This is a genomic window from Advenella sp. FME57, assembly GCF_014897675.1.
Lineage (GTDB): Bacteria > Pseudomonadota > Gammaproteobacteria > Burkholderiales > Burkholderiaceae_B > Advenella.
In genome coordinates, this window is sequence record NZ_JABUXU010000007.1 from 1 (window position 1) to 115,343 (window position 115,343).

Consider the following 115,343-nt stretch of genomic DNA (forward strand, 5'->3'; position numbering starts at 1 on the left):
TCCTGCAACTGATTATAACCATCGGCCACCGCCTTGCCCGCCGGCCGGTCGACAAACGGAAACGACTCGATATCACTCATGCGCAGCGCTTTCATACGCAGGATGACAGCGGCCAGTGATGATCGCAGAATTTCCGGATCGGTAAATTTCGCGCGTTGGGCAAAACCCTCTTCGTCATACAGACGGATACAGATGCCCGGGCCGATGCGGCCGCAACGCCCGGCACGCTGGTTGGCCGAGGCCTGACTGATGGGTTCGATCTGCAGTTGCTCGACCTTGTTGCGCCACGAATAGCGTTTGACGCGAGCCAGCCCGCTATCGACGACAAAGCGAATGCCCGGTACCGTGAGCGAGGTTTCAGCCACGTTGGTGGCCAGGATCACCCGGCGCTGATTGGTATCGGGACGGAAAATGCGTTCCTGCTCCTGCTGCGACATGCGGGCAAACAGCGGCAGGATCTGGGTGCTGGGCGGATGGTGCTTGCGCAGCGCCTCGGCTGCCTCGCGTATCTCGCGCTCACCCGGCAAAAATATCAATATGTCACCGGCACCATGTGTGGCACACTCGTCAACCGCAGCCACAATGCCGTCAACCAGCTCTTTCTCGCCATCACGATCCAGGCGCCGCGCTTCGTTTGCTGCCGACCGTGTCGGCTTGGTCTCGTCTTCGTCATCCAGAAAACGTACCGGCCGGTAGCGCACTTCGACGGGGAACAGCCGACCCGACACTTCGATGACCGGCGCCGGTTTGCCATTGGCATCGGCAAAATGCCGGGCAAAGCGGTCTGCATCAATGGTTGCAGATGTGATAATCAGCTTGAGGTCGCGCCTGCGCGGCAACAGCACACACAAAAAGCCTAGCAGAAAGTCAATATTCAGGCTGCGCTCATGCGCTTCGTCAATAATGATCGTATCGTACTTGCGCAGCAACGGATCTTTTTGCGATTCAGACAGTAAAATGCCATCTGTCATCAGCTTGATCGCTGCATCCGGACCCGTCCGGTCGTTAAACCGGATCTGGTAGCCAACCAGCTCGCCCAGTGGCGTATTGAGCTCTTCGGCAATCCGGCGGGCAACCGAGGTCGCCGCCAGCCGTCTTGGCTGGGTATGGCCGATCAGGCGCGTACGGCCCCGCCCGGCCTCAAGGCAGATCTTGGGCAATTGCGTGGTTTTGCCCGAGCCGGTCTCTCCGCTGACAATGATGACCTGGTTTTCCTGCAGCGCCTGGGCGATTTCATGTCGTCGCTCGCTGACAGGCAGCGATTCCGGATAGGTGATGGGCGGGAACTCGCGTGGCGCACGCACAGGACGCGAAGGAGCGCTTTCGCGCGCATTCTGTGGTTTCTTTGCCGTATCAGTGGCCCTATCTTCCTTTTTTTTCATACAATTTCAATCAGTTCATTCAGCCAACATTATAATTTTGGCAGGCCGCATATACATCAGATAGCGGTATTTCACATCAATTCAAGGAACCCATACCACCGTGACCATTGCCCCCGACCCTGAAACCTATTCTGCCCAGGATGCACCTGAATTTGTTCCCGCACAATTTGTGCGATGGTTTCGCGATGTCGCCCCCTATGTGCATACCCTGCGCAATAAGACATTTGTGGTTGGATTTGGTGGCGATCTGATCCAGGCCGGCGCGCTCAATGCATTGATTCAGGATCTTTCCCTGCTTACCTCGCTAGGGGTGCACATTGTACTGGTTCACGGCTGCCTGCCCCAGGTAAACGAACAGTTGCGCCTCAAAGGGTTTTCCTTCCAGTTTGGTCGTGAACCGGAACCCACCTCTGCCGAGGCCCTGGAGTGTGCCAAGGAAGCGGCCGGTGAAATCCGGCTAGATATCGAGGCGGCATTCAGCCAGGGGCTGCCCAACACGCCCATGTCCAACGCCCAGATTCATATCATTTCAGGCAACTTTGTCACGGCCCAGCCCATCGGCGTGATCGACGGCGTCGATTTTCGTCATACCGGCAAGGTGCGCAAGTTCGATCTGGATGCCATGAAAAAAGTATTGTCCCACGGTGGAGTGGTGCTGCTCTCGCCAATTGGCTTTTCACCGACAGGCGAAGCATTCAATCTGGCGATGGAAGACATTGCCACCAGTACGGCGGTTGCCCTGCGTGCCGAAAAACTGATTTTCCTGACCCAAAACCGCATGCTGCGCGACAGCCTTGGCCAGATTATCACGGAAATTGCACGCGAAGATGCCGAAGCCATGATTCGCGACGGCACGCTTGACGTGGATACACGCAGTTATTTGTCCCACGCCGCCAAGGCGGTCAAGCGGGGCGTGGCCCGCGCTCACCTGATTCCATTCGATCTGGATGGCAGCATTTTGCTGGAATATTTCACCCATGATGGCGTTGGCACCATGGTGGTCGAAGACACGCTGGATGACTTGCGCACCGCCACCATTGACGACATCGGCGCGATCGTGCAACTGATCGAGCCGCTGGAGGCTGATGGCACACTGGTGCCGCGTGGCCGCCATGTGATTGAACGCGATGTAGAGCGCTTCACTGTCCTGGAGCACGACGGCGTCATTTATGGCTGTGTCTCGCTCAACCCGTTTCCCCAGGACCAGATGGCGGAAATGGCCTGCCTGATCGTCAACCCCGAATGGCAGGGCTCCGGTGAAGGAGAAATCCTATTGCGTCACACCGAAGCGCGGGCACGCGCCATGGGCATGAAAAAGCTATTCGTACTAACCACACGCACCTCGCACTGGTTTATCAAACGCGGCTTCGTTCAGGGTACGATCAACGATTTGCCCCAGGAAAAGCAAATGAACTACAATCGTAGTCGCAACAGTCATATCTTTATCAAAAAACTTTAAGCGAGAATTGCCATGGCCCGAATGATTCAATGTATCAAACTGAAAAAAGAGGCCGAAGGTCTGGACTACCCACCCTATCCGGGAGAATTGGGCACCAAGATCTGGAACTCAATTTCGAAAGAAGCCTGGCAGCAATGGACTGACATTCAAACGCGTATTGTCAATGAGAACCGCCTGAACCTGGCTGATGCCCGGGCTCGTAAATATCTGCAGCAGCAAATGGAAAGTTTTCTGTTTGACGATGTGGACGTCGAAGCCCAGGGCTACGTGCCGCCTTCAGCCTGAAACATTTCCGACAGCATCACACCTGTGATGCTGCGCTGTCATGCTGCACACTGTCTATTGCACACGCAATAACGACATCTTGACCGGGCCTGGCCCGGTTTTTTGTGGCCGGCACGGCACGGTAAGAGCCCCCTCTTTTAACGCTCACCTGCGCATTGCATGCGCCCCTTCCCTTGGCCATGAGCTTGCCTGCTTTGCTGCCTGCTGATACGAGAGGCAGGCTTGTCTGCTCCAGTGTCTGCCGATATGCAGGCGGTTATTATGGCAAAAAAAACTCCGCACTTTCATGCGGAGTCATTTATTATTGCTGCTTATTCATATTGGATATTGCTTACCGGGTATTGCTTACTGGATATCGTTCAGTGCAGTTCACTTCTCAATACCCCGGGGAACTGACGCGTGGAAAATGTCAGTTGTCTTCGCCCGATACTGGGGCTGAGGCTGAAGGCTCAGGCAGTTCTTCGTCGCCACGCGCCATGGATTCGACTTTCTTGACGCTGGTGTGGCGGGCGTCTTCGCCCTGCACCAGATAAATGACCCGCTCTGCCATATTCTTGGCATGATCGCCGATCCGCTCCAGGGCGCGGGCAATGAAGATCAAGTCTATACATGCCGAGGTGGTGCGTGGATCTTCAATCATATAGCTGCTCACCTCACGCAATATGCTTTTCCATTGCTTGTCGATCTTTTTGTCGCTGCGCACGACTTCAGCGGCCAAAATGGCATCCCGGCGCGCAAAGGCATCCAGGCTGCGATTGAGCATTTTCTGGACGCCGACGGCAAAGTGAGTCATATCCACGATCGGCTCGTAGCGACTGGGGCTTTCGTACAGGCGACGCGCCATTTTGGCGATTTTTTCGGCTTCGTCTCCTGAGCGCTCCATGTCAGTGAGCATTTTGGACACCGATATCACCAGGCGCAAATCCACTGCCGTGGGTTGCTGCAATGCGAGTACCTGGGCTATCGAATGGTCAATATCCATTTCCAGGCGATTGACTTCCTTTTCCCGCTCGAACACCCGTTCAGCCACGGTCAGATTGCCGTCGGCCAGAATCAGCATGCTGTCTTCGATCATTGCCTCTACAAGGCCACCCATGCGTAAAAAACGGGAGCGGATATCTTCGAGTTCCGCATCAAAGCGGGTATTGGTATGTTGTGCCATGGCGATGCCTGCAATAAGAAAGATAAGAGAAGTTTAAGACCGTTCAATGACAGGAATATGACATCAGCGTTCGCGAATGTCTACCCCCTGCTGCTTGGCAACCATCACCACAGCTGCCGGCTCAAGCGCAAACAGACCGCAAGTGACCACGCCGGCAATCGCGTTCATGGTCGTTTCCATCTCGCGGGCATCGGCAAGGCGCATACCTGCAACATCAAGTATCGGATTGCCATTATCCGTAATAAAACCAGCACGCACGGTCGCGGTAGCGCCCAGTGCCGCTATTTTTCGCATCACAATAGGTACGGCCATGGGAATCACCTCAAGCGGTATGGCAAAGCTGCCCAGCAGATCCACGCATTTTGTCTCATCCACGATGCAGACAAATCGTTCAGACGCAGCAGCCACGATTTTTTCTCGGGTATGCGCCCCGCCACCGCCCTTGACCATCTGCAGCAAGGGGTTGATTTCATCGGCACCATCCACGTAGACCGGCAACGGTTTGTTGGTTTCGGCCAAATCCAGTACCCGCACGCCCTGCTCGCGCAAACGCGCTGCACTGCGCTGCGAACTGGCAACGGCGCCGGCAAATTCTTTTTTGTATTTTGCCAGCTCATCAATGAAAAGATCGGCCGTAGAACCTGTGCCCACACCGATCACAGCGTCGGCACCAAAAAAAGGCCTGATGTATCCAACGGCAGCCTGCGCTACGTCGCGTTTCAATTGTTCCTGTGACTTCAGTTCCATGATTCTGCCTGTTACGAAAGATGGGCAGCAAAAGTGCTTTCTGCAAACCCGAATGTGGTCGCGCCGTCGGCAAACATTGTGACCGGGCGCTTGATCAGTGAAGGAAATTCTGCGGCCAGCGCCAGCCATTGCTGTTCGGTAGCGGGCGTTTTGCGATCTTCGGGCAAACCACGCCAAGTCTGAGAATTGCGATTGATCATCAATTGCGCCCCGCCTGCGGCAGCGGCCCAAGTCTTTAGCAGCGCGCTATCTGCCGGCTCTTCGCGATAATCGCTAAACTCAACCTGCTCGCCCCGCTCCTGCAGCCACTTGCGCGCTTTGACGCAAGTGCTGCACCGTTTCAGCCCGTATTGGCGTATTACACTCATTGCTTTGCACGTCCCTGAAAATAATTGGCAACAATCACGAATGCCCCAACAAGCAGGATCATCAGCGTTGCCAGCGCGTTGACTTCCGGTTTTATGCCAAGCCGCACGCGCGAAAAGACTTCGATTGGTAAGGTAGTATAGCCCGGACCATTCAGGAAGGAGGCAATAACCACATCATCCAGGGACAATGTGAAGGCAAGCAGCCAGGCCGACACCAGAGCGGGGACGATCAGCGGCAGCGTGATGGTAAAGAACACCCGCAATGGGGGTGCGCCCAGGTCCAGCGCCGCTTCTTCCAGCGAGCGGTCCAGTTCGCGTACACGCGACTGAATGACCACCGACACATACGCTACACACAGCGTAACATGGCCCAGCCAGATGGTGAAAATACCATTGCTTTCGGGAAAACCGGTAATGTTACGGATTTCGATAATCATCAACAGCAGTGAAATACCCAAAATGACATCTGGAATAACCAGCGGCGCATTCAACATGCCGATGTACAGGCCAAATCCCCGGAACGGACCCTTGCGCGCCAGCACATAACCGGCCCAGGTACCGATGATCACCGCTGCGGTCGCCGTCAAAACCGCAATACGCAGCGACAGCCAGGCAGCACTGAGCAGGGCACGATCCTGCGACAGGCTCTGGTACCAACGTAGCGAGAAGCCCGACCAGCTGGAGGCCAGCGCCGATTCATTGAACGAGAAGACAATCAGGCTGAGAATGGGAATATACAGAAACAGCAGGCCTGCTCCCAGAAACAGCCATTTGAGCCAGATATTTTCCTGTTTCATGCGTCCCGTCCTTTCAGGGCCCTGGCCTGACTGTACTGAAATATCACAAGCGGGATAAGCAGGAAAATCGTCATGGTCACGGCCACCGCAGCAGCCACCGGCCAGTTGGTGTCGGTAAAGTACTGATCCCACATCAGGCGACCCATCATGTATGTGTTGGTTCCTCCCAGCAGTTCGGGAATGACATACTCGCCCACCGTCGGAATGAAGACCAGCATGGCGCCGGCGATCACCCCGGGAACCGACAGCGGCAGCGTAATGGTGAAAAATGCCTTCCAGGGACGGGCGCCAAGATCATAGGCTGCCTGCAAAAGGCGCCGGTCCATCTTGACCAGGTTGGTGTACAGCGGCAGGATAAAAAACGGTAGATAGGTGTACACCAGACCGATATAGACCGCCATATCGGTGCGATAGATCTCTATGGGCGTCGAGGTGATGCCGGTCCACATAAGAAACTGGTTCAACAAGCCTTCGTTGCGCAAAATGCCGATCCAGGCATATACACGCAACAGCAGCGAGGTCCAGAAAGGCAGGATGACGGCCAGCAGCAGCAAGTTGCGCTGGCGCGGCGCCGAGCGGGCGATATAGTATGCCATCGGATAGCCGATAAGCACACACCACAAGGTGGTTACCAACGCCATTTTCAGCGATTTGAGGTAGGCACCGATAAATAGCGGATCGGTCAAAAGCAGCAGATATCCCTCAAAATGCAGGGACAACCTCAGTACCTCCTCCTCGATCTGTACCAGCGGTTCATAGGGAGGAATACCAAACGTGGATTCTGAAAAGCTGATTTTCAGAACAATGAAAAATGGCACCAGCAAACAGAGCACCAGCCAGATATACGGCGGCAAAATGGCCCACGCACGCTGATCGGGGCGATAGTTGCGCAGCGAGTGCAACGGTTTCATGACGGCAGCACCGTTGCGCTGTCTGGCCCCCAGGTTACAAAGACCTCATCGTCAATGCCGGGGGCATTTTCCTGCGCCAGTTCAATGCCAGGCACGCTGGCCTCAATGATCTTGCCCGCATCCAGACGGATCTGATAGAGCGTATAACTACCCATCCAGGCCACGTGCGTGACAATACCATGTCCGATATTGGTTTCATCATCGGGCTGATCAATCAGCACGCGAATCTGCTCGGGACGAATCGATACGAACACTTCCATGCCCAGCGGCTCGCTCACGCCATGATTGACAAACAGGGGACGCATCAGCTCATCGCTTTCGATCACGATATGGTCCGGCTCATCGACCACGATCGTGCCGGTAAAGATATTGGTTGACCCGATGAACCCGGCGACAAAGCGCGAATTCGGAAACATATAGACTTCCTGCGGGGTGCCGGTTTGCACAATCTGACCCTCGGTCATGACCGCAATGCGGTTGGCCATGGTCATGGCCTCTTCCTGGTCGTGGGTCACCATGACACAGGTCACGCCGACCTGATCAAGAATTCGCACCAGTTCAATTTGCGTCTTCTGGCGGATCTGTTTGTCCAGCGCCGACATGGGCTCATCAAGCAGCAACAGCTTGGGCCGCTTGACCAGACTGCGCGCCAGCGCCACACGCTGCTGCTGTCCGCCCGACAATTGTGAAGGCTTGCGCCGCGAATAGCCTGCCATTTGCACCAGGTCCAGGGCAGCGAACACGCGATCATGGATTTCCTGGCGATCAACGCCTTCTTGCTTCAACCCGTAGGCCACGTTGGCTTCTACGGTCATATGGGGAAACAGCGCATACGACTGGAACATCATATTGACCGGACGCTTATACGGCGCGATACCGGTCAAATCGGTCCCGTCCAGCAGGATCTTGCCCGAGGTTGGCGCTTCAAAACCGGCCAGCATGCGCAGCAGGGTTGACTTGCCGCAACCAGAACTGCCCAGCAACGCAAAAATCTCGTTGCGCCGCACAGTCAGATTGACCGACTGCACGGCAACGGTATCACCGAAAATTTTGACGACATCAACCAGCTTGACGAATTCATCCACATCGCTGGTTGCCACCGACAAATGCCGCTCGGCCATTTTATTTCCCTGCCTTGAGTTCGGCCCATAAGCGGGTCTGAAGGCGGGCAATTTTCATCGGCTGGGCTTTGATCACAAACAAGGTCTTGGCCACCTCGGCACCGGGGTAGATCATGGGATTGTCGGCGATTTCCTTGTTGACGAATTCGCGTGCCGCCTTGTTGGCATTGGGATAGAACATATTGTTGGTAATGTCCGCATGTACCTTGGGCTCTTCAATGTAATTGATGAACGCCATGGCGTTTTCCGGATGGGGTGCGTCCTTGGGCACGGCCATGGTATCAAACCATGCGGGCGCCCCGCCAGCCGGGATGTAATAGTCGATCACGTACTCTTTCTTGGCTTGCTTGGCGCGGCTGGCTGCGATCATGACATCGCCGGAAAAGCCATACACCATGCACAGGTCGCCCGAGGCCAGTTCATCGATATAACCCGATGAACTGAACTGGCGGATATAAGGCCGGATTTTTTTCAGAACGTCCAGGGCCGCCTGGTAATCTTCGGGCTTGTCGCTATTGGGATCCTTGCCCAGATAATGCAAGACCGCAGGAAATACCTGCGCAGCCTCATCCAGAATGGAAATGCCGCAAGACTGCAGTTTTTTGGCATTTTCCGGATCGAACAGCGTTTCCCACTTGCCCAGTTCCGCGCCGTCACCCAGGGCGGCTTTGGCCTTGGTCACGTTCAGGCCGATACCGTTGGTCCCGTAGCCCCAGGGCACCAGATACTGATTGCCCGGATCCACCTGCGCAACCAGGTCCATGATGGCCGGGTCAAGATTTTTCCAGTTGGGTATTTTTGATTTGTCCAGTTTCTGAAACAGCCCGCCTTCGATCTGGCGCGAGGCATAATGGGTTGACGGCACAACCACGTCATAGCCGGACTTTCCGGTAAGCAGCTTGGCCTGCAAAATGTCGTTGGTATCATAAGTGTCATAGCGCACCTTGATGCCGCTTTGCTTTTCGAAACCCGGAATCGTGTCCGGTGCGCTGTATTCAGCCCAGTTGTAGACATTGAGCACCTTTTCTTCGGCAGCATGAACGACATTTGCGGTGCAGGCCAGGGACAGCGCGAGAACAAGGCTACGGACAGAGGACGGTTTCATTGCGGTTTCCCCAAATCAGGTTAGAAAAAAAAGAAATAATAAAGGCATTTTTCTCCTGGGTCACCGATTTTTTCAGCTTTGCTGATATTGCTGTTGCAGCTGTCCCGAAAAAATGACGCCCTGCTCTCCGAGCAGCTTTTGCAGCGAGCGGCCCAGGCGTTCAAGTGACTGCTCGCGCAGTGTTCTGGTCATGGTCCGGCGTGATGACTTGTCAAAGTCGATCAGCCAGATTTTCTGCGCGTCATCCACCAGAATATTGTGCGCGTTCAGATCAGCGTGATAGACATTGGCATCATGCAGCTGGCGAATGGCGGCGCACACAGGCTCGACCAGTTTGATACTGGCTGGCCCTGCCTGGCCGATTGCCTGCGCCAGGGACACGGTATTATGCAATCTCTCGGTCATGATGGCAGCACGGTAAGTGACGCCGCGTCGCTGATATGAAGCGGCCATGGCTCGCGGCACAGGCAGGCCCTGGGCATGCAGCTCGTTCAGGAGCGCAAACTCGGCAAACGAGCGAGTGGTTTCCTCGGAGACCCATAAATAGCGTTCGTCAACAAACCGGCTGATCAGGCCCCCGCGATGATAATGACGCAATACGGCTTGCCCCCAGGGCGTGGAAAGATACCAGGCGGTATTGCGCCCCCCATCCGAGACCTTGGTCGCTTTATCGCCCCAGGTCCGGGGCGTGAAAATTTCAATGCGAGCCGGAATAGGAAAATCGGGGTGAACCCTGATGCCATGATGCATCTGGCGTACCGGCCGGTGGGTACTGTGCAAATCGGGATCAGCCATCTTTGTTCCGCATCCAGTCGGCAACGCCAAAGAACGAATGCAGCAAATGCTCCTGCAGCGGCGCCGGTACGTTGCAATCGATCATGGCGCGCCCCATGCAGGCGACCCATTCATCACGCTCCTGGATGCCAATGGCAAACGGCAGATGCCGGGCCCGCAACATGGGATGGCCGAATTTTTCAATATACCGGTCGGGCCCACCCAAATAGCCGCTCAGAAACAGGAACAGCTTTTCGCGTGCATGTTCAAGCGAATCTCCATGGACAGCGCGCAGGGCCTTGAAATCCTCTTCAATATCCATCAGATCATAGAAGCGTTCCACCAGGGCATGCAAACCAGCCTCGCCGCCGATCTGGTCATAAAAGGTCGTTGTGGTGTCCAGGTTTTCCACTATGTTCAATAGTCTTGCCATTAGTCGGCACTCCGTAAAATGAGTAGCGGGGGCGTATTTTTTACAGCACGCAAGGCCATTTTACCCCCTGCCCATGACGCGATGATCCCCAATATGATTCCGCTTATCCATGGCATGATACCGGTGGTGAGCGTGATGTCAAACACCTGCACCGCCAGCAGTTGCGCAATCAGTATTGCGAAGGCTGCAGCCAGTGTTCCCGACACCACGCCAATCACGATCAGTTCGCTGCGCTGAGCCTGATCCAGTTGCCGCGAAGTGGCGCCCATGGCCCGTAACAGGCTCGCTTCGTACATCCGTTCATCCTGGGTAGAGAGAAACGCAGTACTGAGCACGACAACGCCGGCCGCAAGCGTAAAGACAAAAAGAAACTGCACCGCCGCCGCCACGCTATCGAGAATGGTCTGTAACTGGCGCAAGATACCCGACACATCGAATACCGTGATGTTCGGAAATTGGCTGACGACTTCCTGAGTAAATGCGGCCTGCTGTTCCGGCAAATGAAAAGCCGTAATCCAGGTCGCCGGCTTATCCTGCAATACGGCAGGCGAGAGAATGGCAAAAAAATTGACTTGCATGGAGTCCCATTTCACGGTTCTCAGGCTGGTCACCCGGGCGGTCACCAGCTCGCCGGCCACATCGAAGGTCACTTCATCGTTCAGTTTTACACCAAGCTGGCCGGCAATATCATCTTCGAACGAGACTTCGGCGGCATCGGGATCCAGCCAGCGCCCGCTGGCAATACGGTTACTGGGTGGCAACTGGCTCAGCCAGGACAGGTTGAATTCACGCTCTGCAAGCCGCTGGGTGCGGTCGGACTCATAAGCCGAAGGATCCACGTCCTTGTCGCCGATCCGGACCAGACGCCCCCGCACCATGGGGTCAAGCAGCGGCGTGCCCAGTCCGGCCTTGACGAACATTTCGCCCAGCGCCGGTTTCTGATCCTGCTGAATATTGATCAGGAAACGGTTCGGCGCATCGGGAGGCAGGTTGTTCTGCCAGGCCGCCAGCAGATCGGTGCGTAGCAAGCCCAGCAGCAGGATAATCATGATGCCCAGTGTCAGCGCGCATATCTGCACCACCGTCATGCCGCGTCGGTTCACCAGGCCTGCCAAAGCAAAACGCAGGACCGGCCGCGACACCAGCCGGTGGCGCAATTGGGCCAGCAGGCGCAGGATGGCCCAGGTGATTGCCGCACATACCAGCATGGCCCCGATGAAACCTGCGGCGCTGATCAAGGCCAGTGTGGTGTTGCCGGTATGCAGCAACAGCAAACCGACCCAGATGACAATACCGACCCCAATGGCGATCAATGGCCGACCTGCGCCGACGTCCAGTTCGCGACGCAGCGCCTTCAATGGCGTCACCCGCGACAGGTGCATTACCGGTATCACGGAAAACCCGAAGGCCAGCACCCAGCCGGTCACCAGGCCAGCCACGCCCGGCGCCCAGGAGACCGCAGGCAAAGTTGCCGGAATCAGTCCGGCCAGAAAATACATCAGCACATAGTGCAGTGCCAGGCCCAGTACGACACCGGCAACCGAGGCAAACGTGGCGATCAGCAAAAACTCAATCGCAACCAGCTTCAGGATGGTTCCCTGGGTGGCGCCCAGGCTACGCATGACGGCAAGCCCGTCCTGGTGGCGCGCAGAAAACCGGCGGGCCGCAAGAGCAATGGCCACGCTGGCGATCATGACGCTTAAGACCGAGACCAGGGACAGGAACTGCTCAGCGCGATCGAGCGACGCCCGGATCTCGGGGCGGGCCGAATCGGTGCCAATGATCTGGCGCCCCTTGGCCGGCCTGGCTGTCAGCCAGGTGCGCATTTGCGTGACTGCCTCGGCATCGCCGGCCATCAGCAGGGTTTCCTTGACCCGGCTGCCCGGCACCAGCAGCCCGGTGGCCTGCATGTCCGCTTCGTTCATCATCAGGCGCGGGGCAATATTTACAAAGGCGACATTGCGATCGGGCTCATTTTCAATGATTGCCGATACCTGCAGTGTTTTCATGCCGACGCGCAACTGTGCGTCTGGCGCCGCCTGCAACTGGGCCAGCAATGCCGGGTCCACCCAAACCGTGCCTGCCGGTGGAATGTTCTGCACAGCCTGTCTGTTCTGGCTTTTTGCGTTATCGCCCGCACCCTGGAGCGTGACCGTTCCCTTCAATGGATAACCCTCTGACACCACTTTGATGGAGGCCAGCCTGGACTGCCGGTCAAACGTCACCATGGAAGGAAACTGCCAGGTCTTGGCCGTTTGCAGCGCCATCGCGTGGGCCTGCTCGACGACCTCCGGTTCGATGGGCGTATCGGATTCGAACAACAGATCTGCGCCCAGCACCTGGCCGGCGTTGTCATTCAGGCCCGAAGAGACGCGATCGGCAAGAAAACCCACGCTGCAGACCGCAGTGACCGCCACTACCAGGGCCAGCGCCAGCAGACGCAACTCCCCTGACAGCCAGTCGCGGCGAAACAGGCGCCATGCCATTTGCCATATTGCCAAGGGACCCAAAATGTTCTCCTGAAATGTAGAGATTTATTTCAATAACAGCAACGCCACTGTCAGATACAGGACGCCGGCAAAGATGAGTTTAAGTGTACGCTCGGGCAGATAAAAAGCCAGGCGCACGCCCTGACGGATCATCAGCATACCGCCCAGGGACAAGGCAATGCCCACCGTCCAGTCGGTATTGCCGTGCCACGAATAAGTAATGAGTGCCACCAGTGTACCGGGAAGTATCATGGACAGCGCCATCGCCTGCGCCGATGTCTGCCGAAACCGGTAGACCACCGTCATGACCGGCACCAGAATGAGCGAACCACCCACGCCGAACAGGCCGCCGATCGCGCCTGAAATAGAACCCAGTATGACATATTGTATAAAGCCCATGCGCCGGAGAGGGCCGGCCTCGGCCGCTTCGCGTTTTTTGCCCTTGCGCAGGGTCTGCCACACATAAAAGGTGGCCACTGAACCCAGGAAAAGCGCGAACAGATTACGCAGCACGACGGGACTCATGTCCTGCGCCACCAGCGCAGCCAGGTGCGTTGCAACCACGTTGGCGGCCACCCCGATGGCCACGCTGCGAAAATCAATGGGCGAGCGCTTGTGGTAATTGCGCAGTGTGAGCACCACATTGGACGCAATCATGAGCAGGGCCGTCCCCTGGGCCAGTTGCTGCGGCATGGAAAAAACCAGCGCCAGCATCGGAATGGCAATCAACCCGCCGCCGATACCGACAATGGCGCCCACAAACCCAATGGCTGCGCCCAGCGAAACAAACAACAGCAGATTCAGATACCAATCCATGCTTTCTCAATTCAAAACGGTTCGAGCCGGTAGCAATGCTGTTACCGCTCATCAAATATTCATGTCGAACGCGACCGGACTACAAACAGCACCAAGCCGCCATCACGACACGCCTGTGCGCAGCGCACCTGCGCCAGTCACTGGTCCTAAAACCAGTAGCCGGCCCTGAGGTTTATCGCCGCACCGCCCGTTCTGCGCTTGCTGCCTGCCGGTTGCCAAAATGGCACCGATTGTCGGGCCGCAAACAGCGCCCTGGATCGCCCGCCTTGCCTGCCCACTATCGGTCTCGCGTTTGATAGCGATCAGGGGCGTGCGTCTGCCGTGGCCATCGTGCAGACCAAGCCCGTGTCTAGCGAATCAGCTCCAGCACTTCGTCCAGGCGAGAAACAGCCTTGATTTCCAGCCCTTCTATCGGTTGCCTGGGCGCATTGTGTTTGGGAATCAATGCCAGGCTGAAGCCCAGCTTGGCCGCCTCGCGCAACCGCTCCTGCCCGCGCGGTGCCGGACGCACTTCACCGGCCAGCCCCACTTCGCCAAAGGCAATCAGCCCTTTGGGCAAAGGCTTGTTGCGCAGCGACGAGAGGATGGCCAGCAAGACGGGCAAATCGGTTGCGGTTTCGGTAATACGGACCCCGCCCACGGCATTGACAAAAACGTCCTGATCATAGGTCGCCACGCCCGCGTGACGGTGCAATACTGCCAGCAACATGGCCAGGCGGCTGCCGTCAACGCCCAGCGTCAGGCGCCGTGGATTGGGAACATGTGCGGTGTCGACCAGCGCCTGGATCTCGACCAACAGCGGGCGGCTGCCTTCCTGGGTAGCAACCACGCAGGACCCGGGTACATTGTCGGTGTGCTGCGACAGAAACAGTGCTGAAGGGTTGCTCACACCCTTGAGCCCCTTGTCTGTCATGGCGAACACACCCAGCTCGTTCACCGCACCATAGCGGTTCTTGAAGGCCCGGATCAGACGATAGGACGAGTCGGTTTCCCCTTCGAAATACAGGACCGTATCGACAATGTGTTCCAGGACACGGGGGCCGGCCAGTGTGCCGTCCTTGGTCACATGGCCGATCATGACCATGGCAACGCCGGTCTGCTTGGCAATGCGGGTCAGTTGCGCAGCGCATTCGCGTACTTGGGAAACCGACCCCGGAGCGGACGACAATTCTGCGGAATACAATGTTTGTATGGAATCGATAACGGCAACGGCAGGCTTGTACTGTTGCAACACTGCCTGAATGCTTTCAAGCTGAATTTCCGCCACCAGTTGCACCGCGCCGGTAGCCAGATCCAGGCGCTTGGCGCGCAAGGCAACCTGCTCTGCAGATTCTTCACCGGTGATATACAGCACCTGTGTGCGCAGCGAGAGCGCTGCCAGTGCCTGCAGCAATAGCGTTGACTTGCCGATACCCGGATCGCCGCCGATCAGCACCACACCACCGGGGACCAGCCCGCCACCGAGCACCCGGTCAAACTCGGATAAACCCGTGGGCTGCCTGGGTGTGTCGCGCGCTTCGATATCGGCCAGGTTCCTGACTGGCGCCGCTTCGGCCAGATGGGCATAACGATTGGGCGTAGCCGGCGCACTGCCCCGCTCTATGGTTTCCACCATGGTGTTCCATGCCTGGCAATGCGGGCATTGTCCCTGCCACTTGGCGCTGACGCCACCGCACTCCTGACACACATATACCGTTTTTGCTTTTGCCATACTGCGCCTGATTCCCACTGCCCTGCAAGGGCTGTCATTAAATGAATAAACTGCTTGTACAGCCACGTTACCGTCGCTGAATGAATGATAAATACGGCTGCTGGCAGCACAATCGCTCGTGCTACGAAGCAGGTTGCGAACCGCGCCCACCGAGGTCTTTAGCCAGAATCCTTGAAAAAAGCCCCAACGCCGCCATTGATGAGGAACGCCGTAACCGGCGCTCCTGACAAGGCCGCAATGCAAGCTCAGGAAGGCCCCTATAGGGATGCGCCGCCGTCTACGCCCAGATTCTGGCCGGTAATATAGGCCGCTTCGTCGGAGAGCAAAAAGGCCACGGCGGCCGCAACTTCTTCCGGACGTCCAAGGCGCTTCATGGGCACGCGCGTGAGCAGTTGTTTTTCTTCTTCGCTGCCGGTCGGCTGCCCCTTGCGGAAAAATTCAGTTTCAATGGGACCGGGCGAGACGGCATTGACGGTGATGCCATATTCAGCCAATTCCAGCGCCCAGGTTTTGGTACAGCCGATCAAGGCCGCCTTCGAGGCCGAATAGCTGGTGCGCCCGGCCTTGCCGCCTGCCGCAAGACTGGCAATATTGACAATCCGCCCCTCGCGTCGTACTTTCATTGACTCGACAAACGCCTGCGTCACCTGTACAGCCGCACGCAAATTGACATCATAGGACTGATACAGCGAAGACAAATTGACTTCGCCCAGGTTTTCCGCCAGCACGATGCCCGCGTTGTTGACCACCGCATCTACCGGGTATTTCTCACGTATCATGCGCAGCATTTCTTCGGTATGGCCGGCGTCGTTCAGATCGCATTGATACAGAAAACCCGGGAAATCAATATCACTGACCTGTCGGGCAATACCCACAACATGGGCGCCGGCATCGCTCAGACGACGGGTAATGGCCCAGCCGATACCCTTGGTGGCACCAGTTACAAGAACGCACTTATTTTTCAACGGATTCTCCTGAGTATTGAACATGGACCGGAACGCGTTGCGCCAATGCGCATAGCAGTTCGTAGGCAATTGTACCCGCGGCGGCGGCAACCTCATCGATATGCGGGCCCTTATTGCCCCAGAGGGTTACCCAGTCACCCACGGTCGCATCGGGTATCGGATCCAGATCGACGGTGAGCATATCCATTGACACGCGCCCCGCCAGTTGGGTTGCGACGCCGTTGACCCATGCCGGCGTACCCGACGGTGCGCTGCGCGGATAGCCATCGGCATAGCCGCAGGCCACCACGCCAACGCGCATATCGCGCGTAGCGGTATAGGTTGACCCGTAACCCACGCTCTGCCCCTGCTTGACCTGCTGGATGGAAAGCAAACGCGCCTGCAGCGTCATGGTCTGATGCAGTCCGAACTCTTCGCCGGTGGTATTGGCAAAAGGCGAAGAGCCATAAAGGCAGATGCCGGGACGGACCCAGTTGTCTGCGGCGCTGACAGCAAGCTGTGGATACCGCAACACAGCGGCCGAGTTGCACAGACTGATGCTGCCTTGGCAATGGCCTACCGTATCGTGAAAGACCGTTGCCGGCACATCGACCGCACCCTGTGCGCCGTCGGCATCGGCAAAATGCGTCATGAAACCGATACGCCCCACCTTGCCCTGCTGCTGCAAGGCCAGCAGATCCTGATGCACTCGATCAAACTGCTGTGGCGCAAAGCCCAGCCGATTCATGCCTGTATTGATTTTCAGCAAAACGTCCAGTGGCGCAGCCAGGGTGCTGGCCTGCAGCATGCGGATCTGCTCAGGATGGTGAATGGTGCTGACCACCCGGTTCTTCTGCAGTTCCGGCAGGTCGCGCGTCTCGAAAAACCCTTCGAGCATAAGTAGCGGCCCCTGCCAGCCGGCCTCGCGGGCGCGTACCGTTTCCTGCAGATCCAGCATCGCCAGCCCGTCGGCCTGCGCAAAACCGCCAATGGCCGTTTCCAGCCCGTGGCCATAGGCATTGGCCTTGATAACGGCCCAGATATGCGTCGCGCCCCTCAGCGCCGGTTGCACACCGTCCGTAGTGGTTGCCGGGGCTTGCCGGGCATTGTCAAGGTACTGCCGGATAACGCTCAGATTGTGTGACATGGCCTGCTGTGATATCACTGCCCGGATGGGACGCGGCATGGTGTGGCTCCACTAGTCAATTTCATCGTACTTGAATGATCAGCGTAAATTATAATCATTGCATCACCACATTAGCGCGTATTCATGTCCGTCGATCATTATGAGAATTTCCCTGTAGCATCCATACTGCTGCCCCGGCGCCTGCGATCTGCGGTAACGGCCATTTATGCCTTTGCCCGACGCGCCGACGATATTGCCGACGAGGGTCAGGCCAGCGCCCAGGACCGTCTGGCCCAGCTCGATGCCTTTGACCAGGCCGTGGTTCAGATGCAGGCCAGACATTTTTCAGTCACGCATTTTGAAAACGTGCCCCAGTCCCTTTTTCTTGCCCTGCAACGCGAAATGCACCAGCACCAGTTGCCGGTCACGCCCCTGCGCGATCTGCTGGTCGCTTTCCGTCAGGACGTGCGGCACCGGCCGTTTCAGAACGACACGGACCTGCTCGATTACTGCCACTACTCTGCCAATCCGGTAGGTCGGTTGCTGCTGCATCTGTACCGCGTGACAGACCAGGCGTCGCTGCTGCAATCGGATCATATCTGTAGCGCCCTGCAACTGATTAACTTCTGGCAGGATATTGCGATCGATACACAACGCCATCGCTATTATCTGCCGGCCGAAAGGCTGGCAGCCCACGGCATGACTCATGCGGACCTTGATAAGCGGCAACTGAATCGGCGCTGGCCGCAGTTAATGCAGGAAAACACCGCGTTTGCACGTAAAATACTGCTTGCCGGTGCGCCGCTGTGTTCACGACTGCATGGCCGGCCAGGCCTGGAGCTGCGTATGATCGTCCAGGGTGGCATGCGCATACTGGAAAAAATTGACGCCGTTGCGGGCGACGTCTTTGACCACCGACCAACACTGAATAAAAAAGACTGGGCCCTGATTGCGTGGCGCAGCGTACGAAATAATTATTATGACACCTGACCAATATTGCCAAGAGAAAGCGGCGCGTAGCGGCTCGAGCTTTTACTACGCCTTTCTGTTTCTTCCTGCACAGCAGCGCCGGGCCATCACGGCCGTGTATGCGTTCTGCCGGGAGGTGGACGATGTTGTCGATGAATGCACCGATCCCTCTGTTGCCCGCATCAAGCTGGCCTGGTGGGGCAAGGAAATAAACAGTTTGTTCGAGGGTCGGGCCGAACACCCGGTGGCGCAGGCGTTGCAACCGCACCTGAGCCCATTCGGGCTGCGCGAAGAACAGTTCCAGGCCATTATCGACGGCATGCAAATGGATCTGGACCAGACCCGTTACATGGACTGGCCGGGCCTGCGCAAGTATTGCTGGCATGTGGCTGGCGTGGTGGGTCAGCTGTCGGCACAGATTTTTACCTACCAGAACGGCGAGACCCTGGCCTACGCCGAAAAGCTCGGCCTGGCATTGCAAATGACCAACATCATTCGCGATGTGGGCGATGACGCCCGGCGCGGACGGATCTATCTGCCGATTGATGACCTGCAAAAACATAATGTCAAGGCAGCCGATATCCTGAACAACCGGGAGACCGACGACTTTCGCGCACTGATGGCATTTCAGACGGCCCGCGCGCGCCAGCTGTACCAGGAAGCCGTTCAACTGCTGCACGAGCAGGACCGCCGGGCCCAGCGCCCCGGACTAATGATGGCTGCAATCTACTACACCCTGCTGTGTGAAATTGAAAAGGACGGCTGGCCGGTGCTGACCAGCCACATTTCCCTGACCCCCCTGCGCAAACTGATGATCGCCTGGAAAATCTGGGTGGGCGGCGGCAAGGGATTCATCCGTAAAATGCGAAAGCTGGATGTCCCTCAACGCTGACCACTCCCGGCCGCGCATTGCCGTCGTGGGTGCAGGCTGGGCGGGCCTGGCCGCCGCCTTCACACTCAAACGGGCCGGATGGCACACCGAGGTATTCGAGCAATCACCGGTACTTGGCGGGCGCGCCCGCAAGGCAGTGATTGCGCGCCGCGGTCTGGTGCTCGACAATGGCCAGCACCTGATGCTGGGCGCCTACCGCCACATTCTTGAGCTTATGCAAGAGATTGGCGTCGACAACGACCATGCCCTGCTGCGTCTGCCCCTGCAACTGACCTCGCTGGACGGCGCGTTGCACCTGTCGGTCAATACGGCCCATCCAGGACCACTCCGATTGCCCCTGGCGCTGCTTCGCATGAAAGGCCTGAGCGCTGGCCACAAATACGTCCTGTTCCGAACGCTATTGAAACTGCAATTGACTGGGTGGCATGTGGCGCCCGATACCGCCGTCCTCGCCTGGCTGCAAAAACAGCGCCAGCCGACTGCGCTGATCCGTCTTTTCTGGGAACCCTTGTGCATTGCCACGCTCAATACGCCGATTGGCGATGCGTCAATGGCGCTGTTTGCCGTCGTGCTCAGGGATAGCCTGGCGGCCGGTGCTGATGCCAGCGACCTGATCCTGCCGCGCGTCGATCTGAGTGCCCTGTGGCCTGAAGTGCTTGCGCCACAACTGACAATTCATGCCAACATGCCGGTGCATGGCTTGAGCGCCGCGCCCGGCGGCTATCGACTACATACGGGCACGGGCAGCTGGCCGCCCAGGCAGCCGCGCCAGGCGCCGGATAACCGTGCTGCCGGGCATGATCACGCCGAGCAAGGCGACGCCGTTTTCGATGCCGTGATCCTGGCCGCACCGGCGCGCATGTGCCATCGCCTACTGTCCCGACTCATGCCCAATCAGGCGGACAACCTGAACGGCGCACCGATAACAGACGATCATGCGCAGCCCGACATCAATGACCAGCGCCAGGCAGCGTTGGCAGAAAAATCTGCGCTGCTCGACCAGTTGAATGCCTTCCAATACCATGCGATTGCCACATTGACTGTGTTTCTGGAGCGCGCCTTTCCCTTGCCCGGCTGCATGTATATGCTAAAGGAAAATCGCCAGGCCGGGCACGACGGGCAGTGGCTGTTCAATCGCAGCCGCTTCATGCATCCCGATGCAGCCATCGGATCTGTCGACACCGCCTCTGCCAACGCGACAACACCAGGCGCTGCCAATGACCGCTTTTCACATGCAATTTCAATTGTAATCAGCCATGCAGACCATCTGATCGGCACTGGCCGGGACAATATTGCCAATGCGATACTGTCCCAGGTTCGCGACCAGTTGCCCACCGGCGTAACGCTGCCGCAAGTCCTCGGTTTCGAACTGATCATGGAAAAGAGAGCGACGTTTGCAGCCACCCCCGGGCTGGCCCGGCCCGATTGCGTGACGCCCTGGCCTGGCCTGTTCCTGGCCGGCGACTGGACCAACACCGGCTACCCGGGCGTACTCGAGGGCGCTGTCATGAGTGGGCTTGCTGCAGCCCAGGCAGCCCAGGCGTATTGACCAGCAGAAGCACGAGTGCAACCCGTTCAGGCTCACTGCGCTGATTTCGGCGGTCGCTTCATGGTATGGACGCTGACAGACCCTGACTGCTATCGCTTCTGGAGCCGCTTGTAGACCGATGAGAAACCTATGGGACGTCTTATGATTTGGTTTCTTGCGGCCGAATCACCCCGGCTGGCATCGTATTGCCCGCCGCAGGTCTGGGTGCCACAAGCAAAGGCACGAAACGATAAAGGTACAGGCCGAACGCAACAATCCATGCCGCCGCCGACAGATGTAGCATCGGCACGCTGACCACGGGAATCATCAATGCAATCAGACGCGTCACGGTCGCGATGAAAACCAGAATATAACTGCTGACCATCAAGCGGTCTGCCTTCAGTGCGCGACCCGTATGCCCCAGCGCCGTGCGCGTTATCATGCCAATGATCATGATGGAGAAGCCTCCCATGGCAATGACATGCACGTACGCCGCCTGTCGCGCCAGCAACAAAGGACGCCACCCAATGAAATAGCCGGCGGCCAGCAGCAGGCCGATGCCCAGGAAAAACCACGCAAGGTACAGCACCCACAACAACGGCACGCGGACCACGGCTAGCGGCTTCCATTGGACGAGCTGATACAGGGCAACGGCGCCCGCAACCGCCGCTCCCATAGCCAGCGCATAGTCCTGTTGCAGGACGACAGCTAGCATGGCCACAGCGCAGGCAACAAGCTGCACCAGACCGGAGCGCTCATGTGCAGGAATCTTCAGACCGGTAATGGCCCGGGTGGCAAAAAACGGGATAACCCGCCGCGCGATGAGCAAGGTAATAAATACCATGCAAAGAATGCCAACGCGCAACACCTCGGTCAGCAGCATTGCCCTGCCCTGCGCAACTGCCACCAAGTACAATACGTTGGTCAGCCCCAGCACCAGCACGGCCCATGGCAGGATGTAGTTGCGTTTATTCCTGGCTTTGAAAATCACCCGCCAGAGCGCCACCGCCGCAATCAGATAAAACAGCGTATCGCTCACTGCGCCCAGCACGAATGCTGCCTGCCCCGGTATTAAAAATGCCAGCCGCGCCACCAGCCAGCATAGCGCCAGCATGCCTAACGCCGCCCCCTTCAGAGGATTATTGCCCGTCCAGGTGGCGCTGGCCGTGGTCAGGAAACCAACCGCAATCGTGGCGACAAAGCCCCACAGCATCTCATGCGCATGCCACCAAACGCCACTCAATTGTCCTGTCAACAATTGCGGCGTAAAAACCCAGATGGCAATTGAAATAAGCGCCCAGGCAGCGCCGCATATATACAAAGGACGAAACCCGAGAGACAGGAATGCGGAAAGGGAAAAACGCGATTGCGCAGGAGTGGATGCTTGCATGATAAATCGTGCCGGTCAGAGCAAATAATATGTATATTATATACATATTTTATAAAAAGACCGATTTACTCACCCGCCTGTGTCTGTTCCAAGTCAGGCGCGCAACGCAGATACGTCGCCCAAGGCCACCGTGGGCCGGCCGCGAACCAGTATGCGACCCCAGCCTTTGTATTCAAATGCGAACGACAATGCAGGGTCGCGGTGCACGCAATTTTTGCCACCACCACACACTACCGTCGCAGGTCGTTTCGTACACAGACCCTCGCCTGCCAAGGTCCAAAAAAAAGTCGATCCACCGGATCGACTTTTTGTTTTGCAACTAGGATGATTATATTTCAATTGCTATAAATTCAATTGTCACCAGCCTCGCCCATGCCTGATCAGATCAGTGCCCGCGCCTTGATGTAGTCACGTATGGCTTCCATATCATTATCCATAATGACCACTTTCTGCGGCAGATCGGCCAGCGACTTCAGATGGTCTGGAACGGGCGCCTGCTGGCCAGTTGCCTCCAGAATGGTCTCGCCAAACTTGGCGGGCAATGCCGTTTCCAGAACCAGCATCGGGATGCCCTCTTCGACGAATGCCTGGGCAACCTTTACGCCATCGGCCGTATGCGGGTCAATCAGAATGCCTGCTTGCTCTTGCACCCGGCGAATTGTATCCAGGCGATCCGCGTGCGTGCTGCTGCCGCCGACGAAACCAAACTCTTCGGTAAAGCGCGCTTTTTCTGCAGACAGGTCAAATACCCCTTCCTGCTCCAGCTTTTTCCAGGTTGCCGCCAGTCGCTTGGCATCGCGACCCAGCAGGTCGAATACAAAGCGCTCGAAATTGGAAGCCTTGGAAATATCCATGGACGGGCTGGACGTGGCAAGGGTTTCGGCGCTGACGCGCGGACGATAAACACCCGTACGGAAGAACTCTTCCAGCACATTGTTCTCGTTGGTTGCCAAAACCAGGCGATGAATCGGAAGCCCCATCCGGCGGGCGAAATGACCGGATAAAATATTACCGAAATTGCCCGATGGCACCGTGAACGATACCTTCTGGCCGGACACGTCGGTGCCGGCGCTGACCGCCTCATCGGTACTGCGCAGCCACGCCCAGAAGTAATACACAATCTGCGCGCAGATACGCGCCCAGTTGATGGAATTGACCGCACCCAGGTGGTAATTGGTCTTGAACGAAACATCACCGGCCAATGCCTTGACTATATCCTGGCAGTCATCAAATACGCCTTTGACCGAGATATTATGAATATTCTCGTCCATCAGCGAATACATCTGGGCACGCTGGAAGGCGCTCATGCGGCCATGCGGCGACAGCATGAAGACAGAAACGCCCAGCTTGCCGCGCATGGCGTATTCCGCCGCAGAACCTGTGTCGCCCGAGGTGGCTCCCAGAATGTTCAGCTTGCGGCCTTCGCGCGCCAGCACAAATTCGAAAACCTGTCCCAGAAACTGCATTGCCAGGTCCTTGAACGCCAGCGTGGGTCCTTCGGACAAGCCCACCAGTGTCATTGACTTGTCCAAAGGCTTAAGCGGCACAATCTCGCTGCCGGAGAAAACCGATTCGTTATAGGCTGCCTTGCAGATGCGCTCCAGATCGGTGCGCGAAATATCGTCAATGTACAGGCTCAATATTTCCGTGGCCAGTTCAGCATAGGACAGCGAACGCCACAGTTCGAGCTGCTTGGCACTAACCGAAGGAATGCTCTCGGGTACCGCAAGGCCCCCATCGCGAGCCAGTCCTTCGAGAAGGATTTCGGAAAATGCAACCGGGCTCATGCCGCCACGGGTTGAAATGTATTTCATTATTGCTCCGTTATTCCGGCATCAAATACCAGAAACAAGAAGACACGCCCCTGCTGCTGGGGTCGTGCCGGTCAGATCAGTCAGTCCAGATGTTCCAGGCGGATACGCGTAATGGACGAATGCACGAAAGGCATGGCTTCAATGGTCTTGATCGCCGTATTGACGTCGCCTTCCCTGGCCTGGTGTGTCAGGAAAATAATGATGGCGCGGTTTTCGCCATCCTGTTCCTGCATCATGGAATTGATGGAAATCTGATGATCCGCCAGGATCCGGGTCAAGTCGGCAAGCACGCCAGAACGATCTTCCACCGACAGACGCAAATAGTAGCAGGTGCGCACGTCTTCCATATTCAGAATAGGCGTGTCTGACAGCGCGCTTGGCTGAAAGGCCAGATGAGGCACACGATTGCCGGGGTCGGACGTATGCAAGCGGGTCACATCGACCAGATCGGCCACCACAGCCGAGGCCGTGGCTTCGGAGCCCGCACCGGGACCATAATACAGCGTGTCACCCACCGCATCGCCATTGACAACCACTGCGTTCATGGCACCTTCTACATTGGCGATCAGCCGCTTGGTCGGCACCAGAGCCGGGTGCACCCGCAGCTCGATACCCTGATCGCGACGTCGCGTGATGCCCAGCAGCTTGATGCGATAACCCAACCGTTCCGCATAGACAATATCCTGTTGATCCAGATCGGCAATGCCTTCGATATGCGCCTTGCTGAACTGAATGGGAATGCCAAAGGCCAGGGATGCCATCAGCGTCAGTTTATGCGCCGCGTCGATTCCCTGAACGTCGCCCGCCGGATCAGCCTCGGCATAGCCCAGTTGCTGGGCCTGCGCCAGCGCGGTCTCGTAAGGCAGACCGTGCTCGCGCATTTGCGACAGAATGAAATTCGTGGTGCCGTTGATAATACCGGCCAGCCACTGGATACGGTTGGCCGTCAGGCCTTCGCGAATCGCCTTGATAATCGGGATTCCGCCAGCGACCGCGGCCTCGAACGCCACCATGACGCCTTTCTTGCTGGCCAGGGCAAATATTTCATTACCGTGCAGGGCGAGCAATGCCTTATTGGCCGTCACCACATGCTTGCCGTTTTCAATCGCGGTCAGCACCAGTTCACGGGCGAGCGTGGTGCCGCCAATGAGTTCGACGACAATATCCACCTCAGGATCGTCCACCAGGCCAGCCATATCATTGCTGACCGGCACTTTATCACCGAATACGGCCACCGCTTTGGCCGGTGTACGCGTGGCCACTTTGGACACCACAATCTGGCGTCCGGCGCGCCGTGATATTTCCTCTGCATTGCGCGTCAACACCGCGTAGGTGCCACTGCCTACAACCCCAAAACCTAATAAACCTACCTTCATTGGATTCATTTTTTCAGAAACCCGTCTTTTTTGAACATTTCTTTAATTCCTCTGATTGCCTGGCGCGTACGTTGTTCGTTCTCGATCATGGCAAAACGCACGTGATCGTCGCCCAGATCGCCAAAACCGATACCCGGCGATACAGCCAGCTTGGCATCGGCCAGCAGTTTTTTGGAAAATTCCAGTGATCCCATTGCCTTGTAGGGCTCGGGAATTTCGGCCCAGATGTACATCGCCGCCTTGGGAATCTCAACCATCCAGCCGACTTCGTGCAGCCCCTTGACCAGCACGTCGCGGCGATTCTTATAGTGCGCAACCACTTCGGCGACGCATTCCTGCGGGCCTTCCAGGGCAGCAATGGATGCGACCTGGATAGGCGTGAATGTCCCATAATCGTGGTAGCTTTTCATGCGAGCCAGCGCATTGACCAGCTCGGCATTGCCCACCATGAAACCGACCCGCCAGCCAGCCATATTGTAGCTTTTACTCATGGTAAAAAATTCAACAGCCACATCCTTGGCGCCAGGCACCTGCATGATGGACGGCGGCTGGTAGCCATCAAAGGTGATGTCGGCATAGGCCAGATCGTGCACGACCAGAATATCATGCTCTTTGGCCAGCTTGATCACCCGCTCGAAAAACGGTAAATCAACGCATTGCGCCGTGGGATTGCTGGGAAAACCCAGAATAATCATTTTCGGCTTGGGAATGGACTCGCGCACTGCCCGCTCGATTTCCTCGAAGAAATCCAGCCCTTTTTTCATGGGTATGGAGCGGATATTGGCGCCGGCTATGACCGCACCGTATATATGGATGGGATAGCTGGGATTGGGCACAAGCACGGTATCGCCCTTGTCGAGCGTGGCCAGCATCAGGTGAGCCAGCCCTTCCTTGGATCCGATAGTCACAATGGCTTCCCGGTCCGGGTCCAGAATAACGTTATAACGGCGTGAATACCAGTCTGCAATCGCCTTGCGCAGGCGCGGAATGCCTTTGGATACCGAATAACCATGAGTATCGGGACGGATCGTCGCCTCTACCATTTTGTCAACGATATGCTTGGGCGTCGGTCCATCCGGATTACCCATTGACATGTCGATGATGTCCTCGCCACGTCGACGCGCCGCCATTTTCAGCTCGCCGGTAATGTTGAACACATAAGGAGGGAGCCTTTCTATACGTGGGAAGTTTCTCATGACGGACCTGGAATAAGTGAAGGAACAAAATTAGGGTGAAACCAGTAAATCTAGCCTATATAAGACCGTACGGCAAACGATTTTGCCTATGCACAAAAAAAATTTGCAATGGCCGTGTCATTGCAGTACAAAAAAAGATGAGATCCGGACATTGCCAAACCGGCGACTGCCCCCAGGCAGCGACGCCGCAAGCGCATCCGGCATTTCTGGTCCGGTATCACAGCCGTGCGATCTGCTGCGCCCACGTAGCGCAAAATATCGCAGGACCACTATCACATATATGAAATACAGTTAGAATAAGATAAACGCACAAGGAGTCTTTGTGGAACTGAAAAGAGAACAGCCAACCGCATTAAATACGGTCACCCGCTATGGGGACCACTTCATCGAAGTCAATGAAGTCGAATATACCCATGCCATTGCGTTTCGCCCCGAAGGTACTGTGCGCCCGTGGAACGTGACCGCTGTCAGCGACATTACAACAGATCAGCTGATTCTGGCTGCGGACATCCGTAAGGTTGAAGGCAACCCCATCGATTTTCTTGACGACGCCCCTGCCACCAAATTTGAGAACACGCCTGAAATTTTGCTCGTGGGCACCGGTTCGCGCCAGCATTTTCTGCCTGCAGCAGTGACTGCGCCCCTGCTGGCCGCGCGCGTGGGCATTGAAGCCATGGATTCGAAGGCGGCTGCTCGCACCTATAATGTACTGATGGCTGAAGGCCGCAATGTTGCTGTCGCGCTCATGCTCAGCGAAGGAGAATAAAATGACCAGTCCCCCCACCATCGGCAAGAAAGCGCCGGCATTCAAGGCCGAGAGCCAGCTTGGTCCGGTCACCCTGGCCGCACTGAAAGGCAAAAACGTCGTGCTGTATTTTTATCCCAAGGACAACACCCCCGGATGCACGACCGAAACCCAGGGATTCCGGGATGCGCTGAGCGATTTCGAAAACGAGAACACCGTCATACTGGGCGCCTCGCGCGATTCGCTTAAAAGCCACGAAAATTTTGCCACCAAGCAAAATGTGACCTTTGCCCTGTTGTCCGACCCCGACGAAACATTGTGTACACAATACGACGTTATCAAGATGAAGAACATGTACGGCAAACAGGTACGCGGAATTGAACGCAGCACCTTTCTGATCGATGGCACGGGCAAGCTTGTGCAGGAGTGGCGAAAAGTGAAAGTGCCTGGCCATGTTGATGCCGTCCTTGAAGCAGTGCGCGACCTGAATGCCGCGCAACAGGATTAGTCCCACCCGGGCCCTGACGGGTACCCTTTTCCATGGTGCAACCGCCCATGGAACAACAGCCATGTGAGAAACTATCTATGCCACTTCCAAAGCTGCCTGCCAAACCTGCCGACATCCTGGATATGACGGGAATGCCGGTTCCAAAAGCCTCCAAGGAAGATACCGCGACCGCGGCGCCCCGTGGACGCAAGCGTCAGAAGCAGGACCAACCCGGCACGGTGGCAAGCGTCGACGCAGCCAATGCAACCGACTACGCCCGGCCGGATGTCGCTGATACAGCATCGGCCGGCATCGCTGTGCCAGCCGATATGACAGAACCGGCACAGGCCAGAGGAGGCGCCAAGGTGGCAACAATCGCACCGCAGGCGCGCGAGCAGGCCGATACCAAAGGCCGGCGCACCACCACCGCGCGTCGCGCCGACGCAGGTAGCGGCACCGCGCCTGCCGGGGGCAAATCGGGCAGCACACGCGGCGCACCGGTACGGGCGGCAAACACGGCGGGCAGCAACGGCTTGTCCAAACTCTTTGTCCTGGACACCAACGTACTGCTGCATGACCCTACATCGATCTTCCGCTTCGAAGAGCATGATATTTTCCTGCCCATGATGATGCTCGAAGAGCTGGACCATCACAAGAAAGGCATGACCGAAGTGGCACGCAATGCACGCCAGGTCAGCCGCTCGCTGGATGCGCTGGTGGCAGAGACTGAAGATATCCTCAAGGGCATGCCGCTGGACGCACTGGGCAACAAGGATGCAACCGGCCGCCTGCTGTTTCAGACGCAGAATATGGAAGGCCGGCTTCCCGTAGACCTGCCCAACGGCAAGGCCGACAATATGATCCTGGGGGTAGTGCAAACCCTGCATCGTGAACAGCCGCAACGCCAGATCGTGCTTGTCTCCAAAGACATCAATATGCGCTTGAAGGCGCGGGCGCTGGGTCTGGAGGCCGAAGACTACCTCAATGATCATTCGCTGGAAGACTCCGACCTGCTGTATGACGGGGCCATGCTGCTGCCGAACAATTTCTGGGCCAAACATGGCAAGGATGTCGAATCCTGGATTCAGGGCGGCACAACCTACTACAAGATCAAGGGACCGCTGTGCGCCGATTTCGTGGTCAACCAGTTCGTTTATCTTGAAGGCGACTCGCCGCTGTACGCCCAGGTTCGTGAAGTCAACGGGAAAACAGCCGTGCTGGCCACCCTGCGAGACTATACCCACAAGAAAAACAATGTGTGGGGCGTCACCGCACGCAACCGCGAACAGAACTTCGCGCTCAACCTGCTCATGAATCCGGATATTGACTTTGTCTCGCTGCTGGGCCAGGCAGGTACCGGCAAAACCCTGCTGGCGCTTGCCTGCGGGCTGACCCAGGTGCTGGAAACCAAGCGCTATACCGAAATCATCATGACCCGGGTAACCGTGCCGGTGGGTGAAGACATCGGGTTTCTGCCGGGTACTGAAGAAGAAAAAATGCAACCCTGGATGGGCGCGCTCGAAGACAATCTGGAGTTTCTCAATACGGGCACCAAGAATGACGGTTCGTCCGGCGAATGGGATCGCAGCGCCAGCAAGGAAGTGGTCAAATCGCATATCAAGATCAAGTCGCTCAACTTCATGCGCGGGCGCACTTTCCTGAACAAGTATCTGATTATCGATGAAGCGCAGAACCTGACGCCCAAGCAGATGAAAACACTGATCACCCGGGCCGGCCCCGGCACCAAGATCATTTGCCTTGGCAATATCGCACAGATTGATACGCCCTACCTGACCGAAGGCAGTTCGGGCCTGACCTATGTCGTCGACCGCTTCAAGGGCTGGCCGCATTCCGGGCATATTACGCTGCAAAAAGGCGAGCGTTCGCGCCTGGCCGACTATGCCGGAGATGCGCTGTAGCCTTGGTTGGCCAATCGTATCGGAAGGCAAAGGCCGGTGACACCCTCTTCAATGAAGCGGATCACCGGCCTTTTTTGTTTTTAGAAAAAAGAATACATCACCACAGGTTCAAGGTGATTTTACCTAATGTCCATGTCTTTGCGCCACACGCGGTCAGGACACCCATCGCTGGTCCATCGCATCGGCCCACAAGCCAGTCAGACCAGGCCCTGCGAGTCAATTGCCAGACGCCGGCACATGCCATTTGCCACCACAAGACCACAAGATATGCTGCGCAATTACAGCCACCACGCGCTTGGCCCCAGGTAAATCCGGTGCAGGATTGAGTACAATAGCCGCACCATTCAATCCTTAACGTAGATACGCGCAATGTCCCAGTCCCTGCTTCGTTTCCTGAAAATCGACCGTTTCACCCTGTTGTTGATCGTCGCGGTTATTATTGCGTCTGTATTACCCGCGCATGGTCGGGGCATGCCCGTCGCCGAGCTGGTCACCAACCTGGCCATTGCACTGCTGTTCTTCCTGCACGGCTCACGCCTGTCACGCCAGGCGATCATTGCCGGCGCGACACACTGGCGGCTGCATCTGGTCATTTTTTCCTGCACGTTCATTCTGTTTCCCCTCTTGGGTGTCGTTCTGCGCCCGGTGCTCGAACCCATGCTGACACCGGACCTGTACAAGGGTGTACTCTATCTGTGCGTGCTGCCGGCCACGGTGCAATCGGCCATCGCCTTCACCTCGATCGCCCGCGGCAATATTCCCGCGGCCGTATGCAGCGCATCCTCGTCCAGCATACTGGGCATTTTCATCACGCCCATGCTGGTTAATTTGCTGATTGCCGATAGCAATGCAACGGCAGACTCACACCAGGCACTGGAAGCCATTTGGCTCATTACCCTGCAGTTGCTGGTTCCCTTTGCGCTGGGGCACTTTAGCCGCCCGTGGACCTCGGGGTTTATCGGCCGGCATGGTTCCCTCATGAAGTTTGTGGATCAGGGCTCCATCCTGCTGGTGGTCTATGTTGCATTTTCCGAGGCGGTCAATGAAGGCCTCTGGCATGAAACACCGATAGGTGCCCTGATTGCAGTTGTGTTTGCCAGCGTCCTGCTCCTGGCCATTGTGCTGATTCTGACTTCGCTGATCGGTCGCCTGATGGGCTTTTCGCTCGAAGACCGTATCACACTTGTATTTTGTGGATCGAAAAAGAGTCTGGCCAGCGGCCTTCCCATGGCGCAGGTGCTGTTTGCAGGTCAGGCGGTCGGCGCCATTATTCTGCCCCTGATGATCTTCCATCAGATCCAGCTCATGGTATGCGCGGTCATCGCCGCCAGGCTGGGCAAGCGACCGCAAGAAACCCCGGTTGACCAGGATGACGAGACCTTGCTCAAAAAACCGACATAACAAAGAACATGAGGCAAAGCGCATAGCGCAAAGAACACAGAAAAAAGGGGCAGTGCCAGCAACACGCAGGCACTGCCCCTTTTGTTTTTTTATTCTGCGATAAAACTGTCGCCCGGGCCGGCGTAATTCATAAACTTGGTAAATTCACCAGCGAACGTCAGCCTGACCGTACCAATGGGGCCCGCACGCTGCTTGCCGATAATGACTTCGGCAGAGCCTTTGTCCTGACTATCGGGGTGATACACTTCATCGCGATAGATAAACAGGATCAAGTCGGCATCCTGCTCAATCGCGCCCGATTCACGCAAGTCACTCATGATAGGCCGCTTGTTGGTGCGTTGCTCCAGGCCCCGATTCAGCTGCGACAGCGCAATAACGGGACATTCCATTTCCTTGGCCAGGGTTTTGAGCGAACGGCTGATTTCAGAAATTTCGGCAGTCCGGTTGTCGTTTTTGGACAAGGCATTGCCCGACATCAGCTGCAAATAGTCGACCACAATCAGGCCCAGCTTGCCACACTTGCGCTTTAGCCGGCGCGCGCGTGAACGCAGCACCAGCGGGCTTAATGCCGGACTCTCGTCAATGTAGATTTGCGCTTCCTGCAATAGCTGCATGGCGTGGGTCAGCTTGGGCCAGTCCTCATCCAGCAACCTGCCGGTACGCATGCGCTGCTGATCCAGCTTGCCGATAGAGCCGATCATCCGGGCCGCCAGTTGCGTGGCTTCCATCTCCATGGAAAAGACAGCAACAGGCAAGCCTTCGTCGATCGCTACGTGTTCGGCAATATTCATGGAAAACGACGTTTTACCCATGGCCGGCCGACCAGCCACAATGACCAGTTGGCCCGGATGCAAACCCGTGGTTTTGCGATCAAGGTCAACAAAGCCGGTGGGAATGCCGGAGACATCACCGTGATTGCCATCACCCAGCTCTTCAATCCGCTTCAGGACATCGACCAGCAGATCGCCTACTTCCTTGAATTCACTGCCCGAAGACGAGCCCTCGGACACTTGCAGGATACGCGTTTCGGCCTCGTCAAGCAGCTGGCGCGCTTCCTTTCCCCGGGGATTGAGCGCCTCGGACGCGATTTCGTCGGCAAACGTCACCAGCTTGCGCAGGATCGCCCGCTCGCGGACAATTTCGGCATAGCGAATAATGTTTGCCGCTGACGGCGTGTTGCGCGTCAGCGCATCCAGATAAGCCAATCCGCCGATCTCGTCCGACTTGCTCTCGAGCACCAGCGATTCGTGCACGGTAATGACGTCGGCCGGACGGTCCAGATTGATCAATTTACAGATATGTTGGAATAACAGACGGTGATCATGACGATAAAAATCATCTTCATTGAGCAGACCGCTGATATTCTCCAGTTGCGCATTGTCTATGAGCAATCCGCCAAGCACGGATTGTTCCGCCTCAACCGAATGAGGTGGCAGGCGCAGGGAATCCAGTTGAGGATCAGGAGCATTCATGGCAGGGTAAACCGGGAAATTGATAACGTGATGATCTGTTGCTGGCAGAAGTGGCAACAAAACAGGATCAAAACGACACAGGCAAAGATGTCATTATACGCAGTTCGCCACCTTGGCGTGAGGGAGTCTGTAAAAACAAAGAGCCGGATCAACCGGCTCTTTGGTGTACTGCTACAGCGATCAAGGCAAATGGATTACGCCATTTCGCCCACAACATTGACAGTGATGTCAGACACCACATCAGCGTGCAGATAGACCTGTACGGGGTATTCGCCAACCGCTTTGAAGGCACCGTCAGCCAGGCGAATCTGGTTTTTTTCGACGCCTTGGAAACCGGCAGCTACCAGACCGGCCGCGATGTCCATATTGGTAACAGAACCGAACAGACGACCGTCCACACCGGCTTTCTGGCCGATTTTCAATGTGTAGCCATTCAGCTTTTCAGCCTGGGCTTGGGCGGCAGTCAGTTTTTCAGCCTGGGCTTTTTCCAGCTCCGCGCGGCGGGCTTCAAATTCGGCGATTGCAGCTTGCGTTGCACGACGGGCTTTTTTCTGTGGAATCAGAAAGTTGCGAGCATAGCCGTCTTTCACACGTACCACTTCACCCAGGTTGCCGACATTGACAATTTTCTCGAGAAGAATAACTTGCATGATGGTTTCCCTGATTAGTTATGGTTATCTGTGTACGGCAACAGAGCCAGAAAACGTGCGCGCTTGATTGCGGTGTCCAATTGGCGCTGATAGTGCGCTTTGGTGCCGGTCAGACGTGCAGGAATGATTTTGCCTGTTTCTGTGATGAAATCACGCAGGGTATCGATATCTTTGTAGTCGATTTCTTCGACGCCAGCTGCCGTAAAGCGGCAGAACTTGCGGCGTTTGAACAATGGATTTTGCTGAGGAAACTTATTGCGTTTATCCTTGCCTTTTTTCATGAAAGCCATGATATTGCCTTTTATGTATGCGAGGGTCTGGCCCTCTGAATTTCAATAGTGAGCGTACCGCTCATTCCGTTATGCCAGGATGCCTGGTGATGGCGATGGGTCCGTTGTGTTTGCTTCGCCGGGAAATTGAACCTGCTGGATATGCAACACCAGCCTGCTTGAATTTTTCCTTGTAGGCGCCAAAAATCCGCGTACGCGCATTTCGGCTCCCAGTGGCAATGAGGCGAGCTTCTGCCCCCATTGGCCGATGGCCTTGGCCGGAATCGTCATCTGGACGAGCCGCGGCAGACCGGCTTCAATCACTTCGGACTCATGCGTCAGGATCAGATCCAGCACCGGCATTCCTGCCGGTGTATGCCTGAGGGCGCCCATTTCAAGTATGCGGGCCTGCAGGCTAAGCTGGTTCATATTGATGCCTGGCGCAATGCGCCATTAACCCGCGTTTTCCTGTTCTGATGTCTGCTCGGTGGTCGCCTTGCGGGCTTCTTCACGCTCTACAGATTTCATCATCACCGACGCACCGGTATGGGGCTTGCTGGCCTTGATAACCAGGTGACGCAGTACGGCGTCGTTGTAGCGGAACGCATGCTCAAGCTCATCCAATGCAGCTTGTGAGCATTCGATATTCATGCAGACATAGTGAGCTTTGACCAGTTTCTGGATAGGGTAAGCCAATTGGCGGCGGCCCCAGTCTTCAAGACGGTGTACGGTACCACCGTCGCCTGTTACCGTTGCCTGGTAACGTTCGATCATCGCGGGCACCTGCTCGCTCTGATCCGGGTGAACAATAAACACTACTTCGTAGTGACGCATAGATAACTCCTTGTGGAATGTCCGCAATAAGGCATTTGAATTGACAGCCAGCTGTACATGACAACCAGTGCAAGACAGAACACCAAATCGCAGGGGGCAGCCCGCCGGCACTACTGGTTGCGCAATTAGCATACTGGCGGCATTGTCATTGTTTTAATGGCTAAATAACCAAATCAACGACCGCAAGATACGCGCAACCCCGCACCGGGGCGAGCAAGAAACCGTAGACTATAACACGAAAAAATCAAAAAGACCACCGACGGTGATCTTTTTTACGAGCCAAGATGCTGATTTACCACTGTTTTTTTCTCAAAGCGGCGTTTGCGCCCGGCCTACCAGCGGCGGGATGTCGCTAATGCCGCTCCGATAGGGGCAAGCTGCGCTGCTAGCCTTCTACTACTGCGTAGGCACTGTGGTTATGAATAGACTCGAAATTCTCGGCTTCTACCCTGTAACTGACAACGCCGGGCAGCTTCTGGAATACCGCAGCGACATCGCGCACCAAGTCTTCGACGAACTTCGGATTGTCATAGGACCTTTCGGTCACATATTTTTCATCGGTCCGCTTGAGCAACCCCCACAGCTCGCAGGAGCCCTGTGCCTCGATACGCCGGATCAAATCGTCCAGCTCATAGTGCTGCTCGGCGATCAGACTGACCGTGACATGGGAGCGCTGGTTATGCGCCCCGTATTCGGAAATCGCCTTGGAGCAGGGGCATAGGCTCATGACAGGCACCAGCACGGTTTGCTCGACCACGGCCTGCTCCCCTTGCGCCTTGGCCACCCAGGTTACCTGATAGTCCATCAGGCTTTCCACGCCGGACACCGGCGCCGTCTTATTGATGAAATAAGGAAAGGTTGCCGTAATATCACCCTTTTCGGCATGCAGCAGCGGCAGCATCTCGAGCGCCATGGCACGAAATGTTTCGGCTGTCATGGGCCGATTGCGCCAGGTGTTGAGCAGCGCCATGAAACGGGACATATGCGTGCCCTTTTCGTGCGCCGGCAGCATCACCGTAAACGTCCATTCGGCAATGGTTGCCTGCACCGAGCCGTCGGCCAGTTGCAGCAACATAGGCTGCTTGACCTGCCGGATACCCACACGCTGTATGGTGATATGCCGCTCGTCCAACGTACTTTGCACATCGGGCATCAGCACCGACGGTTCAATTTGAGAATTCATTTATTCGCTCTATAATTTATTTAATCAGCCAGCGCTAACCGAAACGCCGGGCGATCGCCTGCTCTATTCCGGCTGCATCCAGTCCGACACTGGCCAAAAGGCCCGCCTGGTCGCCATGATCAATGAAAACATCCGGCAATCCCAACTGCAGCAGATCGCAACACAGGCCGTTGGCATGCATCAACTCGGCCACCGCACTGCCTGCGCCACCCATGATAGCGCCCTCTTCCACGGTGACCAGTTGCTGGTGAGACTGCATCAACGCCAGCAGCAACGTGTCATCCAGTGGTTTGACAAACCGCATATCCACCAGCGTTGCATTGAGTTTTTCCGCGACAGGCGCTGCAGCATGCAACAATGTACCAAAGGCCAGGATAGCCAGCTTTTCGCCCTTGCGCCGCACCACGGCCTTGCCCAGGTCAACCACATCCAACGCGCTCGTCACTTGTGCACCGGATCCGCTGCCTCGCGGATACCTGACAGATGCCGGGCCAGCATGCTGATAACAGGTAGACAGCAGCAAGCGGGTTTCGTTCTCATCGGAAGGTGTGGCAATAACCATATTGGGGACGCATCGCAAAAATGCAATATCGTAATTACCGGCATGTGTCGCACCGTCAGCGCCCACCAACCCTGCGCGGTCCAGCGCAAAGGTGACATCCAGATTCTGCAGGGCCACATCATGAATGAACTGATCATAGCCGCGCTGCAGGAACGTCGAATAAATGGCCAGCACCGGCTTGAGCCCTTCGCAGGCAATTCCCGCGGCGAACGTGACCGAATGCTGCTCGGCAATGCCGACATCAAAATACCGTTGCGGAAACCGTTTTTCAAACTCGACCAGCCCGCTGCCCTCGCGCATGGCGGGGGTTATCCCGATTAGACGCGAATCCTGTTGCGCCATATCGCAGAGCCAGGCGCCAAAAACCTGGGTAAACGTCTGCTTGCCCGGCTTGGCCGGTTTCTGGATACCCAGCTCGGGGTCAAACTTGCCGGGTCCGTGGTACAGCACCGGATCGGCTTCAGCCAATTTATAGCCCTGACCTTTTTTGGTTATAACATGCAGAAACTGCAAGCCACCCAATTCCCTTAAGTTCTGAAGGGTTGGCACCAGTGAGTCCATATCATGACCATCGATGGGGCCCACATAATTGAATCCCAGCTCCTCAAACAACGTAGCCGGACTGATCATGCCCTTGGCATGCCCTTTGACGCGCCGGGCGATGTCCAGCATGGGCGCGGGCATATGTTCAAGCACGGCACGTCCGACATTCTTGGCATCGCGATACAGCCCGCCGGACAACAGTCGCGCCAGATAGCGATTGAGTGCGCCAACCGGTGGTGAAATGGACATATCGTTGTCATTCAGGATCACCAGCACATTCACGTCTGGCGTTACGCCCGCATTGTTCAGCGCCTCGAAGGCCATGCCGGCGCTCATGGAACCGTCGCCGATCACCGCGATATGTTGCCGGTCGATACTTAGGTTCCTGGACGCAACTGCCATACCCAGCACCGCAGATATGGACGTTGACGAATGGGCGGTGCCGAACGCATCATACTCCGACTCGCTGCGACGCGGAAAACCCGAGATGCCGCCATGCTGGCGCAACCCCGGCATATCCCCGCGCCTGCCGGTCAGGATCTTGTGCGGATAGGATTGATGACCGACATCCCAGACAACACGATCATGCGGCGTATTGAAAACATGATGAATGGCCAGCGTAAGCTCTACGGTGCCCAGATTCGATGACAAATGGCCCCCCGTGCGCGATACGGAATCCAGGATGAAGGCACGCAACTCTGTCGCCGCCATCTTCAGTTGATGCTGGCTGAGTTTTCGCACGTCGGCGGGTAAATCAAGTGTATCTAGTAACTTTGTCATGAAATCGTCTTGGATGCCCGGCGCTGCAGATCCGCAACAGCCGGGCAGAATGAATCGCGGATTGACCTCAAAAGACTGTCAGGATTTTCGATGGATAATCAGGTCTGCCAGTTCCCGCAGTCGGCAGGCTGGCTCACCCAGCGGCTTGATGGCATCCAGGGCCGCTTCATGCAACTGCTGTGCAAAGTCTCTGGATTGCGCCAACCCCATCACCGAGACATACGTGGGTTTGTTGTCCGCCGCATCCTTGCCCGGCGTTTTACCCAGCGCCTGCTGATCGGCGGTCACATCGAGAATGTCGTCAACAACCTGGAACGCCAGGCCCATGGCCGAACCATAATTTTCCAGCGCCATACGGATATCCGAATTGGCAGCAGTCACAATCGCCCCCAGTTGTACGCTGGCTTCGATTAACGCCCCAGTTTTGAGCCGGTGCATAAATTGCAGTTGCTCTGGATCAAGACGCGTGTTGACGCTGGCCAGATCGATGGCCTGCCCCCCCACCATGCCCTGGCTGCCGGCAGCCTGTGCCAGCACATTGACCGCCTGAACCACAAGCGCCGGCGCGACCGACATTTGCGCCAGTTGCGCAAAGGCCAGCGGCTGCAGCGCGTCGCCTGCCAGCATGGCGGTTGCCTCGTCAAACTGGATATGCACGGTAGGCTTGCCGCGTCGCAGGACATCATCATCCATACAGGGAAGATCGTCATGGATCAGCGAATAGGCATGGATCAGCTCAACAGCAACTGCGGCGCGCGAAAGCGTGTGCTCCAGTGCAGAAGGCAATGCGCTTTGTTGCGCGCTTGCCTGCCCGGCCGCATACACCAGCGCCGCGCGCAGACGCTTGCCTGAGCCAAGCGCGGCATACCGCATGGCCTGGTGCAACTTTGTCGGCGTTTCGTCGGCTGGCGGCAGAGCTTTGTCCAACGACCCTTCAATCTTTTCAATGCAGGCCGGCAACCAGTCCTGAAACGATACAACCATGGCGTTCATGATTCGGACGATCCTGTCTCGCCCAGGGGAACCAGCATATTATTGCGCAGCACACTAATCTGCTGTTCAGCAGCATCCAGCTTATCCTGACACACGCGCGCCAGCCCAACACCCCGTTCGTAGGCAGCAATGGAAGCCTCCAGCGACATGCTGTTGTCTTCCATTTGCGTCACGATCGATTCGAGCTCGCCCAGCGCCGCTTCGAACTGATCGGGCAATGCCACAGTGTCGGTTTTTGCATTCTCAGTCAAAACCAATCTCCAATGCTTTCAGTTGTGCAATTTGCTCATTGTACGAAATCAGCGGGTGCTTCGGTTGCAGATTTGCCACTTTTGCCGCAAAGTCAATCCACCCCGCCCCAGACCTCGATTTGAGCACCATGACCCAGGCCTGGCAATCTTGACTAAGGTATTGATTTTCTTTACAATTACCCTCCTTTTAATTTTTTTGACACTTTATGCCGGCTCATGACCCTTGGTGAGGCGGCATTTGTTTTCATCGGGGGGCATCTCATGTCTGATATTGCCAAACTGGCACATGTATCACCGGCGACGACGCAATTGCCAGTCGACGTCTACTTTAACGACGATATCTTTAAAAAGGAGCAGGCCCGCATCTTCGATGCCTCGGCGCTGTACGTCGGACATGAAAAACTGGTGCCCGAATCCGGAGACTGGCGCACACTGGCGCATGAACAGGCCGGACGCGTGCTCGTGCGCAACGGCGACAATATCAGCCTTGTGTCAAATGTCTGTCGCCACAGACAAGCCATCATGCTGGGGGGCCAGGCGGGCGACGTGACCAGCGCGACCAATAACCATGGCAATCTGCGCAGCGCCGGCGGCAATATTGTCTGCCCGCTGCACCGCTGGACCTATGACAATCAGGGCACCTTGCTTGGCGCGCCGCAATTTGACAGCAATCCATGCAAGAACCTGCAGCAGTTCCCGCTACAGAACTGCAACGGCCTGCTGTTCGAAGGCCCGCGTAATCCGGCCGCCGACATGGCGCCCCTGTTTGCGCGCCCCGAATTCGATTTTTCCGACTATGTATTTGACCGCGCGATCGTGCACGAATGCAATTACAACTGGAAAACGTTTATCGAGGTCTATCTTGAAGACTATCATGTGGCCCCGTTCCATCCCGGCTTGGGCAGCTTTGTCACCTGTGACGACCTGACCTGGAACTTTGCCGAAACCTTCAGTCTGCAGCGTGTGGGCGTGCACCAGGCATTGGCCAATCCGGGCTCCGAGGTTTACAGGAAATGGCACGACGAGTTGCTCAAGTTCCGCCAGGGTGAAACGCCAGACTTCGGCGCCATGTGGGTTACCTATTTCCCAACCCATATGATCGAGCTCTACCCGCATGTACTGGTTCTGTCCACGCTATATCCGGTCAGCCCGCAAAAAACGGTCAATCTGGTTGAGTTTTACTATCCGGAAGAAATTGCCATGTTCGAGCGCGACTTCATACAGGCCCAGCAGGCCGCCTATATGGAAACGGCGATCGAAGACGATGAGATTGCCGAACGCATGGACGCCGGCCGCCAGGCGCTGTACAAACGCGGCACGTCTGAAACCGGCCCGTATCAGTCTCCCATGGAAGACGGCATGCAACATTTTCACGAGTGGTATAACAAGCTGATGGCCTGATTGCTGTAGTCCCGCCTGGCTGCACGCATCTTCGCCAGTATGTATGCGCGCGCCAGGCAGCCTTTTTTGTGGGCGCCGTTTTCCTAGGCGCGGTTATCGTAGGTGTCATTATCGTCGGTGCTTATCCAATTAATAAGCATCCGCCGATACACCCGCATTACACCCCGCCACATCAGGACGTTGTCTTGACCACCTGCGATTTCTTTTGCCTGTCGGCCAGCGCCAAGGTGCGCCATGCCGAGAGCAGACCAGCCAAAATCACCATTCCCATACCCAGCCACGCCAATACGTCCGGCGCATTCTTCCATACCAGGATGCCAATGCCTGCGGAAAAGATGATGGTTGTATATTGCAGCGCCGCCGATAGCAGCGGCGAGCCCGAACCAAAGGCACGCGTCAGCGCCAGCTGGCCGAACAGGCCGGACAGGCCCACCACCAGCAAGGCGACCCAGGCCACCACATCAGGCTGACCAATGCCATGGGCTTTGATGCCTATTAAACTGGTGCTGGTAACAAAAATGGAAAAATACATAACAGTCAGCCAGATGGGCTCGCCAATGGAGCCCAGCTGGCGTACCTGCATCATGGCGACGGCGCCACAGGCCCCAGCCAGCAAACCCAGCGCGCAGGCAAACCACTGATCTTCGGTGATACTGGGACGCAAGATCAGGAGCACGCCGGCAAAACCAATGCCCACAGCAAGCGTGCGCACTACATCATTGGTCGCCCTGCCCGACAGCAACAAAAAACCCGCAATAAACAGGGGCGAGGTGTAATTCAAACTGGTGCTGGTGGCCAGGGGCAGCACGCTGTACCCATAAAATGCCATCCACATGGCGCCTACGCCAAATACGTTGCGCATCAGGTGCAGGCGTATACTTTTGGGTTTAAGGGATTTGCGGGTGGAGACGGCCCAGATTACCAGCAGCACGACCGAAGGCAACCCCCGGAACAGGATCACCAGTGACAACGACGCGGCATGTTCGGATGCCAGTTTGACTGATGCCCCCATGATGGCAAACATGAGAGAAGCCACTAACATCCACAGTGCCTGCATGTAAAATCCGGAAATTGCTTGAAAAGAAAATAACATTCTACTGCGAACAAGACTGTAAAAGGACGACATTGCCCTTATATAATTGATCTGGCCTGATTCAGTTATTTTTAAGCTCCAGATGGCAGACTTATTCGGACTCGAAATATGTCATCCGGATTGATCCCTTCCTACAAGGACCTGCTGCATGAAACGCATTATTCTTTTTCTTATGACCAACCTCGCCGTCATGGTGGTGTTGGGCATTACGCTGAACCTGCTGGGTGTGAACCGCTATATGGACGCAAACGGCATCAATATGGGTCAGCTATTGGTATTTTCTGCCGTGATCGGCTTCGTTGGCGCCTTCATTTCCCTGCTGATGAGCAAACCGATGGCCAAATGGACCATGGGACTGAAAATAATTGATCCGGCGGCGCCCGGCAACCAGAGAGAACTGTGGCTGGTCGATACCGTTCATCAGCTAGCCGATCGCGCCGGCATTGGCCATCCTGAGGTGGCCATCTATGAAGGCGAACCCAATGCGTTCGCCACGGGTGCCTTCAAGAACGACTCGCTGGTGGCAGTATCTACCGGTCTGCTCGACAGCATGACCGAAGAGGAAGTGACTGCGGTCCTTGGCCACGAAGTGGCGCACATTGCCAATGGAGACATGGTCACCCTGACTCTGATCCAGGGCGTGGTCAATACCTTCGTCATTTTCCTGGCCCGCGTGGTCGGATATTTCATTGACCGCACGATTTTCCGAAATGAACGCGGCGTCGGGATGGGTTACTACATTACCGTACTGGTCTGTGAGATCGTGTTCGGGGTCCTGGCATCCATTATCGTGGCGTGGTTCTCGCGTCAGCGCGAATATCGCGCCGATGCAGGTTCTGCACAAATGCTCGGCTCCGCCTCGCCCATGATCAATGCGCTGGCAAGACTGGGCGGCCTGCCCCCCGGCGAATTGCCCAAGCAGTTCGAATCCTCGGGCATCAGCGGTGGAGCCGGTGTAGCCGCGCTATTTTCTACCCACCCGCCTATCGAACACCGCATCAACGCGCTGCGCGCGCGCATCGTCCAGTCCTGACCTACCGGGGCATGGCAGAAACTCAAATGGCTGGCCTGAACCGCTGGCGGTATTAATTGATCTGTTCTGCCAGCGCCCGCCATTTTTTTATCCCCTGCGTCACGGACGCTGCTGCTTGCCGCTCGGTCCCGCCGACTGGAACAGCGCCTTCAGCCGATAGTGTTTTACGCACTTCAGGATCATTCAATATCCGGTTGATTTCGACATTCAGCTTCTTGATGATATGCCGGGGAGTTCCCTTGGGCGCCATCAACCCGAACCAACCGTTGCCTTCGTAGCCAGGCAAGCCCCACTCGGCGATCGTTGGCACATTGGGAAGCGCTGGCGAACGGCTTACTCCGGTTACTGCCAGTGCCTTGAGCGTGCCGGCCCTGATTTGCGAGAGCACCAACGGAAACGGCGCAAAATTTAACTGCGTCATTCCCGCTACCAGATCATTGATGGCCGGTCCACTACCCTTATAGGGAATATGGGTCAGCTTGATGCTGGCCATCGAAGCGAACAACTCACCAAACAAGTGGTTCGATGTCCCCTTTCCCGATGAACCATAATTGAGCTTGCCGGGATTTTTCTGTGCATAAGCAATCAGGCCCCGGACATCCTGCACTGGCAGACTAGCCGTTGCAGTCAGAATGGTTGGCGGTGTTGCCAACAGAATAACCGGGTCCAGATCGGTGACCGGATTATAAGGAAGATCTTTATACAGGCTTTGGTGTCGTTCCTGCTTCACTGCTAGCGACCGTCAATATGGATGGAATGCACTGTGGTTATTTCCATTCAGAATCGACCACATACTGGACACTGTGCGCCACCACACCCAAAGCACGCTCGCCCAGTCCCACCGTCGAACCCTTTATACGTTTGTTCCTGGCGTACCTGAAATCTTCACGCAACTCCACTGCCATACATAATGATGCATGAAATAAACCACGGTGACGATCGCTTGCAGCGTCTTCACCGTGGTCTGGTTTTTCCAATTATGCAGGCCAGGGACACCACCGCACTAGCAAGGTCAAGCCCACGGCATCGCTTTTTTCTGCCACCCCGCCATTGCACCGCGTGCGCCTTCCCGCCAACGTTCGGACAGGAAAAACATCGCCTGGCAACCCCGCCAGGCATCGTCCACGTTGTCAGGCGCACTTTACAGTGAAAGGCCGCCAGTTCACGCAGTTATGGCGACACGCTCATTGCGCCGGATCCAGCGCAATGACCACGTTCTTGGAGCGCTGATAATTCAAATACGCCTGGATACCCTTTTCCTTTCCAATTCCGCTCTCTTTATAGCCACCAAGCGGGTTCTCGACACCGCCGGCAAAGTAGTCATTGACAAAAATCTGACCTGCTTCAATTCGCGATACGAGTTGATGGATGCTGCTTATGTCGCGTCCCCATACGCCTGCAGCCAACCCGAAGTTTGTATTATTAGCCAACGCGATACACTCCTGGAGCGATTCGAACTTACGCAAAACAGCAACCGAGCCGAAGATTTCATTGCTGCTGATACAGTTGTCTTCATCCGTTACCGCAAAGACCACGCGCGGCACAAACCAGCCCTGCTGCGGCACCAGGGACGCATCGCTGCGATAAACCAGCGGCAGATTTTCCTTTTCGCCAGCCGCAATGAAATTGAGCACTTTTTGATATTGCTGCCTGGTGATAATCGGCGCCCAACTCTCGCGGCTTTGATCCAGACGAGACAATGCCTCCGTCAATTTCTCCTGAAATGCATCGTAGATACTCGTATGCACGAAAATCCGGCTGCCGGCAATGCATACCTGACCGGCATTCGATACAAAGCCCTTGATGCATCCCTGCACCGCGCGATCCAGATCGGCATCGGCCAGCACAATATTGGGAGACTTTCCGCCCAACTCCAGGGTAACCGGCTTGACTGAACCGGCGCACAGCGCCCCGACCGATTTTCCGGTCTGGACCGAGCCGGTGAAAGAAACCTTGGCAACGTCCGGATGCCCCACCAACGCTGAACCGGTCTTGCCGTCTCCGGTCACTACGTTGATGACGCCAGGCGCGACGATATCAGCCTGAAAAATCAATGTGACCAGTTCTACCGTCGAAGCCGACGTATGCTCCGAAGGTTTAACAACGACGGTATTTCCTGCGGCCAGCGCCGCCGCAGCCGAACGCGCAAACTGATTCAGCGGCAGATTCCATGGCGTAATGATACCCACTACCCCATACGGTTCGTGCTGATTAAAGCAGTGATATCCGTCGCCAATGTCGATCAGCTCGCCGCCGCGCTGTGATGTCAGATTGCCAAAAAACTCAAAATACTCTGCAGCAATATCCATCTCTCTGTCTGCTGCGCCCTTGGTCTTGCCGGTATTGAGTGATTCGATGCTGGACAAGTGCGCTTTATTGGTTCGGATCAGTTGCGCAATCGCGTGCATGGCGCGCCCCCGAAAGAGCGGGCGCAGCTGCCCCCACGCCGCCGCCGCGCGCTTTGCAGCCGCCACGGCATTATTGACGTCGTCGGGAGTCGATTGGGTAATCAGGTGAACCTGCTCGCCTTTGGTCGGATCAAAAGCCGGAAAAAAGGACTCGCCGGCGGACCGCTTTTGCTGACCGTTAATAAGTAAATGATACTTTTGCATGTCAGATGCCCCCTTGATTAATGTTTTTGGCCAGCGCCAGCGCCCGTTCCAGCTTTAATGTCGCTTCAATTTCAGAACGGAAGGTCTCGCTATTGAGACTCGGGTTGATGATGACGCCATAATCGGCGCAGAACTTCTGGTACCGTGCGGATTGGACGGCATACATTGCCGCCTCGAAGATCTGTTTGGAAACCTCCGGCGGCGTTCCTCTGGGTGCGCACAGTCCATTCCAGTTCATGTAGGAGAATTTTTTTCCAATGCTTTCCGAAATCGTAGGCAACTGCGGCACCAGCGGGTTGCGCTCTTTTGACGAGATAGCCAGCACCTTAATCGCACCGGGCTTCTGAATATACGGCACAACGCCGGTCAAAAAGCTCACACCGGTATCGATGTACCCGCCCAACATCGCCTGCGTTGACTCTGTCGCGGATTTGTACGGGATAAGGTTGACTTCCAGATTGGGGGTAAACTCTGTGGCCAGTAACTCCCACATAACGTGTGAAGGTGCACCCAGCCCGCCAACACCCAAAGACACTTTCTTTGGACTGCGTTTGATATCTTCGATCATATCCGATAGCGATTGGTAGCCTTTCGAGCTTCGCGCATATAAGGTTTGCGCTGAATCTGCAAGTCGGGCTATCGGGTCGACAAGATCAAGCAAGTCATACCGCTGGAAGATGGCGTCAAGAGAAACATTGCCATTGGAAATGTAGCCGATCGTATGACCATCAGGCTTGCTGCTGCCCAATTCACGCAAAGCGGATACACCGCCTGCGCCAGGCTTGTTCTGCACCACGATAGAGACGCCCAGACGCTCTGACATTGCCGCAGCGATGATCCGCGTACTCACATCGGTCTGGTCTCCTGCCGTAAACGGATGGATTAGTCGGATTTCACGCCTTGGCCAACTACCGGGCTTTGCCATTACGATCGGGGATACGATCAGTGCAGACGATGCTGCCAGAAAACTTCTTCTTTTCATGTCTCCTCCTTATTTGTCATTCAATATGAGTTGTGCCGCCCGTTCTGCCAGGGCGATCGTGGGGATATTGGTATTCGATGAGGGAATGCTGGGCATGACCGACGCATCGACCACACGCAGGTTACGCAGGCCCCTTACCCGCAATTGGCTGTCGACGACCGCCAACTCGTCATTACCCATCCGGCACGTGCCTACCGGATGCCAGGATGTCTGCCCACTGCGACGAATATAATCAAGAAGATCGCCATCGCTTTGCACACTTGAGGAGGGCCTGGTTTCTTCGACGATAATGTCCTTGAATATGCCGGTAGCCGACAGCGCGCGCGCCTTGCGTAGCGCACTCACCATGATTTTCTGGTCAGTCTCCTGCTTCAGGTAATTGGGATTGATTCGCGACATGTGCGCCGCATCATTCGACACAATATGAGAACTGCCGCGCGACTCCGGACGCAACTGAAAGAACCCGATCGTAAAGCCCGGAAAAAGATCCAGGCCATAGCCATTGGATGTTGAATAACGATCCGCTGCGCTCAGATGGTGAATCTGCAACTTGATGGTGGGCTGCTCATGATCGCGTCCTTCATGGTGGATCAGGGCGTGCGAAGATGCCCCCGGCGTTGCCATCAGACCCTTTTTGGTAAACAGATAGCGGGCACCCATCAAATACGTGCGCAATTTACTGGCCACGATGCGATTGAGCCCCACCTGTTTATTGGCCTTGAAGGAAATCCTGGACTGCAGATGATCCGACAAATTCTCGCCAACGCCGGCCAGCGCATGCACCAGTTTTACACCGGCCTGGCTCAATACATCGGGATTGCCGATGCCGGAAAGCTCAAGGATTTTGGGTGAATTGACCGTACCGGCAGAAAGAATAATCTCTTTTGCTGCCTGTACAGTTTGTTGCGAGCCATTCTGGATAAAGCTGACCGATCTGGCGACGCCATCCTGGAGATGAATCTTCGTTACCATCGCATCGGTCATCACGGTCAGGTTTTTCCGACGCTTTGCCTCGGCGACATAGGTAGAAGCCGTACCACAACGTACGCCGTTGCGCGTTGAGAACTGCAAGAGCGAGACACCGTCGTAACGCTCGCCGTTATAGTCATCGTTATAGAGAACGCCAACATCGTTACATGATCTTATAAATGCCCGCGTCAACAGATCATCATCATTTACTTTGGTCGCAACAATTTTGCCATCACGTCCACGATACGTGTCGCTGCCAAAGGCGGCATTTTCAAGTTTCCTGAAAAACGGCAGCATATTCTCGTAAGACCAGCCCTGACATCCGGCTTTTTCCCAGTTGTCATACTCTCTCGGATCGCCACGGGAAAACAGCATCCCATTGACCGAGCTGGAGCCCCCGACCATTCTGCCGTGAGGAAACAGTACTTTTTGGCGATTCAGATATGCCTGTTCAACGGTTTCGTCCTTCCAGAAATATTTTTCGCGGTTCAGAATTTTGGCAAGGCCGATAGGCACTCTAATCCAAAAATCGTTATGATGTTCACCGCCAGCTTCGATCAAAAGCACGCTTAAATCATTGTTCTCACTCAGCCTGTTAGCGATAACAGAGCCGGCGGAACCCGCACCAATTACAATATAGTCATACATCTTCTGTCTTTCCTCAAAGCTGAATTTATAAAGTCTCGGACGATCTGTCTTGCGCTTCGGGCAATGGAAAATAACTCAGCAAGAATGCGCGGCTTGCACAATACCCGGCACACCAAGAGATGAAGCTAAAACATCATATGGTAAACATAGTTGGCCATATGAATAGACCAGGACAATCAGGAAACGATAGCGCTCGACTGCTTCAGGCCCCCTTTCTGCTCGAATGGTGCACGACGCCTGCAGTGATCAGTGCATCGATTTCATCGGGGCTCATAGCCAGCTCGGTGCCAAGCACATCGCGGGTATCCTCTCCCAGCGCCGGACCGGAGCATCGAATACGCCCCGGCGATTTACTCAGCTTGGGCGTCACGCCGATCTGACTGACACTGCCCAACTCAGGATGTGCGACCTGCGCAATCATGTCGCGCGCCCGATAATGCGGTTCTTCAAAAATATCCTCGATGGTCAATACACGAGAGACCGGCACGCCGGCATCCTGTAGGGACTTTTCAAGCACACGTCCGTCCTGCTGCCGTGTCCAGTCGGCTACCTCTGAGTCAATGTAGCGCATATTTTCCGCCTGTCCGCGCGCCCGGATCGTGCTATAGCGGGGATCAGTCAGAAAATCGGGCCGGTTCATTAATCTGGAAAGCCTGTCGAATGTCGCGTTGCTATTGGCCGCAATCAGTACAAAACCGCCGTCTGCCGTCGGGTACAAACTGTTGGGCGCCATGGAGGGAAGATTCGGCCCCTGACGCATGGGCACTTTGCCCAGCTTGTCGAATGCCGGCACCAGCGACTCCATTTGCGAAAAGGCCGATTCATAAAGCGCTGCGTCAATAACCTGTCCTTCTCCCGATGCATCGCGATGGCGAAGCGCTGCCAGAATACCGAATGCGGTGTACACAGAGGTCAGATAATCTGTGGTGGCCAGCGCGACCCGGGACGGCGGACGATCCGGATCTCCGGTCATGTGCCGCACGCCGCCGAATGCCTCGCAAATCGCACCGTAACCGGGCAAATGAGCACTTGGGCCGGTCTGCCCGTAGCCACTGATGCGTGCATAGATAATGGCTGGATTAAGGCGGGACATGGCCTCATAACCCAGCCCGAGTCGCTCCAAGACGCCGGGACGATTGTTTTCAAGCACCACATCGGCTTTGCCGATCAGGTCCTGGGCAAGCCTTTGGCCCTCTGCGGTCTTCAAGTCCATCGCGATGGATCTTTTGCCTCGAAGTATTGAGGCGCCATACAGCGACACCTCGCCAACATGGCTGCCCATCTGACGCACCGGGTCGCCGTCAGGCGGCTCAATTTTGATTACGTCTGCGCCAAAATCAGCCAGCAGCCGACCGCAGGCGGGGCCGGCGATAGTGGTGCAGATTTCAATGACACGGATGCCTGTCAGTGGCGCGGCCCCGGTCTGCGCACCCGCTGTTTCCTTTTTCATGTCAGCCGCTCCTTTTGCCGACCTGACCCACCACCTGGCCGTCTTCCACCGCATCCCCTTCCTTGACATCAAGCGCCAGCAGCACGCCCGCTTCTTCACTCATGACCGGAATTTCCATCTTCATGGATTCAACGATAAGGACAGGTTCATCGGGCGTTACCTCAGCCCCCACTTGAACGAGGATTTTCCACACGGTTCCTGTCACTTCCGAGATCAATTCGGTTGACATAGTCATTCTCCTGATAAATAAAATTAATTTGAAAGTATGTTTTGGGTCAGGCCGGTATCAACTTCACCGGTCTTAAACTGGGTGCTGCCGATCACCTTCTGTATGAAGGGGATGTTATGTTTGACGCCTTCGATCACCGTAGCTGCCAATGCGTCCTGCAGCTTGCTGATTGCCTTATCCCTGCTGTCGGCATGCACAATAAGTTTGGCGATCATCGGATCGTAGTATGGTGTGATGACATTGCCCGCAGCAAAGCCGGTTTCCACCCGGATGCCCTGGGCAGCGGGAAAAGACAATGCCTGCAGTGTGCCGGGCGAGGGGAAAAACCTGACCGGATCTTCAGCGTAGATGCGCGCCTCGATTGCATGGCCCCGCACCGTGACCGGTTCAGGTATGACCTCGGACAAACGCTCACCGGCGGCCAGTCGAATCTGCGCCTGAACCAGGTCAACTCCTGTAATTTCTTCGGTCACTGCATGTTCAACCTGGATTCTTGTATTGGTTTCCAGAAATTGAAAATTTTCCTGCTGATCCAATAAGGTCTCAACGGTGCCAATCACGTCATACTTCATGTTCTGCAACACTTGTACAATCTCGCTGGCCTTGGCGTTTATCAGCGCTCTGGGTATTCGCGCTGCGGGCGACTCCTCAATCACTTTCTGATGGCGCCGCTGCACCGAGCAATCGCGCTCAAACAAATGGCAGGCATTGCCATAACGGTCCGCCAGAATCTGGAATTCAATGTGGCGCGGCCGTTCCATCATGCGCTCCAGGTACAGATCGCTACTGCCGAAACTGCGTAGCGCCATGGCTTTGGTTTGAACAACCGCCTTGAGCAATTGCGCATCATTGTGCACCGCCACCATGCCGATACCGCCGCCTCCGGCGGCTGCCTTTACCATGACCGGATAGCCGATCCTGGCAGCGGCTGCCCGTTGATCATTTTCATCATCGGTCAGCAAGCCGGAGCTGGCCGCCATCGCCAGGCCAAACTCATGCATCAGCGCACGCGCCCGAGTCTTGTGGCCCATCGCATCAATCCACTGTGGGCTGGGACCGATGAAGGTGACCCCGGCCTGCATGACTTTGCGGGCAAATGCTGCATTTTCTGAAAGAAAACCGTAGCCCGGATGAATGGCATCGGCCCCGCTTTGTTCCAGGACCTTGAGTATCGCGTCCTGATTCATATAACTGTGTGCCGGATCGGCCGGCCCGATGCAGTAGGTTTCGTCGGCCAGAGCCAGATACGGCAATGACGCATCGGCCTCTGAATAGATTGCCACTGACCGTATCCCCATCTTGCGCAATGTCCGTAAAACGCGCGCAGCTATCGCTGCCCTGTTTGAAACCAGGACCTTTTGAAACATTGTTGTGTACTCCAAATTCAATGATTAATAACGAACAGTCCGGTTGCTGCGGACAGTATCAGATATCGCAATAGGTCCACTGGTCAGTGACTCGTTGGCCAAGTGCGCATCAGATGTTCGCCTACACCACCGGTCAGGCGCATTCCATGTATTTCCAGACTGCGGATCAGATGCGCCCGGGTCTGCGCAGGATGGATGACCGACTGCGCGCCAAAGACTGCCGCCGCATCGTAGGCAGATGTCCCTTTTGTCATTTGCTCAAGCAGTTGTTGGTATTGCACGGGGTCATCAGCCTCGGTCACGCCATGCACAATCGAGACGGCCGAGCGCGGGTCCATAAAATTGACTTCTGCAGTGAACCAGTTGATCACCTCATCGGCGTTACCGCCGCCACCCATATTCAGTACAGCCTGCCCGTAGGTTTTGCGCATAACAACTGAAATCTTTGGCACAGTAACCAGAGAAATGGCGTTCATCCAATTCATCACATGCCCAATTGCGCCCTGGCGCTCGCCTTCGACTCCGATCAAAAAGCCGGGCTGATCCACCATAAACACCAGCGGAATATTGAACGAGTCGCACAGAATCATGAAGCTGACCGCCTTGCGGCACGCCTGCGGATCAATGGCTCCGCCTTTATGGATAGGGTTATTGGCCACAATACCGACAGAGCGGCCGCCCAGCCTGGCCAATGCGGTAACAATGGACTTTCCAAACCGAGGCTTGAGCTCGAAAATCGAATCCTTGTCATAAATAAGATTCAGGATTTTTCTGACGTCATATACCTGGGCACGGGCGCTGGGCAGAATATCCAGGATGCGCCCGATATCGTCCCCTGATCCTTCAGGAACCGGACACACGGGTGGCGGCTCGTTATGATGGCTGGGAAGATAAGACAAAAATCGTCCAATGGCGTCCAATGCTTGTTCGTCTGTGTCGACGGCCAGATCGACCATACCGGTGACCTCTGTATGCAACTTCCACCCCCCCAGGGTTTCGGGGTCAACCTCTTCATTAATGGCGCGGGCAGTCAGCTTAACGCTGGACACCGCAGTAATCGCCCCCTTGCGCATGACCACGAAATCACCCAACGCGGCATACCAGGATGAGGAACCGTAACAATGCCCAAGCACTGCAGACACCCATGGCGTTTCCCGCGTACGCAAATACTGGGTCGGCCGGTCTCCGCTGCCTACGCCCGACGCTCCCATGACATCGGGCATGCGGGCACCGGTAGACTCTCCGAGAAAAATCATGGGCATACCATGGCGAGTCGCAACACGCTTGACATAACCAACCTTCCTGGTATTGACTGAACTGCTGGATGCCCCCATAACGGTAAAGTCATTGGATACAACGGCGACCTCTCTGCCATTGATTTTCCCGTACCCCGTTACCTTGCCGTCGGCAGCAGAGCGCTCGCGCATTTCCGGCCGGATACTGGTCGCAAAAAGACCCATCTCGTGAAACGTGCCGGAATCCACCAGGCGGTCAATGCGTTCGCGCGCATTCATAACACCCTCTTGCGCCCGCTGCTGCAACTTGCGCTCTCCCCCCATGGAAAGCACCTTGCGGCGCAGCTCTTCGTGTTCCTGTATCAAATCGTCAAACATGTTCCGTTCCAAATAATTTCATTAAATTAACGCTGCTTCGTAGCTTGCCGTAACTGAGGAATCGATTCGGCAAGCTGGTTCCATTGTTGAGATTCCTGTTTCATTTGCTCCGTTAACTGGGCAGGAGAAGAGAATGCCGCCTGTGCGCCTATGTCTGCCAGCTTGTTGGAGAAGGTGTCATCCTGGACGACGCGGCGCGTCGCATCTCCCAGCACCTGTACGATATGAGCGGGCGTGTTGGCCGGCACCAGCAGGCCAAACCAGACGCTGAGGTCCAGATCGACTCCCAGCTCCTGAAGCGCCGGAACTGACGGCAAAGCCGGATTTCGTTCTTTTGATGTCACGGCCAGCGCGGTCAGGCGCTCCGACTGAAGATAGCCCAGAACGACGGGCACAAGGGAAAACACCGTGTCGATCTGTCCGCCGATTACATCGTTGGTCGCTTGCGCACCGCCTTTATATGGCACGTGCAGCAAAGGCGCCTGGGCGCGATGCTTCATTAACTCCACGTACAGGCTAAGCTGAGCGCTGGATATCGTATATTTGCCCGGCGTTGCGCGCGATTTGCTGATCATGTCCTGTACAGTCGCAAATGCGGAATCAGTGCGCGTCGCGATCACAAACGGCACCCTGGCAATCACGCTGACCGGCTGGAAATCGTCAATCGGGTCAAATGAAGGAGCCGGTCCGAAAACGGTATTCAGCGTCGGCGTGCCGCCGCCGAATAACACGGTATAACCATCGGGCTTCGCATTAGCCACGATATTGCTCCCGATATTGGTAGCAGCGCCCGGTTTATTGTCAACCACCACAGGCTGTCCTGTTACCTGGCTCAGCTTTGCCGCAAACAGCCGGGCAACCGTATCGGTACTGCCCCCGGCAGGATACGAAACAATCATTTGTATCGGCTTTGACGGGTAAGCCTTGTGCGTCGACGCACCCGCAGGCGCGATATTTACTGACACACAACAAACCAGGGTAGCCATCCAAATCAGCAATGCTTGCATTTTTATCTCCATGAATTATCTCGTTCAAGACGAAATTTTTTGTATAGTCATTGATACAATATGATCTACCTTTTCAAAATAAAAGTCAACATGGTTGACTAATTAAGAGTAACGGCACATTATGATTTCTGCACGAAAAATAGCTCAATTGCGCTCGGCCCGCTCCTTTGGCATAGGGCGTTTGTTTCTGTTGGCGCGCCGCGATTTCTCTCAACGCCTGTCAAAGAAAATGGTTGAAAAGACCGGAAATACCAATCCCATTGTGGGAGGCTCGATCCTGCCCTTTATCGATCTGGAAGGAACACGAAGCACAGAAGTTGCGCGACGCGCGGGCATTTCCAAACAGGCGGTCGGCAAACTGCTTAAGGATCTGGAGGACGCAAGTCTGGTCACGCGCTCACAGGACGAATCCGATGGCAGGGCACAGATTATTTTTTTTACGGATGCCGGTGTCGATTATTTGCAGCAAATCCATGCTTCCATCAAATCGATTGAGCAGGAATATGAAGCAATATTAGGGAAACAAGAGGTGGAAAATTTGCGTAGCAGCTTAAGCAAGCTGGCTTACGCTGAAAATACCCCACCCAAATAACGCATAAAAAACCGCGACGGCACGCTGCCGGCACGCCCGGCCTTGCCGTGGTGTAGCGCGTAGTAGTGGTGTTATTTGGACAAACTTAACGCTTTGTCAGCCAGATACGCAAGCCAAGTGCAATAAATGCCAGACCAACCACGCGATCGATCCAGACTTTGACGGTCTGATTCCGCGAGACCGCCCCGGCCGCACTTCCCGCCAGCCATGCAAACGTGGCGTCGCAAACAAAACCAATCACCGCATAGGCCAACCCCAACAACAGGAAGGAGACCACCTGGTTGTCTCCCCCCACGGTGACAAACTGCGGAAAGAATGCGATAAAGAATAACAGCACTTTAGGATTGGTAATAGTTGTCAGAAAGCCACGCAACAACAGCGAGTGCGTATTGGCTACCGGCAAGGCGACAGCAGCCTGCGATGCCTTGCTGCGCTGCAGACTGCCCAGGAACATTTTCAACCCGAGCCAGATCAGATAGGCGGCGCCCAGAAACTTGACGACGGTAAACAGCAACGGCGAGGCCGCCAGTAGCGCGGTCAGGCCCACGGCACTGGCAACAGTATGTGTGCAGCTGCCAATGGCAACCCCCGCAGCGGAAATTACCCCGGCACGCCGGCCGTTGCCAAGGCTTTGCCCGACCACGTACGCCAGATCCGGGCCTGGCGTAATCGATAGCGCAAATGCGGAAGCAGCAAAAAGCGGAAAGTGGACAATATCAAGCATGGGAATCGACCGTAAGAAGTGATTTGCAGGAAAAGGATTTTAAAGCATATCAGTTCATATGAAACAGCGCTATGCCATTGCCAGCCATCCGGCTGCAAAAACAGGTCTTGCGCCATGATGGCAACTGCAATCGCAACCGGGCACAGTAAACCTGGTGCCCAGCGGCTTTTGTGCAACTGCGCTGTTGAGCGTAGCGATCAGCGCGATTGCCTTGCCCTTAGTGGGCCTCTTCCCAGTTATTGCCGATCCCGGTTTCAGCCACGAGCGGTACGGCCAGCGTGGCCACATCGCACATCAGTCCCGGCAAAGCCTGACTGACCAGCGCCTGCTCGCTGCTGGGAACATCGAGCACCAGTTCATCATGTACCTGCATGACCAGACGCGAAACCAGTTTTTCCTTTTCAAGCCAGGCCTGTACCGCCACCATGGCCATTTTGATCAGATCGGCCGACGTGCCCTGCATGGGCGCATTAATGGCGGCCCGCTCTGCCCCGGCCCGACGCGGCCCCTTAGCATTAATCTCGGGCAGCCACAGACGACGACCAAAAACCGTTTCCACATAGCCCTTGGCAGAGGCTTCTTTCTTGATGCGCGACATGTAATCGGCCACACCAGGATAACGCGCAAAATAGCGATCAATATACGTTTGCGCTGCATCACGGGTGATACCCAGATTAGCCGCCAGTCCGAACGCACTCATGCCGTAGATCAGTCCGAAATTGATAGCCTTGGCTGCACGGCGCTGCTCGGTATTGACCGCTTCGGGCGCCACACCAAACACTTCACCGGCGGTGGCGCGGTGAATATCCTCGCCCTGCTGGAACGACTTCTGCAAATTGACATCACCTGACAAATGCGCCATCACCCGCAATTCGATCTGGGAATAATCAGCAGAAACAATTACCCCCCCATCTGAAGGGATAAACGCCATACGAATCCGGCGACCTTCTTCAGTTCGTACCGGAATATTCTGCAGATTGGGATCCGATGAGGCAAGCCTGCCGGTAATGACCGCCGCCTGTGCATAATCGGTATGCACCCGCCCGGTGGTCGCGTTAATCATTTGGGGCAGCTTGTCGGTATAGGTGGACTTGAGCTTGGCCAGTCCCCGATAGTCCAGCAACGCGCGCGGCAACGGGTAATCTGCGGCCAGTTTAGACAACACATCCTCATCAGTCGACGGCGCGCCCTTGGGCGTCTTGCGCAACACGGGCAGGTTCATTTTACCAAACAGTATTTCACCCAGCTGCTTGGGGGAATTCAGATTAAAGGGCTGTCCGGCCAGTTCATAGGCTTTGTTTTCGAGCTCGACCAGTTTGGCGCCGATCTGCGCACTCTGCAAGCGCAACATGGCCTCGTCGATGCGAACACCATTGCGTTCGATCAGCGTCAATACCCGGGATACCTGCACTTCCAGCTGATAAATACGCTGCAGCCCTTCCTGGTCCCGCAGCATGGGGCTTAGCGCATGAAACAGCTGCAATGTAAAGTCGGCATCCTCGGAAGCATAATGCGTTGCAGTGTCGATATCCACTTCGTCAAAACAGATTTGCCGGGCGCCTTTGCCGCAGATTTCTTCATAGGTGGTGCCGGTGCGTCCCAGATAACGCTGCGCCAGTTCCTGCATGCCTACGTTGCGATGCGACTCCAGCACATAGGCCATGAGCATGGTGTCGTGTTCGATACCCGCCAGCGTAATACCTTCATTCAGAAAAACATGACTATCGTATTTGGCGTTATGCAGGATCTTGGCCGCGCGCTCATCCTGCAGCCACTCGCGCAGCGCCGCAAGCGTCTGGGTCTTGTCCAGTTGCGTGCCGGCGCCGGTGCCGCGATGGCCCAATGGAATGTACCAGGCAGAACCGGGCTCAATAGCAAGTGAAATACCCACCAGACTGGCTCGCATCGGGTCCAGGGACGTTGTTTCGGTGTCGATGGCAACCCGTTCGGCCTGTTTGATTGCATTGAGACATGCATCGAATTTTTCAGCAGTGTCCACCGTCTGGTAATTGACCTGCGCCGGCGTATCGGGCAAATTCTGCGCTACCCGCGCATCCTGCTCGGGCACACGGTCAGCGTCGCCCGTCAGCTCGCGCAGCCAGGTGCGAAAGCCGTAGCGATCGTAAATGGCCGTCAGTGTCGGTACATCTGGCGGCTTGGGCAGCAGGTCCTGCACGCCCTGCATGAACTCGGTCAGCTCACAGTCGCGCCTGACGGTAATCAGGTTACGGGTCAGCTCAAACTGTGCAATTGCATCGCGCAGGTTCTGGCCCGCAACGCCCTTGATTTTGTCCGCATTGGCGGCTAGATTATCAATACTGTCATATTCATTGAGCCATTTGACCGCCGTCTTGGGGCCCACCTTGGCCACGCCGGGCACATTATCCACGTTATCGCCGATAAGCATCAGATAATCGACAATGCGTTCGGGCCTGACTCCGAACTTGGCCAGCACGCCCGCTTCATCCAGGTTTTCACCTGTCATGGTGTTTACCAGCGAAATATGGGAATTGACCAGTTGAGCCAAATCCTTGTCGCCAGTTGATATAATGGTGTGAATATCGGAGCGGGCACCCATATCGGCCAACGTCGCAATCACGTCATCCGCTTCCACGCCCGGCGCAGCAATAACGGGCCAGCCCATGGCGCGGATGGCCTCATGAATAGGACCGGTCTGCACAGCAAGGTCATCGGGCATGGGCGGTCTGTCCCCCTTGTATTCGGGATACAAATCATCCCTGAAGGTTTTCCCCTTGGCATCGAAAATACATGCGGCGTAATCCGCCTTATAATCATCAATGCATTTTCGCATCATGTTTATCACGCCATACAGGGCGCCTGTGGGCTCTCCACGCGCATTACGCAGATCGGGCATTGCATAGAAGGCGCGGTACAAATAGCTTGATCCGTCAACAAGTAACAAGGTTTTTTTCATGTCAGTAACAAAAGCAACAACGATTCAGGGTCAGATAAACGAGATAACCAGCGAGCTGCTTACAGCGGCCGATCATCTCAAGGATTTGACCGCAGCGGTGAGCATTTTTGGAAGTGCACGGATCCGGTCAGATTCGCCCTACTATACCAAAACGCAGGAGATTAGCGGCCGTCTTGCCAAGGCGGGCTTCAATGTTATTTCCGGCGGCGGTCCCGGCATCATGGAAGCAGCCAACAAAGGCTGCCATGAAGCAGGCGGGACCAGTATCGGCCTGAACATCGAATTGCCTCACGAACAGAAAGACAATCGCTACCAGACCGACAGCCTGTATTTCAAATATTTTGTATCGCGCAAAACCACCTTTTTCATGAACAGCGCCGGCTATATCATCATGCCAGGCGGGTTCGGCACACTGGACGAAATGTTCGAGGCCCTTACACTGATCCAGACCGGCAAGGCCAGCAAAGCACCGGTCGTCTTTGTCGGCACCGAATTCTGGCAAGGCTTGATGGACTGGATCCGCAACCAGCTGGTTGTCAACAAACTGATTTCGGAACATGATCTGGATCTGTTCATTGTCGAAGACGATCCGCAAAAAGTGGTGGAGCATATTCAGACTAAACACCAGCAGTACGTTCTGGATGCCAGCTGTGTCGGGCTGTGTTAAGCAGCTGTGCCACGTGTTGACATGCCGGCGGCAACCAGACGTCGCAGCTTATTCAGCCTGCGGTTTCTTTTTAGCCGGGGGTCGGCAAATGACCTGTACGACAGGCAGTTCTTCCTGAACGACATTGCGTGACATGACCTGTCCCTTGACCTGGGCGCAAGATTGCTCCATTTTTGTCATACATGCCGCGGTATCCGTTTTGCACGGCAGGATAAAGTGCAGATCATTCTGGTCATAAATCGCTGTTGATGCACAACCGGACAACACAATGGCAGCAACAACCGGTATCACGGAATGGCGAATCATTAACTCTCCTTGGTGTCATCCGGGTATTATATGCGCACTCCCGGGTCAAATGATGCGTGCTTGCCGCATCATAACCCGGTCTCCTCAGGCATGAACGGCTAATGCAAGCGCACTGCCTGCATTTATTACACTGTTTGCAAAAAATTGCACTTGTTTTAACAGCTATCGCAGCGTTGTGTGCTAGATTTTTATCTCTTTTTTCGTTTATTCATGCTCATACGGCATTACCGAAGGCGCTACATGTCAAACACGCTTAAAACCACCCTCATCATTGTTGGCGCCATGCTGCTGGGTGGCTGCTCCACCGGTTTCGGGGTCAGCGTACCGCTGGTCAGCGGATTGTCACTGGGTATCGGCAGCGGCGGCATCAGCCTTGGCACGGGCATCGGGCCTGTCGGCGCCGGCGTCGGCGTCGGTCACGGCGGACGGGTTTCAGCCGGCGCGGGTGTGGGCGTTGGCGTGGGCACCAGCATCGGCTCAGGTGCGAGTGCGGGCGTAGGCACCGGCATAAGCACCAGCACCGTGATCTATGATCCACAGGCGCCCGCCGAGGCTGCGCCTCGGGAAAAAGCCGATTTGTACGACGGAAACTAACCGCCGCTCTTTCCCGACCGGTAAGGGGCTGCCAGCGAACGCCTTCTGCGAGCCCCTTTCCGTGAGACCTGTCTGCAGCGTGCATGCGCAAGCCACGTCTGTCTGCAGACGCCTGGCCTGTTGCACCTGACGGCAATGAATACGTGCCTCTGAGCAGATAACTTTATCCCTTCTTGCACATATCGACCATTGAATTTTCGCCCTTTCCGATACGATCAGGACTCCGTATTTGAATAAAGGGGGTCGGCATGTCCGCCGTTGACAACACTACATTCATGCTCGCTCAGGACGAAGCCACACAGTTCGCACTTATCAATCGGGCACTTGCCATGCTGGACTTTGACTGCTTTGACTATATCCAGAGGCATCCCACGCCCTTTACCACGCCCCGCTATTACCATCTTGGCACCATCCCCGACGCGCTGATCCGGCTGGACGATCGGCATCTGATTCATGACACCATCATTCCCGCCGTCATGCAACGGCAAGCCGGCCTGATCTGGGAATTGAAAGATTTTTACACCATCCATCCCGAGCTGGCCGCCAGAGAACACCGGAATTTCTACGGCCTGTTCGCCCCGGGCACCAATCTGCTGGGCAACACCGGCGCCGTGCTGACACTGATCCGGCTGAGCCGTCCGATCACGCAGCAGGAGCTGACCGATGAGCTTGCCCGATACCAGGTGGTGATTTATGCTTTGCAGCACTTGTGCCAGTTGATCCTGGCCAGACGCCATCGCCAGCAACTGGGCATCAACCTGACGCCACGGCAAACCGACATTCTCAAATGGATCGCCGACGGCAAGAGCAATGACGATATTGCCCATATTCTGGGTATCTCCTCCCATACCGTCAATTACCACACGAAACAGATCCTGGATAAAACCCATACACAAAACCGGCATAGCGCAGCAATGAGCGCATTTATCGCCGGTATGATCCCCTCATAGAATTTCATATTCAGCGTTCATTGCCCACGGTTCGGCCGGCTAACATCTATAATAGCGGGTTAACCCCATTGTTTCCGGACGCCGGACCGTGCCGCCTCTTCCGTTTGCCGGCCCGCAACAGATTGCGTCCCCTTATTGTGCGAACTTATGATGCAGGATCACTACCACCCTACCGACCTTGAACACTCCGCCCAGCAAAACTGGCAAGAGCGTGACGCCTATCTTGTGACAGAACACGCCAAAGATGCAAATGGCAACGAGAAGCCCAAATTCTATGCCTGCTCCATGCTGCCCTACCCTAGCGGAAAACTGCATATGGGTCATGTCCGGAACTACACGATCAACGACATGATGACTCGCCAGTTGCGCATGCGCGGTTTCAACGTGCTCATGCCCATGGGTTGGGACGCCTTCGGTATGCCTGCAGAAAATGCCGCCATCAAATCAAAGGTGCCGCCTGCCAAATGGACCTATGACAACATCGCCTACATGAAAAAACAGATGAAGGCGATGGGGCTGGCCATCGACTGGTCTCGGGAAATGTGTGCCTGCGACCCACAGTATTACAAATGGAATCAGTGGCTTTTTCTCAAAATGCTGGAAAAAGGCATTGCCTACCGCAAAACACAGGTGGTGAACTGGGATCCGGTGGATCAGACCGTGCTGGCCAATGAACAGGTTATCGACGGTCGCGGCTGGCGCTCAGGCGCACTGGTCGAAAAGCGCGAAATCCCGGGCTACTATTTGCGTATCACAGACTACACAGAAGAGCTGCTGGACCAGGTAACGCACAATCTGCCAGGCTGGCCCGAGCGGGTGCGCCTCATGCAGGAAAACTGGCTGGGGAAAAGCGAAGGCGTACGCTTTGCGTTTACGCATGGCATCCACGACGACCAAAACCAACTGATCCAGAACGGTCGCATGTTTGTATTTACGACCCGGCCGGACACCATCATGGGCGTCACGTTCTGCGCAATCGCGCCCGAACACCCGCTGGCAACCCATGCCGCCGTCGGTAATCCGGAACTGGCCGCGTTCATTGAAAAATGCAAGCTTGGCGGCACAACCGAAGCGGAAATGGCTACCCGTGAAAAAGAAGGCATGCCAACCGGCCTGACCGTTATCCACCCCCTGACCGGCGATGCCATTGAAGTCTGGGTGGGCAACTATGTACTCATGAGCTACGGCGATGGTGCAGTCATGGGCGTGCCGGCCCATGACGAACGTGATTTTGCCTTTGCGCTCAAATATGACCTGCCGATCAGACAGGTTGTGCAGGTCGCCGACAAACCGTTTGACAATACCCAATGGCAGGACTGGTACGCAGACAAGCAGCAGGGTCGCGTGGTCAATTCCGGCCAGTTTGATGGCCTGGATTATCGCCAGGCGGTCGACGCCGTGGCCGCTGCCCTGGCCGAAAAAGACCTGGGTGAAAAACAGACTACATGGCGGTTGCGCGACTGGGGCATTTCCCGCCAGCGCTATTGGGGCACCCCCATTCCAATCATCCACTGCGAAAGCTGCGGACCGGTCCCGGTGCCCGAAGCCGATCTGCCCGTGCGCCTGCCTGAGCATCTGATCCCTGATGGCAGCGGCAATCCGCTGGCGAAAGACGAAAGTTTCCTGTCATGCTCCTGCCCCTCTTGCGGCAAACCGGCAAGGCGTGAAACCGACACCATGGACACCTTCGTCGATTCCTCCTGGTATTTCATGCGCTATACCTCTGCCGGCAACGACAGTGCAATGGTAGACCAGCGCAATGATTATTGGATGCCCATGGATCAGTACATTGGCGGCATTGAACACGCAGTATTGCATCTGTTATATGCGCGGTTCTGGACCAAGGTTATGCGCGACCTGGGATTGCTCAAGTTCGATGAGCCGTTCACCAAACTGCTCTGCCAGGGCATGGTACTGAACCATATCTATTCGCGACGCACGCCGCAGGGCGCGGTCGAATACTTCTGGCCTGAAGAGGTTACCAATACCTACGACGATAAAGGCGCCATTACGGGCGCCACCCTCAACCGCGACGGTTCGGCCATCCAATACGGCGGCGTGGGCACCATGTCCAAATCCAAGAACAACGGCGTAGACCCGCAAGCGCTGATCGATACGATGGGCGCCGACACGGCTCGGCTGTTTGTCATGTTTGCCAGCCCACCGGAACAGACACTGGAATGGTCCGATTCAGGCGTGGACGGCTCGCATCGCTTCCTGCGACGCGTGTGGTCTATTGCAAACGGCCTCAAAGCGCGCATTCTGGCAGCACCGGCCCAGGCGAGCGATTTCTCCCAGGCCAGCAAGGCCGTCAAGCATCTTCGTCTGCAGGCTTATTCGCTGCTGCGCCAGGCCAACTATGACTACGAACGTATTCAGTACAATACGGTAGTATCGGCCAACATGAAATTGCTCAACGCCATTGACGATGCAGCACTGCCCGAGGGCGGGCTCGAAAATGCCGCCCTGCGCGAAGTGACCGGGATCCTCATTCGCATGCTGTATCCGATTGTGCCGCATATCACCTGGCACTTGTGGAACGAGCTGGGTTACGTGCAGCAGTACGGAGATCTTCTTGACGCGCCCTGGCCCAGCGTGGACGAAGCCGCGCTGATTGCCGATGAAATTGAACTCATGCTGCAAATCAATGGCAAATTGCGCGGCTCTATCCAGATACCGAATGGCGCAGATCGCGAACATATCGAAGCGGTCGCCAGAAGCCATCCATCGCTGGAAAAATTCCTGGAAGGACGCCCGCCGAAACGTGTTATTGTGGTTCCCGGAAAACTTGTCAATATTGTTGGTTAATTTCAGCAGGTGAAAACCATGGTGTACTCTTTCTCTTTCTTGCGCTGGCATCAGGCCCTGCTGGCAGCCCTCTTGCTCAGCCTGGTGCTGGCCGGTTGCGGCTTCAAGTTGCGTGGTGAAAAGCCGTTGCCGTTTACCACGATATACACCAATATTGAAAGCAACTCGCGCTTTGGTTCCTATTTGCGTCGGTCCCTGAAGGCCAGTTCACCATCGCTGCAATTTGTCGACAATGCGTCGGCTGCACAGGTGGTGCTCTCGCAACTGGAGCGCGTCCAGTCACAGCGTGAAGTATCGCTCAACTCCCAGGGACAGGTCGAAGAGTACGAACTGACGCTGCGCCTGACCTTTCAACTGGTTTCCAATAGCGGTCAATTGCTGATTCCGCCGTCCACCCTCACCTCGACACGCACGCTGCCCTATGACGAAGCCAATTCCCAGGCCAAGGCCCAGGAAATGGTCACACTCTACCAGGACATGGAAGCGCAAATGGTGGGGCAACTGGTACGACGCATCAGCTCTGATGACGTGATCCAGGGCTATCAGCAGGGTGCGGGCACGCCAGGTGATGCGCAGTTCGCCCGGTAAGCGCGATGGCAGGACAAACCCCCAACTACGAACGCTTCATTGCCGATCTGGGTAAGCCGGATGCGCAGTTGCACCCGCTTTATGTGATCAGCGGTGACGAATTGCTGTTGCGCAACGAAGCCCTGGACGCCTTGCGTGCAGCCTGCCGGCTTCAGGGCTACACCGAAAGGGTCACGCTCAGTCTGACGGCGACCGGCCCCTGGAATGCCATAGAAGAAAACACCCAGTCCATTTCCCTGTTCGGCGATCGCAAACTGATGGAAATTGAAGTGCCCACCGGCAAGCCCGGCAAAACCGGCGGCGACGCGCTGGTCTCGCTGGCAAACCGCGCGGCGCGGCAGGAACTGACCGATATTTCCGTTGCCCTGATTCTACCCCGTGCAGACAGGACCATATCCTCGGCAAAATGGTATACCGCCGTGACGCAGCAGGCCGTGCTGATCAATACGCCGGTCATTAGCCGCGAACAGTTGCCCGCCTGGGTACAGAGCAGGCTCAAACGCCAGAAACAGCACGCCGATGCGGCAACCCTGGCCTGGATTACCGATAAGGTCGAAGGTAACCTGCTGGCAGCGCATCAGGAAATCCTCAAGCTCGGCTTGCAATATCCCGAAGGCGAATTGACGCTGGAAGAAGTGGAAAATGCCGTTCTGGATGTGAGCCGCTATAATGTCTTTGACATGAGTCATGCCATTTTGCGCGGCGACGGTCAGCGCGCCCTTAAGGTGCTGCATGGGTTGCAGGCCGAAGGCGAGGCGTTGCCGATGGTGCTGGGCCTGCTCACTTATGACATTCGTAATCTTTACACACTTGCCCAGGCAAGGCAGAACGGACACAATCCCAGGAATCTGACCCGCAAGCTCGGTCTGTTTCCGCCCAAGGATCAGTTGATCCTCAATACGCTGGACCGGCTGCCCTTTTCCCAGATCATGGGGCTGATCCAGCACGCCCACGACATTGATCGTCTGTTCAAGGGCTTTCCTGCAGACGGAAGACTGACCGACGCCTGGCAGGAAATGGCCCGACTCGTTCTGCGTATGGCAGATGTGACCGCATCCTCTCACTGATTCAATCATGACAACCGAAACCAGTAAAAACCTCGATATTGATACGCAAATGCTGGCCTATGGACAGCAGGCCAAAGCCGCCGCCCGCCTGCTGATGCGCGCCGACGATAAACAAAAGTCGGCAGCCTTGCTGCATATTGCCCATACGCTGGAAACCCAGGCAGCGCAGTTGCAGGCCGAAAACGCGCTGGATCTGCAAAAGGCCCGCGACAACGGCCTGGAGGCGGCCATGCTCGATCGCCTGACGCTGTCGGATAAAGCGCTGGGCCTGATGGCAACCGGCCTGCGCCAGATCGCAGCGCTGGAAGACCCGGTAGGCAGCCGCAGTGAAACCCGAATTCGGCCAAACGGCATGCGAGTCTCGAAAATGCGCATACCGCTGGGGGTCATCGGCATCATTTATGAATCCCGACCCAATGTCACGATCGATGCAGCCGCGCTGTGTCTGAAATCGGGCAATGCCGCTATTTTGCGCGGCGGCAGCGAAGCCTTTCGCTCCAATCAGGCTTTGGGAAAAATCATCCAGGAAGGGTTGGCTTATGCTGGCTTGCCTGCGCACGCGGTGCAGACCATCAACACCACAGATCGCGCCGCTGTCGGCCAGCTCATTACCCTGACCGATTACGTTGATGTGATTATTCCCCGGGGTGGCAAAGGCCTGATCCGGCGCCTGCAAGCAGAGGCCACAGTGCCCATGATCCGCCATCTTGACGGCAACTGCCATGTCTATATAGACCGCGCTGCCGACCTTGACATGGCCCACGACATTGCCTTTCAGGCCAAAACCTATCGCTACGGCGTGTGCGGCTCAATGGAAACGCTGCTGGTGCATCAGGACATTGCAGAACGGGTTCTGCCACGGCTTGCCGCCGCCTATGTAGAAAAAGGCGTCGCGCTTCGCGGCTGTCCCCGTACACGGCAACTGGTACCGCAGGCCACTGCCGCCACAGATGAAGAATGGGCAACGGAATACCTGGCGCCCATTCTGGCCATTCGCATTGTCGACTCCATCGATGAGGCCATGACGCATATTGCCACATGGAGTTCGGGCCATACGGAAGCGATTGTCACAGACAGCGTGTCCGCCGCCAACCGGTTCCAGCGGGAAGTGGACTCCAGTTCCGTTTACGTGAACCTGCCCACCGTCTTTGCCGACGGCTTCGAGTACGGGCTGGGTGCAGAGATCGGGATTTCGACCAATCGTCTGCACGCGCGCGGCCCTGTCGGCCTGGAAGGCCTGACAACCTATAAATGGGTGCTCGAAGGCAACGGCCAATTGCGCGGGTAAAATAAAATGCTTTGGATCAAATCACTTCATATCGTATTTGTCACCGCCTGGTTCGCCGGGCTGTTCTATCTGCCACGCATTTTTGTGAACCTGGCCCAACAGCCCCAGGATGGCCCGGTCTATCCGGTCCTGCTGGGCATGGCCCGACGGCTGCTGCGCTTTACCACGATGCTGGCCGTGCCGGCCGTCGCTTTCGGCCTGGTACTCATGCTGTATTACCGAATCGGCCTTGCCAATGGCTGGCTGCACGCGAAATTGCTTTTTGTACTGCTGATTATCGGCTACCATCACGCCTGTTTTCGCATCTACAGAAAATTTGTACAGGGCCGCAACCAGCGCGACCATGTCTTTTATCGCTGGTTCAATGAAATACCGGTATTGCTACTGCTGGCGGTGGTCATTCTTGTGGTCACCAAACCTTTCTGACAGGCTTAGCCATGACCGATGACAATACACCCCCAAGCCGCAAGAAACTCAGCCTTAGCGGTGCGCCGCGCAAAGCCGACGAGAGTGACGAAAAACCAAGGGTGCGCTCTGGCGCGCGGGCTCGCGCCGTGGCGCAGAGCCAGTTGCGTTCCGGCCAGGGAAAAACAACCCCTGCCAAACCCGCACGCCCGTTGCCGACGGATCGTTCCGGTGCGCGCAGCGACAGGACTGCTGAAACGCACGAACCGCGCCGCGCCGCTTCTGATCGCACCGATCGTCCGATGCGCACGGAACGCCCCAGGCCGGCAGCCGGCAAACGCGACTTCAACCCTGGCGCCCCCCTGACCGGGAAAAGATCCCAGACCAGAACAGCAGATCGCGCCACCCGCGCGCAGCACGAATCCGAACAAGCGCGGCCGCGCCCCTCATCTCGCCTGACCGAAACGTTCAGGGTATTTGCTCCGTGCCCACAGGGCCTGGAGGAAGTGCTTTGCGAGGAAATGCAGGCGCTGGGCTTTGAGCACGTCGAAAAAGGACGTGCCGGCTGCGCCTTCGAAACCGACTGGGCAGGCATTTTGCGGGCCAACCTGTACTCCCGCCTGGCAACCCGGATTCTGGTGCAAGTGGCGCACGGCCTGGTGCTCAAGGAAGACGACATCTACGAACTGGCTTACGACGCCCCGTGGGAGCGCTGGTTTGGCGCTGAACATTCCCTGCGGGTTGATACCTCGGCCATCCAGAGCCCCATGAAAAGCCTGATGTTCTGCAATCTGAAGGCAAAAGACGGCATCTGTGACCGCCTGCGCGATCGCGAAGGCGAGCGTCCAAGCATCGATACGGTCCGGCCCGACGCTCGGGTGCACCTTTTTCTGACCCGGGATTCGGGCACGCTGTACCTTGATACCTCCGGAGAATCCCTATTCAAGCGCGGCTGGCGTCTGGATAAGGGTGAAGCGCCACTGCGCGAGAACCTGGCTGCCGGCATTCTGGCGCTCTCTGGCTGGGATCCTTCCCTGCCCCTGCTGGATCCCTTTTGCGGCAGCGGAACCATTCTGATCGAAGCCGCCTGGATCGCGCAAGGCGTGCCGCCGGGCATCTCCCGCCCCTTTGGTTTCGAGCGGCTGCGCAATGCCGATGCCCGCCAATGGACAGCATTGAAAGAGGATGCCCTCAGCCGCATCGCGCCGGAGCTGGAGACCCCGCTATACGGCTGCGACCTGAACCCTCATGCACTGGAGGCCGCACGCGAAAACATGCAGCGCGCCAATCTGGCGCCAGACTCCATTCAGTTTGCCCGGGCCAATGCGCTGGACCTGCAGCCGCCAACAAACGCCGGCTGGCTGGTCACCAATCCCCCTTATGGGGAACGAATGGATCAACAGGACGACGGTTTCTGGCGCGACTGGTCCGCCTGCCTGAAACAGCAATTTGCCGGATGGCAGGTTCATGTGATTTCCAGCGACCTGGAACTGCCCGGAAAACTGCGCCTCAAAGCGCGTCGCCGTACGCCACTGTACAATGGGGCGCTTGACTGCCGCCTGTTTTCATTTGAAATGGTCGCCGAAAGCTACCGTAAACCCTGATAGCCAACTGCATGAAACCTTCTGCCTCTCCTGACGAGGCGCTATTATCGCGCCGTTCTCCTTCCCGTTTGCGCCTGTTTGCCTGCATGATGTACGAGGCCGTGCTCCTGTTCGGCGTCGTCTTCTTTGCCGATTACATTTTCGACACGCTCACGCAAAGCCGCAGCGGCCTGACCCTTCTGGGCACACGCCAGGCCGTGCTGTTTGTCGCCATAGGCCTGTATTTTGTGCTGTGCTGGCGAAAACACGGACAGACACTGCCCATGAAAACCTGGAATATCCGGCTCGTCAGCGGGCAAGGCACCCGTCCTTCCCTGGGCAAACTCGTGCTCCGCTATGTCCTGTGCTGGCCCATCCCGCTGCTGGGAGCCTATCTGGTGTACCTCTCGTCCAACTCACTGGGCTGGCCATCCATCACTCTGTTCATTGTGTTTACGCCTTTTCTCAACTTTGTCTATAGCTGGTTTGACCGGGACGGCCTGATGTTGCATGACAGGCTGACCGGCACTCGTCTGGTCGACCTATCGCCGGCGGCGATTCAATGATAGAATCAGAAGTCCCCGGGCAGCAGGCAGGATCATTTTTGCACACACTGCCCTATTTCTTTAGCGCCCCCGATTCTTTACGCCACCTTATGACCGATCATTATTCGTCACTCTATAAATCATTTGAATGGCTGGTTCCCTCGGTATTCAATATAGCGGATGCCTGCTGTCACCGGTGGGCCTCCAGCCCTCACGAAGCACGCCAGGTCGCCATTTATTTCGAAGATCAGGTAGGGCAGCTCACACTACTGACTTACGGGCAACTGTCCGAAAAGGTCAATAAACTGGCCAACGGCTTTATTCGCATGGGTGTACAACCGCAGGACCGCGTAGCGGTCGCGCTGCAGCACTCGGCAGAAAGCGCAATCACCCAGCTGGCAGTACTTACCGTGGGTGCGATTGTGGTGCCCCTGACCTCCTCCCTGAGCAACGCCGAATACGCCGAAAGGCTACATGATTCGCAGGCACGGGTAGCAGTGGTCGACAAGCACTCCATTACTGCACTTATTTCTGCGGTTGACAATCATTCGCCAGTCAAACAGATTATCGGCATCCATACCGATGATGACCGGATCATTTCCTGGCGTACCCTGCTGGCGCGCCAACCTTCCACCTTCACCCCCCATGTGGTCAGCGCCTCCACGCCAGCCATTCTGGTGTATCCTGCCACGGTCGAAAACGAACCGTTGCGCGGCGTGCTGCTGGACCACAGCTCACTGATCGGCACCCTGCCGGGCTTTGTCGCGTCACAGAACTGGTTTCCGAAAACAAACGATATTTTCTGGACCTCCTACGACTGGAACAGCCCCAACGGCCTGCTCAATGCGCTGCTGCCCACGCTGTATTTCGGCAAGTCCATCGTCGGCTGCCCGGCCGGACGCACCATACCACGACTGTTTACGCTGCTCGAGCACTACCAGATTACCAACATTCATGCTTCCGGCGAGGATCTGCGCCGCATCCGCGAATACCCCGATACGCTGGAAGAATTCGAGCTGGCCATCCGCAGCATCAGCTGCCTGGACACCGATTACGACCCGTCGCTGGGCCAATGGGCCAAGCAGCGCTTTGACGTTGATATTAATGTGGTCGCCGCGCCGCTGGGCTTTGGCTATATTATTGGCGAAAGCCAGGAAAAATGGGCGCCTCGCCAGGGCAGTATGGGCCGCGTTTATCCGGGCCATCGGATCACAGTTATTGACCAGGCCGGTAAGCCACTGAAAACCGGCCAGAAGGGTTTCATCGCGGTAAACAGGACCGACCAGAACGACTACCCCGATCCGGCGGTCGCCTTGCACTATTGGTCCGGCGCCCAGATCCATCCGCTGCAGGCCGAACCACAGGAGTGGATTCCAACCTCCATTCGCGGCCACATTGACAAGGATGGCTACGTCTGGCGCGACGCCGATGCCGACACCGACATCAACGCCGACACCGATAGCGTAACCAGCTAGGAAAAGGAGAAACATTCATCATGGCCGTGTATCAGATTGATGAACTGGCGCCAAATATCGACCCTACCGCTTTTGTCTTCGACAGCGCGACGGTCATTGGCAACGTCACCCTGGAAAAAAATGTCAGTGTCTGGGCCAATGTGGCCATTCGCGGCGACAACGCGCCTATCCTGATCAAGGAAGGCAGCAACGTCCAGGAAGGCAGCGTGCTGCATGTGGACGAAGGCGTTCCCCTGACCATTGAAAGGAACGTCACCGTGGGCCATCAGGCCATGCTGCACGGCTGCACCATTGGCGAAGGCTCTCTTATCGGCATGCAGGCCATTGTCTTGAACAACGCACGCATTGGCAAAAACTGTATCATCGGCGCCGGCGCGATCGTTACCGAAGGCAAAGTCATCCCTGACGGCTCGCTGGTTATCGGGATCGGCAAAATTGCACGCACGCTGAGCGAAGACGAAATCGCCAATATTCACAAAAACACTGCTCATTACGTATGGCAGGGCCAGCGCTATCGCAGCAGCCTTAAACGCCTGACGTAATTTCGGCCCTGTGCCACCCTGCCATGACGACTGACCAATTACAGAAATACCTGCTTGACGACCGCAGCACCCGTATCCAGACCGTCGACCTGACCGAGACCTGGCATACCGGCTTGGCGCATCAGAGCTACCCGCCGGTCGTTCGCGACCTGCTGGGGCAGCTGTGTGCAGCCTCGGTGCTGCTGGCCTCGAACATTAAGTTCGATGGTTCGCTCGTATTGCAACTGCAGGGAGACGGGCCACTGGCCCTGATCGTAGTCGAATGTCAATCCGACCTGAGCCTGCGCGCCACCGTACAGTTGCGTCAGGAATTTGTGGTTCCCGACAATGCCACATTCCAGTCGCTGCTCAACGTCAACGGCAATGGTCGGTTTATAGTCATTCTGGATCCGACAGACCGGCAGGAAGGCCAACAACCCTATCAGGGTGTAGTGCCCATGGAAGGCGATTCGGTCGCCCAGGTCCTGGAGCATTATATGAAACAATCAGAACAGCTCGATACGCGCATCTGGCTGGCCGCCAACGCGCAACGCGCTGCCGGTCTGTTGCTGCAGCGACTGCCCGACCATGGTGGTACGGCCGATGATGCCGAAGCCCACCAGGAATCGTGGCAGCGCACGCGCATTCTGGCCCAGACCCTGACTCAGGAGGAAATGCTCAGCGAGTCTCCTGAGACACTGATCCATCGCCTGTTCTGGGAAGAGCCGTTGCTCACCTTCGAGCCGCAACCGGTACGCTGGTTTTGCCCATGTACACGTGAACGCGTCGGCAATATGCTCAAGATGCTCGGCCAAGCCGAAATCGAGAGCATTCTGAGTGAACAGGAAAAAATCGACATCGCCTGCAATTTCTGCGGCAAGCCATATACGTTCGACGCGATCGATTGTGCCCGTCTGTTTATAGATGGCCAATCGCCCGAGGATCCGCCCGAACCCATAGCGCATTAAGCGCGGGCGCAACGGGCCGTCACGCCTGGAGTTTGGCGGCAATGGACGGTACGCTGTCGCTCGGGCGGCTGCCTTCCCTTACTGGCAAATACGATTGTGGTAACCCTGGTTCTTGCCATCGTCACCCGCGGCACGCCCCGGCGACCGCAACGCATACTTGTCCAGCGTAGGAATCCACACTATACATTTGCCCTCGTTTTACGCACACTGCGGGGATGCAATATACCTTCCCGCTCATACTTTTTTCGTTCTGCCCGCGCTACCCTGCGCTTGCCCAGCCATGCCGGCCTGGCGGCGTGCCATCAAAAACAACAGCGCCCTCGTTGGCACGCCAGCATGGCTTTGCAATGGTAGAATTTCTCGTTGTCGCCCTTCCCTTGTTGTTTGCGGCCATGGCCAGCTACGAAGCCTCGCGCTGGTATATGGCGCGTGAAGCCGTCAGTCTTGCACTGCTTGAGGCCAGCCGCGCCGGCAGCGTGAACCACGCCAGGCCGCAGGCGATCGAAGATGCATTCCTGGATGCGCTGGCTCCGCTGTATGCGCCGGCGGGCACTTTTCGCAGCCCGCGTGAGCGGATGCTCCACCTGCAGAAACGATTCGAGCAAGACAGTGACCGGCTTGCATGGGACATTGCCATTACTCATCCCAACGTTGCCGAATTTGCCGATTTCATGCAAAAGGATCTTCCCATTGCCGTGAAAACCGGCAATCCAGCCATTAATAACAATTATCAGCACAGGCAACATCAACAATATCCACGCGGCCCGGTATCGGGCAGCACGATCTACGATGCCAACACCCTGCAACTGCAGGCACGCTATTTGTATGTGCCGGTGGTGCCGGGCATGCGCACGTTGTTGCGCACCCTGTTCGGTGCAATCAGCACATCCGGATCGCCACTGGCCACCCACGGTGCGCTGCCAATAAGCGCGGCAATCACAATTGAAATGCAATCGCATCCGGTTCTCTGGTTGTCCGAAGAAACGACCCACGTTCGCTACAAGCAGCTTAGTGCGTTTGCCAACTCACCAGGACCACTACGCAAACCAACCACCGAGGCCAGTGGTGGCAACGGCGACGCAATGGGTAGCATTGCCTCCGACCCGGCAACGCCCAACGCAACGCTCCCCGGCGGCAGGCCAGCCTCGCAGGCCAGGACTGATGCCGTTGCGACGGGTAGCCAGCACCAGCCTGGCGCAACGCCTACAAACTATGAGGCTCCCGAAAATGCCCTGCCCGCCGAGTCGGCCTGCCTGCCATAAGTGCTGCAAACAAGCGCGCAGTACGGCAGGCACACAACGTGGCATTCGGGATTGTATTAACTTGGCCTGATTCGGCTTGGTACTGATTCGATCTAACGCTAATTTGGTCTGGTTCTGATTCGATCAGATCCGGATTTGGCTCAGTCCTGAATCAGTTTAGACGGCACGAGCGACACCAACAGGAAATGCTTATTCCTGACTGCTATTGCTGCGTCGGTTTTGAAGACCTGGCCGGCTTGCGGCTCTCGGACTTTGTCCGCTTATTGCCGGCAGCCGTTGCTTTTGCCTGGGATTTGGCTGCCGCAGTAGAAGCTGTCTTGGCCTTGGATGTCCCCGGTACCTCGTAGCTGACCGGCACATCGGGTTGCGGCTCATTCGGCGTCAGGATCTGCACATACGTTTCGTCTTTTTTGATCATGCGCATTTCAATACGGGCGCGATCTTCAAGCGCATCGGTACCCGTTTTCAGATCATGTACTTCCGCATCCATTGCATTGTTGCGAGTCAGCAATGCCTTGTTCTTCTCTTCCTGGGCTTCCAGTTGCTGCTTAAGCACTGTCACGCGCGCCCACCCTTCTTCCCCCCACCACAGCGGATATTGTATGGCTACGCAGGCAACCATCAGGGCAAGGTATAGTAAGCGCATGACAAATGCTCAATACTCGCGCCGCAGCGCTTAACGGATGTTGTAAAACGCATCCAGACCCGGGAAGCGGGCCACTTCTGCCAGTTCTTCCTCGATACGCAGCAACTGGTTGTACTTAGCCATACGGTCCGAACGAGACAGGGAGCCGGTCTTGATCTGCATAGCATTGGTAGCCACGGCAATATCGGCAATGGTGGAGTCTTCGGTTTCACCGGAGCGGTGTGAAATGACCGCCGTATAACCCGCTCGCTTGGCCATTTCAATGGCAGCAAAGGTTTCTGTCAGTGTACCGATCTGGTTGATCTTGATAAGAATGGAGTTGGCAACGCCTTTCTGGATGCCTTCCTTCAGGATTTTCGTATTGGTAACGAACAGATCATCGCCCACCAGTTGCACTTTCTTGCCCAGCTGGTCCGTGAGGATTTTCCAGCCATCCCAGTCGTTTTCCGCCATCCCGTCTTCGATACTGATGATTGGGTATTTGTCGCACCAGGAGGCCAGCAAATTGGCAAACTCGGCCGAAGTCAGGGAAATATTGCCTTCGCCGGCCAGATGATATTTGCCGTCGCGGTAAAACTCGGAACTGGCGCAATCGAGGCCCAGCGCAATTTGGGTGCCAGGCTCGTAGCCGGCTTCAGTAATCGCATTCAGAATCAGATGAATGGCCGACTCGTGGTTAGCCACATTGGGCGCAAAGCCGCCTTCATCGCCCACCGCCGTAGACATGCCATGGCCATGGATCAGTTTTTTCAGGGCGTGGAAAACCTCTGCACCCATGCGCAGCGACTCACGGAAACTGGTGGCGCCAACCGGCAGAATCATGAATTCCTGCATATCGAGCGTATTGTTGGCATGGGCGCCGCCGTTGATGACATTCATCATGGGCACAGGCATGCTCATGGGACCGCTGCCGCCAAAATAGCGATACAGGGAAAGACCGGACTCATCGGCTGCGGCACGGGCAACGGCCATACTGACTGCCAGCAGTGCGTTGGCGCCCAGGCGTTCCTTGTTCTCGGTTCCATCCAGATCAATCAGGGTGTGGTCAATAAAGGTCTGTTCCTGAGCATCCAGGCCCATGAGCGCTTCGGAAATTTCAGTATTGACGTTTTCCACTGCCTTGAGCACGCCCTTGCCCAGGTAACGGGATTTGTCACCGTCCCGCAATTCAACAGCTTCGCGGGTACCAGTAGAGGCGCCAGACGGTACTGCGGCCCGCCCCATAACGCCGGATTCGAGCAATACATCACACTCTACGGTTGGATTCCCACGGGAATCCAGGATTTCGCGACCGATAATATCAACAATTGCACTCATGGTAATGACTTTCCTGCCTGATAAACAGTGATTTTGATGGGGTTTTATTGCGTAGATTGTACCTTACTCAGCCAATCTTGTAATTTTGCATCCGCTGGCAAATGAACTTGTATCCTTTTTTTACATTTTAGCCTGGACAATCGCCGGCAGGTAAAGCGGCAAACTGCGCAACCAGATCATGCCGTAGCGTGCCTGGCGCCGACCACCGCTCCATTGTATTACCTGTTACCTGCCACTTCTAAACTTGCGACTGCTTACTACGTTGGCCGTATACTTTTCCCGACTAGCCGTTGTCCTTGCCCCGCAGCCGCCGCCGGCGACGGCCAGCAGGTGGCTCGGCCACGGTGTTGCCCAGACTGGTAAAGCGGATCAGCGGCAGCCTGTAGAGCCACAACAGGGCAATCACATTTACCGCAAACACCACAATCAGGCCTGATTCGATCGCGTCCACCATATGTTCGCGCGCCAGCTGCAGCCACGGAAGCGCATCCTGCCCCAGGCTGGCCATTTCAGTAATCAGCCCCGCCTGGCTGTCTGTCCTGACCAGTAACTGCGGATCAGACAGGGCCAGAAGCAGCTGCTGGGACCCCATTTTGTTTGCATCGGCCTGAATGCCGGCGACATAATAGTAATTGACCATCGTGCCGATAATAGCCGTTCCCAGCATGCCGCCAATCATGCGGATGGACTGCACGAGCGCCGTCACAATGCCCAGGTTATTGCGGCCGGACAGCTCCTGGCTGAAAATTGTCAGGTTGGGCATAATAAAACCCAGACCGACACCGCCGAGCGTCATATATAGCAAAAAGACCAACTGCGACATATCACGATCATAAAAGACCACGCCCGCCACGGCAATCGCCGTCAATACAAAGCCGATATACAGAATCCAGTTGGGCCGGGCCAGGCGAATAACGATCCGGCCACTCAGGATACTGCCCACGGTAATGCATACTACCAACGGCGTGACCAGCATGCCGGCGTCGTTGGGAGAATAGCCGAAGCCGCCCTGAAGCAGCAGCGGGATATAGAACAGCATGCCAAACATCACAAACCCGGTCAATAGCGACAAGGTGAACATGGTGCCAAGACTGCGATCGCGAAACACTTCCAGCGGCAGTAGCGGAAAAGCACAGCGGCGCTCCCAGCGTATCAGGACAATAAACGCCAGAACGGACACAACGGAAAACAAGCCGACCTGCCAGGAAACGCCATGCGTGGCAAACAGTTCCACCGCCAGTTGTAGACAGCCCAGGAACAGCGCGATCAGCACCGCCCCCTGCCAGTCCAGACGGATTGTCTGTTCACGCTTGTAACGAATCAGCGGCAGATATTGCCAGATAAAGAACAGGCTGACCAGGCCCACCGGCAGATTGACATAGAAAACCGAACGCCATCCGTAATATTCGGTCAGAAACCCGCCCAGGGACGGGCCGATGGCCGAGGCAATGCCAAAAGAAGAACTGAGCAGAATCTGCCAGCGCAGGCGCACCTTGGCATCCGGAAACAGGTCCGGCACACAGGCAAAGGCGGTGCCGACCAGCATTCCGCCACCAATACCCTGCAAGGCCCGGGCCAGCACCAGTTGCGTCATACTGCCGGCCATGCCGCAAAGCATCGAAGCAATGGTAAAAATAATAACGGACGCAACCACAAATGGCTTGCGTCCGTAATAATCACTCAGGCGACCACAGATAGGAACCGTAATGACAGAGGCCAGAAGATAGGAAGTGCCGACCCAGGCGTATAGTTCAAAACCATTGAGCTCTGCCACGATGGTGGGCAAGGCGGTACCGACGATGGTTTGATCCAGCCCCACCAGCATACCGACAAAACAGATGCCCAGCACAGCCATCAAAGATTGCCGAAACGGCAGCAATCGCCCCGATGCCGATTTTTCCTCATTCACTTCGATTGTTCTGGTAACCATACTTCCCGTTCAAAGTAAACGCCGGCATCAACGCTCACCGGGCTATGTTTGCCACCTGACTGACAACGCCTGCCGGCCTGTCAATATCCATGTCACGAGCGAACAACGCAATCAGGCGCCGAACTGGTCTTCGATAAAACCCTGGCCTTTGACAATACGATCAATGTCAGTGAGCGAGCGCAACAGGGCTTCCATATGCGCCAGAGGCACAGCATTGGGGCCGTCAGACAGCGCCACGGCAGGATCCGGATGCGTTTCCATAAACAGACCGGATACCCCTACCGCAACGGCAGCCCGCGCCAGCACGGGCACAAACTCACGCTGACCGCCAGACGACGTACCCTGACCACCTGGCAACTGCACGGAATGCGTCGCATCAAAAACAACCGGACATTCGGTTGCGCGCATGATCGCAAGCGAACGCATATCCGAGACCAGATTGTTATAGCCGAAAGAAGCCCCGCGTTCGCAGACCATGATATTGGCGCCATCGCCACCGGCTGCGATGGCGGCGGCTTTGGCCTTGGCCACGACCTGCAGCATATCGGCCGGCGCCAGAAACTGTCCTTTCTTGATATTTACCGGTTTGCCGGTGGCTGCACAAGCCGAAATGAAATCAGTCTGGCGGCACAGAAAAGCCGGGGTCTGCAACACATCAACGACAGCGGCGACGCGCTCTACCTGCGTAATGTCATGAACATCAGTCAGGACAGGGACATTGAGCTGTTCCCGGATATCGGCCAGAATCTGCAGGCCTTCGTCCATTCCCGGACCGCGATAAGAGGCGCCCGAGCTGCGATTCGCCTTGTCAAAAGAACTTTTGTAGATGAATGGAATGCCAAGGCGCTCGGTGATATCCTGCAAGGAACGCGCGGTATCGAACGCCATCTGGCGCGATTCGATCACGCATGGGCCGGCAATCAGAAAAAACGGTTTGGTCAGACCCACGTCGAAGCCGCAAAGATTCATGGTGATATCCTTATCCCTGGTTCTGCCGCTGTTTCTGGTTGTCCAGTGCTGCCCGGATAAAGCTGGAGAACAGCGGATGGCCGTTACGCGGCGTAGAAGTAAATTCAGGATGGAACTGGACCCCCATGAACCATGGGTGGGTCGGGATTTCCATCATTTCAGGCAGGTTCTCGGTCGGTGTACGGGCGCTGATGACCATACCGGCTTCTTCAAGACGCGGCACATAAACATTATTGACCTCATAGCGGTGACGATGGCGCTCATTGACCTCCGGACCATATATTTCATAGGCGCGCGTTCCCTCCTTGACCGGGCAACGTTGGGCGCCCTTGCGCATCGTGCCCCCCAGATCGGAAGACGCCGTGCGCTTTTCCACTTTGCCTTCGCGATCCATCCATTCGGTGATGAGTGCCACGACCGGATGCGGGGCTGCCGGATCAAATTCGGTACTGTTGGCGCCGCCAAGCTGGGCCACATGCCGGGCAAACTCTATAACGGCCAGTTGCATGCCCAGACAGATCCCCAGATATGGCACCTTGTTTTCACGCGCGTACTGTATCGCGCGAATCTTGCCTTCGGTTCCACGCTTGCCGAAACCGCCGGGCACCAGAATGGCATCCAGCGAGGCCAGCTTTTCAACTGCGCCTTCTTCCAGATCCTCGGAATCAATATAATCGATAATGACTTTGGAACGGGTATGAATACCGGCGTGCTGCAGGGCTTCGATCAGCGATTTGTATGATTCGGTCAGATCGACATATTTGCCGACCATACCGATGTGCACTTCATGCTGCGGATGCTCCAGCGCATCGATCAGACCGTCCCACATAGACAGATCGGCCGAGGGCGGAGAAATGGCCAGCGCATCGCAAACCAGTTCATCAAGTTTCTGGTTATGCAACATGGACGGGATTTTGTAAATGGAATCGGCATCCCATACGGAAATAACGGCATCCAGCGGCACATTGGAAAACAGAGAAATCTTGGCCCGCTCGTCTTCGGGTACTTCGCGGTCGGCACGGCAAAGCAACGCGTTCGGATAAATACCGATCTCGCGCAGCTTCTGCACCGAGTGCTGAGTAGGCTTGGTTTTGAGCTCGCCCGCAGAAGCGATGAACGGCACCAGCGTCAAATGCACGAAAGCCGCGCCATTGCGACCCAGGCGCAGGCTCATTTGCCGCACCGCTTCCAGAAATGGCAGGGATTCGATATCCCCGACCGTGCCGCCGATTTCCACAATCGCCACGTCGGTCTGGCCATCCCAGGCCTGCCTTGCGCCACGGATGATGAAATCTTGAATTTCATTTGTAATATGAGGAATAACCTGCACGGTCTTGCCCAGATAGTCGCCCCGACGCTCTTTGCGCAGCACGGATTCGTAAATCTGGCCAGTGGTAAAGTTATTGGATTTATGCATGCGAGCCGAAATGAATCGCTCGTAGTGGCCGAGGTCAAGATCGGTTTCGGCGCCATCTTCGGTGACGAATACTTCACCGTGCTGCAAGGGGCTCATCGTACCCGGATCCACGTTGATATACGGGTCCAGCTTGAGCATGGTCACCTTCAGGCCACGCGATTCAAGGATAGCCGCTAACGACGCGGCGGCGATTCCCTTGCCTAACGAAGAGACCACGCCGCCGGTAACGAATACATACTTTGTCATTGGAGTAAGGGCCCCGCGAAAAGGGCCGTAGCAGGAAATTTGAATTATAGCTTGAGCGTGCCGCTTTTGTATGGCACCGAAGGCCTTCGGTTCAAAACAGGTCGTATAATGACAGATGTAAATATCAAGAAAAGATCATGGACCGAAAACGAAAAACCCTGCTTATGCTGCTTTGCTACGTCATTGCCTTTTTTGCGACCATTGGCCTGCTATCCCTATGGGCAACCACCCTTTACATGTAGCGTCTAAGCGGAATCCCTTTACACGGAATCCCTCTAATACGGACTGCACCTTTCGGCTTCCCCATACGGGTTATCCTATACCGCCGCCAACCGATCCCAACAAACGTCGCCGACCTGTGCGCCCTGTGCCAGAACGGCATCAAGCGCAGTCAGGAGCGGAGCACAACCAGCATTCAGTTTCAGCGCAAGCACTGCATCGGCCCGCGTTCTACCCAGCGTGATGGCCGCCACCGGCTTGCCCTGTCTGGCGGCGTCGCGCACAAAACGATAGCCCGAATAAACCATCAGCGAGGAGCCGACCACCAGGACGGCGCTGGCCTGCTCCAGGGCCTGATAGACCGCATCGACGCGGGCGCGCGGAACCGCTTCGCCAAAGAACACCACGTCCGGCTTCAGGATGCCGCCACACTGGCCACAGGCCGGAATGCGAAAAGAAGAAAAATCAGTCTCGAGATCCACGTCGCCATCCGGTGCCATGGCAGCGGTCATATCCGCCCAGGAGGGGTTCTCAGTGAGCAGTTGCTGCTGATAACTTACGCGATCAAGCTTGCTATTGCAATGCATACAGACCACGTCTGCCAGCGATCCATGCAGCTCGAGCAACCGGGACTGACCAGCCTGCCGATGCAGGCCGTCAACATTCTGCGTCACTAGCAGACCTGTGTAGCCCTTGGATTCAAGCGATTGCAAGGCGTAATGCGCCGCATTCGGCTTGCCGCCGGAAAACATCGACCAGCCCACCATACTGCGCGCCCAATAGCGCCGGCGCGCCGCCTCTGAGCCCATGAACTGCTGAAACGTCATCGGCGGCGGCCGCATCCATGCGCCCTCGGTATCACGATAGGCCGGAATGCCTGAATCGGTGCTGCAGCCGGCGCCGGTAATCACCAACAGGCCCGCGTGCTGCTGCACGAAAGCCTGCAGATCGGCGATGGCCGGCGCTGTCATAGACCCGACCTACTCCGTGGTCTTGCCATCAAAATGCTCTTCCTGCTCATCCTGCTTGGTGGCATGCACCACGCCATCACGATGCTCGGGCGGCCCGTAAATCGTGTACAAACGCAGGGGCTGATCGCCGCTATTGATCACATTGTGACGGGCACCGGCAGGAACGATCACCGCGTCATCGTCCTCGATGGCATGCGTCTGTCCGTCAATCACGACCTTGCCCTTGCCTTCTTCGATGCGAAAGAACTGATCATGGCCTTCATGAACCTCTTCCCCGATTTCTTCACCAGGTTGCAGCGTCATAAGGACCAGCTGCAGGTTTTTCCCCGTATAAAGCACCTTGCGGTAAAGATCATTGTTCACGGTCAATTCTTCGATATCATCGACAAAACCTTTCATACGACTTACTCCATAAAGTGAACGGGTCCGCAATACGGACTCCTATCGGCCCGGGATTTACATTTCCCAGGATTGAAACACATCATTGACAAATTTAATTTCCAATACCTGCTTGCCCACATCGGCTTTGCCGGGGCTGAGCAGCCGGCCAGCCGAATCAACCATGGGGCCAACGACCGGCACGGCACCAACCATATTACCGGCCATGCTGCCAGATGACTTGCGCGCATACATCAGCGAGGTTTCGTTATTGGAATTGCGGGTTGTGCGATCGGGCTCGCCAAAAATCTGGATGGCCTGGGCCACCGTGGTCTTGTCCTTGATCAGGCTTTTATTGAGAAAGACCGGATCAAAATAATCGGCATTTCCCATCAGGTCGGTTTTACTGGGGACGCTGCACGCCAGCAGCCCTGCACTGATCAGGCATCCCAGCAACAGCCATCGCATTCTCTTCATTATTCACTCCTGAACAGGGGTCGGAACGATCGCAACTACCATACACCGCCAGACAATTGCGCCATATCGTGCTGCATTTTTCACCCGCTCATACCCAGTTTAATAAACAGATTATCCCACAATTTTTTGCATTGGCTGACAGACCGTGACCACTGCTTTTCGGTATCCTGCAAAATGCCTCTGACTTTCATGGCTGACAAGCTGGCGGCGCTCTATCCGTATTCGTCCTGTCTGCATGCCGATATGTTACATTTTCAGTGTTATTTCGTTAACAACTCGAATAAGGAACACGTATGAGCATGTCATTTCGCAGACGTAAACGCAGTGTAGACCTGTTAAAAAAGAAAGATCGGCGCTTGATCGCTGGTTAAAGTCGAATGTAACGGATAAAGGATACAGGGACTGGTATCGAGCGGACAGGTTCGCTTATGACAATGCACATGGATCATGCCCAACTGATGCGATCTATCGTTCCAAACCCTGACTTATCTGCAGCTTCCCAAAATGCCTTTCGGGAATGCTCAAAGATCGACTGACAACGACGGGCAGGTTATTGCTTCGTTGCGTCCGCCACAGTGATTACATGAGCGCGCCAATATCAAAGCATCTCTAACGCTGTTAAATCCGCACTGTTGCTTGTGCCGTCTCGTCTCGACACTGCCGGCAAAAAATTAGAATCACCCCATTGCCCATGGCTTATAGTTGTTCTGCTGCGCACCTATTTTCTTGTCTGAAAATGTCAAAAACCAAAGGCTCAATATCATTACTAAGTGAAAATACTTATGTCATAACGTAACATTCATGGCTATGCTGAGCGCTCATGCATAAGGAGATAGGAATGAAGAAAATCGTATTAATGATGCTTTTGCTGATGTTTACCGCAACATCTTTTGCCCATGGTGGTCGTACTGATCGAAATGGATGCCACAACGATAATAAAAACAATAGTCGGCACTGTCACTAATTGGTTATGACAAACCATAGTCCTTTACGCTAAAGGACTACGGACAACAAAACCACGTACCTGTTTTTGAACCGACGGCCTACCTCAGGCCCCAAAGACCATTTTGAATAGCGGTTATTGATCGCCCCGCTGACCATCCAATAATTTTCCCCTAACCATACCAAATCCGTTATTTTCATTGAGTAACTGGGATTTGTGTGAAATATGAAGCCTTTATGCAGCATCTATATTGGGTTTGTCTGCGCTCAGAATAAGCCACATTTATTTCAGGCAACAAAAAAGCCACCTATTAAGGTGGCTAATTCGTTGATATTACTACAAAATTGTTTGGCTCCCCGAACTGGGTTCGAACCAGTGACCTGCGGATTAACAGTCCGTCGCTCTACCGACTGAGCTATCGGGGATCAATTAAGAAAATAATTATAGCCAGAAACCGGATGGCAATGCAAGCGCTTGGCTGTATCCTCTATTCTTTTTTACGAAAATGTTGCATTTGGCCGACGCCCATAAAAAAGCACGCGACCGAAGTCGCGTGCTTACCGGCAATAACGCGCTGTTTAGTGCGCCGAAGCCTTGCTGCTGCCGATACCGGTTTCTGCACGTACGCGCTGGGCGTCGTATGCAGCAATATCGACTGCGGCTCGCTTGCTCTTGTCGGTTATAGAAAAGAACCAGATACCAGCGAAGGCAATGATCATGGAGAACAGCGCTGGTGACTTATAAGGGAACAGCGCACTGCCTGCAGGATTGCCCAATGTTACTTCCCATACGTCGGGCGACACGATGGTCAGCACAACCGAGGAGATTAGCCCCAGGAAGCCGCCAATAACGGCGCCACGCGTGGTCATTTTCTTCCACATAATAGAAAGGAAGAGTACCGGGAAGTTGGCCGATGCCGCAATGGCAAACGCCAGCGACACCATGAAGGCCACATTCTGCTTCTCGAACAGGATGCCCAACAAAATGGCCAGCACACCCAGCACGAACGTCGTGATACGGGATACCCGCAGCTCGGTCGCCGAATCGACATTACCCTTGCGGAACACCGAAGCATACAGATCATGTGATACCGCAGAGGCGCCCGACAAGGTCAGCCCGGCCACCACAGCCAGAATCGTGGCAAAAGCTACGGCCGAGATAAAGCCCAGGAAAATATGTCCGCCAACGGCATCGGCCAGATGCACCGCAGCCATATTGGCCCCGCCGATGAGGCCGCCCTTCGCATCAAGAAAATCAGGATTGGTGGAAACGAAAATGATCGCACCGAAACCGATAATGAAGGTCAGCACATAGAAGTACCCGATCCAGGTTGTGGCCCAGAAAACTGATTTACGCGCTTCCTTGGCATTGGGCACGGTGAAGAAACGCATCAGAATATGCGGCAGACCGGCAGTACCGAACATCAGGGCCATACCGAAGGAAATGGCAGAAATCGGATCTTTGATGAACGTCCCCGGCCCCATGATGGACTTGCCTGCCGCGGCCGCCTCTTCTGCCGTTTTACCTGCAGCCAATGCGCCAGCGGTCTTGACCTCAATGGCCTTGGAAAACAGCGCTTCAAAAGAGAAGTTGTTCAGTTTCATTACCATAAAGGCCATAAACGAAGCGCCCGCAAGCAGCATGACAGCTTTGATGATCTGCACCCACGTTGTGGCAGTCATCCCGCCAAACAGCACGTAGACCATCATCAGCACACCCACGATTACAACCGCAATCCAGTAATCCAGACCGAACAGCAGCTTGATCAGCTGGCCGGCGCCTACCATTTGGGCAATCAGATAGAACAGCACCACCACGATGGTGCCGCAGGCGGCAAAAGTACGTACCGGCATCTGGGCAAAGCGGTAGCTGGCGACATCGGCAAAGGTGAACCTGCCCAGGTTACGCAAGCGCTCGGCCATCAGGAACATAATGATAGGCCAGCCCACCAGAAAGCCGATGGAGTAGATCAGGCCGTCATAACCACTGGCCATGACCTGCGCGGCAATTCCCAGAAAGGATGCAGCGGACATGTAGTCGCCCGCAATCGCCAGGCCATTCTGAAAGCCGGTAATCCCGCCGCCTGCCGTATAAAAGTCCGAGGCAGATTTGGTTCGGGCAGCGGCCCATTTGGTGATAAAAAGCGTCAGGCCAACAAAAACGACGAACATAATGATCGCCGTTATATTGACCTGTTGCTTGGTGGTTTCACCGATGGCGTCTGCACCATAAGCGAGGGATAAAAACAGGCCGGTAAATGCTATACCGATCAGAAACCGCGACACACCTTTATTCATGAGTTGCCCCTACGTCGTTCAGCAAGCTGCGTTCCATCTCGTCAAATTTTGAGTTCGCAATCAGAATATAGATGCCGGTAAGCGCAATGATCAGGATCATCAGGCCAAAACCCACCGGAATACCCCATGTCATGGCGCCGCCACTAATGGATTGGGCGAACAGCTGCTTGTCAAAGGCGATAATGCCGATAAAGCCGACATAATAGGCAATCAGAATAATGATCGAAAAGACCCAGCCGTACGTGCTGCGCATTCGCGTCATTTCCTTGTACTTCGGGCTCGCTATCACCCGTTGAACGATATCCTCACTCATATCTTTCCTCCCAGAAAGTATCGTTAAATTTTGATCGTAGCTCTCAAATGCTTATCATTTATGCAGCAAACATGACCGTTTTACCTGTAGCCCTTTATTTCTGCAATTAGTGATATACCCTAGCAATACTTGTCCATAATCCGTTTAAAACATCGTCCAAATATATGTTTGGCGCTGCCGTTATTGGCGCGATCGGCTCAGGACGGGCCCGTCAATGGATCTTGCACAACCTTGCTCCACCATCCCGGACGAACCCTGTCCGGTCAAGAGGCATGAGCGCCAGGGCAAGCTGAATGGCCAAGAGTGCAGACTTCTGACAACGTTTTCAGCGTTCCCCAATGCATAACGTTCCAATAGCGTTTACGGATTTCATGTCAGATTCATATTTCGAGGGAACCCGGTAGACATGTCGCCAGCATCGCCATTGAGCAGCATGTCATGAAAACGCCCCAGTTCACTTTTATGCAATATATTGATTGGGCAGGCTATTTGCCGGGCATATTGCTCAAATTGAGGATTCAATACACCGTCCCGAATATGCTGTGGCATCCCGGCATTAGGGAAAAATGGCTGAGTTTTGATCAAAACCAGCCGTTCAGCCTTCAGGTGATTCGCCAACCAGGCTGCGATGCAATCAGACGACATATAAACTGAAGTCATTTCGTCAGCCTGTTCGCGCATCAGGTATAACGGCATCCAGACTGCGACGCCGCCACGCTGCAGAACATTGCGAATTGCACTGGCATTAACAACTGGAGTCAGCTGTGGTGACAATCCCGTGAGCATCAGGCCGTATTGTGCCCTTGCCAGCACCAGCATATTGTGTGTTACCAGACTGTCAAATCCCCACTGCTTTTTCATGTCGCGAATGAATTCAACACCGCGCCATCGGCCGGGAACGATAATGACTCTGCCTCCTCCCAAAGCTCCAAGCTGCGCAAGCCACAGGTTCAAGGTTCTATCGTGCGCCAGATTACCATCAAGCTTTACAACCCACATACTCCCCCCTAGCGTCAGATTATTCTTTTTTGCAAGACGAACGCGTTACCACAATCCGTGGCCCTGCATCCACTGCGATTTTCTTGATGACTCGTGTTTGATTCAAGTCCACAACCACAACCGAATCATCAAACCAACTGGCTACATAAGCACGGCCGCCAACAATGGCTACGCCCTCAGGGTAGCGTCCGACTTTGACCGAATTCTTATCGACGCTGCCGTCCGCACTGATCCGCTGAAGCACGCCCTTTTGCTGTGCTGTTGCCCATACTTGCTTGCCATCGTCGGTAACGGCCATGCCATATGGCATGGCCTCCATCTTGACCCGCCATGTCTCTTTCAGTGAGTCTGCCTCCAAACGGCTTATGGTGTTATCCTTGACGTTGGCCACATATATCTGCCCCTCATGCGCTACCAATGCAAATGGAGAGGCGCCCACAGCAACACTGGTGATGGGTTTCCACGCTTTCGCATTAACCACTGAAACTGTTGCGCTGCCCCGATCTGCAACAAAAATCCGCTCGCATGCCGCATCCAGCGTCAAACCTGCCGGTGCTTGTCCGACAGCGATCCGCCCCGTTTCCGTGCCGTCATAAGTACTGATCCGCACAAGCGCATTTCCTTTCCAGTCGGATACAAAAAGAGATTGTTCATCGGCAGACAGCGCTACCGCGAAAGGCTCTCCCGGAAAGTCATAGACTGCCTCTACTCGCTTGTCTGCCAGATTCAGCACAGAGATCTTTGCGCTATCGGGATGCGTCACATAACCGCGCCGACCATCCCTGGACACGGCAATGAATACCGGCTTTTCCGGCACCTCGACACGCGCCTGAACTTCGTTGGTGTCGACATCCACGATACTGACAGTATTTCCATCCTGGCTGGCCAAATAAACATACTCTTTGACCCTGTCCGCCGACGATGCGTTGGCAAGACAGAAGATCGACAGTCCAGCAATCGTGCCAAAGGACCTCACCAGTACGTTTATATAGCCAGCAACCATACTATTTACCCTCTACAGTCTTCTTCAAACCGGCAAGGCCGTCCTTGTAGATTGCCGTCATGGCGGCGATCGCCGATTCATCATTCAGATTCTCCGGTGGTTCATTGCTCGTGTCTCCTCGGTAAAATCGGCCAATCCAGGACACTTTGCTGCCATCGCCGTCAGCCTCCACCGTCATGGTCGCTGAGTAGGAGCTGACAGGAAGCGCCTCAAGATTTTCGCCATCCATCCTATAGCTGTACGAATGCGCTGCTGCATCATATTCATCCAGGCTTTCCTTGATAACACCTTTCTCAAGCGTCAGCTCACGCACGGATCCGGGCTCATTGCCCTTGTCTGCGGAACTTTTACTCACGTCCGGATGCCACTTTGAAATTTCTCCGAACGCACCCGCCGTCTCCCAGACTTTTTCCACAGGAGCGGAAATACTGATACTTTCTTCGACTTTTTTGGGTGTCGGACCATGAGCATAAGCAGGTGCCAGGGCCGTTGCCAAAAACAGCACAGTAACGATTGTTGATCTAATCAATGAAATCTCCTTAGGGAAGTGAACGAAACGGGTTTGCCCCGGCGCCGTGAAAAATTCGCTGCCGGGTGCAGCCGACGTCTGGCGCCTGCTGTACGGTTAATAAGATAAGCGGATAAATAAAAGACGATAAGCAGCACCCAGGCCAACCCCGCCAGGTAGGGAGCCAACTGAATCGGGCTCAACACTTTATGTTTTTTGGCATTTGATATGATTGACTCGGTCAGCGCACCGGAACCCCCTAATGTTGCATAGGTCATGCCATGAGCCGTTGCCAGTGTTCTTAAATGCGATTCTTTAAGTGAGGACAAGTGCTCGTTCCCCGTTGCGGCGCTTGCGCCAAAAGGTGCATTTCGCGCATGCCAGCCCTCACGGCTAGACGCATCTGCCGGTGGCGGGCCACTGCGATTTTCCTGCTCAACCTCATCGGCGCCGAAAAATCCAGTCTGATGCCCTGTCTCGTCAAATTTCGGTATGGGCGAGGGGTTCCTGCCTCCCACGCCAACAATCAGACCGGCCATTTTTTCGGAAGCACCTTCTCGTGCCGCCGCCGTCTGTGTATTCAGCGTCTGGGCCCTGACCTGGGCTTCGCCCTGCAGCATCATGTGTCCGATTTCGGACTGGGCCGCAGGTAATGGCGGCGCCTCGTGCCCATCACTTAGGAAAACCAGACTTACTCCCAGGCTATCTGCAATTTCCAGCCCTGACTCAAGCCCCTTGGTGATGTAACTGTCGCCTTCCCATGCCATTCGCCAGTCCAGCTCATCCAGCGTGGCAGAAAGGGGGGCAAAGTTTTCACAAACCTCGACCGGTTCGAGCAGCAGAAACGAGCGTCTCTCGGAAAATACAGCCAGGCCGGCGCGGCTGCCGCAAGGCAGGCGAGCCAGCGTTTGCTTCAATTTGAGTCGAACTTCATCAAGCCTGCTGTGCAAATTGCCCTCGACGCCGTAATCACGTACGTTCATGCTGCCGGTAATATCGATCACGAAGAGCAGCTCCGGCCTGTCCTGCTCGGCATTCATTTGAGGCCTGAAGCAGCCTGCAATTGCCAGACAAAACACGGCAGCCAACAGCCAGAACCGATAGTCGAAGACAGATGCCGGCATTATGGCAGCCCCTTTGGCAAGCCGGGTAAGTCGGTCCAGAGACGCTTGGGCGTTTCCGGCGACTCCTCTTCATCCGAAATTTGTCCCTCGGGCAGGTCGCGCACGAGCCGCGAAGCAATGTCCAGATTATATCGGGCGTTCCAGAAAGACGGATCCAGTCTTAATGCCCTTATATAGTACTCTTTGGCCAGTCGAACCGACGATGGCGCCTCTTCTGTTTTGCTGCTGCCAAGCAGTGCAATGGCAAAACGCAGCCGTGCATTCCCCATGTTGTACAGCGCCTGCGCGGCGATGAGACGATCCTTGGGAGATGCCGCAGATCCGTCTGCATGCACAGCGCGCCCTGCAAGCAGCTCAACCCACGGCAATGCGTCATCCAGGCGACCGATTGCAGTCAAAAACCGCAAGCGGGCAAAGGACACCTCGGGCGCAGCCTGCTCCGAAACGGCAATATCATTGCGATTTTCCAACTGGCCAATGACGGCATTCTCTGCCTGTGTTCTATGTAAAAAAACCAGTGCAGTAATCATACCGGCAATCGCTGCCGTCAGCCCGAGCCATAAAACCCAGGTATACAGCTCGCCGAAATATTTCGGATGTGATGAAGCGCGCTTGCGCTCCTTGCCAGAGCGTGAAGTATCAACCATTTGCGCTCCTTGTCGCGCCAGCGCCAACGACTCGTTGCGCGCAATGCACCATCAACAGGACCATCAGAATCAGGGCAACAAGACCTGACAGATAGCCGGACAGATCCGTGCGCGGAATGTGTTCGGTATATCGCAGTGGCGCTTTCTCTAGCTTGTCGATTTCACCCAGCGCGGCCGCCACATCATTGGCATTTTCCGCTTCAAAGGCCCGATAGTTAATACCGAGAGACTTGAAAAAGATATCAAGATGGCGTTCCGGCATCGCCTGTGGGGTGTCTTTGTCAGGGTCGGAGGGGGCATCCCAAATACCTGCTGCACCCGCTGTCCGCAGAAACAGCCAATATAAGCTTACCGGACGGGTTGCCAGCGCTTTTTTCAAAGCGTTCTGAACCCGCATATCAATCACCGCCGCTCCGTCAGACACCAGAAAAATCACTCTGGAAGCAAGCGGATCATTATCATTGTCAAACTCGGACAGCGCCAAGGCAAGACCGCGACCAATGTCGGTATAGGACAAGCCTGGGCGGTCGATGGCATTAATGGCAGCATCCACCGCCTCAGGTTTGTCGGTAAGCGGCAATACATAGAGCGGCATGGTGGAAAACGCCACCATGCCAATGCGATCCTGTTCGCGCTCGCCGGCAAAGCCTTTGAGCAATCTTTTTGCCGCCGCCGCCTTGGATTCTTCTTGTCCCGTTGGCATCCGCCCCGCGAAACTGCTGTTCATGCTGGAACTGCGATCAATCAGCAATACCATATGTGCGCCAGACCCAAGTTTCTGGATAGTTCCTCCTTTCAAATGGACGCCTGCCATGCAAAGAACCAGTGCAAGTAAAGCCAGACAGCCCAAAACCCGTAGCACGATATCAACGGTGTCGGAAAATCGGTCAGCTTGGGCGGTCCCAAGCCAGGGCCAATCTGACACTTGCCGGGGACGAAGAAAAAATGGCAGCAGCGCCAGTGGGGCCAGCAGGAGAAGATACGGCAAATCGACCGCCAGGGTACTCCACAGAAATGTCATAAGCCCCCCCTTTCTGCCGTGGCCAATTGTTTGGCAATTCGGAGCAGCCCGGACCGTGTCAGCTCAGTCAAGGCCACTGGCTGGTCATTGCCGAAGAAGGTGCGAGCCGACGCGGCAAAGAAAAGTTCAATCTCGTTCTGCAGCGGCTTCAGTCCGGGGTGTTGCCGGACGAAGTCGGGGACGTCGCTCGATAGCAGGCGTCCTTCATTACACGTGTCTAATGCACGATGCAGTTGAATCAGACTATGTCGGTATGATTCAGAGTCCGATGCACGCGCCTGCTTTTTGATTGCACGATACGCTTTTGCAAATGGTCTGGCCCGACGACGGTGAAAAGGCCATATGGCATAATGAACCGCAAGTGCAAGCAGCAATCCCAGGGCGAGCAGACCCAGGCCCGTGGCAACGGCCCTTAGCCGCTTCTCGCCAATCTGCCATGCCGGCGCATCAGGCTGAATTTGCTCTGAAACAGATGTGCCCGATTGGGCGACTCCGCGCAAGGGCGACATGTAAAATACCAGGGGGGCAATTCGTACCGACTCCGACTGCGAACTCTCGCTAAACAGTACATCCAATGCTGGAATTTCCCGCTGATTCACATCCAGCGGAACATAAAACGTCTGATAATTCAGTGTCAGCGTGTAACGCGTGCCTTCTCCCGACTTGCTTTGGGCAACGTCTATTGAACGCAGATCAAGCCAGTAATTCAACGGACCTGGCTCGGGTAGCGAAGACTGCTGTAGCGTCCCGCCAATACTGTCAATATAGATCGTAACAGGTACCACATCCCCCAGTATCCATCCGGCGGGTTTGGGTGGAACCACCTGCACCTGGGTCACTTTGGCGTGCAAGGAACCGAATGAAGCAGCAAAATACAAAGCGGCAATAAAAAGCAGAAAAGGCCATATCCGTCCTCTCATTATGCCTCCTATCGCTCAAGCAGATATGTGTTCAACGCCTCAATATCCAGCCCGTGGGTTATCTCGAACGGGCGGTTTACATATTGTCTGAAGATGCCATTGAGGCGCGCGCGCCGTTTTTCTGCCTGATCAAGCCAGCGTCGCTTCAGCGAAGGTCGAAGAATAACAAAGCGTCGCTGGCCCGATTCCAGATCAGCCAAATCAGTGAACCCCCACTCGGGCAGCATGGAAACCGAGTTATCTTCCAGGACAACCGGGATGACATCATGAAACGCCAGTGTTGCCAGTGCCTCTTCGATTTGATTGTAAGGAAACAAAAAATCCGAAATAAGAAACACCAGCTTGCGTGCCCCCGTTAAATACTCTGCAGCCCTCGTCAGGCCCGCCGCACTATCGTCCGTCGGCGGTACTCTGGATAAGCGATCGATGATAGCGCTGGCGCCGGCACGATTGCGCGTAGATAGCAGGCTGCTTTCTTCATGAACATCGTTGCCACAGGCATAGAGGCCAAAACTATCGCCATTTCGATGCGCCGAACGTGCGAGAATATCGCAAAATTCTGCCGCCATAGCCAACTTGCTCGATGCCCCATCACGCCAGGCCATCGATGAAGAAACATCCACCAGCGCGTACACTGTGACCGAAACACGCGGCTGGTACTCTCTGACGTACCACTGTTCAAACGGGTCCCGCATACTTCGCCGCAAATCCAGCCGTCGGATATCCGGTGCGCGTTCAAATGGTATCAAGCCGCGAAACATCCCCGAAGCCGCACCGCCCGACCCTCGATGACTGCCCGGATAAACGCTTTGAACGCGCCATCGCAACGAATAGTCGATCGCCGCCGTGTCCGATGGCAGGCTGACTGACGCAGTCATGGAACCGCCACTGTCGAAAAAATCTGCCGACAAAGCTCCGGCACTATAATATCGCGTCTTGCCTCATAGATCGGGTTCAGAAAAATACGGTGTCCGACAGTTTCGTAAAAGACTTCGCGTATGTCCTCAGGCAAAACAATATCGCGTCCCTCAAGCCAGGCCCTCACTTTTGCAGCTCGAACCAGCACCGCCATCCCCCTGGGGCTGGCCCCACCCTTGATGAGTCTGGCACTGTCTATGCCCGCGATTTCAATATCTGATCGTTCCGGATAGCGGATCGCCTCCCACAACGTCACCACATATTCCTGCAGTGCATCACTGGCGTGTACGTGTTGCTGGATCCGCACCGCAACCGTATTGAGCATGGCATGATCCAGCACGCCTTCGGAAACTTCCTCGATAAGCGCATCGACGTCGTGATATCGGGGATTGAAAATCAGCTCGCGCCGCAATTGTCTATCTTGAGGCGCCTCGACGGGCACTTCCATAAAAAACCGGTCACGCGCCGCCGCCGGCAGCTCAAAGGTCTCTTCCTTCTCAATCTGATTGCGATCTGCGAAAACCTGTACATTGGGAAGCTGAATATCTTTATTGAAGGCGTTCACGGCTTTTTCTGCCATCAGGCGAAGTAAAAGCGAGTGGACCTGTGGTCTGGCCCGATTAATCTCGTTGAAGAAAAAGACGGATATGTTCTCGCCATGGGACAGCAAAGGACCGGGTTCAACCCTGGGCCGCCCTTCTTCATTTAAGTAGGTATGATAGATGAGATCTGAGGGCATCAGGTCAATGGTGCCTTCAACCCGGCTGTAAGCGCCCCCTATAGCACGCGCAACGGCCCGCAGCATCAGGGTTTTTCCAACGCCAACATCCCCTTCCAGCAACACATGGCCTCTGGCAAAAATAGCAATCGTGATTAAACGGATGGTCCGGACCTGACCAATCGCGGCCTTGGCTACCTCCTGCTCGAACAACAGCGCGCGCTGGCGCCATTGAACCAGATCAATGCTGTCATCGGCAGTGCCCTGAACCATGAAACTCTTCTCCCGAAAGGCCATATCACGTCAATACTAAGAGACGGTGAAACTCAATTTCTTGTTGTTCATCGCGAACGATCCTGAACCGTGAAGACGGCCCAGGATACGCACGTCTGTTCCATGTACTGTTATGACGCGGGAATCTTTTTAACGTCGTATTCGAACTTCCCGGTTTTCTTGAAGTTTTCCACCCGAAGTTTGTTTCGCTGCTCCATACCCTGGATGCTTTCCTGCTGCTTGGCCACTTCCTTGGGATCATGCTTAGGGTCATATTTTGATCCCTTCACCTGATCCGGATATCCTGGTTTCGGCTCCCAGCAATTGCCAGGCGCCTTGCATTTTGTACCATCGTATGCAAAAACACTTGCCGAGCCTAGAGCCATCATTGCAGCTCCGGTCAATACAAGCGCGGAACGTATTATAGACTGTCTCATCAGTTTCTCCTCTTTTGTGTTCACCTGTCTGTCGGCACCAGCTACCGATTATTACAGGTTCCAATTTCCCGCGTCTTCAACGCAAGATCTGCCATCCGCCGATTGGCGGACTATTCTTTGTACGGCTTGAAGTTCTTTCTTTGCTCTTCAGTCAGCCAAGTGGCATCTTCGCCTTTACCCGTATACAAATGCCTTACCCAAGCCATCGTGTGAAGTATTTCGTCCTGTGTCAAAAACTCGTTCTGTGGACCCATTTGACGGGTGGCACCGCCGAAAATCACTTCAAACATGGCTTTATCTTCGTCTAGCTCGTAATGCCAGTTACCATGATTTAACGCCGGGCCAATTTTCCCCTCTGCAAGGTGTCCATGGCAACCAGAACAGGATGTATTGTAAATATCCTTGCCTTTGGCCAGGGCCTGCTTATCTTCGTTATAAGGATTCTGTCCAGTCTGCATAAATTGCTTGACTGCAGGAGTATCACGTCCCTCTTCCTTTCCCGATTTCAAGTCCAGCGGCTCACCGGTAACAATATTAATAAATGGCATCTGCTGGGCAACAACCGGCGCAACGCAAACCGTGGCAATTGCTGCACAACATAAAAGACGCTTGATCAATGCTTGCTTCATCATACTGAGGTCATCTCCTAGGATTTTAATGATGTGTATCTGAACGCGGTCGGCCGAAAAACTATGATTCTATTGGGAGCAAGGGGATACCCTCATCTTCCAGCACCTTAGTAATTTGCGATTGCTCCTTTGCAATCGCGGCATCGATCTGCTTCAATATCTCGCCGTCACTTTTTCGCACAGCCATAGACTGTGAATAATTGAATTCGATTGTCTTGCCTTGTCCGTCAGCCACACGATCTTCTGGTACAAATTCCATCGTCAGCGGAACGCTGGAGGCTTTGACGTAACGCCCTACTTCGGCGCCATATGCAATGGCCGCGTCAGCCTTGCCCTGAATCACTTCATTGACCATCCGTGATGGATCAAGCCGAACATATTGATTCCGCGGCGACTTGAAGTTTATCAACGAATACATGTAGTTCATATTGGTCTCGTACTTGCCAATAGCCTTGAGAATTAACTCTGCAGGCGAACCTACGGATATGGCAATACTGACAAGTTTTTCCAGCTGCCCGTCTTCCCAATCCTTGATATGAATATTTCTATCCGTACGTGTGACAAAAACATATCCAGTACGGTAGTATGGTTTGGACGTGAGTACACGTTCGTCGCCGGTGTCCAGGCCCATCACAACGTCGCATTGGTTCTTATCCAGAAAATCCCGCACAAGATATATGGCCGGTTTTTCTGTATAGACGAATACCGCCTTGCGATCCATTGCCTTGGCAATGATCTGGGCTACCTTGTTTTCAAAACCAGATCCATCCTTGCTGGTATACGGATTTTCATTTGCTGACGCACATATGCGCAACGTATCCGGAGACGCGGGAATTTCTCCGGCCACCTGCTGCGCACTACTGGTTCCTGCGAACAGTACCGCTACAAGCATAGCCGGAGCCGATATACACAAACCGGTCCACTTCTTACGCGTCACTTTCAGCATATTTGTCTCCAATATCTCGACCTTATAGTCGATTAATCTACGTTTTTTTGTTTCCCCCGCCATTTCCAAAGAAATGGCGGGTTCTGCCTACTTTACTACTTACTGTGCCTTGGCCTTGCCGGCATCTTTACTATCCGATGCCGCAGGTTTGGCTGAAGTATTCGCAGCATATTCGCCATGGTTCGGATCGTCATATGCACCCTTGCCGTCAAGCGAGAACACCATTACGCCACCGCCCATCGCGGTATAGTGCTGGATGTTTTTGAACGCGCCCACGGAACCCAGACCTGCTGTCGGATCATCAAGATCAAACACCAGACCCACACCAGGCCAGCCGCCTACGCCGTAGAAAATAGCAACATACTGAACACCGTCATGCATATATGTCATTGGATGACCAATCACGCCAGAAGGCAGTCGATATTTCCAGACCAGTTTGCCATCACGACTGTCACGCGCTTTCATATAGCCGTCAAGCGTACCATAGAACACCAGATCGCCTGCCGTTGCCATCGTACCGCCCCACACTGCAAAGCGTTCCATGACTTCCCAGTCAAACTTGCCGGTGATGGCATCGTAAGACTTGACTTGACCCAGACCTGTATAATTTTGGCGATCGCCTTTAGGACCAGGATACATACTCAGGGTTGCACCCACGAAGAACTGGCCAGCGCGATAAGGCAGCATGAACGGTTCCCAATCCATACAAATATGGTTGATGCCCATGTAGAAGCGTTCCTTCTTCGGATCATAGGAATCATGCCCCTGGTTGTGGTAACCCATGGCGGATGGGCAGATATCGCGACCCTTATGGTCCATCCTGGTGCCGAACTCGGGATCACGCAATGGAATCCCTGTCTCCAGATCCACCTTCTTGACCCAGTTCACCGTATCGTCCATCTTATCGGCCGATACCAGTTCACCTGTCTCGCGATCCAGCGTGTAAATAATGCCGTTTCGATCTGGGTGGGTCAGCAGCTTGCGCATTTTGCCATTTTTGTCTTTCTGCTCGCTGAGCATCATGACGTTCACACCAGCGTAATCCCATTCATCATGGGGTGTTTTCTGGTAGGCAAATTTAGCCTGACCTGTGTCAACATCCCTTCCCCAGATTGCCATTGTCCATTTGTTGTCACCAGGACGCATGGTTTCATTCCATGGCGCCGGGTTACCGGTACCGAAATACACCATGTTGGTATCTGGATCATAGGCATACCAACCCCAGTTCGTACCTCCGCCTATCTTCCAGGCATCACCTTCCCAAGTTTCTGTACCCAGACCTTTCTGTCCATACTGCGGCGTTTTTTCGTTGAAGTTGTCGGCAAGGATAATATCCTCATCCGGGCCCGTCGCATAAGCGCGCCATTTTTGCTCACCGGTCTTCACGTCGTAGGCTGTTACGTAACCACGCACACCCAGCTCTGCGCCAGACGAACCGATCAGAACAATGTCCTTGACCACATAAGGCGCAATGGTCAGCGTGGAACCCACTTTATAATCAGAGTTCTCGACTTTCCAATACTCTTCTCCAGTTTCTGCATTTAGCGCAACAACGTGCCCGTCAAGCAGTGTCTTTAAAATCAGCGCCGGCGTTTTACCGTCGCCAGGCCAGTAACCCAAACCGCGGTTAACCACGTCACAACATGCGACAGAGCGCGCTGCGGCACTTTGCTTTGGCACGTGTTTCCACAAAATTTTGCCGGGCTCTTTGAGATCGACCGCATAAGTCGTATTGGGAAATGGCGTGTGAATGTACATCACATTATTCACTACCAACGGCGTGCCTTCATGGCCGTTCAGTACTCCAGTCGAAAAACTCCAGGCAGGCTTCAACGTCTTAACGTTGTCAACGTTAATCTGCTTCATCGGACTATAGTTTGTCGCACTATAGGTTTTTCCGGGCAATACCCAGTTTTCATCGCTTTTTGAAAGCTCTATAAGTTTGTCGTTGGCATGCGCAAAGGGGAGTGCGACCCCCATTGCGAGCGTAATAGAAAGCAGTATTCGCTTCATATATTGTCTCCGTCCTTTTTGCTTCGAAGTATAGTTTCGTTATCACTAAAGTGTCTCCAGGTGATAACACCCCTGACAGTGCGTTTAGACTCCTCGCCCGGCTTCTTAAGCAATATCCATACCAGTCCGTTTTTTTTACAGGTAAACCCTTAGAACAACAACGAATATCCGCAAAGTTTTCGTTAGCGAACACATATAATGCAGATAAAGCCAGGGTGTGAAGATATTTAGCGGTTACAGAGCCTGCCGAAATTGAAACAGCTTGCCCACAACCGCCAACTGATGTGACGCATGCGTGACAATGTGTTCCGTTACGCGCTCACGCCCAGACGTTGATCAGGGCGGCGCCATCGCTGATCAAAAATGCCTTCAGGCCCAGGGCAGCGGGCGCCAGCTTTTTGGTACGCAGATGCGCAACGCGCCACTGCCGCAAAATAGGCGTACCCTGGATATCCAGCAAAGCCAGGTGCCCTGCGGCAAGCTCATGCCGTACCGTACGCAATGACAGAAAGGTCAGCCCCATGCCCGCCATCACCGCCTGCTTGATGGATTCATTGCTGGGCATCTCCATCACAATACGCGGGCTGATGTTGTTCTGGGCAAAAATGCTCTCCATGGTCGCCCGTGTTCCCGAGCCGGCTTCTCTCACCACGAAATCGATATCATTGAAAATAGACAGCGGCGCCTGGCGACGGCGTGACAGCGGATGCTCCGGCGCGCTTACAAAACCGAGGGGATTGGTGGCAAAGGCCTCGGACAGACAATCGAGCCTTTCGGGCACCCTGCCGGTTATGGCCAGATCCAGTTCATTGCGCTCAAGCATATTGAAAATCTGATCACGATTCTGAATCTGCAGCGCGATTTCGATGCCGGGGAAACGCTTGCGAAAATGCACCAACAGCATGGGGACAAAATATTTTGCAGTGCCCACGATGCCCAGATTGATGCGCCCGCGCTGCAACCCTTTCAATCCTTCAACCACATCGTCAAGCTGACTGAGCTGCGACGTTGCCGCAATCGCGTATTGCTCAACCTCGCGCCCGGCGGCGGTCAGGCGGATCTGCCTGCCATTGGCTTCCACCAGCGCGATGCCCAAGGCGTCTTCCAGTTGTCGCAGCTGCGTCGAGACTGCCGGTTGCGTCACATGCAGCTTCTCTGCAGCCTTGGATACAGACTCGGCACGGGCCACTTCCAGAAAGGTATCCAGCTGTCTCAGTGTGTAACGTCGCATAGTGATGTATAAGCCTGTGCTTATGTTTTCTTCGATATTTATTATTAGACCTCAAGCATGACCATTTGTATAGTTTGTTCAACCGGTCAGACGCAGCATCCTGCCGGCTTGATCATGCAAGGCACTCAGGAGATAGACAATGAACGATATCAGCAACGTCCAGATCAGGGATCAGAAAAAACGTTATGCAGCCGGTGTACTCAAATATGCACAAATGGGGTATTGGGATGGCGACTACGAACCTACGGACACGGATATACTCGCGGTGTTTCGCATCACACCGCAGGACGGCGTTGACCCCATAGAAGCGGCTGCCGCCGTTGCCGGAGAATCATCAACAGCAACCTGGACCGTGGTCTGGACCGACAGGCTGACTGCTTGCGACAAGTACCGTGCCAAAGCATACAGGGTCGATCCGGTGCCCAACAACGAGGAGCAATATTTCTGCTATATCGCCTACGACCTTTCTCTGTTTGAAGAAGGCTCTATTACAAACGTGACGGCGTCCATCATCGGCAACGTGTTCAGCTTCAAGCCGCTGAAGGCGGCCCGACTGGAAGATATGCGCTTTCCCGCCGCCTATGTGAAAACCTTCGCCGGCCCGCCAACAGGCATTATTGTGGAGCGCGAACGCCTGGATAAATTCGGCCGCCCGTTGCTGGGCGCCACCACCAAACCCAAGCTGGGCCTGTCCGGACGCAACTATGGTCGCGTGGTATACGAAGGGCTCAAGGGTGGTCTGGATTTCATGAAGGATGATGAAAACATCAACTCGCAACCCTTTATGCATTGGCGCGACCGCTTTCTGTTTGTGATGGATGCAGTCAACAAGGCATCGGCCGCGACCGGCGAAGTCAAGGGCAGTTACCTGAACATTACCGCCGGCACCATGGAAGAGATGTACCGCCGTGCCGAGTTCGCCAAAGAGCTGGGTTCGGTCATTGTGATGGTCGATCTGGTGGTCGGCTGGACCGCAATCCAGTCCATCTCACACTGGTGTCGTCAGAACGACATGATTTTGCATATGCATCGCGCCGGCCACGGCACCTATACCAGACAGAAAAACCACGGCGTATCTTTCCGGGTCATTGCCAAGTGGCTGCGCCTGGCCGGCGTGGATCACCTTCATGCAGGAACAGCGGTCGGCAAACTGGAAGGCGACCCGATGACCGTGCAGGGCTACTACAACGTCTGTCGCGATGCCTATACGCAAACCGATCTGCCGCGCGGCATTTTCTTCGATCAGGACTGGGTGGCGTTGCGCAAGGTATTGCCGGTGGCCTCCGGCGGCATTCACGCCGGGCAAATGCACCAACTTCTGGATCTGTTCGGTGATGACGCAATCCTGCAGTTTGGCGGCGGCACCATTGGCCACCCCGATGGGATTCAGGCCGGCGCAGTGGCCAATCGTGTCGCACTAGAATCGATGGTGCTGGCACGCAACGAGGGGCGCAATATTGCAGAAGAAGGTCCGCAAATTCTCAAGGATGCTGCAAAGCACTGCGGCCCATTGCGTGCCGCCCTGGATACCTGGGGTGAAGTGACCTTCAACTATCAGTCCACTGACACGTCCGACTACACCCCCGTGCCGTCTGTTGCCTGAAATAACAGATGCAATAGGCAAACACGCAGGCCAAGACTACAGCACTTCACGACAAGAGAGAACATCATGCGAATTACACAAGGCACCTTCTCGTTTCTTCCGGATCTGACCAACGAACAGATCACCAAACAGTTGCAATATTGCCTGGATAACGGCTGGGCGGTCGGCATCGAATATACCGATGATCCGCATCCACGCAACACCTTCTGGGAGATGTTTGGCAATCCCATGTTCGACCTGCGCGATGCCGCCGGCATATTGCAGGAGATCGAGCAGGCTCGCAATACCTTCCCGAATCACTATATCCGGGCCACGGCGTTCGATTCCACTCATACCGTGGAGTCCGTGGTCATGTCATTCATCGTCAACCGTCCCGCCCATGAACCGGGCTTTCGCCTGGTTCGCCAGGAGATCGATGGACGGCGCATGCGCTACACAATTGAGAGCTACGCAGTGGCTGCCGCCGCAGAAGGCAGCCGCTACTGATGCCTTGATCCGGCCTGCCGGGGCCCGTATTTCCCCGGCATTACACCCACGCTAAAGGAGAAGAGCATGGCGCAAACCACAATGAACGCTGCGACACCGGAAAAAGTGCAGGCAGCGCGCAACAGCACGGCGTCAGAAGATCGTCAGGCGATTGCCGCCACCTTGCAGCAGCTCGATCGCGAACTGGTGGGTTTGGCGCCGGTCAAGCAACGCATCCAGGATATTGCTGCGTTGCTTCTGGTTGACAAGCTGCGCGCCGAGCGCGGACTGCGTACCGGCGCACCCAGCTTGCATATGAGTTTCACCGGCAATCCCGGTACGGGTAAAACCACGGTAGCAATGCGTATGGCGCAAATTCTGCATCAACTGGGCTACCTGCGTCGCGGCCATCTTGTGGCGGTTACACGGGACGATCTGGTCGGACAATACATCGGGCATACGGCGCCGAAAACCAAGGAAGTACTGAAAAAGGCCATGGGCGGCGTACTGTTCATTGATGAGGCCTATTACCTTTACCGCCCCGAAAACGAACGTGATTATGGCCAGGAATCCATTGAAATCCTGCTTCAGGTCATGGAAAACAATCGTGACGATCTCGTGGTCATTTTTGCCGGCTACAAGGACAGGATGGATCGTTTTTTCTCTTCCAACCCGGGCATGTCCTCGCGCGTTGCCCATCATATCGATTTTCCCGACTACGCACCCGAAGAACTGGAAAAAATCGCAAACATCATGCTTGAGGGCATGCAATATCGTTTTGATGAACCGGCGCAGCTGGCGTTTTCCCAATACATCGTCAAGCGCATGCAGCAGCCATATTTTGCCAATGCCCGCAGCGTGCGTAATGCGCTGGAACGCGCCCGCCTGCGTCACGCGTCCAGACTGATGCGCGATCCCGACAACGTCAGCGACGTCGCCCTGCAAACGATTGGCGCTCAGGACATTCGTGCCAGCCGCGTCTTTTCTGATGCGCCGCCTGCCGGCCCGGGCGCCAGCATCCGGCATGACCAGCCCGAAGACAGCAGGGAGACATAACATGCTCAAGGCACTGATCTTTGATGTGGATGGCACACTGGCCGATACTGAAACCGTACATCTGCGCGCATTCAATACCGCTTTTATCCTGGCCGGACTCGATTGGTACTGGGACGAAGACCTGTACACACAATTGCTGACTATCAGCGGCGGCAAGGAGCGCATGGCGCACTACTGGCTTTCCGTTGATCCTGAAGGCGCAAGCACGCTGCAAGCCGCCAGAAAGATACGGGAAGTCCATGCAATCAAGACCGAGGAATATGCGCGTCTGGTTGACAATGGCCAGGTCACCTTGCGTCCAGGCATTCACCGGCTGATTATCGACGCCTATTGCGCGGGCATACCGCTAGCCATTGCCACCACCACCACCTCAGCCAACGTACAGGCCCTGCTGCATCACTGCCTGGGTTCGGACTGGAGGAAGTTTTTCGCTACGATTTGCGATGCGAGCACGCCTGGCAAGAAAAAACCTGAACCCGACGTATATCTGCAGGCACTGGCCGAACTGGACGTGGAAGCATCAAACTGTATCGCTTTGGAAGATTCGGAAAACGGATTGCTTGCGGCAGCCCGAGCCGGTATTTCAACCATCATCACGCCCACCCATTACACCGCTGGCCAGGATTTCACCGGCGCCATGCTGGTGCTGCCGCATCTGGGCGATCCTGATCTGCCGGTTCCGCCTGGCAACGGTATCCACCAGACCATGGTGGATCTGTTCACGCTCAAATGCCTACATGCAGATCCCCTGCTCAAGGCCGGCTAAAGAGAGGATCAAGGCCAAAGCGTGCCTGGAAATGATTCAAATTGAGGAGACATTCATGCAAACACCGCAACGACCTACCCTGACCCAGTTTCTGATCGACGAGCGGCGACGCTTTCCCGAGGCCGGCGGAGACTTCAATAGCGTGATACTCAATATCGCGCTGGTCTGTCGCAGAATTTCACATGCCATCGCCTGCGGCGCCCTGGCGGGCGTCAACGGCAGCGCCGACTCTACCAATGTCCAGGGCGAAGACCAGAAAAAGCTGGATATTCTGAGCAATGATCTGTTCATCGAAGGAAATCAGTGGGGAGGACAACTGGCCGGCATGGTGTCCGAAGAACTGGATGAACCGTACAGTATTCCCAAGCCGTATAGCCGCGGACGGTATCTGCTGCTGTTCGATCCGCTTGACGGTTCATCCAATATTGACGTGAATGTCGCTGTCGGCAGCATCTTCTCGGTGCTGCGTGCCCCGGACTCACGGCGTACGACCACGGTCAAGGACTATCTGCAACCCGGCGTCAAACAGGTAGCTGCCGGTTATGCCATCTACGGCCCGTCGACGATGCTTGTGCTGTCGGTAGGCAACGGTGTACATGCTTTCACGCTTTGTCCGCTGGTTGGCGAATTCATGCTGACTCACCCCAACCTGAAGATCCCCGAGGACACCAATGAGTTTGCCATCAACACCTCCAACAGTCGCTTCTGGGATGAACCGGTGCGCCGCTATGTTGATGAGTGCATTGCCGGTAAAACAGGCGAACGTGGCAAGGATTTCAACATGCGCTGGATCGCGTCGCTGGTTGCCGAAGCGCACCGGATCCTGATGCGCGGCGGCGTCTTTCTGTATCCACGGGACAATAAATTGCCGGCCCGCAACGGCAGACTGCGCCTGTTATATGAAGCCAACCCGATCGGCTTTATTATGGAGCAGGCGGGCGGGCGCGCCAGTACCGGACATGAACCGGTCATGCAGGTTGTTCCCACCGACATTCACCAGAGAATTGGTTTTATCTTCGGCTCAAAAAACGAAGTCGAGCGGATCGAACAGTATCACAAGCATCCGCGAAGGGTCGACTCGCCCAATCCACTTTTCCACGAACGCAGCCTGTTCACCGAATCGTCGAACATGCTATGAACCGCCATGCGCACAGGCGCCAGCGGCCGGCATTGCCGCAGCCGAACGCCTTTGCGCCATGCCGGCTATAACGCTATCTTTCATTTATCAAAGGGCCAGAATCATGTCAGAACGCCACCCGATTATTTCAATTACCGGTTCTTCAGGGGCAGGAACCACATCGGTGACCCGAACCTTCGAAAATATTTTCCGTCGCGAAGGGGTGACTGCCGCTTCCATTGAAGGCGACAGCTTTCATCGCTACAACCGTGCGCAAATGAAAGAACGGCAGGCTGCCGCCGAAAAAAACGGCAATGCAAATTTCAGCCATTTCGGACCGGATACCAATTTGTTTGCCGAACTCGAAACACTGTTTCGCACATACAGCGAAAGCGGCTCAGGCAAACGGCGCAAGTACCTGCATGACGCGCGCGAAGCCGCACCCTACAAACAGGAGCCCGGCACGTTCACCGAATGGGAAGATATTCCGCCCGATACCGACCTGCTGTTTTATGAGGGTCTGCACGGCGCGGTCGTGCACGACAAGATCAATATTGCGCAGTATCCCGATTTGCTGGTGGGCGTGGTGCCGGTGATCAATCTCGAATGGATCCAGAAATTGTGGCGCGACAAATCTACCAGAGGCTATTCGGCCGAAGCGGTCACTGACACAATCTTGCGCCGCATGCCCGACTATGTGAATCATATTTGCCCGCAGTTCTCGTTGACCCATGTCAACTTCCAGCGCGTGCCTTGCGTCGATACGTCCAATCCATTTATTGCAAGAGACATACCGGCGCCAGACGAGAGCTTCGTGGTCATTCGCTTTGCCAATCCCAAGGGTATCGATTTCCAGTATCTGCTCAATATGGTCCACGACTCGTTCATGTCGCGGGCCAACACCATTGTCGTACCTGGCGGCAAGATGGAGCTGGCCATGCAACTGATCTTTACCCCTTTTATCTGGCGCATGATGGAGCGCAAGAAACGCGCCGCGCAGGCCTGAGGAGACCATGATGAATCTTGCCGAAAAAATAACCATTGAAGAAACCCGCCATGCGGATGCACTGCGTTTTCTGGCCGCCGATGCCGTCGAGCAGGCGCAATCAGGGCATCCGGGCGCGCCCATGGGCATGGCCGACATCGCCCAGGTGCTGTGGCGACGCCATTTGTCCCATAATCCTGCTGATCCTGGTTGGTTTAATCGCGACCGGTTCGTGCTATCCAACGGTCATGGGTCCATGCTGCTGTACGCCTTGCTGCACCTGACTGGATACGATTTGCCGCTCAACGAAATTCGACAGTTCCGTCAGTTGCATTCGCGCACCCCTGGCCACCCTGAAGTAGGTCTGACGCCCGGTGTAGAGACGACCACCGGCCCGCTGGGCCAGGGCCTGGCTAACGCCGTGGGCATGGCGCTTGCCGAAAAACTGCTGGCCCGTCGCTACAATCACCCCGGCCATATGATTGTGGACCATTACACCTACGTCTTTGTCGGCGACGGCTGCCTGATGGAAGGCATCAGCCACGAAGCATGCTCCCTGGCCGGCACGCTTGGGCTGGGCAAGCTGATCTGCTTCTACGATGACAACGGAATTTCCATTGATGGCGATGTGGCGGGCTGGTTCGGCGACGATACTGCCGCCCGTTTTGCGGCATACAACTGGAATGTCATTGCCAATGTCGACGGACATGACGCAGCAGCGATTGACGCAGCCATCTTTCAGGCCAAATCGCAACCTGCCGCGCAAGCGCGCCCAACCCTGATCTGCTGCCGCACGCATATCGGCCATGGTGCGCCAACCAAGGCAGGCAGCCATGCGGTACATGGCGCTCCGCTGGGCACCGATGAAATCGCGGCGATGCGGGCGGCACGAAACTGGCCTTATGCAGAATTCGAACTGCCACAGGATGTTTTGGATGACTGGAACGCCATCGAGCAAGGCGCAGCCCGGCAGTCGCTCTGGCAACAGCAGTTTGACCGGTGGCAGGCGCGGTATCCGGAGGACGCCAGGGAACTGGCCCGGCGACTGGCTGGCGACATTCCCGATGAAGCACTGCTGGCGCTGGAAGACCTGCTGGACGCCAGCGAGGCGCTGCATGGCAAAATTGCCACCCGCAAGGCGTCACAGATCGTGCTCGAAGCCATCACGCCTGAGCTGCCGGGCCTGTTCGGTGGTTCGGCGGACCTCAGCGGCTCGAATCTGACCAATGTTAAATCGTCGGTATGGGTCAATCATCACGGTCAGGGTAATTATTTAAGCTATGGCGTACGCGAATTCGGCATGGCCGCGGTCATGAACGGACTTGCCCTGCATGGTGGATTCATTCCCTATGGTGGCACCTTCCTGACATTCTCGGATTATTCGCGCAATGCGATTCGCATGGCCGCACTCATGAAGCAGCGCGTGATTCATGTATTTACCCACGACTCCATCGGGCTGGGCGAAGACGGTCCCACCCATCAACCGGTGGAACACCTGAGCGCGCTGCGCATCATTCCCAACAACCGCGTATGGCGCCCCTGCGACGGGGAGGAAACGGCAATCGCGTGGCAGCAAGCACTGGAGCGGCAAGATGGTCCGACTTGCCTGATGCTGTCACGCCAGAACCTGACGCCGTTTACCCGCGAGAAGACGCAACGCGAGCAGATCGCGCGCGGCGGCTATATTCTGCAGAACGCCGACCATGCGCAAGCGGTCCTCATTGCCACCGGGTCAGAGGTGGACATCGCGATCAAAGCAGCAGCGCTCTTGCGTGACGACGGTATTGAAGTGCGCGTCGTTTCCATGCCATGCGTGGAGCTGTTCATTGCCCAGTCGCAAGCCTGGCGCGATCAGATCCTTCCTCCGGATATGCCACGCGTCAGTATTGAAGCCGGTTCCAGCTGGTTTTGGCGCAGTGTGGTCAATAACGGCACCGCCATTGGCATCGACACCTTTGGGGAATCCGCACCGGCGGGCCAGCTATATGACTATTTTGGTCTGACCCCCCAGGCAGTTTGCAAAGCGATTTACACATTACTTGATCAGGTTTCATAACACGATTCGTTCGCAGGGGTTCCTGTTACTTAACGCCCCCTGCTCTACCCAAGGAGATCAACATGGCCCTCGTTTCTTTACGTCAACTACTGGATCATGCTGCCGAGCATGGTTACGGCATTCCCGCCTTCAATGTCAACAATCTGGAACAGATCCAGGCGATCATGCAGGCCGCATCAGGCACCGACAGCCCGGTCATTCTGCAGGCCTCTGCCGGCGCACGAAAATATGCCGGCGAAGCCTTCCTGCGCCGACTGGTCGAGGCGGCTATTGAGTCCTATCCCGATATTCCAGTGTGTATGCACCAGGACCATGGTGCCAGCCCGGCCGTGTGCCAGGCGTCAATCCGTTCCGGTTTTTCAAGCGTGATGATGGACGGTTCCCTTATGGCCGACATGAAAACGCCATCTACCTATGAATACAATGTGGCTGTTACGCGACAAGTTGCGGATATGGCCCATTGCGTCGGTGTCTCGGTCGAAGGTGAACTCGGCTGCCTGGGCTCGCTTGAATCGGGCCAGGCGGGCGAAGAAGATGGCTCCGGCGCCCAAGGGGTGTTATCGCACGAACAACTGCTTACCGATCCGGAACAGGCCGCCGATTTTGTTGCTCGTACCGGCGTGGATGCGCTGGCCATTGCCATTGGCACCAGCCACGGCGCCTATAAATTTACCCGCAAGCCCACCGGCGACATTCTGGCCATTGACCGTATCCGCGCCATTCACGCACGCATTCCCAATACGCACCTGGTCATGCACGGCTCCTCTTCCGTTCCCCAGGAATGGCTGGACATCATCCGCAAGCATGGTGGCGACATCCGTGAAACTTACGGCGTGCCGGTAGAGGAAATCTGTGAAGGCATCAAAAATGGCGTGCGCAAAGTCAATATCGATACCGATATCCGGCTGGCGATGACAGGTGCAATGCGTCGCAGCATGATGCAGGACACGGCGGAATTTGATCCACGCAAATTCTTCAAGGAAGCCACCGCGGCCGCACGACAGATTTGCCAAGAGCGCTTCGAAGCGTTTGGCTGCGCAGGTCGGGCTTCTGTCATCAAACCGGTAGCGCTGGAAAAGATGGCCGGCATCTATGCGCAGCAGGCCGCTGCCGCCTGACGCCTGCCTGTGTGCGGCGGCGCCGGATAATGCCCTGGTTCGAACAGGATTGCTGTTCCGGTGTCGGCCCGTATGACCCCAGACTGCCCTGGATCCAGGACAGCCCCGTTTTCCTGTTGATAGCTGTATTTATCGTTGATAGCTGTATTTCTATTTCTAAGCAGCGTAGATAAATGCCGCATTGTCATGTTTTTGATTGCTAACAGATACAAGGCTTGCTTGCCACGGTTTACCGTTGACGGCAATGACGAAGGGGCTCAATATTAAGAGCCCCTTCTTTTGGCTGTTGTGCCATACCGACACAGCAGGTATACCGCTTTTATGAGCACAAGGCACGCCGCTATGTGTAGCGTGCCTGGTGCAGCATCAGTCGAAAGTAACCACGGAACGGATCGACGTACCCTCATGCATCAGATCGAATGCCTCGTTGATCTTCTCGATCGGCATGACATGTGTGATCAGGTCATCGATATTGATCTTGCCTTCCATGTACCAGTCAACAATTTTTGGTACATCGGTACGACCGCGTGCGCCGCCGAAGGCCGAGCCCTGCCAGACGCGACCGGTGACCAGTTGAAACGGCCTTGTCGAGATTTCCTGGCCCGCGCCGGCCACACCAATAATCGTGCTCTTGCCCCAGCCCTTATGGCAGGACTCCAGCGCCTGACGCATCAGATTCACATTGCCGATACATTCAAAGGTATGATCGGCGCCGCCCTTGGTCAGACTCACCAGGTATGGAACGATATCGCCTTCGACTTCTTTCGGATTGACAAAATGCGTCATGCCAAATTTTCGGGCCAGTTCTTCACGTGCCGGATTGATGTCCACGCCAATAATCATATCGGCACCGGCCATGCGTGCACCCTGCACGACATTCAGGCCAATGCCGCCCAGACCAAACACAATCACCTTGTCTCCGGGCTGGACCTTTGCCGTATAGATGACCGCACCGACACCGGTTGTTACGCCGCAGCCGATATAGCAGACCTTTTCAAAGGGCGCATCTTCCCGGATTTTTGCAAGTGCAATTTCCGGCACCACCGTGTAATTTGAAAAGGTGGACGTACCCATGTAGTGAAACACATCTTTGCCGTTCAATTTGAAACGGCTGGTACCATCGGGCATCAGGCCCTTGCCCTGGGTTTCACGAATAGCGCCGCACAAATTGGTCTTGCGCGACAGGCAGAATACGCAATTGCGGCACTCAGGCGTATAAAGCGGAATAACGTGATCGCCGGGCTTGAGCGTAGTCACGCCGGAACCCACTTCAACCACCACACCGGCGCCTTCGTGGCCCAGAATAGCCGGAAAAATGCCTTCCGGGTCGTCACCGGACAGCGTGAACATGTCTGTATGACACACGCCCGATGCCTTGATTTCCACCAGCACTTCGAATGCACGCGGGCCGTCCAGCTGGACAGTCTCGATCGTCAGCGGCGCCCCGGCTTTGGTGGCAACAGCGGCTTTTGTTTCCATTACTTCAACTCCTGCTTAAGATGCATGTTTTGATTTTGCAACGTGTGTTGCGATAACGTCCATCAACGCCGGCGACAGCGCATCATAGGGCGGCAATCCCAGTTCGTTCAATCTTGCACGAATGCCATTCATTTCTGCAGGATCGGTGCCTGTTTCAATAATGGACGAGACAAAAGCGGCAAAGGTGGGTGCAGACCAGCCGGTCTGCGGAGAGCGCTCTGTATGAATGAAATCGAGCCCATAGAATGGATGCTGCGCATTTTCAATGCGGCCATACATGTGAACGCCACAACCGCTGCATGCATGACGCTGAATGGCTGCCGACTCGTCGACCACCTTGAGCTTGTCGGCATGGGCTGTCACTTGCACCGACTCTTTGGGCACCACGGCAACCTGCGAAAACAGGGCGCCTGCAGGCCGCCAGCATTTAGAGCAACCACAAAGGTGATTATGTGCTGATTGCGAGTTCACGGTTACTTCTACCCTGTCTGTCTCGCAGTTGCACACCAGTTTGCCACCGGTAAAGTTATTGTCTGTACTCGCCTGAACGCCATTGTTAACGGCTGGATGGATATTGTAACTCATATGTGTCTCCGGATTGGTTATGAATGGTTCTGACTTGATCGGGCACCTTCCCCGCCAAACATGGCACCTTGCACATGGGCAGGCAATAACCACTCCTAAAGCAACTTCCATGCCAATCATCGGAAACGATGGCGCCTGCAGGCGAGAAAACAGAGTGAACAGAAGCAGAACCATTCCGCTTTCACAACGGCGCTGCGCCGGTCACTTCAAAGCGCGAATCAGCAGTTGTTCAGAATACGATACAGGCTGTTCCATGGTCTGCCGAAGATGCACGCGGGTCGATACAGATGCGGCGGCGTGCAGGCGATGCAACGCCCGGTCTGTCACGAACGACACGCATGCGTGCAAGACAGCCGCAAATCAAAGGCGAATCAGAGGGGCGAATCAGCGGGTAAATCTGTCCAGATGCTCAGGCCCCTGTTGTGTCAGGACGCTGCCGATAGCCGGGTCATGGTATCGGTCAGCGCCGCAAGAATGAGCGGATCCGAAGGCGTATGCGTGCCGCCCGGGACCCAGCACAGATCGGCGCCGGGCAGGAAGCGCTGCAGCATATGAACGTTGGCCGCAGGACATATCCAGTCGTGCGTGCCATGCAGCAAAGTGGTCTTCACCGGCACCTGGCGCAACTGCGCGAGCAGCGCAGGCAGATCGATAAACCCCGTGTGGCGCAAATAGTGTGCCTGGATGCGATATTTATGAATATTGCGCGCCGCAGCCCTGGCCTGGCCTTGGTCGCGTTCGCCATCTTCACCCTGAGGCTGCGCACTGGCAGCCGCCTGCGCTGCCGAGCCCTGGGCCTGGGTATGTTTTTTTTGGGCTGGCTGCCCGCTGGACGCTTGCTGCGCTGGCTTGCCCTGCATCATGCTGCCCATGATATTGTTCTCGTAGTTGCTCCAGCGTTCGGCTGCATCCGACATTTTCTCGCGATCGCTGCCAAGTAGCCTGTCGGCCAGCGTCAGCAGAACCGATTCTTTTTCACTGTCACTCATGGTCTCGGTCAGGCTGTCCCAAGCTTGCGGAACCAATGCCTGCAGTTGCTGGAAGAACCAGTCCAGTTGCAGCCGGGACGGCAGAAACGTGCCGCGCAGCACGAGATGGTGAATACTTGCGGCGTACCTGGCGACGTAAGCCAGGGCCAGGTATGCCCCCCACGATCCGCCCACGACGGTCCACGCTGAAATGGCCAGATGTTGTCTCAGGCGTTCAATATCGTCCACCAGGTGCGCCGTTGTATTATGTTCCAGACTTCCGGTGGGCAGGCTTTTACCGCTGCCGCGCTGGTCAAACAGGACCACTCGCCAGCGCCTGAGGTCGAACCAGTCCAGCATGGCAAGATTGCTGCTACTGCCCGGCCCGCCATGCAGAACGACCGCGGCAGGCGCCCGGACATTGCCGAATTCGGCGTAGTACAGCTGGTGACCATCGGGGGTCTGCAGATAACCTTGGGACAATGGCATGCTCATAAAACAAGTTCCGGGCAGAAGATGAAAACAGGATCGCACTATTACAACTGATACAATAACCAAGGCATAAACCGGAGATTTTTTGCAGGTTAAAGCGCCTTGACAAATATGCGAGTCATGCTACCATTAATTTGACTGCGCATCGTTTTACAGTCATGCGGGGCAGTAGCCATATTGAATTATCAGTATCACGCTGGTAGTTGGCTCATACACCTTCTGCCTGCCACTTCGACATTTTCCATCTGAACAGGAGATATAATTATGAAATGGACAACACCTGAGTTTTGCGATCTGCGTTTTGGCTTTGAAATCACGATGTACATTGCCAACCGTTAATCTGCATCTTACGCTCATACCATGCGGCGCTGGCGAGAGCCAGTGCCGTTTTACTTGCTACCTATGAAAATTCTTGTGCTTGGCTCTGCCGCCGGTGGCGGATTCCCGCAGTGGAACTGCAACTGTCCCAATTGTGACGGTGTACGCCGACAGAGTATCCGTGCCATACCCCGTACCCAGTCATCCATCGCGATCTCGGCAGACGGTATTCAATGGCTGCTGGTCAATGCCTCTCCCGATATTCTCAAACAGATCCAGGCTAATCCGGCGCTGCAACCGGCACGCAGCGTGCGTGATACTGGTATCACATCTGTAATATTAATGGATGCGCAGATCGATCACGTGACCGGCCTGTTAATGCTGCGAGAAAGCAGCAGCCCCATCCCCTTGTACTGTACCGAGCCGGTCTGGAACGATCTGAGCACCGGCCTGCCGCTTACCCAGGTTCTATCGCATTATTGCGGCCTGACGCATCGGCACATTACCGTTGAAGAGAATCGCTTTAGCCCGCCCTTGCAGCTTGTTGAGCTTCCCGGCATTAACATCACACCGTTTCCGCTCACCAGCAAGGCTCCGCCCTATTCGCCCAACCGCAACAACCCGCAGGTCGGCGACAATATCGGCCTGCTCATTACCAGTGAGCGCTCTGGCAAAAGTCTTTTTTATGCGCCCGGTCTGGGCCAAATCGAGCCGCTAGTGCTCGAGGCCATGTCCCGTGCCGATTGCGTCATGGTAGACGGAACGGTGTGGACCGAAGACGAGATGATCCGTCTTGGCCTGTCGCGCAAAACCGCTGCCCAGATGGGCCATCTGCCGCAATCCGGACCCAAAGGCATGATCAGCGTTCTGGACTCGCTGGGCAAAAATAAACGCAAGATTCTAATTCATATCAACAACAGCAATCCGATCCTGGATCAGGACTCGGAACAGGCTGCAGTACTGCAACGGCATAATATCGAAATCGCCGTTGATGGCATGGAGATTACATTGTGAGCATCGTTCTTTCGAATCTCGCTGGGTATAACCAGAAGCAAACCGACCCCGAGGCCTGGGACCGGGCTGAATTTGAACGCCAGTTGCGCGCCAAAGGTGCCAGCTACCACATTCATCATCCATTCAATGTCCGGATGAACAGCGGCCAGTTGAGCCAGGACGATATCCGATGCTGGGTTGCCAACCGCTTCTATTACCAGATTAACATTCCGCTCAAAGATGCTGCAGTCATGTCAAACTGCCCGGACAGGGAAACCCGCCGTCGCTGGATCCTGCGCATGCTGGACCATGATGGCTTCGGCGATAACGAAGGCGGCATTGAAGCCTGGACTCGTCTGGGTCAAGCGGTGGGTATCAGCCGCGAGGACTTGTGGTCTCTGAAGCTGGTCGCGCCCGGCGTGCGTTTTGCCGTGGATGCCTATGTCAATTTTGCGCGTCAGGCGCCCTGGCAGGAAGCGGTGTGTTCATCGCTGACCGAAATGTTTGCACCAAAAATACACAAAGACAGGCTGGCAAACTGGCCCGGTCATTATCAGTGGATCGAGGCAGGCGGACTGGAATATTTCCGCAGCCGGATCTCTCTGGCAGAAAGGGATGTCGAGCACGGATTGCAGGTCACGCTCGATTACTTTACCACTCGCCAGCAACAGGCGCGGGCACTGGAAATACTGCAGTTCAAACTGGACATTCTATGGTCCATGCTGGATGCCATTGAAAAAGCCTGCCAGCACCACAGCGAGACCACTCATGCCTGACTTGCCCGAAAAGCCCCTGTTGTCGCGCCTGTTCCGGCTGCAGTACGAAAAAGCGCAAAATGCCTATGTCCTGCTGTACCCAGAAGGCATGGTCAAGCTGAACGACAGCGCCGCCGAAATTCTACGTCGCTGTGATGGCGATCGCAATATTGCCCAGATCGTTGCCGATCTGGAACAAAGCTTTGCCACGACAGGATTGCAGAACGATGTTGAATCATTTTTGCAGGCTGCACAGGAGCGTGGCTGGATCAAATAGAGGTCATCATGGATATGCCCCAAGCCGTTGAACAAAAGCAGAAAGCGACCATTGCGCCACCGCTGTGGCTGCTGGCCGAACTGACCTATCGCTGCCCGCTGCATTGCGTGTTCTGCTATAACCCGGTCGACTATGCCAGCAACCTGAACGAGCTCAGTACCGACCAGTGGATCAGCGTCATGCGCCAGGCCCGGGAAATGGGCGCGGCACAGTTGGGGTTTTCCGGCGGAGAGCCTTTGCTGCGCGATGACCTGGAAGTACTTGTGGCCGAAGGTCGCCAATTGGGTTTCTATACCAATCTTATTACCTCCGGCGTTGGCTTAAAGCGCGAACGGCTTGCCGCCCTGCGGGATGCCGGGCTCGATCATATTCAATTGTCATTCCAGGATTCGACCCGGGAAATGAACGATTTCCTGACGCACACCAAAACCTTTGATTTGAAATCGCGCGTTGCCGCCATGATTCGGGAATTCGAATATCCCATGGTGCTGAACGTGGTTCTGCATCGCTATAATCTGGACCATATCGAGCGCATTATCGAGATGGCCGACAAGATGGGGGTGGAATATCTTGAACTGGCCAATACACAGTATTACGGCTGGGGCCTGATCAATCGCGAACAGTTGTTACCCGACAGATCACAATTGCAGCGCGCCGAAGCGGCCGTAGCGCGCTATCGCGAAAAAATCGGCAACCGGATGCGCATTCTGTTTGTCGTACCGGATTATTTTGAAAAACGCCCCAAAGCCTGTATGAACGGCTGGGGATCCGTTTTCCTGGCCATATCCGCCGATGGTAGCGCCCTACCCTGTCACGCAGCAAAGACGATTCCGGGCCTGCAGTTTCCGCAAGTAACCGAGAGCACTGTGCATGATATCTGGTACCACAGCGATGCATTCAACAAGTTCCGTGGTGATGACTGGATGCAGGAACCTTGTCGCACCTGCCCAGAAAAGGAGCATGATTTTGGTGGCTGCCGTTGTCAGGCGCTGGCCCTGACCGGCAATGCAGCCAACGCCGACCCGGTTTGCGATAAATCGCCCTATCACCATGTCATTACAGATATGATCGGACGCACGCCGGCAGCAGCCGTCCAGGAAAAGCCACTGGTGTTCCGCAACGATGCCAACTCGCGCAGGCTATCGGCCAGCACGGCCACCAACGCCCTGGCAAGCGAGGACAAAATGTCGCCTTCATAGGGAAAACGAGACACGCATGACATATCATGTGATATACAATTGGGTGAACATAGACAGGTTACCCAGCCACTAGCGGGTTATCGTATTTTTTGCAGTTTAATGTTGCGCAGACGACATCAACAAGCAGCGGGCATACAACCCGTAACAAGCACCGAGACAGATTACAAAATCGGCATCAGCCACCGAAAGGACAAGCGCTGATGTACATAGCAGGAGGAGACATGTACTCGTTGGAGGTCAGCAACCACATTGAGCGGATTAACCAGATCGTGCATCGCGGCGTCATGGTTCCTGACGTTGACCCGGCGGTCGCCAGTTCCTGGGGGCGTTGTGTCAATGATTATGGCCTGGATCCGGAAAGCCGGCGACTGCCTCCCGTTCTAACTCACGCCGAGCGGATCGCGCGCTCGGAACAGAAGCGGGTCCTGATTACCGAAGCCAAACACGAAATGAATATTCTGTATCAGCAACTGGCTGATCCGGAACTGGCCGTGGTTCTCGTGGACACCGATGGTTGTATTTTGCACATGGTGGCAGCCGATCATCTGGAAAGTGATCTTTCCGGACTGGGCTTGCGCCTGGGGGCGATCTGGAGTGAGGAGGAAGTGGGCACGAACGGAATGGGCACCTGCCTGGCCGTTGGCGAACCCATTGCAATCCGCCAGACCGACCACTTTTTATACAAGCATATTTTGCTTACCTGTTCCGCAGTACCGGTCATGGACCATACCGGAAAAATGATTGCGGTACTGGACGTGACCAGCCGCTCGTCGCTGCTCCAGCAGCATTCACTGGTGCTGATTGGCATGACAGCCCGCATGATCGAAAACCGCCTGCTTACCGTCAATTGCAAGCATGCACATCCGGTTCATTTTCACAGCCGGCCCGAAAGCATCAATACCGTACATGACGGCAAGCTGATGGTCGAGGAAGATGGCACCATCGTTGCCGCCAACCAAAGTGCGCTGTTCCAGTTGGGCTTTCCCGATATGCAGGCGCTGCGCCGCTACCGCTTCGACGAAATTTTCCAGCTAA

At 55.5% G+C, this 115,343-nt stretch carries 110 protein-coding genes and 1 tRNA gene (1 of these 111 running past the window's edge); 41 read left to right on the forward strand and 70 right to left on the reverse strand.

Features of this window, described 5'->3' with window-relative positions; translation table 11 throughout:
• Positions 1–1,382, reverse strand: a 1,382-nt coding sequence (locus INT32_RS09500; protein ID WP_255509689.1) for an ATP-dependent RNA helicase, incomplete at its 3' end; no start/stop codon positions are given.
• A gap of 79 nt (positions 1,383–1,461) precedes the next feature.
• On the opposite strand from INT32_RS09500, the gene argA reads away from it, so the two are divergent.
• Both argA and INT32_RS09510 read left to right on the forward strand, forming a co-directional pair.
• Positions 1,462–2,841: an amino-acid N-acetyltransferase gene (argA, locus tag INT32_RS09505; RefSeq protein WP_370540213.1), complete on the forward strand. Its 1,380-nt coding sequence runs from the start codon at positions 1,462–1,464 to the stop codon at positions 2,839–2,841.
• Positions 2,842–2,853: 12 nt separating this feature from the next.
• The gene (locus INT32_RS09510) at positions 2,854–3,126 is read left to right on the forward strand and encodes an oxidative damage protection protein (protein WP_128394599.1); all 273 of its coding nucleotides are present in this window, start codon (positions 2,854–2,856) and stop codon (positions 3,124–3,126) included.
• 409 nt (positions 3,127–3,535) lie between these two features.
• Here the strand turns inward: INT32_RS09510 and phoU are convergent, their stop codons facing one another.
• From phoU to alr, 14 genes are all read right to left on the reverse strand, one after another.
• Positions 3,536–4,288, reverse strand: a complete 753-nt coding sequence (phoU, locus tag INT32_RS09515) for a phosphate signaling complex protein PhoU (protein ID WP_193088502.1) — start codon at positions 4,286–4,288, stop codon at positions 3,536–3,538.
• A gap of 63 nt (positions 4,289–4,351) precedes the next feature.
• A complete protein-coding gene (gene rpiA / locus INT32_RS09520; protein ID WP_193088691.1) occupies positions 4,352–5,029 on the reverse strand; it encodes a ribose-5-phosphate isomerase RpiA in 678 nt (225 codons plus the stop codon).
• 17 nt (positions 5,030–5,046) lie between these two features.
• Complete coding sequence (locus INT32_RS09525) at positions 5,047–5,403, reverse strand: ArsC/Spx/MgsR family protein (RefSeq protein WP_193088503.1); 357 nt, start codon at positions 5,401–5,403, stop codon at positions 5,047–5,049.
• Positions 5,400–6,200: an ABC transporter permease subunit gene (locus INT32_RS09530; protein WP_193088504.1), complete on the reverse strand. Its 801-nt coding sequence runs from the start codon at positions 6,198–6,200 to the stop codon at positions 5,400–5,402. Before INT32_RS09530 ends, INT32_RS09525 begins: the two co-directional genes overlap by 4 nt.
• Positions 6,197–7,111 carry an ABC transporter permease subunit gene (locus INT32_RS09535; RefSeq protein ID WP_193088505.1) on the reverse strand — a complete coding sequence of 305 codons (915 nt, stop codon included), beginning with the start codon at positions 7,109–7,111 and terminating at the stop codon, positions 6,197–6,199. Before INT32_RS09535 ends, INT32_RS09530 begins: the two co-directional genes overlap by 4 nt.
• A complete protein-coding gene (locus tag INT32_RS09540) occupies positions 7,108–8,232 on the reverse strand; it encodes an ABC transporter ATP-binding protein (RefSeq protein WP_193088506.1) in 1,125 nt (374 codons plus the stop codon). Before INT32_RS09540 ends, INT32_RS09535 begins: the two co-directional genes overlap by 4 nt.
• Before the next feature lies 1 nt (position 8,233).
• On the reverse strand, positions 8,234–9,337 hold the full coding sequence (locus tag INT32_RS09545; RefSeq protein ID WP_193088507.1) for a polyamine ABC transporter substrate-binding protein: 1,104 nt from the start codon (positions 9,335–9,337) through the stop codon (positions 8,234–8,236).
• A 72-nt stretch (positions 9,338–9,409) separates the two neighbouring features.
• Positions 9,410–10,132 (reverse strand): 3-deoxy-D-manno-octulosonic acid kinase, encoded by a 723-nt coding sequence (locus INT32_RS09550; RefSeq protein WP_193088508.1) that lies wholly within the window; start codon positions 10,130–10,132, stop codon positions 9,410–9,412.
• Positions 10,125–10,544, reverse strand: coding sequence for a group II truncated hemoglobin (locus INT32_RS09555; protein WP_193088509.1), 420 nt, complete (start codon positions 10,542–10,544; stop codon positions 10,125–10,127). The genes INT32_RS09550 and INT32_RS09555 overlap by 8 nt, the downstream gene beginning before the upstream one ends.
• Positions 10,544–13,054: an ABC transporter permease gene (locus INT32_RS09560; RefSeq protein WP_193088510.1), complete on the reverse strand. Its 2,511-nt coding sequence runs from the start codon at positions 13,052–13,054 to the stop codon at positions 10,544–10,546. Before INT32_RS09560 ends, INT32_RS09555 begins: the two co-directional genes overlap by 1 nt.
• A 24-nt stretch (positions 13,055–13,078) precedes the next feature.
• On the reverse strand, positions 13,079–13,849 hold the full coding sequence (locus INT32_RS09565; RefSeq protein ID WP_193088511.1) for a sulfite exporter TauE/SafE family protein: 771 nt from the start codon (positions 13,847–13,849) through the stop codon (positions 13,079–13,081).
• 349 nt (positions 13,850–14,198) lie between these two features.
• A complete protein-coding gene (gene radA / locus INT32_RS09570) occupies positions 14,199–15,560 on the reverse strand; it encodes a DNA repair protein RadA (protein WP_193088512.1) in 1,362 nt (453 codons plus the stop codon).
• A 257-nt stretch (positions 15,561–15,817) separates the two neighbouring features.
• Entirely contained in the window at positions 15,818–16,525 is a 708-nt protein-coding gene (locus INT32_RS09575; protein WP_193088513.1) for an SDR family oxidoreductase, read from the reverse strand.
• Positions 16,515–17,690 carry an alanine racemase gene (alr, locus tag INT32_RS09580; protein ID WP_193088514.1) on the reverse strand — a complete coding sequence of 392 codons (1,176 nt, stop codon included), beginning with the start codon at positions 17,688–17,690 and terminating at the stop codon, positions 16,515–16,517. The genes INT32_RS09575 and alr overlap by 11 nt, the downstream gene beginning before the upstream one ends.
• Positions 17,691–17,774: 84 nt before the next feature.
• Between alr and hpnC the strand changes: the two genes are divergently transcribed.
• Genes hpnC through INT32_RS09595 form a run of 3 tightly spaced genes read left to right on the forward strand, consistent with a single transcriptional unit; the run spans position 17,775 to position 21,040 of the window.
• The gene (gene hpnC / locus INT32_RS09585) at positions 17,775–18,620 is read left to right on the forward strand and encodes a squalene synthase HpnC (RefSeq protein WP_193088515.1); all 846 of its coding nucleotides are present in this window, start codon (positions 17,775–17,777) and stop codon (positions 18,618–18,620) included.
• Positions 18,610–19,491, forward strand: coding sequence for a presqualene diphosphate synthase HpnD (hpnD, locus tag INT32_RS09590; RefSeq protein WP_193088516.1), 882 nt, complete (start codon positions 18,610–18,612; stop codon positions 19,489–19,491). The genes hpnC and hpnD overlap by 11 nt, the downstream gene beginning before the upstream one ends.
• Positions 19,475–21,040, forward strand: coding sequence for an FAD-dependent oxidoreductase (locus INT32_RS09595; RefSeq protein ID WP_193088517.1), 1,566 nt, complete (start codon positions 19,475–19,477; stop codon positions 21,038–21,040). The genes hpnD and INT32_RS09595 overlap by 17 nt, the downstream gene beginning before the upstream one ends.
• Before the next feature lie 139 nt (positions 21,041–21,179).
• Here INT32_RS09595 and INT32_RS09600 read toward each other — a convergent pair whose 3' ends face one another.
• From INT32_RS09600 to alaC, 4 genes are all read right to left on the reverse strand, one after another.
• Positions 21,180–22,409, reverse strand: coding sequence for an NnrS family protein (locus INT32_RS09600; RefSeq protein WP_193088518.1), 1,230 nt, complete (start codon positions 22,407–22,409; stop codon positions 21,180–21,182).
• Positions 22,410–22,789: 380 nt separating this feature from the next.
• Complete coding sequence (gene thrC / locus INT32_RS09605; protein ID WP_193088519.1) at positions 22,790–24,223, reverse strand: threonine synthase; 1,434 nt, start codon at positions 24,221–24,223, stop codon at positions 22,790–22,792.
• Positions 24,224–24,303: 80 nt separating this feature from the next.
• Positions 24,304–25,608: a homoserine dehydrogenase gene (locus INT32_RS09610; RefSeq protein WP_193088520.1), complete on the reverse strand. Its 1,305-nt coding sequence runs from the start codon at positions 25,606–25,608 to the stop codon at positions 24,304–24,306.
• Complete coding sequence (alaC, locus tag INT32_RS09615; RefSeq protein WP_193088521.1) at positions 25,605–26,795, reverse strand: alanine transaminase; 1,191 nt, start codon at positions 26,793–26,795, stop codon at positions 25,605–25,607. The genes INT32_RS09610 and alaC overlap by 4 nt, the downstream gene beginning before the upstream one ends.
• Before the next feature lie 322 nt (positions 26,796–27,117).
• Between alaC and INT32_RS09620 the strand changes: the two genes are divergently transcribed.
• The 4 genes from INT32_RS09620 to INT32_RS09635 all read left to right on the forward strand — a co-directional run bounded on the left by INT32_RS09620 (position 27,118) and on the right by INT32_RS09635 (position 31,347).
• On the forward strand, positions 27,118–27,561 hold the full coding sequence (locus tag INT32_RS09620; RefSeq protein ID WP_193088522.1) for an MTH938/NDUFAF3 family protein: 444 nt from the start codon (positions 27,118–27,120) through the stop codon (positions 27,559–27,561).
• A 1-nt stretch (position 27,562) separates the two neighbouring features.
• Positions 27,563–28,048: a peroxiredoxin gene (locus INT32_RS09625; RefSeq protein WP_193088523.1), complete on the forward strand. Its 486-nt coding sequence runs from the start codon at positions 27,563–27,565 to the stop codon at positions 28,046–28,048.
• A 77-nt stretch (positions 28,049–28,125) separates the two neighbouring features.
• Complete coding sequence (locus tag INT32_RS09630) at positions 28,126–29,946, forward strand: PhoH family protein (RefSeq protein ID WP_193088524.1); 1,821 nt, start codon at positions 28,126–28,128, stop codon at positions 29,944–29,946.
• A gap of 369 nt (positions 29,947–30,315) precedes the next feature.
• A complete protein-coding gene (locus INT32_RS09635; protein WP_193088525.1) occupies positions 30,316–31,347 on the forward strand; it encodes a bile acid:sodium symporter family protein in 1,032 nt (343 codons plus the stop codon).
• Positions 31,348–31,436: 89 nt separating this feature from the next.
• On the opposite strand, the gene dnaB is transcribed toward INT32_RS09635, so the two are convergent.
• The 9 genes from dnaB to xseB form a co-directional block, all read right to left on the reverse strand.
• The gene (gene dnaB, locus INT32_RS09640) at positions 31,437–32,819 is read right to left on the reverse strand and encodes a replicative DNA helicase (protein ID WP_193088526.1); all 1,383 of its coding nucleotides are present in this window, start codon (positions 32,817–32,819) and stop codon (positions 31,437–31,439) included.
• Between the two features lie 194 nt (positions 32,820–33,013).
• Positions 33,014–33,469 (reverse strand): 50S ribosomal protein L9, encoded by a 456-nt coding sequence (gene rplI, locus INT32_RS09645; protein ID WP_193088527.1) that lies wholly within the window; start codon positions 33,467–33,469, stop codon positions 33,014–33,016.
• Between the two features lie 14 nt (positions 33,470–33,483).
• On the reverse strand, positions 33,484–33,759 hold the full coding sequence (gene rpsR, locus INT32_RS09650) for a 30S ribosomal protein S18 (protein ID WP_193088528.1): 276 nt from the start codon (positions 33,757–33,759) through the stop codon (positions 33,484–33,486).
• Positions 33,760–33,828: 69 nt separating this feature from the next.
• Positions 33,829–34,167, reverse strand: a complete 339-nt coding sequence (gene priB / locus INT32_RS09655) for a primosomal replication protein N (protein ID WP_193088529.1) — start codon at positions 34,165–34,167, stop codon at positions 33,829–33,831.
• A 24-nt stretch (positions 34,168–34,191) separates the two neighbouring features.
• Positions 34,192–34,572 (reverse strand): 30S ribosomal protein S6, encoded by a 381-nt coding sequence (gene rpsF / locus INT32_RS09660; protein ID WP_193088530.1) that lies wholly within the window; start codon positions 34,570–34,572, stop codon positions 34,192–34,194.
• A 385-nt stretch (positions 34,573–34,957) separates the two neighbouring features.
• On the reverse strand, positions 34,958–35,755 hold the full coding sequence (folE2, locus tag INT32_RS09665) for a GTP cyclohydrolase FolE2 (protein WP_193088531.1): 798 nt from the start codon (positions 35,753–35,755) through the stop codon (positions 34,958–34,960).
• A 34-nt stretch (positions 35,756–35,789) separates the two neighbouring features.
• Positions 35,790–37,640: a 1-deoxy-D-xylulose-5-phosphate synthase gene (dxs, locus tag INT32_RS09670; RefSeq protein WP_193088532.1), complete on the reverse strand. Its 1,851-nt coding sequence runs from the start codon at positions 37,638–37,640 to the stop codon at positions 35,790–35,792.
• A gap of 78 nt (positions 37,641–37,718) precedes the next feature.
• Positions 37,719–38,633, reverse strand: a complete 915-nt coding sequence (locus INT32_RS09675) for a polyprenyl synthetase family protein (protein ID WP_193088533.1) — start codon at positions 38,631–38,633, stop codon at positions 37,719–37,721.
• On the reverse strand, positions 38,630–38,884 hold the full coding sequence (gene xseB, locus INT32_RS09680) for an exodeoxyribonuclease VII small subunit (RefSeq protein ID WP_370540207.1): 255 nt from the start codon (positions 38,882–38,884) through the stop codon (positions 38,630–38,632). Before xseB ends, INT32_RS09675 begins: the two co-directional genes overlap by 4 nt.
• Before the next feature lie 261 nt (positions 38,885–39,145).
• Here xseB and INT32_RS09685 point away from each other — a divergent pair, with 261 nt between their 5' ends.
• A complete protein-coding gene (locus INT32_RS09685; RefSeq protein WP_193088535.1) occupies positions 39,146–40,285 on the forward strand; it encodes an aromatic ring-hydroxylating dioxygenase subunit alpha in 1,140 nt (379 codons plus the stop codon).
• Between the two features lie 172 nt (positions 40,286–40,457).
• On the opposite strand, the gene INT32_RS09690 is transcribed toward INT32_RS09685, so the two are convergent.
• Complete coding sequence (locus INT32_RS09690) at positions 40,458–41,342, reverse strand: DMT family transporter (protein ID WP_193088536.1); 885 nt, start codon at positions 41,340–41,342, stop codon at positions 40,458–40,460.
• 184 nt (positions 41,343–41,526) lie between these two features.
• On the opposite strand from INT32_RS09690, the gene htpX reads away from it, so the two are divergent.
• Positions 41,527–42,411 (forward strand): protease HtpX, encoded by an 885-nt coding sequence (htpX, locus tag INT32_RS09695; protein WP_193088537.1) that lies wholly within the window; start codon positions 41,527–41,529, stop codon positions 42,409–42,411.
• A gap of 52 nt (positions 42,412–42,463) precedes the next feature.
• Here the strand turns inward: htpX and INT32_RS09700 are convergent, their stop codons facing one another.
• The 10 genes from INT32_RS09700 to INT32_RS09745 form a co-directional block, all read right to left on the reverse strand.
• Positions 42,464–43,141 (reverse strand): tripartite tricarboxylate transporter substrate-binding protein, encoded by a 678-nt coding sequence (locus INT32_RS09700; RefSeq protein ID WP_193088538.1) that lies wholly within the window; start codon positions 43,139–43,141, stop codon positions 42,464–42,466.
• Between the two features lie 37 nt (positions 43,142–43,178).
• The gene (locus tag INT32_RS09705; protein WP_193088539.1) at positions 43,179–43,316 is read right to left on the reverse strand and encodes a hypothetical protein; all 138 of its coding nucleotides are present in this window, start codon (positions 43,314–43,316) and stop codon (positions 43,179–43,181) included.
• Between the two features lie 279 nt (positions 43,317–43,595).
• A complete protein-coding gene (locus INT32_RS09710) occupies positions 43,596–45,023 on the reverse strand; it encodes an aldehyde dehydrogenase (protein WP_193088540.1) in 1,428 nt (475 codons plus the stop codon).
• 1 nt (position 45,024) lies between these two features.
• On the reverse strand, positions 45,025–46,005 hold the full coding sequence (locus INT32_RS09715; protein ID WP_193088541.1) for a tripartite tricarboxylate transporter substrate binding protein: 981 nt from the start codon (positions 46,003–46,005) through the stop codon (positions 45,025–45,027).
• Positions 46,006–46,014: 9 nt separating this feature from the next.
• Positions 46,015–47,622, reverse strand: a complete 1,608-nt coding sequence (locus INT32_RS09720) for a GMC family oxidoreductase (RefSeq protein WP_193088542.1) — start codon at positions 47,620–47,622, stop codon at positions 46,015–46,017.
• A gap of 202 nt (positions 47,623–47,824) precedes the next feature.
• Complete coding sequence (locus INT32_RS09725) at positions 47,825–49,072, reverse strand: CaiB/BaiF CoA-transferase family protein (protein ID WP_193088543.1); 1,248 nt, start codon at positions 49,070–49,072, stop codon at positions 47,825–47,827.
• 1 nt (position 49,073) lies between these two features.
• Positions 49,074–49,301: an acetyl-CoA carboxylase biotin carboxyl carrier protein subunit gene (locus tag INT32_RS09730; protein WP_193088544.1), complete on the reverse strand. Its 228-nt coding sequence runs from the start codon at positions 49,299–49,301 to the stop codon at positions 49,074–49,076.
• Between the two features lie 23 nt (positions 49,302–49,324).
• Positions 49,325–50,668 carry an acetyl/propionyl/methylcrotonyl-CoA carboxylase subunit alpha gene (locus INT32_RS09735; protein WP_193088545.1) on the reverse strand — a complete coding sequence of 448 codons (1,344 nt, stop codon included), beginning with the start codon at positions 50,666–50,668 and terminating at the stop codon, positions 49,325–49,327.
• An 83-nt stretch (positions 50,669–50,751) separates the two neighbouring features.
• Positions 50,752–52,281 carry an acyl-CoA carboxylase subunit beta gene (locus tag INT32_RS09740; RefSeq protein ID WP_193088546.1) on the reverse strand — a complete coding sequence of 510 codons (1,530 nt, stop codon included), beginning with the start codon at positions 52,279–52,281 and terminating at the stop codon, positions 50,752–50,754.
• 26 nt (positions 52,282–52,307) lie between these two features.
• Positions 52,308–53,288, reverse strand: coding sequence for a tripartite tricarboxylate transporter substrate binding protein (locus INT32_RS09745; RefSeq protein ID WP_193088547.1), 981 nt, complete (start codon positions 53,286–53,288; stop codon positions 52,308–52,310).
• A 121-nt stretch (positions 53,289–53,409) separates the two neighbouring features.
• Here INT32_RS09745 and INT32_RS09750 point away from each other — a divergent pair, with 121 nt between their 5' ends.
• Positions 53,410–53,880 carry a MarR family winged helix-turn-helix transcriptional regulator gene (locus INT32_RS09750; protein ID WP_193088548.1) on the forward strand — a complete coding sequence of 157 codons (471 nt, stop codon included), beginning with the start codon at positions 53,410–53,412 and terminating at the stop codon, positions 53,878–53,880.
• Positions 53,881–53,965: 85 nt separating this feature from the next.
• Here the strand turns inward: INT32_RS09750 and INT32_RS09755 are convergent, their stop codons facing one another.
• Positions 53,966–54,604 (reverse strand): LysE family translocator, encoded by a 639-nt coding sequence (locus INT32_RS09755; protein ID WP_193088549.1) that lies wholly within the window; start codon positions 54,602–54,604, stop codon positions 53,966–53,968.
• A 217-nt stretch (positions 54,605–54,821) separates the two neighbouring features.
• A complete protein-coding gene (gene polA, locus INT32_RS09760) occupies positions 54,822–57,539 on the reverse strand; it encodes a DNA polymerase I (protein ID WP_193088550.1) in 2,718 nt (905 codons plus the stop codon).
• Between polA and INT32_RS09765 the strand changes: the two genes are divergently transcribed.
• A complete protein-coding gene (locus tag INT32_RS09765; protein WP_193088551.1) occupies positions 57,538–58,206 on the forward strand; it encodes a TIGR00730 family Rossman fold protein in 669 nt (222 codons plus the stop codon). The genes polA and INT32_RS09765 overlap by 2 nt on opposite strands.
• A 48-nt stretch (positions 58,207–58,254) precedes the next feature.
• Here INT32_RS09765 and INT32_RS09770 read toward each other — a convergent pair whose 3' ends face one another.
• Positions 58,255–58,512, reverse strand: a complete 258-nt coding sequence (locus INT32_RS09770) for a hypothetical protein (RefSeq protein WP_193088552.1) — start codon at positions 58,510–58,512, stop codon at positions 58,255–58,257.
• Positions 58,513–58,752: 240 nt separating this feature from the next.
• On the opposite strand from INT32_RS09770, the gene INT32_RS09775 reads away from it, so the two are divergent.
• The 13 genes from INT32_RS09775 (at position 58,753) to INT32_RS09835 (ending at position 72,566) form a co-directional block, all read left to right on the forward strand.
• The gene (locus tag INT32_RS09775; protein ID WP_193088553.1) at positions 58,753–59,106 is read left to right on the forward strand and encodes a hypothetical protein; all 354 of its coding nucleotides are present in this window, start codon (positions 58,753–58,755) and stop codon (positions 59,104–59,106) included.
• A 248-nt stretch (positions 59,107–59,354) separates the two neighbouring features.
• Positions 59,355–60,056: a LuxR C-terminal-related transcriptional regulator gene (locus tag INT32_RS09780; protein ID WP_193088554.1), complete on the forward strand. Its 702-nt coding sequence runs from the start codon at positions 59,355–59,357 to the stop codon at positions 60,054–60,056.
• Positions 60,057–60,206: 150 nt separating this feature from the next.
• Entirely contained in the window at positions 60,207–62,864 is a 2,658-nt protein-coding gene (leuS, locus tag INT32_RS09785; protein ID WP_193088692.1) for a leucine--tRNA ligase, read from the forward strand.
• A gap of 18 nt (positions 62,865–62,882) precedes the next feature.
• Positions 62,883–63,452, forward strand: coding sequence for an LPS assembly lipoprotein LptE (gene lptE, locus INT32_RS09790; protein WP_193088555.1), 570 nt, complete (start codon positions 62,883–62,885; stop codon positions 63,450–63,452).
• 5 nt (positions 63,453–63,457) lie between these two features.
• A complete protein-coding gene (holA, locus tag INT32_RS09795; RefSeq protein ID WP_193088556.1) occupies positions 63,458–64,519 on the forward strand; it encodes a DNA polymerase III subunit delta in 1,062 nt (353 codons plus the stop codon).
• A gap of 7 nt (positions 64,520–64,526) precedes the next feature.
• Positions 64,527–65,807: a glutamate-5-semialdehyde dehydrogenase gene (locus INT32_RS09800; RefSeq protein WP_193088557.1), complete on the forward strand. Its 1,281-nt coding sequence runs from the start codon at positions 64,527–64,529 to the stop codon at positions 65,805–65,807.
• 6 nt (positions 65,808–65,813) lie between these two features.
• The gene (locus INT32_RS09805) at positions 65,814–66,233 is read left to right on the forward strand and encodes a CopD family protein (protein ID WP_193088558.1); all 420 of its coding nucleotides are present in this window, start codon (positions 65,814–65,816) and stop codon (positions 66,231–66,233) included.
• Positions 66,234–66,244: 11 nt separating this feature from the next.
• On the forward strand, positions 66,245–67,816 hold the full coding sequence (locus INT32_RS09810) for a class I SAM-dependent RNA methyltransferase (protein WP_193088559.1): 1,572 nt from the start codon (positions 66,245–66,247) through the stop codon (positions 67,814–67,816).
• A gap of 11 nt (positions 67,817–67,827) precedes the next feature.
• The gene (locus INT32_RS09815) at positions 67,828–68,361 is read left to right on the forward strand and encodes an RDD family protein (RefSeq protein ID WP_226816852.1); all 534 of its coding nucleotides are present in this window, start codon (positions 67,828–67,830) and stop codon (positions 68,359–68,361) included.
• Complete coding sequence (locus tag INT32_RS09820) at positions 68,358–69,815, forward strand: AMP-binding protein (RefSeq protein ID WP_193088560.1); 1,458 nt, start codon at positions 68,358–68,360, stop codon at positions 69,813–69,815. The genes INT32_RS09815 and INT32_RS09820 overlap by 4 nt, the downstream gene beginning before the upstream one ends.
• A gap of 20 nt (positions 69,816–69,835) precedes the next feature.
• Entirely contained in the window at positions 69,836–70,357 is a 522-nt protein-coding gene (locus INT32_RS09825; RefSeq protein WP_193088561.1) for a gamma carbonic anhydrase family protein, read from the forward strand.
• A 23-nt stretch (positions 70,358–70,380) separates the two neighbouring features.
• Positions 70,381–71,304, forward strand: a complete 924-nt coding sequence (gene hslO / locus INT32_RS09830; RefSeq protein ID WP_193088562.1) for an Hsp33 family molecular chaperone HslO — start codon at positions 70,381–70,383, stop codon at positions 71,302–71,304.
• A gap of 347 nt (positions 71,305–71,651) precedes the next feature.
• Positions 71,652–72,566, forward strand: a complete 915-nt coding sequence (locus tag INT32_RS09835; RefSeq protein WP_193088563.1) for a TadE/TadG family type IV pilus assembly protein — start codon at positions 71,652–71,654, stop codon at positions 72,564–72,566.
• A 202-nt stretch (positions 72,567–72,768) separates the two neighbouring features.
• Here INT32_RS09835 and ftsB read toward each other — a convergent pair whose 3' ends face one another.
• The 8 genes from ftsB to INT32_RS09875 all read right to left on the reverse strand — a co-directional run bounded on the left by ftsB (position 72,769) and on the right by INT32_RS09875 (position 81,136).
• Complete coding sequence (ftsB, locus tag INT32_RS09840) at positions 72,769–73,212, reverse strand: cell division protein FtsB (RefSeq protein ID WP_193088564.1); 444 nt, start codon at positions 73,210–73,212, stop codon at positions 72,769–72,771.
• A 30-nt stretch (positions 73,213–73,242) separates the two neighbouring features.
• Complete coding sequence (gene eno, locus INT32_RS09845; protein WP_014751242.1) at positions 73,243–74,529, reverse strand: phosphopyruvate hydratase; 1,287 nt, start codon at positions 74,527–74,529, stop codon at positions 73,243–73,245.
• A gap of 283 nt (positions 74,530–74,812) precedes the next feature.
• Positions 74,813–76,459: an MDR family MFS transporter gene (locus INT32_RS09850; RefSeq protein ID WP_193088565.1), complete on the reverse strand. Its 1,647-nt coding sequence runs from the start codon at positions 76,457–76,459 to the stop codon at positions 74,813–74,815.
• A 111-nt stretch (positions 76,460–76,570) separates the two neighbouring features.
• Positions 76,571–77,428, reverse strand: a complete 858-nt coding sequence (kdsA, locus tag INT32_RS09855) for a 3-deoxy-8-phosphooctulonate synthase (RefSeq protein ID WP_193088566.1) — start codon at positions 77,426–77,428, stop codon at positions 76,571–76,573.
• Positions 77,429–77,438: 10 nt separating this feature from the next.
• Positions 77,439–79,091, reverse strand: coding sequence for a CTP synthase (locus INT32_RS09860; protein WP_193088567.1), 1,653 nt, complete (start codon positions 79,089–79,091; stop codon positions 77,439–77,441).
• A 317-nt stretch (positions 79,092–79,408) separates the two neighbouring features.
• A complete protein-coding gene (locus INT32_RS09865) occupies positions 79,409–80,281 on the reverse strand; it encodes an NAD-dependent protein deacetylase (RefSeq protein WP_193088568.1) in 873 nt (290 codons plus the stop codon).
• Positions 80,282–80,290: 9 nt separating this feature from the next.
• Positions 80,291–80,680 (reverse strand): cupin domain-containing protein, encoded by a 390-nt coding sequence (locus INT32_RS09870; protein WP_014751249.1) that lies wholly within the window; start codon positions 80,678–80,680, stop codon positions 80,291–80,293.
• 57 nt (positions 80,681–80,737) lie between these two features.
• The gene (locus INT32_RS09875) at positions 80,738–81,136 is read right to left on the reverse strand and encodes a hypothetical protein (protein ID WP_193088569.1); all 399 of its coding nucleotides are present in this window, start codon (positions 81,134–81,136) and stop codon (positions 80,738–80,740) included.
• Positions 81,137–82,007: 871 nt separating this feature from the next.
• On the opposite strand from INT32_RS09875, the gene INT32_RS09880 reads away from it, so the two are divergent.
• A complete protein-coding gene (locus INT32_RS09880; protein WP_226816884.1) occupies positions 82,008–82,100 on the forward strand; it encodes a YHYH domain-containing protein in 93 nt (30 codons plus the stop codon).
• Between the two features lie 328 nt (positions 82,101–82,428).
• On the opposite strand, the gene INT32_RS09885 is transcribed toward INT32_RS09880, so the two are convergent.
• The 17 genes from INT32_RS09885 to INT32_RS09965 all read right to left on the reverse strand — a co-directional run bounded on the left by INT32_RS09885 (position 82,429) and on the right by INT32_RS09965 (position 98,076).
• Positions 82,429–82,504, reverse strand: a tRNA-Asn gene (locus INT32_RS09885).
• A gap of 153 nt (positions 82,505–82,657) precedes the next feature.
• Positions 82,658–84,376 (reverse strand): cation acetate symporter, encoded by a 1,719-nt coding sequence (locus tag INT32_RS09890; RefSeq protein WP_193088571.1) that lies wholly within the window; start codon positions 84,374–84,376, stop codon positions 82,658–82,660.
• Positions 84,369–84,689, reverse strand: a complete 321-nt coding sequence (locus INT32_RS09895; RefSeq protein WP_193088572.1) for a DUF485 domain-containing protein — start codon at positions 84,687–84,689, stop codon at positions 84,369–84,371. The genes INT32_RS09890 and INT32_RS09895 overlap by 8 nt, the downstream gene beginning before the upstream one ends.
• A 369-nt stretch (positions 84,690–85,058) precedes the next feature.
• Positions 85,059–85,688, reverse strand: a complete 630-nt coding sequence (locus INT32_RS09900) for an aspartate kinase (RefSeq protein WP_193088573.1) — start codon at positions 85,686–85,688, stop codon at positions 85,059–85,061.
• Positions 85,689–85,707: 19 nt separating this feature from the next.
• Positions 85,708–86,691, reverse strand: a complete 984-nt coding sequence (locus INT32_RS09905; RefSeq protein WP_193088574.1) for a YncE family protein — start codon at positions 86,689–86,691, stop codon at positions 85,708–85,710.
• A 1-nt stretch (position 86,692) separates the two neighbouring features.
• Complete coding sequence (locus INT32_RS09910; RefSeq protein WP_226816854.1) at positions 86,693–87,220, reverse strand: SRPBCC family protein; 528 nt, start codon at positions 87,218–87,220, stop codon at positions 86,693–86,695.
• Positions 87,217–88,323 carry a vWA domain-containing protein gene (locus tag INT32_RS09915; RefSeq protein ID WP_193088575.1) on the reverse strand — a complete coding sequence of 369 codons (1,107 nt, stop codon included), beginning with the start codon at positions 88,321–88,323 and terminating at the stop codon, positions 87,217–87,219. The genes INT32_RS09910 and INT32_RS09915 overlap by 4 nt, the downstream gene beginning before the upstream one ends.
• The gene (locus tag INT32_RS09920) at positions 88,323–88,970 is read right to left on the reverse strand and encodes a hypothetical protein (RefSeq protein ID WP_193088576.1); all 648 of its coding nucleotides are present in this window, start codon (positions 88,968–88,970) and stop codon (positions 88,323–88,325) included. The genes INT32_RS09915 and INT32_RS09920 overlap by 1 nt, the downstream gene beginning before the upstream one ends.
• Positions 88,963–89,991, reverse strand: coding sequence for a vWA domain-containing protein (locus tag INT32_RS09925; protein WP_193088577.1), 1,029 nt, complete (start codon positions 89,989–89,991; stop codon positions 88,963–88,965). The genes INT32_RS09920 and INT32_RS09925 overlap by 8 nt, the downstream gene beginning before the upstream one ends.
• Complete coding sequence (locus INT32_RS09930; protein ID WP_193088578.1) at positions 89,988–90,911, reverse strand: hypothetical protein; 924 nt, start codon at positions 90,909–90,911, stop codon at positions 89,988–89,990. The genes INT32_RS09925 and INT32_RS09930 overlap by 4 nt, the downstream gene beginning before the upstream one ends.
• An 8-nt stretch (positions 90,912–90,919) precedes the next feature.
• Entirely contained in the window at positions 90,920–91,789 is an 870-nt protein-coding gene (locus tag INT32_RS09935; protein ID WP_193088579.1) for a DUF58 domain-containing protein, read from the reverse strand.
• The gene (locus INT32_RS09940) at positions 91,786–92,820 is read right to left on the reverse strand and encodes a MoxR family ATPase (RefSeq protein ID WP_193088580.1); all 1,035 of its coding nucleotides are present in this window, start codon (positions 92,818–92,820) and stop codon (positions 91,786–91,788) included. Before INT32_RS09940 ends, INT32_RS09935 begins: the two co-directional genes overlap by 4 nt.
• Before the next feature lie 131 nt (positions 92,821–92,951).
• Positions 92,952–93,257 carry a methanol dehydrogenase [cytochrome c] subunit gene (locus INT32_RS09945; protein WP_128394667.1) on the reverse strand — a complete coding sequence of 102 codons (306 nt, stop codon included), beginning with the start codon at positions 93,255–93,257 and terminating at the stop codon, positions 92,952–92,954.
• A 110-nt stretch (positions 93,258–93,367) separates the two neighbouring features.
• Positions 93,368–93,889, reverse strand: a complete 522-nt coding sequence (gene moxG / locus INT32_RS09950) for a cytochrome c(L), periplasmic (protein WP_128394668.1) — start codon at positions 93,887–93,889, stop codon at positions 93,368–93,370.
• 58 nt (positions 93,890–93,947) lie between these two features.
• Positions 93,948–94,895 carry a methanol oxidation system protein MoxJ gene (gene moxJ / locus INT32_RS09955; RefSeq protein WP_226816855.1) on the reverse strand — a complete coding sequence of 316 codons (948 nt, stop codon included), beginning with the start codon at positions 94,893–94,895 and terminating at the stop codon, positions 93,948–93,950.
• 36 nt (positions 94,896–94,931) lie between these two features.
• Positions 94,932–96,845, reverse strand: a complete 1,914-nt coding sequence (locus INT32_RS09960) for a methanol/ethanol family PQQ-dependent dehydrogenase (RefSeq protein ID WP_128394669.1) — start codon at positions 96,843–96,845, stop codon at positions 94,932–94,934.
• A gap of 319 nt (positions 96,846–97,164) precedes the next feature.
• Positions 97,165–98,076: a LysR family transcriptional regulator gene (locus tag INT32_RS09965; protein WP_193088581.1), complete on the reverse strand. Its 912-nt coding sequence runs from the start codon at positions 98,074–98,076 to the stop codon at positions 97,165–97,167.
• A gap of 139 nt (positions 98,077–98,215) precedes the next feature.
• Here INT32_RS09965 and INT32_RS09970 point away from each other — a divergent pair, with 139 nt between their 5' ends.
• The 8 genes from INT32_RS09970 (at position 98,216) to fba (ending at position 107,242) form a co-directional block, all read left to right on the forward strand.
• Positions 98,216–99,679 carry a form I ribulose bisphosphate carboxylase large subunit gene (locus tag INT32_RS09970; RefSeq protein ID WP_193088582.1) on the forward strand — a complete coding sequence of 488 codons (1,464 nt, stop codon included), beginning with the start codon at positions 98,216–98,218 and terminating at the stop codon, positions 99,677–99,679.
• Positions 99,680–99,745: 66 nt separating this feature from the next.
• Positions 99,746–100,165 (forward strand): ribulose bisphosphate carboxylase small subunit, encoded by a 420-nt coding sequence (locus INT32_RS09975; protein ID WP_193088583.1) that lies wholly within the window; start codon positions 99,746–99,748, stop codon positions 100,163–100,165.
• A gap of 66 nt (positions 100,166–100,231) precedes the next feature.
• On the forward strand, positions 100,232–101,200 hold the full coding sequence (gene cbbX, locus INT32_RS09980; RefSeq protein ID WP_193088584.1) for a CbbX protein: 969 nt from the start codon (positions 100,232–100,234) through the stop codon (positions 101,198–101,200).
• 1 nt (position 101,201) lies between these two features.
• A complete protein-coding gene (locus INT32_RS09985; protein ID WP_193088585.1) occupies positions 101,202–101,966 on the forward strand; it encodes an HAD-IA family hydrolase in 765 nt (254 codons plus the stop codon).
• Between the two features lie 55 nt (positions 101,967–102,021).
• On the forward strand, positions 102,022–103,104 hold the full coding sequence (locus INT32_RS09990; RefSeq protein ID WP_193088586.1) for a class 1 fructose-bisphosphatase: 1,083 nt from the start codon (positions 102,022–102,024) through the stop codon (positions 103,102–103,104).
• Positions 103,105–103,207: 103 nt separating this feature from the next.
• Positions 103,208–104,089: a phosphoribulokinase gene (locus tag INT32_RS09995; protein WP_193088587.1), complete on the forward strand. Its 882-nt coding sequence runs from the start codon at positions 103,208–103,210 to the stop codon at positions 104,087–104,089.
• Between the two features lie 10 nt (positions 104,090–104,099).
• Positions 104,100–106,124, forward strand: coding sequence for a transketolase (tkt, locus tag INT32_RS10000; protein WP_193088696.1), 2,025 nt, complete (start codon positions 104,100–104,102; stop codon positions 106,122–106,124).
• A gap of 62 nt (positions 106,125–106,186) precedes the next feature.
• On the forward strand, positions 106,187–107,242 hold the full coding sequence (gene fba / locus INT32_RS10005) for a class II fructose-bisphosphate aldolase (RefSeq protein ID WP_193088588.1): 1,056 nt from the start codon (positions 106,187–106,189) through the stop codon (positions 107,240–107,242).
• A 366-nt stretch (positions 107,243–107,608) separates the two neighbouring features.
• On the opposite strand, the gene INT32_RS10010 is transcribed toward fba, so the two are convergent.
• From INT32_RS10010 to INT32_RS10020, 3 genes are all read right to left on the reverse strand, one after another.
• On the reverse strand, positions 107,609–108,721 hold the full coding sequence (locus tag INT32_RS10010; protein ID WP_193088589.1) for an S-(hydroxymethyl)glutathione dehydrogenase/class III alcohol dehydrogenase: 1,113 nt from the start codon (positions 108,719–108,721) through the stop codon (positions 107,609–107,611).
• A 15-nt stretch (positions 108,722–108,736) separates the two neighbouring features.
• Positions 108,737–109,306 (reverse strand): S-(hydroxymethyl)glutathione synthase, encoded by a 570-nt coding sequence (gene gfa, locus INT32_RS10015; protein ID WP_193088590.1) that lies wholly within the window; start codon positions 109,304–109,306, stop codon positions 108,737–108,739.
• Positions 109,307–109,731: 425 nt separating this feature from the next.
• On the reverse strand, positions 109,732–110,769 hold the full coding sequence (locus INT32_RS10020; protein WP_193088591.1) for an alpha/beta fold hydrolase: 1,038 nt from the start codon (positions 110,767–110,769) through the stop codon (positions 109,732–109,734).
• Between the two features lie 261 nt (positions 110,770–111,030).
• Between INT32_RS10020 and pqqA the strand changes: the two genes are divergently transcribed.
• From pqqA to INT32_RS10050, 6 genes are all read left to right on the forward strand, one after another.
• Positions 111,031–111,105: a pyrroloquinoline quinone precursor peptide PqqA gene (gene pqqA, locus INT32_RS10025; RefSeq protein WP_014751277.1), complete on the forward strand. Its 75-nt coding sequence runs from the start codon at positions 111,031–111,033 to the stop codon at positions 111,103–111,105.
• Between the two features lie 63 nt (positions 111,106–111,168).
• Positions 111,169–112,098 (forward strand): pyrroloquinoline quinone biosynthesis protein PqqB, encoded by a 930-nt coding sequence (pqqB, locus tag INT32_RS10030; RefSeq protein WP_193088592.1) that lies wholly within the window; start codon positions 111,169–111,171, stop codon positions 112,096–112,098.
• A complete protein-coding gene (gene pqqC / locus INT32_RS10035) occupies positions 112,095–112,853 on the forward strand; it encodes a pyrroloquinoline-quinone synthase PqqC (protein WP_193088593.1) in 759 nt (252 codons plus the stop codon). Before pqqB ends, pqqC begins: the two co-directional genes overlap by 4 nt.
• The gene (gene pqqD, locus INT32_RS10040; RefSeq protein ID WP_193088594.1) at positions 112,846–113,109 is read left to right on the forward strand and encodes a pyrroloquinoline quinone biosynthesis peptide chaperone PqqD; all 264 of its coding nucleotides are present in this window, start codon (positions 112,846–112,848) and stop codon (positions 113,107–113,109) included. Before pqqC ends, pqqD begins: the two co-directional genes overlap by 8 nt.
• An 8-nt stretch (positions 113,110–113,117) precedes the next feature.
• Positions 113,118–114,308 carry a pyrroloquinoline quinone biosynthesis protein PqqE gene (gene pqqE, locus INT32_RS10045; protein ID WP_193088595.1) on the forward strand — a complete coding sequence of 397 codons (1,191 nt, stop codon included), beginning with the start codon at positions 113,118–113,120 and terminating at the stop codon, positions 114,306–114,308.
• A gap of 221 nt (positions 114,309–114,529) precedes the next feature.
• Positions 114,530–115,343, forward strand: partial view of a sigma-54-dependent Fis family transcriptional regulator gene (locus tag INT32_RS10050; RefSeq protein WP_193088596.1) — the start only. It continues 1,220 nt past the right edge of the window; the window shows 814 of its 2,034 coding nt (coding positions 1–814); the start codon lies at positions 114,530–114,532; its stop codon lies off the right edge, out of view.

Excerpts from the sequence above, each read along its gene's own strand:
- INT32_RS09510 (WP_128394599.1), top strand. The coding sequence starts at position 2,854 with ATGGCCCGAATGATTCAATGTATCAAACTGAAAAAAGAGGCCGAAGGT.
- phoU (WP_193088502.1), bottom strand. The coding sequence starts at position 4,288 with ATGGCACAACATACCAATACCCGCTTTGATGCGGAACTCGAAGATATC.
- INT32_RS09525 (WP_193088503.1), bottom strand. The coding sequence starts at position 5,403 with ATGAGTGTAATACGCCAATACGGGCTGAAACGGTGCAGCACTTGCGTC.
- INT32_RS09530 (WP_193088504.1), bottom strand. The coding sequence starts at position 6,200 with ATGAAACAGGAAAATATCTGGCTCAAATGGCTGTTTCTGGGAGCAGGC.
- INT32_RS09535 (WP_193088505.1), bottom strand. The coding sequence starts at position 7,111 with ATGAAACCGTTGCACTCGCTGCGCAACTATCGCCCCGATCAGCGTGCG.
- INT32_RS09540 (WP_193088506.1), bottom strand. The coding sequence starts at position 8,232 with ATGGCCGAGCGGCATTTGTCGGTGGCAACCAGCGATGTGGATGAATTC.
- INT32_RS09545 (WP_193088507.1), bottom strand. The coding sequence starts at position 9,337 with ATGAAACCGTCCTCTGTCCGTAGCCTTGTTCTCGCGCTGTCCCTGGCC.
- INT32_RS09550 (WP_193088508.1), bottom strand. The coding sequence starts at position 10,132 with ATGGCTGATCCCGATTTGCACAGTACCCACCGGCCGGTACGCCAGATG.
- INT32_RS09555 (WP_193088509.1), bottom strand. The coding sequence starts at position 10,544 with ATGGCAAGACTATTGAACATAGTGGAAAACCTGGACACCACAACGACC.
- INT32_RS09565 (WP_193088511.1), bottom strand. The coding sequence starts at position 13,849 with ATGGATTGGTATCTGAATCTGCTGTTGTTTGTTTCGCTGGGCGCAGCC.
- radA (WP_193088512.1), bottom strand. The coding sequence starts at position 15,560 with ATGGCAAAAGCAAAAACGGTATATGTGTGTCAGGAGTGCGGTGGCGTC.
- alr (WP_193088514.1), bottom strand. The coding sequence starts at position 17,690 with ATGCCGCGTCCCATCCGGGCAGTGATATCACAGCAGGCCATGTCACAC.
- hpnC (WP_193088515.1), top strand. The coding sequence starts at position 17,775 with ATGTCCGTCGATCATTATGAGAATTTCCCTGTAGCATCCATACTGCTG.
- hpnD (WP_193088516.1), top strand. The coding sequence starts at position 18,610 with ATGACACCTGACCAATATTGCCAAGAGAAAGCGGCGCGTAGCGGCTCG.
- INT32_RS09595 (WP_193088517.1), top strand. The coding sequence starts at position 19,475 with ATGTCCCTCAACGCTGACCACTCCCGGCCGCGCATTGCCGTCGTGGGT.
- INT32_RS09600 (WP_193088518.1), bottom strand. The coding sequence starts at position 22,409 with ATGCAAGCATCCACTCCTGCGCAATCGCGTTTTTCCCTTTCCGCATTC.
- thrC (WP_193088519.1), bottom strand. The coding sequence starts at position 24,223 with ATGAAATACATTTCAACCCGTGGCGGCATGAGCCCGGTTGCATTTTCC.
- INT32_RS09610 (WP_193088520.1), bottom strand. The coding sequence starts at position 25,608 with ATGAATCCAATGAAGGTAGGTTTATTAGGTTTTGGGGTTGTAGGCAGT.
- alaC (WP_193088521.1), bottom strand. The coding sequence starts at position 26,795 with ATGAGAAACTTCCCACGTATAGAAAGGCTCCCTCCTTATGTGTTCAAC.
- INT32_RS09625 (WP_193088523.1), top strand. The coding sequence starts at position 27,563 with ATGACCAGTCCCCCCACCATCGGCAAGAAAGCGCCGGCATTCAAGGCC.
- INT32_RS09630 (WP_193088524.1), top strand. The coding sequence starts at position 28,126 with ATGCCACTTCCAAAGCTGCCTGCCAAACCTGCCGACATCCTGGATATG.
- INT32_RS09635 (WP_193088525.1), top strand. The coding sequence starts at position 30,316 with ATGTCCCAGTCCCTGCTTCGTTTCCTGAAAATCGACCGTTTCACCCTG.
- dnaB (WP_193088526.1), bottom strand. The coding sequence starts at position 32,819 with ATGAATGCTCCTGATCCTCAACTGGATTCCCTGCGCCTGCCACCTCAT.
- rplI (WP_193088527.1), bottom strand. The coding sequence starts at position 33,469 with ATGCAAGTTATTCTTCTCGAGAAAATTGTCAATGTCGGCAACCTGGGT.
- rpsR (WP_193088528.1), bottom strand. The coding sequence starts at position 33,759 with ATGGCTTTCATGAAAAAAGGCAAGGATAAACGCAATAAGTTTCCTCAG.
- priB (WP_193088529.1), bottom strand. The coding sequence starts at position 34,167 with ATGAACCAGCTTAGCCTGCAGGCCCGCATACTTGAAATGGGCGCCCTC.
- rpsF (WP_193088530.1), bottom strand. The coding sequence starts at position 34,572 with ATGCGTCACTACGAAGTAGTGTTTATTGTTCACCCGGATCAGAGCGAG.
- folE2 (WP_193088531.1), bottom strand. The coding sequence starts at position 35,755 with ATGAATTCTCAAATTGAACCGTCGGTGCTGATGCCCGATGTGCAAAGT.
- dxs (WP_193088532.1), bottom strand. The coding sequence starts at position 37,640 with ATGACAAAGTTACTAGATACACTTGATTTACCCGCCGACGTGCGAAAA.
- INT32_RS09675 (WP_193088533.1), bottom strand. The coding sequence starts at position 38,633 with ATGAACGCCATGGTTGTATCGTTTCAGGACTGGTTGCCGGCCTGCATT.
- INT32_RS09685 (WP_193088535.1), top strand. The coding sequence starts at position 39,146 with ATGTCTGATATTGCCAAACTGGCACATGTATCACCGGCGACGACGCAA.
- INT32_RS09690 (WP_193088536.1), bottom strand. The coding sequence starts at position 41,342 with ATGCAGGCACTGTGGATGTTAGTGGCTTCTCTCATGTTTGCCATCATG.
- htpX (WP_193088537.1), top strand. The coding sequence starts at position 41,527 with ATGAAACGCATTATTCTTTTTCTTATGACCAACCTCGCCGTCATGGTG.
- INT32_RS09705 (WP_193088539.1), bottom strand. The coding sequence starts at position 43,316 with ATGGCAGTGGAGTTGCGTGAAGATTTCAGGTACGCCAGGAACAAACGT.
- INT32_RS09710 (WP_193088540.1), bottom strand. The coding sequence starts at position 45,023 with ATGCAAAAGTATCATTTACTTATTAACGGTCAGCAAAAGCGGTCCGCC.
- INT32_RS09715 (WP_193088541.1), bottom strand. The coding sequence starts at position 46,005 with ATGAAAAGAAGAAGTTTTCTGGCAGCATCGTCTGCACTGATCGTATCC.
- INT32_RS09720 (WP_193088542.1), bottom strand. The coding sequence starts at position 47,622 with ATGTATGACTATATTGTAATTGGTGCGGGTTCCGCCGGCTCTGTTATC.
- INT32_RS09725 (WP_193088543.1), bottom strand. The coding sequence starts at position 49,072 with ATGAAAAAGGAAACAGCGGGTGCGCAGACCGGGGCCGCGCCACTGACA.
- INT32_RS09730 (WP_193088544.1), bottom strand. The coding sequence starts at position 49,301 with ATGTCAACCGAATTGATCTCGGAAGTGACAGGAACCGTGTGGAAAATC.
- INT32_RS09735 (WP_193088545.1), bottom strand. The coding sequence starts at position 50,668 with ATGTTTCAAAAGGTCCTGGTTTCAAACAGGGCAGCGATAGCTGCGCGC.
- INT32_RS09740 (WP_193088546.1), bottom strand. The coding sequence starts at position 52,281 with ATGTTTGACGATTTGATACAGGAACACGAAGAGCTGCGCCGCAAGGTG.
- INT32_RS09745 (WP_193088547.1), bottom strand. The coding sequence starts at position 53,288 with ATGCAAGCATTGCTGATTTGGATGGCTACCCTGGTTTGTTGTGTGTCA.
- INT32_RS09750 (WP_193088548.1), top strand. The coding sequence starts at position 53,410 with ATGATTTCTGCACGAAAAATAGCTCAATTGCGCTCGGCCCGCTCCTTT.
- INT32_RS09755 (WP_193088549.1), bottom strand. The coding sequence starts at position 54,604 with ATGCTTGATATTGTCCACTTTCCGCTTTTTGCTGCTTCCGCATTTGCG.
- INT32_RS09765 (WP_193088551.1), top strand. The coding sequence starts at position 57,538 with ATGTCAGTAACAAAAGCAACAACGATTCAGGGTCAGATAAACGAGATA.
- polA (WP_193088550.1), bottom strand. The coding sequence starts at position 57,539 with ATGAAAAAAACCTTGTTACTTGTTGACGGATCAAGCTATTTGTACCGC.
- INT32_RS09770 (WP_193088552.1), bottom strand. The coding sequence starts at position 58,512 with ATGATTCGCCATTCCGTGATACCGGTTGTTGCTGCCATTGTGTTGTCC.
- INT32_RS09775 (WP_193088553.1), top strand. The coding sequence starts at position 58,753 with ATGTCAAACACGCTTAAAACCACCCTCATCATTGTTGGCGCCATGCTG.
- INT32_RS09780 (WP_193088554.1), top strand. The coding sequence starts at position 59,355 with ATGTCCGCCGTTGACAACACTACATTCATGCTCGCTCAGGACGAAGCC.
- leuS (WP_193088692.1), top strand. The coding sequence starts at position 60,207 with ATGCAGGATCACTACCACCCTACCGACCTTGAACACTCCGCCCAGCAA.
- lptE (WP_193088555.1), top strand. The coding sequence starts at position 62,883 with ATGGTGTACTCTTTCTCTTTCTTGCGCTGGCATCAGGCCCTGCTGGCA.
- holA (WP_193088556.1), top strand. The coding sequence starts at position 63,458 with ATGGCAGGACAAACCCCCAACTACGAACGCTTCATTGCCGATCTGGGT.
- INT32_RS09800 (WP_193088557.1), top strand. The coding sequence starts at position 64,527 with ATGACAACCGAAACCAGTAAAAACCTCGATATTGATACGCAAATGCTG.
- INT32_RS09805 (WP_193088558.1), top strand. The coding sequence starts at position 65,814 with ATGCTTTGGATCAAATCACTTCATATCGTATTTGTCACCGCCTGGTTC.
- INT32_RS09810 (WP_193088559.1), top strand. The coding sequence starts at position 66,245 with ATGACCGATGACAATACACCCCCAAGCCGCAAGAAACTCAGCCTTAGC.
- INT32_RS09815 (WP_226816852.1), top strand. The coding sequence starts at position 67,828 with ATGAAACCTTCTGCCTCTCCTGACGAGGCGCTATTATCGCGCCGTTCT.
- INT32_RS09820 (WP_193088560.1), top strand. The coding sequence starts at position 68,358 with ATGATAGAATCAGAAGTCCCCGGGCAGCAGGCAGGATCATTTTTGCAC.
- INT32_RS09825 (WP_193088561.1), top strand. The coding sequence starts at position 69,836 with ATGGCCGTGTATCAGATTGATGAACTGGCGCCAAATATCGACCCTACC.
- hslO (WP_193088562.1), top strand. The coding sequence starts at position 70,381 with ATGACGACTGACCAATTACAGAAATACCTGCTTGACGACCGCAGCACC.
- INT32_RS09835 (WP_193088563.1), top strand. The coding sequence starts at position 71,652 with ATGGTAGAATTTCTCGTTGTCGCCCTTCCCTTGTTGTTTGCGGCCATG.
- ftsB (WP_193088564.1), bottom strand. The coding sequence starts at position 73,212 with ATGCGCTTACTATACCTTGCCCTGATGGTTGCCTGCGTAGCCATACAA.
- eno (WP_014751242.1), bottom strand. The coding sequence starts at position 74,529 with ATGAGTGCAATTGTTGATATTATCGGTCGCGAAATCCTGGATTCCCGT.
- INT32_RS09850 (WP_193088565.1), bottom strand. The coding sequence starts at position 76,459 with ATGGTTACCAGAACAATCGAAGTGAATGAGGAAAAATCGGCATCGGGG.
- kdsA (WP_193088566.1), bottom strand. The coding sequence starts at position 77,428 with ATGAATCTTTGCGGCTTCGACGTGGGTCTGACCAAACCGTTTTTTCTG.
- INT32_RS09860 (WP_193088567.1), bottom strand. The coding sequence starts at position 79,091 with ATGACAAAGTATGTATTCGTTACCGGCGGCGTGGTCTCTTCGTTAGGC.
- INT32_RS09865 (WP_193088568.1), bottom strand. The coding sequence starts at position 80,281 with ATGACAGCGCCGGCCATCGCCGATCTGCAGGCTTTCGTGCAGCAGCAC.
- INT32_RS09870 (WP_014751249.1), bottom strand. The coding sequence starts at position 80,680 with ATGAAAGGTTTTGTCGATGATATCGAAGAATTGACCGTGAACAATGAT.
- INT32_RS09875 (WP_193088569.1), bottom strand. The coding sequence starts at position 81,136 with ATGAAGAGAATGCGATGGCTGTTGCTGGGATGCCTGATCAGTGCAGGG.
- INT32_RS09880 (WP_226816884.1), top strand. The coding sequence starts at position 82,008 with ATGTTTACCGCAACATCTTTTGCCCATGGTGGTCGTACTGATCGAAAT.
- INT32_RS09890 (WP_193088571.1), bottom strand. The coding sequence starts at position 84,376 with ATGAATAAAGGTGTGTCGCGGTTTCTGATCGGTATAGCATTTACCGGC.
- INT32_RS09895 (WP_193088572.1), bottom strand. The coding sequence starts at position 84,689 with ATGAGTGAGGATATCGTTCAACGGGTGATAGCGAGCCCGAAGTACAAG.
- INT32_RS09900 (WP_193088573.1), bottom strand. The coding sequence starts at position 85,688 with ATGTGGGTTGTAAAGCTTGATGGTAATCTGGCGCACGATAGAACCTTG.
- INT32_RS09905 (WP_193088574.1), bottom strand. The coding sequence starts at position 86,691 with ATGGTTGCTGGCTATATAAACGTACTGGTGAGGTCCTTTGGCACGATT.
- INT32_RS09915 (WP_193088575.1), bottom strand. The coding sequence starts at position 88,323 with ATGCCGGCATCTGTCTTCGACTATCGGTTCTGGCTGTTGGCTGCCGTG.
- INT32_RS09920 (WP_193088576.1), bottom strand. The coding sequence starts at position 88,970 with ATGGTTGATACTTCACGCTCTGGCAAGGAGCGCAAGCGCGCTTCATCA.
- INT32_RS09925 (WP_193088577.1), bottom strand. The coding sequence starts at position 89,991 with ATGACATTTCTGTGGAGTACCCTGGCGGTCGATTTGCCGTATCTTCTC.
- INT32_RS09930 (WP_193088578.1), bottom strand. The coding sequence starts at position 90,911 with ATGAGAGGACGGATATGGCCTTTTCTGCTTTTTATTGCCGCTTTGTAT.
- INT32_RS09935 (WP_193088579.1), bottom strand. The coding sequence starts at position 91,789 with ATGACTGCGTCAGTCAGCCTGCCATCGGACACGGCGGCGATCGACTAT.
- INT32_RS09940 (WP_193088580.1), bottom strand. The coding sequence starts at position 92,820 with ATGGTTCAGGGCACTGCCGATGACAGCATTGATCTGGTTCAATGGCGC.
- INT32_RS09945 (WP_128394667.1), bottom strand. The coding sequence starts at position 93,257 with ATGAGACAGTCTATAATACGTTCCGCGCTTGTATTGACCGGAGCTGCA.
- moxG (WP_128394668.1), bottom strand. The coding sequence starts at position 93,889 with ATGATGAAGCAAGCATTGATCAAGCGTCTTTTATGTTGTGCAGCAATT.
- moxJ (WP_226816855.1), bottom strand. The coding sequence starts at position 94,895 with ATGGCGGGGGAAACAAAAAAACGTAGATTAATCGACTATAAGGTCGAG.
- INT32_RS09960 (WP_128394669.1), bottom strand. The coding sequence starts at position 96,845 with ATGAAGCGAATACTGCTTTCTATTACGCTCGCAATGGGGGTCGCACTC.
- INT32_RS09965 (WP_193088581.1), bottom strand. The coding sequence starts at position 98,076 with ATGCGACGTTACACACTGAGACAGCTGGATACCTTTCTGGAAGTGGCC.
- INT32_RS09970 (WP_193088582.1), top strand. The coding sequence starts at position 98,216 with ATGAACGATATCAGCAACGTCCAGATCAGGGATCAGAAAAAACGTTAT.
- INT32_RS09975 (WP_193088583.1), top strand. The coding sequence starts at position 99,746 with ATGCGAATTACACAAGGCACCTTCTCGTTTCTTCCGGATCTGACCAAC.
- cbbX (WP_193088584.1), top strand. The coding sequence starts at position 100,232 with ATGGCGCAAACCACAATGAACGCTGCGACACCGGAAAAAGTGCAGGCA.
- INT32_RS09985 (WP_193088585.1), top strand. The coding sequence starts at position 101,202 with ATGCTCAAGGCACTGATCTTTGATGTGGATGGCACACTGGCCGATACT.
- INT32_RS09990 (WP_193088586.1), top strand. The coding sequence starts at position 102,022 with ATGCAAACACCGCAACGACCTACCCTGACCCAGTTTCTGATCGACGAG.
- INT32_RS09995 (WP_193088587.1), top strand. The coding sequence starts at position 103,208 with ATGTCAGAACGCCACCCGATTATTTCAATTACCGGTTCTTCAGGGGCA.
- tkt (WP_193088696.1), top strand. The coding sequence starts at position 104,100 with ATGAATCTTGCCGAAAAAATAACCATTGAAGAAACCCGCCATGCGGAT.
- fba (WP_193088588.1), top strand. The coding sequence starts at position 106,187 with ATGGCCCTCGTTTCTTTACGTCAACTACTGGATCATGCTGCCGAGCAT.
- INT32_RS10010 (WP_193088589.1), bottom strand. The coding sequence starts at position 108,721 with ATGGAAACAAAAGCCGCTGTTGCCACCAAAGCCGGGGCGCCGCTGACG.
- gfa (WP_193088590.1), bottom strand. The coding sequence starts at position 109,306 with ATGAGTTACAATATCCATCCAGCCGTTAACAATGGCGTTCAGGCGAGT.
- INT32_RS10020 (WP_193088591.1), bottom strand. The coding sequence starts at position 110,769 with ATGAGCATGCCATTGTCCCAAGGTTATCTGCAGACCCCCGATGGTCAC.
- pqqB (WP_193088592.1), top strand. The coding sequence starts at position 111,169 with ATGAAAATTCTTGTGCTTGGCTCTGCCGCCGGTGGCGGATTCCCGCAG.
- pqqD (WP_193088594.1), top strand. The coding sequence starts at position 112,846 with ATGCCTGACTTGCCCGAAAAGCCCCTGTTGTCGCGCCTGTTCCGGCTG.
- pqqE (WP_193088595.1), top strand. The coding sequence starts at position 113,118 with ATGGATATGCCCCAAGCCGTTGAACAAAAGCAGAAAGCGACCATTGCG.